Here is a 106,705-nt window from a genome sequence, read left to right on the forward strand (position 1 = left end):
CTGCCGAAAACTTACTACGAGAATCAGAAGCTAAATTAAGAGAACAAAAACAAGAACTTCAGCAAACATTAACAGAACTTCAGCAGACTCAAGCTCAGATGATTCAAAGTGAAAAAATGTCTAGCTTAGGTCAAATGGTTGCCGGAGTTGCCCATGAAATTAATAATCCGGTGAACTTTATTCATGGAAATATTGTTTATGCAAAAGATTATATTCAAGATTTGCTAAATTTAGTTCAACTCTATCAAAATTATTATCCTCATCCCCATCAAGAAATTGAAGCAGAAATTGAAGCGATCGAATTAAGTTTTCTTCAAGAAGACCTCAACAAAATCCTTAAGTCTATGGAAGTGGGAACAGAGCGCATTCAGGAAATTGTCAAATCATTGCGCATCTTTTCTCGTTGTGATGAAGCAGAAATTAAAAAAGTCGATCTACATGAAGGAATTGAGAGTACTTTAATGATTTTACAGAGTCACTTCAAAGCTAAATCTAAATCTGAATATTCAGAGATTAAAATCATCAAAGAATATGGTCAACTACCTCTGATCGACTGTTATCCTGGACAACTTAATCAAGTATTTATGAATATTCTTAGTAATGCAATTTATGCGATTAAAGATACTCAAAATTCTCAAAAAATTGAATTGAATTCTGGCTGTATTTGGATTAAAACTCAAAGAATATCGGACAATTTAGTACAAATTTGTATTACTGATAATGGAGCAGGAATTAGTGAAGAAGTTCTCTCTCATTTATTCGATCCTTTTTTTACCACAAAACCAGTTGGTAAAGGGACTGGGTTAGGACTTTCAATTAGTTATCAAATTATTGTTGAAAAACATAAAGGAAAACTAGAATGTCATTCTCAAAAGGAAAAATATACAGAATTTATCATGACAATTCCTATAAAATTGAGTTAAAAAATGTAAGCATTCAGCAGTCAGCTATTAGCTAGTCTCCTACGGAGGAGCTAAAAGCAATTGAGAAATTTGGATAGAATTAAAACTTACTGTCAAATTACGATTCTTTAAGCTTATCAGGAATTATTCATTATTTGCTTAAGCGCTGACTGCTAAGAGTTGTTTGCGCAGCATTCCGCAGGAAATGCTTACTAAAAAATTTCCTTCATTTCCCGAATAGAAGCTATTCATTCTTCATTCTGACTCCTGACTCCTGACTCCTAACTCCTACAGGTAAAGTACCAAAATTATTACTTGTTTAGCACTACTGCATAAGACTCTGCCAATAAATTTTTTCCTATACTTTTTAGATTGCGGTCTAAGGTAAAAGATTGAGGTGGATAAATTGAAATTTTCTCAAAATCAGGATGTAAAGGATTAATCAAATAATTATATTCTTGAGGAATAATAGCAGAAGGAACCTTTAAAACTGCTGTCGTTCTAGCAGTTAACCATTTATCTCCAATCGACGCTAAAATGGTAGGTGGAGAAGTATCACGCCAGTTATGGGGTAATAAATTTTCATCTACTTGTTTAATAGGTAAATTATCAGGAATTTTTATACCAATAGATAGAAATATATTGCCAAAATTTTCTATTTCCATGCTGACTAAAGTTTCTAATGTTGCTAGAGATAATGTGGCTGAAGTATAAATCAAGGATGTACCTTTAGAATTCCAGCGCCCTCTGCTACAACTAGAAGCTTCAGCTTTAAAAGCACTATTAATATGTTTTTTATGAGAGATTCGCCATACTATTAAACTCATAATGATTATCTTGTAAACTACTAAAATTGAAGAAAAATTTAGGATTTGGAATAAATGATTGAAAGACTTAGACTAGCTACTAATTAATTTTCTTTCCTAACTACTTCTTCAAGATTTATATAAGCTAGGTTGATGATCAGAAATATTCAATTATTTGATTCATTTTGATAGCACCACAGAATCATAGAATAAAAATGCTGATACTATCTATCTATAGAATCAATAGAATAAAAATGCTGATACTATCTATCTATTTTTCAGCTTGTAAATCCTGAATTATTTTCTTAAAAAAAACCTATGGGCAGGTGGAAAACCTGCCTTTTTCTGTGTTTTTTATTCACGACCAACAGAAACGAACTATTAATAATGAATAATTAACTATATACTCCATACTCTATTTTATTCAAAAGTTCATCTACTTGTTGTGTACCTGCATCCGTATCTAATAGTTCTAAAGGAGTTTTGCCACCCAAGGCACGATTTGATTTTTTCAGCCAATCTCTTGCTATTTCTACATTTTCAAATATATCTAACGTTTGTGCAAAAATTCTAGCAACGCGATACAGTCTATCTGATTCTGAAAGATCTAGAGGTTTCTGATCTTTCTTACGCCTAGATATAGTACGTTCAGAAGTTGCTAATAAAGATGCCATTTGTGACTCAGAAATGCCACAATATTCCGCTACTTTAATCACAGAAATTATTGAAAATCCCTGACGAATTATACTGACTATTTGTAGTTCTTGGGGCAATTCCAAAATATTTTGAGGTATTTGATCAAATCCTAAAATTTGATAGATTCTGGGGATGGTTTCAGTTTCTGAGTTCTGAGAAACTTGATCTGGAGATAACATCTGGACATCCTTTGAAGGTCATGTGTCTAATATTATAATGCCAAATGTCCTGAAAAAGTTGTTTAAATTTTATATTTATCAGATTTTATAGCTAAAGAACGGGACAGTTAGAACATAGTATTGATGATGAAGCTTAGACAGGAAAAAGTTTTTCTCACTGTTCCCTCACAGGAGTGCGCTAGCATATGCGTCTACCACCGACGGGGGGTTGCACCGCTGTTCCCTGCAAACATATTAATTCAGTAGGTTAACCCGCCGTAAAAGCAAGATAACATTAGGGAAAAAAGTTTCCTGGATATAGCTGAGTGCTAGTTGCTATATCTGAAGCTAAATATCCAGAATATAATTAATTTATAATTATTATGACCATGATTTATACTATAAACCTCTAATTTTTTCTGATAAGCTCGATACTCTAGAGAGAAGATCCAAAAAACAGGAGGATCAGAAAGATGAGAAAAAGTATAAAGATGAGACCGTTAGAAACCATATTCCTTATTAGTTACTTTATCTGATGTCTAGAAAATTATAGACAACAATGTTACATAGTTTTTGTTGAAGTTCAATAAGGAAGAAATAAACCCCATAAATTTATTTATGGAGTTTTTAATAGAGTATTTATTTTTCGCCCTTTGTTTCTAGTCTGCTCTACCTTGCAGTAGGAATTCGGGATTCTTTTTTGATTCCGGTTGGGTGTAACTGTCATAGCTTTGATTTGACTTTATCTAAACTGTTTTTCTGGAAGGCGAGTGGACAAGAGAAATGATTGTGGCCATACTTCATAATATTGGGACACATTTTTACCCTAGCTTTCTATTTGTACACGAGGATAAAAGGCCACATAGTTTTGAATATTTTTGGCTTTTTCTTTGGGGTTGGGATAATACCAAGCGCCATCTTTATTTATCTTACCATCTACTTCTATATCGTAATAGCTTGCTTCACCTTTCCAGAAACAGTTAGTATGGGTTTTGCTTTCTTTGAAATATTCACGATTAACTGTGTCTGGTGGGAAATAATAATTACCTTCGACAGTTTTACAGCGATCGCTCTGTGCTAAAATAACACCATTCCAAAGAGCTTTGAGCATTATTTTTTCCTAATCCTAGTAATCTAGCAATTATGGTATATAATCATATCAAATATTGAATTAAATCAGGAAAAAGATAAAATTACAAATTGATTTTCCCGGTCTAAATTTTATAATCCTGGATTTAAGGCGATCGCTAGTTTCTATATTAATGATTAAGTAATAATGCATTTTTATCTGTGTAGCTTCTTATTATCTAAAAAATCCAAATTTTGTACTTTATCCAACTAAGAAAAGTTGTTATTATGAAAATCACTTTCATAAAACGCAAAAAAAGCAGCTAGTTAAGCTGCATATTTAAGAATAACAGTTGTGTTTCTGCGATCAAACTTTAATTAATTAATTTAATATAGAAAATTATACTTTTATAATATGTAAAAATAAATTCAATGTAAGTGATTTCTCCCATCAGTCAATTATGACTTTCATCCATAATTAGAGTGATAATGTATTGAAAAAAATATGATTGTAAACACTAAAATTAAGTGATGCAGGTAACAAGTAAATCTTGATCCCTGCAATCTCACTGTTTTTTCAGCATAATTTTCTTATAGGGGTTTTCATATTGCACTAACTAACCCTGAAAACGAAATAACGACAGAAAAATCAAAATGATACATGATGTGCTAATTGTTATTGTCCATGATGGATATTGCGCTTCTTGTATCTTCTATTCGATCAATGTGAGCTTTGAGTAAAGATAAATCTGTCGCTACAAATCTCTTGTTGGTAGTCAGATCGTAAGCTTCCCACTCTTGAGAAAAATCTACATCTTGCCAAATAAACCAATCTCGGTAGATTTCACCTTCATCAATATCACCACACAGAGCTAACCAATCATCTCCATCAAAATTGTCTACTGCTGATGCTACTAAGTCAAGCCATGCAATAGTAGTACAAGTATCTGTATCGATATCAGTAGCAGAGGAGATGGACTGGGAGAGGCAGGTGTTAGAAGTCATTGCTAAATTCCTTGATTAACTCTATGCTTTAACTGTAGGAACTTTTAGCACTAAATAGTAATAGATATATGCCACTATCTGAATCAAACCATCTCAGATATCAGATTAATCTACCTTGTTATTACGAAAATGGTAAAGTAGAATCATCCTACAAGTAGACACTTCACAAATTGGCACTGTGGCGTTGCTGAAGCGCGTGCATGATATTAATCGCGCATTACTTAGGAGTCAGTCCACCCCCGCCCCTCCCAGGAAGGGAGCCAGGAGTCAACCCACCCGCGGGCCCCTCCCAGGAGGGGAACTCAGGAGGACCGAGTCAGGAGAGAAGAAAGAAAAGAAGAAGCAATAAGCAATCAGGAAGAGGAGGAAAAGGAGAAAGTTTTTTTAATCACGCTCTTATCCAGACATGATATAACTATCTTTGCGTGAACTTGGTATTGTTCGGATTGGGAGAAATTTTTTTCCCACTGTTGTCTGTTGCCTCTTCCTTGCTATATTTTGTGGTTTACTCAAACGAAAAGCGCTGTAAAGGAAACAGGATGTTAAGGCAGTTAGGTAAGTCACAAAAAAAATTTTTAACTGCCTAAAATACCCCACAGTCTCTATAGCTAAGGAGATACCTTAATAATTAAGAACAATTATAGGACTTACGCAGATACGCTATATATAGCGCTCAAAACTATTGTCCAACAGTTACTTTACTCTATAAATAGTGCCTTTGCGTAAGTCCTGAATTAATAGTTGAGGTGTTCAAAAATGCTTAATATTAATAAGATGAAAACAAATATAGTAGCGATCGCTGCAGTAGCTCTAACTATTTGTAGCACTCCCCTAGCACTTGCGGAAAATTATACTAGGGAATTTGACGAACAAAAATATCTACGCCAAAACCCTGATGTTGCACAGCTGGTACGTCAAGGAAAATATAAGTCTGGTTATGAACATTATGTCAGATATGGGCAATATGAAAATCGCCCTCCAGCTTTCAAAATATTTAATGAGCAAGAATATTTGCGACAGAACCCTGACGTTAGAAATGCGATACGTCGTGGAGAATTTCAGTCTGCTTACGATCACTACCTCAAACATGGTCAATATGAAAACCGTCAAGGTGCTTCTAAACCATCACAACCGGAATTTTATGATGATTATAATCCACCTCCTTTTGCTTACAATAATTCGAGTTGCCAAAGTATAAATCGTAATTTATCTCAGGAGGCATTTTTCCGCACTGAAAGTCGAGTAATTCATATTTGTAGATATGAAAATAGTAACAAATTAGTTTGGTTTGAGCGGAACAATAGAAGCAATTCTGGTTGGAAAAGTTTTCCTGTAGAAGTTGCCTATAATGGTTTTGTTAATGCTCGTATGGGCTATTTTGTTAATAACAATGAATTTATTCATAAAAGAGGAAATCGAAGAGTTTATAGAGAACAAGTTCTAACTCAATGGAGACATAATTGTACTAAAACATCTCCTTATCCATCATCAAATACTTTTTAAAATTCTAATACTAATTTGATAAACTTTTGCTACAAATGATTAGAATCTTTATTAGGAATCAGAAGTCAGGAGTCAGAATGAATGTCTTCAGAACCAGTTTTTAGGTCAGAAACTCTATTTTTTGATCAAAGGGACATCTACTATAAATTATTTTAATCACACTTATTGTTAGTAACATTCTTTTTCTAAAATGGTATCACTAATTATGACCACTATTATTTTTTCCTGTACGTTGCCAATGTGATTGTTCCCCTACCTGAATTCAGAATTCGGACTCCCGATCATTTATAGAACCCCTAAACGGATCTATTAAGCATCTCCTCCATGCATAGGGAGTAGGGAGTAGGGAGTAAGGATTAGGGGGAAAGAATTGATGAATAACAGTGCAATAATTGATTTGATTTTGGATTGTTGGAGATATCTATCTATAGCTATGTAATTAAATATCAATATCCTAACTTCTTTGCCTAAAAACCCAACATTAGCTAATATTCCACTCAGGGCTTCTATAGAACCCATTCGATCTATATATAATTATGGTACTCAAGTCTTTTCGCGCATAAATTTTGAGGAAAAATCATCTCAAGGAGTGTTGAATTTTTTGTATTATTTCTCCCCACATCTTCCCTCTTACCTTCCCCTCCACGGTCGGGGTTAGGGGTGGGTTGTCTCCTGTCTCCTGTCTCCTGTCTCCTGTCTCCTAGCTAAAAAAATTTAATATTTATGAAGATACCACTCAGGGGTTCTATACGACAGACATATTGAAGTACGTAATGTAGGCTAAAATAATATCGCTGTATTCATTTTATGCTTTAGTCAGAACTTTTTCAGGAAGCTTTACCTCATTTTGGAGAGGCTTTCCTTGCTCAAAATCAGTAATATTAGATAAGGTCGTAGTAGCAATATCATTCATTGCTTCTTTAGTGAAAAATGCCTGATGAGAAGTAATCAAAACATTTTGGAAAGATTGTAATAATTGGAAAGTATCATCCTGAATAACTGTATCAGATAAATCTTTAAAGAAAATATGTTCTTCTTGCTCATAAACATCAATTCCAAAATAACCAATTATTCCAGATTTTATGCCTTCAATTGCTGCTTTTGTATCAATTAATTGACCGCGACTGGTATTAATTAACATCACACCTGGTTTCATTTGCGCGATAGTTTTAGCATTAATCAAATGATCATTTTCTGGTGTTAAAGGACAATGTAATGAAATAATATCAGAGTTAGCTAATAACTCAGGCAAGTCTACATAACGAGTATCGCCAATCTCTTCAAATTGAGGATTAGGATAAGGATCGTATCCAAGCAAATGACAGCCAAACCCGTGGAGAATTTGGGAAATAATGATGCCTATTTTACCCGTTCCCACAATTCCCACTGTGCGATGATGTAGATCGAATCCCAATAGACCATTTAAAGAGAAATTATCATCACGCACTCTATTATAAGCCTTATATAGTTTCCGATTAAGCATCAAAATCATCCCAACAGCAAATTCTGCCACTGAATAGGGAGAATAAGCTGTCACTCGCACAACTTTAATGCCAACTTCAGCAGCAGTTCCCAGGTCAACATTATTAAAACCCGTACATCGTAGAGCAACTAAACGAATACCTTGAGCAGCTAAAATTTTCAGAGTTTCAGCACCCACATCATCATTGACAAATACACAAACTGCTTCACATCCAGTTGCCAGAGCAGCAGTTTTAGCTTCCAGTCGAGTTTCATGAAAAACAAACTCATGGTTAGCATTAGTAGCAGTATTAGCTACCTCTAGAAATTCGCGGTCGTATTTTTCGGTACTAAAAACAGCAACTTTCATATTAGATTAGGGAATAGACTTCATTAATTGATAATGGATAATTGATAATTACCTCGGATTTTAACGGCACTTTAGCAAATTTCAAGCCCAAACAAATCCTAAACTCTCTTTATGAGCAGGACTTACGCAAATTGACTTTGAAACTACCATCTGTAGGGGCGAATGGTATTCGCCCTCTCTAATACCAATTACCAAAAGTAATGCTATACTTCAGCTATACTTCAACAGTCAAATAGTTACCAAGATTAAAAGTTTGTTTTTGACAATTATTAGTTTGTTAGTATAGATCTTTCCTTCTTTTCCTCTCCCCACACTTCCCACACTTCCCACACTTCCTCACCCAATCAGATATAGCATTCTTTTTGAGAAATGGTATAATATGTAAAGTCTCTGCATAAGTCCTGAGTATTTAAAATATTCTCATCTTTCCTTCGACTACTATAACTATCAATACTTTGGGTTTGCTGATTAAATCTCAAAGCACTACTAAATAAAGGTAAGTGCCTTTTTATCATCGAAAAAAGTGTGCCTGTTTCAATTCACTTACCCTCAAAAAGTAATAATTTTGGGGTGATGGGGTGAGGGGGGCAGAAAAATCAAAGAACAATTATTCCTCCTAATTTCTCTGTCTTCCCACCCTCCCCACACTTCCCACACTCCCCACCTCCCCCAAACTTTGCTTTTTTCAGCAAACCCTACTTAGCTATCAGCTCCAGTCAAATGATTGTTGGGTTACGCTGACGCTGCTCAAGTCAAAATTAAAAAGTCAAAAGTCAAAAGTAATCTCTGAGTGAGTTTTAATATTTAAAATATTCTTATCTTAACTTCTGACTTCTGACTTCTAACTTCTAACTTCTGACTTCACCATCAGACCACTTCCAATTAACGATATCAGGTCGGTCAATACCATGCTCATAAGCATAATTTTGACAAGCTATTTGCTCATTGCGGAATTTTTCCTTCGCATGAGCACCTGCAACCTTTAGCTTCTCTACTCGGTCAATCACATCCATCGCAATACTGAAGCGATCGATATTGTTCCGAATAGCTAATTCCAAAGGCGTATTAATATTACCCTTTTCCTTATAACCCCTTACATGGAGATTATCGTGATTAGTGCGACGGTAAGTATAACGGTGAATCAACCAAGGATAACCGTGGAAATTAAAGATAATTGGCTTATCCAGAGTAAACAAAGTATCAAAATCGCGATCACTCAATCCATGAGGATGCTCCGTATCTGGTTGTAACTTAAACAAATCAATCACATTGATAAAGCGAATCTTCAAGTCAGGGAAAGCTTCTTGCAACATCATATTAGCAGCCAAAGCTTCCTTCGTAGGAATATCACCAGCAGTTGCCAATACAACATCAGGTTCCACTCCCTGATCGTTACTTGCCCAATCCCAAATACCAATACCCTTAGTACAATGCTTAATAGCAGCATCCATATCCATGTACTGCAAATGCTTCTGTTTGTCAGCAACAATCACATTAACATAGTTTTTACTCCGCAAACAATGGTCTGTAACCGACAGCAAACAATTAACATCAGGTGGTAGATATATCCGAGTTACATCCGGTGTCTTATTAGAAATCACATCTAGGAAACCAGGATCTTGGTGAGTAAAACCATTGTGGTCTTGTCGCCAAACAGTTGAAGTAATCAATATATTAAGAGAAGGAATTTTTTCACGCCAACTAAGCTCATTACACTTCTCTATCCACTTAGCGTGTTGACCCACCATCGAACCAATAACATGAGCAAATGCTTCATAGGTAGAGAAAAAGACGTGTCTTCCAGTCAAGATATATCCTTCCATCCAACCTTCAAGAGTATGTTCGCTCAACATTTCCATCACGCGACCATCACGCGCAAGCTCTCCACCATCTAAATCTTCCGGTAGAAATTCTGCCATCCAAGTCTTCTTACTGACTTCATAAATAGCACTTAGTCTATTAGAAGTATTTTCATCGGGCCCGAATACCCGGAAATTAGTCATGTTATTACCCATGACATCTCGGAGAAACACACCCAAAGGACGAGTATTTTCTGCCTCTATTGTTCCAGGTTTATCTATCTGTATGCCATATTCCTGGAAATTAGGCATATTCAACTCTTTGCAGAGGAGTCCGCCATTAGCATTAGGGTTCGCACTCATCCGACGGGCACCATAAGGAGCTAATTCTCGCAATTCTGCTAATAATTTACCATTGGCATCAAAAAGTTCCTCTGGCTTGTAGCTACGCATCCACTCTTCCAGAATTTTGAGGTGTTCTGGATTTTTAGCAACATCAGTCATCGGTACTTGGTGTGCCCGCCAGAAACCTTCAATTTTGTGGCCATCAATTTCTGATGGTGCAGACCATCCCTTGGGAGTTCGGAATACAATCATCGGCCAGCGTGGCAACTCAGCATTGCCCGAACTTCTAGCTTGTTGTTGAATATTTTTAATTTCTTGAACACAATGGTCTAAAGTAGCTGCCATTGCTTGGTGCATACTATCTGGGTCAGACCCCTCCACAAAATAGGGTTCATAGCCATAACCCAAAAACAGATTTCTTAAATCTTCGTGGCTAATTCTAGATAAAATTGTTGGGTTATTAATCTTGTACCCATTCAAGTGCAAAATTGGCAGAATAGCACCGTCTGTAATTGGATTAATAAATTTGTTAGAGTGCCAGGATGTAGCCAGAGGTCCTGTCTCGGACTCACCATCCCCAACAACTGGTACACAAATTAAATTTGGATTATCCAGAATTGCACCTGTAGCATGAGAAAGTACATAACCAAGTTCACCTCCCTCATGGATAGAACCTGGAGTTTCTGGCGTACAGTGACTACCAATACCACCAGGAAAAGAGAACTGTTTGAAGAATTTTTCTAAACCTTGTACATCTTGACTTTTATCTGGATAGACTTCTGAGTAAGTATCCTCTAAATAGGTTGGAGCTAGGACTCCTGGTGCGCCATGTCCTGGACCGGACATAAAAATCATATCGAGGTCAAATTTTTTGATAACCCGGTTAAGATGTATCCATATAAAGGCTTGACCAGAACTTGACCCCCAGTGTCCCAAAATGCGACTCTTAATTTGTTCAGGTTTTAGAGGTTCCTGTAGGAGAGGATTCTTTTTCAGGTAAATCATCCCTACCATTAAATAGCAACAAGCACGCCAAAAAGCTTGCATTTTTTGGACTTCATCAGGGCTGAGAGGTGTGCCTTCAACTGTTGAACGCGCCTGGCCAAAAGCACTGATCGAAGCTATTCTTTCTGGTGTTGATACCATAATTTTTAGATTCCTTATACAAAATTCTACATTTTTGTCTTTAGTAAGCAGAGCAAATGTCCATTGCTAGGATTAAGTTGAGTTGAGCAATTTCAAACATTCATTCTTGTTTGTGCTTATCAAAATCAGGACTTACGCAAAGGCACTATTTATAGAGTCCAAGTACTATTGGACAATAGTTTTGAGCGCTATATATGGCGTATCTGCGTAAGTCCTAAAAATAATATGGGTCGCGCAACCCCACCTTTTAAGGCGCAATATTTTTGGAGAGTTGCTCACAATTCCCTATTTCCCCTCCTGAGAGGGGGAGGGGGCGAGGGGTGGGTTAACTTCTGACTTCTGACTTCTGATTTCGTAAAAGTGGAGGTGACATGGCTATACTAATATGCCGATCTAGGTACAAATAACTATAATTCACTTCTACAATAAAACTGTCATAAAAATAATTAAAATTTAGTTAAATTTAGTATTTATAATTATTATCTTTATTCAATGGAAAAAAGTAAGCATTTCCTGCGGAATGCTGCGCAAACAGCTATTAGCCGTCAGCTAGCCTCCTCCGGAGGAACTGCGGACTTCAGCAATAAGACTTTGTGCTTAAGGACGGGGTTGAAATCAATACAGACTTTGGAGCTGATTTTTGTAGTAAGATTTTTCCTTTCTCAATTAATAAAGCTTTTATCACTCACTAAAAGCAATAGCTGATAGCTGATAGCTGAAGTCCGCAGTTCCTCCGATAGGAGGCTAGCTGATAGCTGACCGCTGAATGCTTACGGAAAAAATAATAATAGATATATACCAATATTCATATATACCAATTATGTTATAGGTGCTAAGACTAGGTTTTAGAAACCCTGGCAATTTCTTGCAAATAGTGCAATAGTAGAAGATGAAAACATCAACAAAAGGAAATGGTAAAAAATTGTGTCACGCCAGAGGAGAAGATATGCATGTGTCAATGTGAATATCTCCAATCCCAATACTCTGATGGAGAGCTTGTCAAAGAAGTTGGAGGAAGACTTAACTACAAACGAAAAAAAATGCTTACCATATTGGAACAGGTCATGTCAGGAAATGTCCAATCTATTGTGGTCACATACAAAGATAGGTTCTTTTGATTTGGCTTCGATTTGCGAATCTGGTTCTGCACCCTACACTCTGGCCAAATCCTGGTTCACGGCAGAGTTGAATTTTCTCCCGTTTGCGCAGCATTCCGTTTCGCAGCATCTGTGTTGGAAAGGAAACCCGAAATGGTTGAAGACATCCTTTCAATCCTCCACTGTTTCTGTGCAAGATTGTATTCATCTTAAATCTCTGCGTATCAGAGTTTACCCAGAAAAAAATCTCCATCAAATTTGGAAAAAGTGGTTAGCAGCAAGTAGATATTGCTTTAATCAAGCCATAGCTTATCAACGAAAACATGGGTTGATTTCAAAGTATGATTTGCGCAAAGTTGTATTGAAGAATGAAAGTTTACCAGATTGGATAAAAGAATCACCATACCATCTTAAAGTTAACGCAATTTATGATGCTAATACTGCATTTAAAACTAGCCGTAAAAGTGGAACTAAACAGCAAAATTGCGGAAAATTTCGTTCGATTAGAGACCGAATACAATCAATTAAATTTAGAGTCGAAGACTTTAAAAAAGGTACTTGGTTGCCATCAGTAACGAAAGGATTAAATATCCAAGCATCAGAACCAATTCCGACTATTAATGTTGAATACCAACAAAAACAAAAAAGTGGGACATATAAAACTTGCATGAGAGAAAAATCTTGGAATGCAGAGACTCAGTTGGTTTATGACAAAAAACGCTGGTTTGCCGTATTTCCAAAAGAGTTTAAACCAGAAACATCTAGTAGTCAATCCATCATAGCTTTAGACCCTGGTGTTCGCAGTTTTCTAACGGGATTTGATGGAGAAAAGTTGATCGATATAGGCAAGGGCGACATTACCAGAATCTTTCGATTGGGGCAGCATATTGACAAACTAATATCTACCAGAGGTGCATTAAAAGGTAGTCAAAATAAGTATAAAAGACAGGGATTAAACAAAAAAATTAATAGGTTGTTGATTAGGATAAAAAACCTCATAGATGAAGTTCATAAAAAAGTAGCAAAATGGTTAACGAGTGAGTATCGCGTCATATTTATCCCTACTTTTGAGTCATCCCAAATGGTTGCCAAGTCAGGAAAGAAGAAACGCCAACTTAACTCGACAACAGTTCGCCAAATGCTAAATTGGGCACATTATCGTTTCAAACAAACTCTGAAGTTCCACGGTTTAAAACGAGGCACAACCGTAATAGATGTAACTGAGGAATATACTTCCAAAACTTGTACTCATTGCGGTCATGTTCATCAAAATTTAGGAGGATCGAAGCATTTTAAATGTCCGCATTGCGGTCATTCAATGCCAAGAGATTGGAATGGCGCTTTGGGGATATTCCTCAAAGCATTGCGAGATACCGCCAGTGTCGATGGTTCTGCCGTCACACTGCTATGAACGGTTTTCCTGACTTTTGCCGGGAATTGCCGGGCTTGATGTATCTGATAGAATGCCCTATTCTATAAGGGGCGTTCATTATATTTTTTTTATTATGTTTAATTAATTCAGCTTATTTGATAAATTTTAACTACTATGATTTTGATTGTCTCATACCTTGTTTTTGGTAAGCATTTCCTGCGGAATGCTGCGCAAACAGCTATTAGCTGTCAGCTGTCAGCTGTCATAACGGGGTTTTAATGAATATAGACTGTTTTAACCAGTTTTTGTAGTAAGTATAAATTCTAACTGAATTAGTAAAGCTTTTATCTAAAAATAAAAACAATAGCTGATAGCTGACGGCTGAATGCTTACAGTTTAAGTCTCTAATTTAGCTTGATTTTTAGCTACTTTAACTAATGTTTTTTGTGTAATTCTGTCATAGAAAGTTCTATATCATCAGTAAGTATCTTCGCCGCTTGCTTTGTAGAATAATCAAGATAATCTTTGACTTCTAAAGGAGATCCTATATTAATCTTAACACCACACCGCCAAGGTGGAGGAGCTGGGCGATCGTATAAAATGCTAATAGGAATAATTTTTAGATTAATTTCTTTTTTGCTAGATATTGCCTGTAGTGCTATGCGAGCAACTCCTAATTGAATCGGATAAATTTTGTGTTCTTCTGGATATATTCTTCCTTCAGGAAATACTACTAACATTTCCTGATTTTTTAGGAGTTGAACACTATGGCGAATACTAGAAATTCCCGGATGATCGCGATCGATAGGAAACCCACCCAAACGACGAATAAACCAACCTTGAAAACCTAGTGTTTGTTCTTCAGAGACCATATATCGAAGTTTACGGTTAGTCACAAACAAACCTGCTGCATAAGCTATGATTATAGGGTCCCAGCGAGAACGGTGAGTAGGTGCAAGAATAATTGCATCTGTTTTTGGTATATTTTTTTGACCTTTGATTTCTATTTTGAAATAAAATGGTACTAATATACAGCATGACAAAAAGTAAGTTAGTGGAGTTAGCCAAGGTGAAAACTCAGAGGTAACTTCCGGAGATACTCGATCATTCTTAGGTTTATTGTTTTTAGTCATTGGTGGTGTAAAGGTAAGAAGAAGTTTACAGGGGAAATATTTATATTGTCGTACAGTATTTTAACAGACTCGATCTTTTTTTTAAGGGTGCTGAAGCTAATACTTAATCCGGTTTACTTATGCTATTGATGAAAGCACACAGCTCGATATCTCGATATATTAATATTAGAACAACAGTTATTGGTTGAGTATTTTGGGTCTTAACTAGGGTTTGCTGATTAAATCTAAAAGCATTGACATATAAAGGTTGAGCGCATTTTTTAGTGAAAAAAGTCCAAGCTTAATGGTCGTAATGGTTCAAAAAAGAGCGCGTTTTAGGCGCATAGTTGCACAGAATAATCCCTTGATTATTCTTCTTCCTACCTCCTCTATAAATTCCCCGTTCCTCCTGTCTTCCCCTCCATCGGAGATGCTACCGGATTTGATATAAACTACACACTCGCGCACCACAACCCTAGTAGTGGTATTCGATGAAACGTCCCTACTGTGTTCTACTTAAATGAAAACTTCTCTAGGAGTAGCGATCGCTACCTTCATGCAACAAAGCCATTTCATTGTATCACAAATAGCAATACTATACCAAATCCGGTTATCGAAAGTCCGTTTTTCGCTCTTACTCTCTCACCCCTCTGCTTTCTGCCTTGCCCTCATAATAAAGCTTCTGTCTAAACCGGATTTGGTATTATATCCTGCTACCTGAGCGGACTGGATTTAACTGGCAGATTAAGAATTGAGTTTAAGACTCCACCAAATCTTTAATGATCGGAATTATCGCCACAATTAACTCTTTCTCAGATCAGCTACTATAGGATAGGTCGCGACAGTCTTGCAACCATAATGGTACTGATTAAACTTGGGACAAATTACCTAATCATGTCAGCTACGATCGCCTCTACTCCAATTAAAAGAAATAGGATGGATTTCGGTTTCTTTCCTACTTATATCAACAGGACTTACGCAAATTGACTTTTAAACCACTATCTGTAGGGGCGAATGGTATTGGCTAACGCCAAGGTCCGAAGGGCGCCCTCCCTATATGTATAGTCTCTGCGTAAGTCCTGATCAAGTAACATTAATTAACCGCAATGTAGGGAGGTTGCATACAACCTCCCTACCAGGTTGGGTAAAGATTGTTGGTGTTGCTGAATAAATGTATGATTTCATAGGAGTCAGGAGGACTGAGTCAGTAGTTATAAAGAAGTTTTTCGGAGACTAAATAGGAGGAAATAGCTATAATTTGCACTATTATTTTGGCTGAAAATTTACCCAAAGTTGAATTTCATACCTTAAATCAGCAACACCAGATTGTTGATTATAGTTATTTAATGAGACATGATATTACAGTTTTTTCCACTCCCCATCTCCCTATCTCCCCATCTCCCCTAGCTAACTTATTATTCTTCAATGCTTCTAGAATGCTTCTAGAATTATCTAAACTGAGGACCGCCCACCCAACAAACAAGTGCCCATCTCTTACCTTGAGTAATAGGTGTTACTTCATGGAGTATTATAGAAGGAAATAAAACCATTGTTCCTCTTTCTTTTGGTAATTTTTCTGGGTCTCTGTTAGTATACAACTTCAATTGTGAACCTTCATAATCTTGAGGATTGGAAAGTTGGATCGAGATAGAAATTTTGCGATAATAATAAATATCCCCATTATCTAGATGTTTATTATAATGATCCTGAATATTTTCCTGATTGTTACTAGCTTCATAACATAAAAGTTGTAAAGAATCAATAATACCGTAAATATCATAATTCCACCACTTATTATTGGCATATTTCACACTATTAGTTAACCTTTCCCACAGCCATCTGGTTGATGCCGAATAATTCACACCCCAGGCTTTTACTTGACGAACCTCTGGTTTCAATTTTCCATCTACAGTAGGGTTTGATGGCTTTATCTGTTTTGATAAAGAAATAACCCAGTCACACTCTTTTTCTGTTAAAGCGCCCCAGTTTTCACCTGGTTGACAGAAATGCTCTTTTTGAGAAGCATCATAGCAAGCGTATGTAATTTGACGATACTTTTGTCCCGGAGAAATCCAAACCATATTTTCTCAATCCTACTTTATGAAAACTATTTATTTTTGCAAATTATCGGAATTGAGGACCACTAATCCAACCAATAAGTTCCCATCTTTTACCTTCCATAATAGGCGTTACTTCATGCAAAATAAATGAAGGGAACATAATAATTGTTCCTTTATTTCTAGGTAATATTTGGGGATTTTCTTGTAAATACAAATTTAGTTTTGCGCCCTCATAAGTATTGGGATCGGATAATTCTACAGAAAAAGAAATTTTCCGACAAGAGAAAGGATATTCATTGTCTATATGTAAATCACAATTATCTTTAATTTGATTAGAACTATTTGTGCTGTCATAACAAAGGAGTTGTAGAGGCTCTATAATTCCCACAATATCATAATTCCACCAACGATTATTTGCTGTTATAATATTATTAATTAATCGTTGCCAAAGCCAATTTGTTGCTTCAGTTTGAGATATTTCCCAAGCATTAGTTTGACGATAGTTCTGGTGAAGACCTTCAAACCGATGGCTTTTCTCCTTGAATAAATTTTGTGAATATGAGATAATCCATTCACACTCTTGTGCTGTAAAAGCGCCCCAATTTTCACCTTTTTGACAAAAATGACTTGGCTGACTACCATCGTAACAAGTGAATGGAGTTTGATTATATTTTTTCTCAGGATACATCCAAAACATCTTTTTTAATGCGTTGTCTATGTAATCTAATTAGTGTTGATGAATATCTAAGAAAATATTATAACAATTATCATGTATGAATTTTACAAAAAAGAAACTTAAAATTTAGATTAAGGAGATATCTCCAATCCCATAAGCTACCTACTTTGATTGTTTCGGTTTTTTTATTCTTTCTTTATTTCTTCTATCTTGCTGCTCTGAACTTCTAAAATGACTTGTTCCCAATATAGTTAGGACTTACGCGTTAGGAACGAGTTTTGGGCGTTTGAGATTGTTATCCTCAGGGACTGCTCCGCAAACATTGCCGCTCGCAATGACAGAATTAGGTTGCTTTGCGTAATATCATGTCCGGTTAAACAGTTATAAATAAACGACTCCTGACTCAGGAGGACCGAGTCAGGAGTCAGATCAAATCCGGTTGAAGACTTATCATATATTTGGGGGTTGGGAGTAGGGGAGTAGGGGAGTAGGGGAGATTAAATATTGAAGTAATTTAAGAAATTATAAACATATATTATATAACCGGATTCTATATCAGGAGGAAATCAAGAAGAACAGGACTTACGCATGCTTGACCTTGAAAACACCAAATGAAAACTGTGATAAATATACCTTTTCTTCTCAAATCCTGAGTAAAGTCATTTCATGGAACGTCAATATAGCAATGAGCGCTCAGGTATTTACAATGTCCAGCTCAAAATGCAGTAAGCGAAAAGGTGTACAAAAAATAATGTGTAAATATGCCAGCGCACATTGCTATACATTCTTTAAAAACATCAAAAACTCTGGAAAAATCACAATCGATATTAGCAGTTGTAATACCAGGCTAACTTTACTGCTTCATAAAACCGATATAAAACGTCATATAGAGACATTTTAATGTTTACCGAATAATTAATAATTAATAATTAATAATTAAATAATTCGCGCCTTGAAGCCTCCCCTTTTAAGGGGAAAAAAGAAATAATATTTCCTTATATTCAATTCCGTAACGGTTTTAACCAGAGGTAATTATCAATTATCCATTATCAATTATCAATTAATGAATTCCTGCTTTCCTACGGAATGCTACGCAAACAAATGAGACCATCGACGGTTACTCATCCACAAGAATTTACGGTCAAACCGACCGCATTTCTCGCTCTTTATACTTGCGTTTAAATCCCGGTCTATAGATATGCCACACTTAGGGCAATCATAAGTTCTCAGACTTAATGGCATATCTTTAAAAATGACCACAATTAGAGCAAGTTTTTGACGATGGAAAAAATCTGTCTACTACCACTAGCTCAGAACCGTACCATTGGAACTTGTACTCAAGCTGTCTGCGAAATTCATCAAACCATTATCTACTTATTGACTTAGCTAGCTGATGGTTGGCTAACATTCCAGACACATTGAAATTTTCGATCACAACACTGCTGTGGTTCTTGGCTAAATAAGTTGTCAACTTATTAAGTGCATCTTTACGGATATCAGCTACTCGTCTATTTGCCCGTACTAGCTTAATCACAGCTTTATACCATACTTATTATACTGTTATTCTTTGATTAAGTCAATACTCTATCAAAATTAGACAACTCCTCACCAAAAAATATACTTAAAAACCAGAGCTACTATAACGCTCTTCTGCCCAAGGTTCACCTCTTGTGTGATAACCATTCCGCTCCCAGAAACCTAATTCTTCATCCTTGAGAAATTCTAATCCATTAATCCATTTGGCACTTTTCCAAGCATAGAGGTGAGGAACTACCAATCGCACAGGGCCACCATGATTTGCTGGTAATGGCTCACCAAATAAAGTGTGGCCAAAGAAATTTTCTTCTCTGAGAAAATCAGTCACAGAAATATTAGTAGTGTAGCCTCCATAACAATGTTCCATAATATGGACAGCTTTAGGATCGACTTCTACATGACCCATCAAATCTGTAACTTTTACTCCTGTCCACTGAACATCTAGTTTTGACCAGCGAGTCACACAATGAAAATCTGCTGTGAAGTGATTTTGTGGCATGGCCATTAAGTCTGACCAAGTAAAGGTTAATGGTTTAGCCAAACCCCATACTTTCAATTCCCATGTATCTGTACTTATATTAGGAGTTTGGCCATAAGTTAGTACGGGAAAGCCTTTAGCCAAGTATTGACCGGGAGGAACGCGATCGCCATTTTCTGCTTCTGGTTTGTGGAAAAATTTACCTATCATGGTTAAAAACTTTTAGTAATACAAATTCACTTTAAAGATGTCACAAATAGTTGGCAACTGATGATGTGAAAGAATAAGCTTAAATTAGTCTATAGCTATTACTTTAAGTCTATCAACTTTCACTTCTGACTTCTGACTGAAATGAAGTGCGTCTTACATTCTGGAGGGGCTGTGCGGAATTACTTCCGCACTTTATAAACCCCGTAGGAAACCTCAGAATTACACACTCGATGCATGAGTTCTGACTTTCGTGAAACGGTATAACTTACCTTGAATAGCTGAAATTAACTACTTTAGCTTCTGCAAATGCTAATATTCCTGAAATAATTCAGGAATTTATTCGTTTAATGATGAATAAAATTAACAAGTTTCTGCTTTTACTTTTTTAGTTGAGGAACTCAAATTTCACCTAAAAACTTTGATAGTTTTCTGTTATCAGTGCTTCCACTGATAACAGAAAACTTATCAGTGATTTTTCAGTGATTTCACTGTTATTCTCAAGTAGCCAATTCCATAATAAATATGGTAATTGCAACTATTCTACACTTTTATTTTTGCACTAATTCTGTTTTGTGTGCAATCCCAAGCTAGAATTATACCTCAGATTGAAAGCCAATGAAATCTTTTACAGTTAGGGATCGTAATGGATCTAATTTCATATTCTCGGTCCCGTTTCTAATCCTTAGGTACTAACTCTATAAGATGGGAACTTATTTGATCTTTAGCTATACTGTTTATCTAGATCGCTCATTATTGATAAATCACTCATAAATACCATGAATTTGAACTATATAATTCCCTTATGTATTTCTTGTCTGGCTATTGTTGTCAGTCTCAATTCTGATGTCAAAACTCTGGATGGGATTCCTCGCTTGCTAGCACCCTGCATCGGATTCATTGGATTAATATGGTTTTTCAACCTTATTCCTTGGTTATTGAAGGTTGCTTGTATACTAATTTTACTTTCTATTCGTAAAAATTTTCTAATCCAATAACTAGATTTTTTACTTTTAAAATATCTTTTTTTTCACTAAAATAAAAAAAATTAGAATATAATTTTACTGAATGAAGGTGTTTTTTTGCAATTTATACTGTCGAAAATATATAGAATTTAACGATTACGGAGACTTGTTTATAACTTTCAGCTATCTTGATTAGATATCTCCAAAAATCAAAAATAAAATCAATTCTTATCCATAAATTATTAATTATTTCTCCTTCCCGTTCCCTATTCCCTCGTTTCTGGAGATATCTATTATAATCAAAATCAACAAAGCCCAGAAAATTTTGTTAGGGTAAAGACATTCCAAGGGAATGTCCTTCTAGATTTAAGCATAATATTACCACTTTTTAAGATGGTGAAGTACAATTCAATATTAATATCTATCTCTCTCTTCCCTCACAGGAGTGCGCGTCCTCTCGCATCTAGCTTCTTACAGAAGAGTTAACGCTATCGCCGACGGTTCGCAGCGCTACTCCCTACTTCCAGTCCCTGTGTTCCCTACTACCAAGATGTACCTCATCAAATAGAAAATTTGGCTTTGGTTAAAAGAGGTATGATATCATATCCGGATAAGAGTGCGAACAAAAAACTTTCTCTTCTACTATTCTTTCTTCCCTCCTGAATCCTGACTCGGCCTTCCCCCTCCCCTCCTGGGAGGGGTTAGGAGTGGGTTGACTCCTAAAGAATTAGGATTAATATCATACACGCGCTTCAGCAACGCCGAAAATTTCTGTAAGTATAGCTCCTGACTACAAAATTTGACTTTTGTACTACCAATCTCGTGAATTTTGAGTTTGAGACTCATCCTGAATTGATAACCAATCTTTTCCTAACTGAATAGTCACATCTGACCTTAAATATCCTGTACTTTCTACAAAAACTTCTCCAAAACCTAGAGACTTTTGAACTTCCTGTGCAGCTTGAATATCTCCTTTCTGAGCAACAATTCGAGTCACCTCCAAAGGAGAATTCCAAGGTTTAGCCACTTTGACATTCCAATAACCAGCATCGTTTAGGGAATTTACTAATTCATCAACAGAGTCCCAATCATCTGTACTATCTTGAATTGCTACTCTAATATAAGAAGAATCAGAATTTTCTAATTGTTCGCGATCATAACCAAAATCAAAATGTTTAGCAATCATCGCATCTAAAGTTGTCAGATCGGGCAACCAGTAGCTAGCATTATACTTTTCAGGGTTGCTAAACTCACCAGGTACCATCAACATCTGCACATTAGAGCGCTCAGTTTTAGCAGCAAAATTCATCAAAGCTACTAATTCCTCAACACTCAAATTTGTATCAATATGAGACTGAATTACCGAAAGAATTTTTGGTAGTCGTGATAAAGTTTTGACATTAACCGACTGTTCCATAAATGCTCGCATCAGAAGTTGCTGGCGTTGCACTCGCCCAATGTCCCCTAAATTATCGTAGCGGAATCTCAAAAATTGTAGAACCCGATCGCCATCGAGATGTTGTTTGCCAGCTTTGAGATTAATATACAAATGTTGACTATCATCTTGATATTTCATATCTTTGGGCACATTAACGGTGACACCCCCAAGAGCATCTATTAATTTTTCTACTCCTTGTACATTGACTCGAATATAACGGTCAATTCCTACCCCACCAAGAAGTTCACTCACAGCTTTGGCACTTTTAGCAGGTCCTCCATAATAGTTCGCAGCATTAATCTTGGTTAAGCCTCGGTCTTCTACATAAGTACGAGTATCTCTAGGAATAGAAAGCAAAGTTAACTTCTGATTTTTAGGGTCGAACCTTACTAGAAGCATCGTATCAGATAATCCTTTAAAAGAATTAACTAAAGCGTGATATCCTATATTATTATTATCATGGGGATATTCTTCTAAATCTGACGTTAATACTTTAATTCCTAATAACAGTATATTTACAGGTCGGGTTAACTCTGGCAATCTCATACTACTTTTAGCCAGGTCTTGTTGAGAAAATACTGCTGCTTCTTCTGGAGAGAGCTTTTGTTGCATTAGTGGGGTGCTGGAAAGAGATACGGCCAAGAGAGCACCTGCTGTTGCAGATATCATTGCCACTCCAGCTAAACCTAGACCTAAACCAAACCAACGTCCTGGACCAAATTGGATAGGTTGTCTCTGTAAATCTTCTTTTGTTGAATGTTTTCTAGAGGTTGAATGTAAAAATTTATTAGCGGGCACTGGTTTCCTCACACACTAAATATTAAGATAGGGTTTTTTGTCAGAAAAATTTTACTGAAAATTAAAATCTTCAATAGTTTAATAGAATCTTCGACTATCATAAATGTTTACCTGCCACTTTTTCTGCTATCCGGCTAATTCCTGGTAGCCATAAGGGTTGTTTTTTCCAAATACGAACCATTAGGCCGAAACTTATTATGAAGTAGCTAGTAGTTAGTAGGCTATTTATTAATAACAGTGTGATAGTCCCAGATTCCCCAACTTCAGTCCCTGGTTGTAATAAAATATTGCCCAAGATCCACATCATGGTTAAAGTAATAACTAATTTGCTGACTGCTCTATTTTGTGGACTACCGTTGTGACGATACAGAATCCATATTGCGGGGAATAAGCCTAATATTGGGGTGACTAATAAATATAGTTGTAGGGGGTTAATGTTAGAGTTTTCTAGTTGCTGAATATTTTTCATTTTGATTATTAGCAAAAGTTCAGTTTTTGTCGGTATTTATATAACTTAAATCTGTCAGATTATGGTAATCTTTTTTTTAGAGGGAACATAAAATCAAAGTCACTATAATAAAAATAATAATCTTTGAACTAGAATAAGTATATCCCATTTTTGGTTCCTAGTTTAATTAATTGAAATTAACAATTGAACAAATATATAGAGGTGATGATGGATTTAATTAAAGCTGAAAATATTAAATATCTACCACATTTAATTAATGAAAATTTTGACTTAAACAAGTTTATTTTTAATGTAGAAAATAATGCTTTTGTAGAATCAGTTGAGAGAGTAATTCTAGATTACAAAAAAAATAGAGGCGATCAATGGAAGTTTGATATAGATTTTGAGTATGTACTTGAGGATGAAAAATATACATTTACAATCATGGTAACTAGCAAATTACCGATGTTTATTACATATTGAAAAAAAATTAAAATTTCATGTTTGTCAAGAAGGTAAAATAACTGATTATTTTGTAATTCCACAAATAAAAGTTATATCTTAGTTATTCAAAAGTTGATTTTGATTCTAATAAACTAATAAAAAGTTCAGTATCAATGCAAATATTTTTACCTTATACTGGTGAATTTTTTGGAGATTTTTATTATTATTATGACCGGAATTAGACCTCTTTATTAGATTTTCCTAAAACAGATTTCTCTACTCACCATGTTGCTGATTTTATTTATAAGTATTTTGTAAGTTATTAATTTTTTATCCTCCTAAAAACCGCGTCAAATATTTGACTTTCACCTGTTTCCTCAAACATTTAATTTTTAGCTCAGATCTCAAATTTCAATGCTACATATACATTCTGATCATAAATTATTAAATTAGTGTTAAAATTTACAGTAACAGAGAATAGCAGGAGAACATTCACTCTTATGACCACTACCCAGAAAAAACCTATTGTTATTGCCCCATCCATATTATCAGCAGATTTTAGCCGTCTTGGAGATGAAGTACGAGCTGTAGACCAAGCTGGTGCTGACTGGATTCACGTTGATGTTATGGATGGCCGTTTTGTACCTAACATTACTATAGGTCCATTAATCGTCAAAGCACTTCGCCCTGTCACTGAAAAACCTCTTGATGTCCACTTAATGATTGTGGAACCAGAGAAATATGTTGAAGATTTTGCTAAGGCGGGTGCAGATATTATATCTGTTCATGCTGAACATAATGCTTCACCCCATTTACACCGAACTCTAGGCCAAATCAAAGAGTTGGGTAAGCAAGCTGGTGTAGTTCTTAATCCTTCTACACCATTAGAATTAATTGAATATACTTTAGATTTGTGTGACTTGGTGTTGATTATGAGTGTCAACCCTGGTTTTGGAGGCCAGAGTTTTATTCCTGGAGTGGTATCTAAGATTCGTAAGCTTCGTGAAATGTGTGATGAACGAGGACTCGATCCTTGGATTGAAGTTGATGGTGGTCTTAAGACCAATAATACTTGGCAGGTGTTAGAAGCTGGTGCTAATGCTATTGTTGCAGGTTCTGCCGTGTTTAAAGCTGATGATTATGCAGAAGCAATTAATGGTATTCGTAACAGTAAGCGTCCTGTTCCTGAACCTGAGTTAGTTACTGTTTAATGACAACAAATACAGTTTAATAAAAAATTATTAAAATTAAAAATGGGTTGTATAATCCATTTTTAATTCTTTTGTAAAGTTCTCTCCCGTTATATCAAATCCGGTTGAATACTTATTATATAGTTGAGAGTAGGGAACCCACCCTTAACCCCTCCTGGGAGGGGAATTTGGGGAGTAGGGGAGACGAAATAGACATCTCCAATTATCAAAAATCAAATCAATTATCGTACAGAAATTATCAATTATTTCCCTGTAGGGACATTGCATGCAACGTCTCTACTCCCTCTTTTAGAGGAGATGTCTAATATCAAAGTAATTTAAGAAATTATCAAAAGATACTATATAACCGGATTTGATATTAAACAAGAGGAGCATCTTATTGTTAGCTACGCACTCCAACTTCCTCTTCTTCCTTCTTCCTTCTTCTTTCTTCCTTCATTTATTCACTAACTTTAGCCAAAAATTTCTCCATATCTGACAGTTTTACTGCACCAGAAAAAGTTTCTCCATTCATCACAAAGAAAGGTGTACCAGAAGCACCAATTTCTTGAGCTAGTTGAATATCTTCTTGAATTGAATTAATTGCTTCCTGAGATTGGCGATCGCTATTAAACTTCTCTATATCTAAATTAAAATTATTAGCAACCTCTATATAGAACTCTTCACCTAATTTATCTTGTTGTTCAAATAAAGCATCGTGATATTCCCAAAATTTACCTTGTTGTTGAGCTGCCCAAGATGCTTTAGCTGCTGGAATTGCTTGAGGATGAATTCTTACTAGAGGTAAATGCTTAAATACTAAAGTTACTCTATCTTGATGTTTATCCATAAATTCTTTAAGATTTCCTTGCACTCTGGAGCAGAAAGGACATTGAAAATCTGAGAATTCAAACAGTACTATTTTTTGCTCGGTAGAACCGAAAGTTGGAGAATTACCAATTTTGGCTTGAGGATTGGTTTGAAACTGTTTTAATGCTTCTTGCTTACTAGCTTGCTGTTGTTCCAGTTGTTGTTCTTGGTAAGCTTGTACTGATTCGATAATTGCTTCTGGATTATTACGAATAATCTGTAATACTTGTTGTTCTAATTCTTCTGAATTTACTTGAGTACCAGTTGATTGAGCTGATGGAGTACAACCACTAATGGCAATAACTATACTGAATATTGCTATGAAGCATAAAACTTTCAAGTTATATAGATTAAATCTAGTAGAAAAATTACTCATAGTCCTCAATTTAATTTCAAAAAAATCATGAATATAATATAGCAGTAATTTCATTTGAGCTGCTTCAAAAACCTTGCTTAGGAAAAAGGAGAAAAGCAATAGGCCAAAGGCAAGATGTTTTGTTGGACTTTTCACTGTTAGTAAATAACCAATTCTTGTTTAACATTTCAAATCAAAATACTATGTATAGTAGTCATATTTAAGTTCTACTATAAAACAAAATTAGGCTAATTAATAAAAGTTTTGAGAAAAATTATTTGACAGATTTATCCCGCAAAAAAAATTAGCACATCTTTATAATATCTACCGAAGAATTAAGGTTTAAATCATCTTCTTGGTTTGAATAAATAAACAAACAAAATACTTTTTGTCAATACTCTATGCTTTCAGGATAAGTAATAATCAATAATTAATTTTTGAACTTTGGATTTAAATGAATAATTATAGTTTGCTGATTAAATCTAAAAGTATTTACAGATCAAGGTAAGTGCCTTTTTGGGGCTTTTAAAAAGTGCCTGTTTTTCAGCTATTGATGCTCAAAAAGTTAAGATTTTAGGCTCATAGTTGGGCAGAAAAATCATTCTTACAATTCTTACTCCTACCTCTTCGCTCATTCCCTTTTCTCCCCTCCTGGGAGGGACCCGCGGGTGGGTTATCTCCTGTTTCCTGTCTCCTGTCTCCTACCCTCACCCATAAGACTTTTTCAGCAAACCCTAATTATAGTTTGCCAAAATCATCTAAATTTTGACAAACAAACGTAATTAATAATCTATAGACACACTTTCTAAATTAGAAGAAAATGGTTAAATTCTAATCTAAAAAACCCATCAAACCTTCATTATCAATCTGATTAGAAGCAACTGGACGATTCATCAAAGTTTGACTAACTTCTAAATGATTAGTACCTACAGGGCGAACTCCAGAAGCAGTAATAGTACTATTAAATTCTAATCCACTAACGACAACTGGGCGAATTCCAGAAGCAGACATTGTATGATGGACTTCAAGACCTGTTGAAACTACAGGACGATTAGAAATTGTTTGAGTATACTGAAGATGAGTTGTGCCAATAGGACGATTTCCAGGCAAGGCTAATTTTTCAGATACTTGAGATTCTTGTGCTTGCTTTTCTTGTACTGGTTTGGTCTCAACTTGTAAAGTGGTACGCTGCCCTGACCCTTGATCCAATTTTGTTGGCTGATTACTTTGAGTATTAGATTCACTACTACTATTAGTAGTTTTATTAGTTTCTGTCATAGTTCCATTAGTGCTCATAATTTTACATCTCCATTATTAAAATTGGTTTATCGCTTGATAATTTAGAACCACCAATTTTTGTTATTGGTCTTTGTTTGTTTATTTAATTCTTAAATTTTAATAAACCTGTAGTCATTGTAACCATACTTAAAGTAAAAAACATAGTTTTGTTAAAAAATGCAACATCTCAGGGAGTGTGGGGAGATGGGGAGATGGGGAGATTTGTATAGTATATTTGTACAATTAAATGTATTTTATATTAGTATTTTCTGGCGACAAAGAATTAGCCCTGGGGGGATGGGGCAGTAGGAGAAATTAAAAAATATATAATAAATATCCTTACCATTACCATACAGGACTACTGAAGAAGGTTGTTGGTTCAGGGTTTTAGGTTTAATCAGCCTGAAGTTGACGATAAAATTTATTTAGAGTAGGCAACAGCGACTGAGCAGTCTTACTTTTAATTTTTGATTTTGAACTTTTAAATTATGCAAACAACAATTCCTACTCTTCTAGCTCTTGACTTTGATGGCGTTTTATGCAACGGACTGGTTGAATATTTTCAAACGGCCTGGCGCACCTACTGTCAAATTTGGCAACCATCAGAGCAAATACCAAATAATGATTTGGCAGAAAAATTTTATCGATTACGTCCGGTAATTGAAATTGGCTGGGAAATGCCTGTTTTGATTCGGGCTTTAATATTAGGTATTGAAGAAGAAAAAATTTTACAGGAATGGCAAGCGATCGCTACAAAGATTGTGACTGAAGAGAATAAAAATCCAAGGGAAATTGGTAGTTGTCTGGATAATACTAGAGATGAATGGATAGCGAAAGATTTAGAAGGATGGTTATCTTTACATGAGTTTTATCCAGGAGTAGTGGAAAAGTTAAAGCAGTTGATGGTATCAGAGGTTAAACCAGTTATTGTGACAACTAAAGAGGGGCGGTTTGTACGATCGCTTCTGCAAAAAGAAGGTGTGAATTTACCTGAAACGGATATTATTGGCAAAGAATGTAAACGTCCTAAATATGAAACTCTGAGAATGTTATTAGCAGCATCAGGAGCAGGAACAATTATTTGGTTTGTTGAAGATAGATTAAAAACTTTACTATCTGTACAAAAACAATCAGATTTAAAAGAAGTAGAATTATTTTTAGCAGACTGGGGTTACAATACTCAGAAAGAACGAGATTCTGTAACTCAATACCCACCTACTTATTTATTATCTTCTACTCAGTTTTGCCAGGATTTTTCCACATGGAAAGAAGGAAGAAGGAAGAGGGAAGAAGGAAGAAATTAAGAAGGAAGAGAAAAACCCCATGGAAAGAAGGAAGAAGGAAGACAGAAGAGGGAAGAAGGAAGGAAGAGGAAGACACCTTGAAGGTTAGGAAAAAACTTAAATTTGAGAAATAGTATTATCCTGCAAGGAAGAAGGAAGAAGGAAGAAGTTAAGAAGGAAGAGAAAAACCCCATGGAAGGAAGGAAGAGGAAGACCCCTTGAAGGTTAGGAAAAAACTTAAATTTGAGAAATAGTATTATCCTGCAAGGAAGAAGGAAGAAGGAGGAAAGAAGAAGGAAGAGGAAGACCACTTAAAGGTTAAGAAAAAACTTAAATTTGAATAGTATTATCCTGCTCAGTTTTGTCAGAATTTTCTACATGGAAAGTTTGAGAAAGGAAGAGGAATACTGCTTGAAGGTTAGGAAAAAACTTACCGAAGAATTAATAATTAAATAATTTAGGTTGAAAGCCTCCTCCTTTCAAGGGGAAAAAAATAAATTTTTTCCTTTTAGTCAATCCTCCCCCTAAAAGGGATAGGTAATTATCCATTAATGAAAGCAAATTCCACTTTGGTCAGGTAAACTAATCGCGGGCAAGATGCCCGCACTACAAAAATTTGATTGTCAATATCTGTATTTCATATACTTGGAATATGCTGTAAATTTGAGAAATAGTATAACAATCCTAAATTAGACATTTCCAATAATAAAAAATCAAATCAATTATCCCACTCTTATTTATCAATTTTTTCTCTCTGCTCCCTAATTCCTCTATTCTGGAGATATATTGATAACTTACTAACTAAAATGAACAAGTTATTAAATTTTAATACCAGCTTGAAAAAAGAATGCTACAAAAAGCGGTATCTCGTTCGAAGATACTTAAAAAGAGCTTATGCAATTCATTTTAGAAGCTATATCTATAATATTTTTGCCGAAAAATTGTGATCTAAAGCCTCCAATTTTAAGGGGATAAAAAAGAGAATATTACAGATTTAAAGCCTCCTTATTGCAGATGTACTGTTAACGTAGTTTCGACATTAGGAAGCTAACTGATAACTGAAATGAACAAATTATTAAATTTTAATACCAGCTTGAAAAAAGAATGCGACAAAAAGCTGTATCTTGTCAGATTATTTTAGATAGCTATATTGCTATATCTATTATTTTTACCTTTTTTTCTTCCATGTCACTATTGATTCTTTCCTTCTTTCTTCCCTCTTCCCTTTTCCTTCTTCCTTCTTCCTTCTTACTTCTTCCTTATTAATTACTTAAATCTCTAAAAATTAGGAAATAAAAACTATGCTAGACCTAACAAAACTAGCGAAACAAATGCAAGGGATGAGCCAACATCTCACAGCAGAAGCAATAGCAGCACAAAACAGATTAGAAATAGCTCAACAATTACTAGAAGAAGCAAAAACTGAACAAGAAGAATTATTAGAGTTAGAAGAAAGTTGGAGCGATCGCATACTTTTTAATCCGGCTATTCCTATAGAATTTTTAGATACTTATCCTCTAATTAATCCTCCTCCAAAAAATCATACGGTATTTGCTACAGATGGTTCTCAAATAGCACCAAGTCACCATGAAATTGCTTATTGTTATTTACTAAATATTGGGCGAGTCATGTTGAATTATGGTGAAAGTATTTATCCACTTTTAGATAGTATTCCAGAAATTTTTTATCAGGCAGATGACCTTTATATTTCTCGACAATGGGGAATTAAAACTGAAGAATGGATGGGTTATCGACGGACTATTTCTGAAGCTTTGGTTTTGGCAGATTTGGGTTGTGAATGGAGGGAAAATAATCCCGATAATTTAGATTCCCCAATATTAGCAATGGTTGATGGTTCTCTGATTTATTGGTTCTTAGAATCTTTGCCTTCTGAAGCACGGGATAGAATTTTAAATCCGATTTTAGACGCTTGGAATAAATTAAAGTTAGCGGGTATTCCTTTGATTGGTTATTTGAGTGCTTCTCGCAGTAGTGAAAGTTTATCTTTTTTACGTTTAAAGGCTTGTATTTATGATGAACCTGACTGTGTTAGTAATTGTCCGAATGTTGGTTTAGGAGGATTTGGTTTTACCGAAAAAGCTCCTTGTCAGTCATTTGAACCTTTGCGAGATGTGGTATTTTGGGGTTCGATATTGCAACCTGGGCAAAGAAGTCCTTTATGGCAATCTTCCGCTAGAATTTTGGATTTATATGGAGATAATATTATCTATTTTTGTTATGTGAATGTTGGTACGGAAGTTGCCAGAATTGATATGCCAGAATGGGTGGCTGAAGATGAAGAAATGTTGGAATTAGTGTTAGGAATGATGTTAGCTCAAGTGCAAAAAGGTTATGGTTATCCGGTGGTATTGGCAGAAGCTCATAATCAGGCAGTGGTTAGAGGAGGCGATCGAGCGAGTTTCTTTGCTTTATTGGAACAGGAAATGATTAAAGCTGGTTTGAAAAATGTGGGAACTTCTTATAAGGAGACTAGGAAGCGGGGGAGTATTGCTTGATGAAGTTAAACTGCAATTTGCCCCCCTAGCCCCCCAAGTTTGGGGGGAACAAGAGTCAATTTGCTTCTCAAAGTCCCCCAATTTTGGGGGATTTAGGGGGCGTGGATGTAGCTAACCCACTTAATTGAAGTTAAAAGTCAAAAGTCAAAAGTCAAAAGTAAGACTTGATAGTAGGTTGGGTTGAGGTAACGTTAGCGGAGCTTATCCGTAGGATAAACCCAACAAAACCCAACAAAAGTTTTTTAGTATGAATTTTAACTGTTCTGGATGAAAAATGAGAGTAATGAAGCGATCGCTCCTTGACAACTAGAAAAAGTTGTTTTATTTTCAAAGTAGATAAGTATTATGGGAAAATAGTGGCTCTTTTTTTAGAGCAAAGACCTTTTCAATTTTGTCTATAATTTGAGGATTCGTATCAAGTCTCATTAAATTAGTACTGATAACTGATAACTGATAACTGATAACTGAAAAAGCGATCGCTCCTTGACAACTAGAAAAAGTTGTTTTATTTTCAAAGTAGATAAGTATTATGGGAAAATAGTGGCTCTTTTTTTAGAGCAAAGACCTTTTCAATTTTGTCTATAATTTGAGGATTCGTATCAAGTCTCATTAAATTAGTACTGATAACTGATAACTGATAACTGAAAAAGCGATCGCTCCTTGACAACTAGAAAAAATTGTTTTATTTTCAAAGTAGATAAGTATTATGGGAAAATAGTGGCTCTTTTTTTAGAGCAAAGACCTTTTCAATTTTGTCTATAATTTGAGGATTCGTATCAAGTCTCATTAAATTAGTACTGATAACTGATAACTGATAACTGAAAAAGCGATCGCTCCTTGACAACTAGAAAAAATTGTTTTATTTTCAAAGTAGATAAGTATTATGGGAAAATAGTGGCTCTTTTTTTAGAGCAATGACCTTTTCAATTTCCTCAATGGGAAGGGAAAGCCTATCATTGAAGTTGTAAGTAATAATGAAGAAAAATTAGACTCTCAAACTTCTGAACCCTGAATCATAGATGAAATCTCTACCCCGCATCCTTGGTCTAGCTTTCCTAGCACTAATCCTGACATTAACTCTGGCAAATTGTTCTTTATCCTCACAACAAATATATTCTCGACTCAAGCCTAGTATTGTCAAATTATCTTATAGAAATCAACCCGGACATGGGACTGGTTTTTTCGTGCCTGGAGAAAAGGGAGTCTGTACAGTATTAACGGCAGCTCATGTTGTGGAAAAAGAAGGGGAAAGATTATTACAGACTAATCAAGATGGGAAATTCTGGCCTGTTGCCGAAGTAGAAATATTTCCTAGTGATATAGATTTGGCTTTGGTCACTTTTCGCCCAGAGGGAGGAAAATGTAATTATCCGGCGCTGAAAATAGGTAATTCTGAAAGTCTGAAAACTGGTAGTTCTATTTATATTTCTGGTTTTCCTAAGAGGGGTGGGAGGTCAGTATATCAGTCTGTTTCTGGTGAAATTTCGGGTTCGGGTAAGTTGGGTGAGGGTTATGAGGTTTCTTATGATGCTTTGACTGTGGGTGGGATGAGTGGATCGCCTGTTGTGGATGAAAAGGGTGAGGTTGTGGCTGTACATGGAAGAAGTGATTTTGAAGTTGTGGAAAGTTTTTCTTCTCTACAGGGGAGTTTGTCTGAGTCACAACGGCAGACTTTCGAGCAAGCTGTGGAAAGGGTGGAGACTGGTTTGCAACTGACTTTTTCTTGGGGTATTCCTATTCATTTCTTTCAGGAGTATCAGCAGGAGAAGGATCGGAAAAGGGCGATCGCTCTTGGCAGAGAAAGAGAGAAGGTAAAATTACAAGGAGAGCTGGAGAAGAAGCAGCAGAAACTTGAAGAGGCTGAACGACGGGTGCGAGAGTTAAGGCAGGAAGTTGAGCAGGGAGAAGAAAAGCTGAAGGTTGAACAAGAAGAGCTGGTACAAAATCAAAATCCTATATTTCCTAGTCTGGGCGATCGACTCTTGTGTCGCCGTCCCCGCAAATTGTGGTGGCAGCAGAATAGGGAGCAGAATAGGGTACAAAATCAGGAATGGTTTAAAAAGTTTAAGGCTTGGGCTACACGTCCTCTGCCTTCTGAGGTAGAAGATCTTCCCTTTGAAGAGCGCTTTCTTGTAGTTAATTATTTTTTGTTTCGTATGGCTGTATATTTTGTTTTTTGGGTTTTTTATTGGATTTTTCTGGTTGTTGGTTGGATTTTATTAGGCTTGATGGGTTTGACACTTTTAATAGGTTGTGTATGTTTGGGTATAGGAGTTTATAGGTTGTGTCTTTGGGTTTATAACGATGGTGGGCTTAGAGAGTGGTTGAAGAAAAGACTGGAAGAATTGAAGACAAGATGGAAAAAATTGAGAAATAATCCATGGGAAGAACTTAGAAATAATTGGAGCGAATTTTGGTTTTATTGGTTCATTGTGATATTTTTTACTATTTATTTCCCAGTAATGGGTATCATAACTTATAGGAATGTATGTTGGATACAATAACACTAACATCGAAATGTTTCAGCCACCAATAGAAAAAAAGTTAAAAGTTACCAGAAGCAAATTTGATAATTTTACTTGATTCGAGAATTTCGATACTTGACACCTAGTTCAATTATCAGTTTTTAATAACCAATTTATCTCAGACACATCATTACCGTCAAAGTGTAACTTACCATCAGATTATCTACCATCCAACAAAAAGTGCATGAGGGCAAAATTTCTTGTTTCCCCAAAATTGAAAAAAGGAAACTGTCACACATCCTACGATTTTCTACGTTAAAATAAACAACATTAAGTTATCAATAATATAAGAGGTAAAAATTGAATTGGGAAATACATGAAGCAGAACAAAATTTATCAGACCTGAAATAACCAACCCAAAAACCACAAATGATTTATCAACAAGAAAAACTTGTAGCAGCTATTATCGATCCCCAAACATTTCAGGAATTTTTAGCATGGCAAAAACAACATCAAAAACCTTCCTTAGCAGATACCTTTGGAGAGTTACGCAATTTGTGTACTGAAGCAGATTATGTACTAGAAATTCCTACTCGCCAAAATAGACCAAATCCTTTTAGTGACGATTTTGAAAATGTTTCTCCTTGATACAAATATTATTAGTGAATTAGCATGAACAAAACCTAATCCAAATGTATTAAATTGGGCAGCAAAAGTATCAGAAATATCTGTTAGTGTCATCAAAGTTGAGGAAATATTCTATGGCTTAAGTTGGAAACCAAACCCTCAAATTCAAGAATGGTTTGAGAGTTTTTTTGAGTCTAACTGTAAGATTTGTCCAGTTACTAGAAACATCGCCAAATTATCTGGATAATTGAGAGGTAAATTCCAATCTCAAGGTCAGACACGCTCTCAAGCAGATATGATAATAGCTGCTACTGCTCAAATTCATAAACTAACTTTAGTCACTCGCAATACACGAGATTTTGAAGGTTGTGGAGTTTTACTTCTCAATCCTTTCCAAGATAAATAACATTAAATTATCAATCAAAATATCAACAATATATATGTCAATTACAATTAACTTAACTCCAGAATTAGAAGCACGACTCCAGGAAAAAGCAACTCAACAAGGACAAGATATTTCCCTAGTTGTCAGTGAATTACTTGCCAGAGTTTTAGACTGGGAAACTGCCGATACCGCAGAAGCTGTTAAAGCTATTCAGCAAGGGTTAGATGATTTTGAAAATGGTCGATTTCGTTCCTTTGATGAATTTGCTGAAGCACAACGTCGTAAATATAATTTACCAGCGACAGAATGAAATATCAAATAGAAATTTCCAGCGTTGCAGAAGCAGAAGCAGATAAAGCATTTCAATGGTTGTGTCAAGTTACGTCAATTGAAACAGCAAGACATTGGTATCAAAAGCTGTTAAAAACTATTGAATCTTTATCAGAAATGCCTAAACGTTGTCCTTTAGCACGGGAAAACGACTACTTCAGTCAAGAAATTCGGCAACTTCTCTACGGTAGGGGACGTAATTCATATCGAGTTATTTTCACTATTGTAGAAGGTAAAGAACTTTCTATAGTTCGGGTTCTTCATATTCGCCATGCAGCACAACAAACAATTGGTAAGGATCGAGATAAATCTGAGTAAATGTACAGCAGATTATCTACCATCCCAAAAAAGGTGCGTGACAGCAAAAAATCTTGAGTTTCCCTAAAATTGAAAAAAGGATACCGTCACACACCCTACTATTACTACTAAAACCCTTTTACCTTCCTGCCAACCGATCTTCCTTCGCCAAAAAAGGTTGTAAATAAACCACAGGCGACTCTTTAGAAAAATTAGAATTTGCCGATTTTCCTTCACTATTCTGATCAAATGTTTCACTGCTTCGTAACGCTTCAGTCATTTCTCGCAACGCGTTGTAACCATCAACTCCCACATCCAAAGTCAACAACAACGGACAACCATCACCACTTAGTTCGGTTTTCGCACAAATAACTTCTTGCTTTGGAGTATTAGGATCTTGGCGATATTCTAGGGAAATTATACCATCCTTGCGATAATTTTCTAACCGCTTCTCTATTTCTCCGCATCGTTCAGCAGGGTCCCAATCTTCCCCCATAGATTTCACAATACCTAACCAGGGTTGTTTAGCTTTATTATCGTCATACATCACCGTCCAAACATCTTTTTTTCTTTTTTCATCTGGTTGTAACTGGCAGGAAAAGCGGTCTGTTTTTTTCACCAAAAAACGTGGCCAACCTTGCAAAAAAGCAATTCTTAAACTTACCGCACTCATTAACAGTCCAATTATGGGAATTAGCACAATTAATACGAATTTTTGTATTCCTGCGATTTTTTCATTCTCTTCCACAAGTTTCTCCTCACCTATATATAGATATAGTTATGAATATTTTTTGAGGGTCTCAAAACAAACCCCCCAATGTTTTATCCAATTTTCTGTGAGGAATTTTCGGAAAAGTTGAGCCATTTCAGGCATCAGTTTTTCCCCATTCCCAAGGAGAGTGTGACGCACCATAAATTATCTATAATCGTCTTTTTTTTCAACAGGAGAAGTTATGAAGCGATAATTGGGCTACTGGACATAGAGTATATATGAGCGCACCTTTCCCACTATACAAATAGTAGCACAAATAAATTTTAAATCAACCCTTTGCTGAAATTTTTTTCTGGCAAATATTCATTGAAGCGATCGCCTTTTTTCAGTTATCAGTTATCAGTTTTCCCAGATTAACTTTCGTCTACTAAAATTAATGCTTCTGTTTTCAGAGATTGACTTAAATAAAAACCATTGCTTTCTAATGCTTCTAAAATAGAAGCATGGTAAGGTAATCCTAACTGCCTAGCTTTCACTAAAACTCCCACCGTTCCGATTATTTTAATCCCTAATCTTTTCGCTGTATTTCTTGCTTGTTTATCATCAACAATTAAACGATAACCTAACTCATAAGCTAAAGTAATAGCTTCTGCTTCTCCATCATCAACCACTAACTTTAAAGAATTAACCATCCCTATATTTTGGGTACTTTTAACAATCAACCAAGAAAAATAAATACCAAACTCTTTTTGAACCTCTGGCGGAATTATCACCTGAGAAAACATATGCGGTAATAAATCTATTTTACCAATTCTTTCTAACCCGATTAAGCAGGTACTATCAGCAATAATTAAATCAGTCATTTATTTATCTCTTCCCGCAATTCTTCAGGAGAATAATTAAAAATAGGGATTTTATATTGTCCCAAAACTTCTATAAAAGCTGACTTAGAATATCCTGCTAATTTTGCTGCTTTTCCTAAAGAAATTTTATTAATTTCATACAATTTTATTGCTAAGAATAACTTAGCCTCATTTTGAGAAATTCCCATAGGAAGTTCACAAACTAAATTCATAATTGCTCCTTTTCAGTTATCAGTTATCAGTTATCAGCATTATCATCTTCGGCATTATCCCAAATTTTCTCAACAGCTGTTTCAGAGAGCTGAGTAATAGAGTGAGTCAAACTTTGCTGTTGGTGTTTTTGAGACAAAAAATACACAAAATCTATTATTTCAGTAACTTTATCTGGAGGCAAACTCCGAATTTTGGGAATAAACCAAACCAAGAGAAACAAGAAAAAATTTTCATGATTAGTCAATCTTCTTCTTTTCAAGGAGAGGTAATTATTAATTATTAATTATTAATTGTTGAAAGTCCGATTAATAAAACTGAGGTAATCATCCAATTCTTCATAATTATCTAATTCTTTTTCTTCTGCCAAACCTAACTCAGAATCTTGAAGTTTAGCTAGGAGAGTTTCTATTCTATCCTGAACTATTTTGGAGGCACGAAATATAGGAACTCCTTCTACTAATTCCATACTTATTCCACCTTCGAGAGGTAAATTTTTCGGTAATTGATTTAGTTTCAAAGTTGGATTATTCAGCATGATATTTGTAGCGCTTCCTTAAAAAGCATTCAGCATTTCAGCAATCAGCGGTCAGCTTTGCGCGGAAAGCGGAGCATTCGGGAACGGAAAGGGGATGAGCAACCCAAGCTTTTCCTGACGGAATGCTCCGCAAACAAATACCATTACATAAGCACAAATTTTTAGGCTGATAGCTAATAGTTAGTTAACTGAGGCCATATAATATAGAGTATATATGAGCACACCTTTTCTACTATATAAATAATAGCACAAATTTATTTAAAATCAACCCCTTGCTGAAATTTTTTTCCCTATTTCAAAGGTACAGCGAATAGGGAATTTTGGCATACTCAGTCAGGTATATCAGGTATAATATTCGCGGGCAAGATGCCCGCACTGAAGATGATCAAATAAGGTATCAAGGCTTCTAATTTAGTCGGAGGTACTGATAACTGATAACTGATAACTGAATTTCCTAACCACCAATCAAATAATTTTTAATTAATTCGATTCCACTTTTGACACCCTCATAACCAAAACGCAGAATTAGACCACTTAAAGTCGCACCCATTAGACAAACAACCAACCCACCCAAACTAATAAAACCATCATCATCCAACAACCCAAAACCAGTAACAAAAATCCCGATCGCTGGTAAAGTATTAGTACCAGGAATTGGAATCATCATCGAAATAGCCATTAGAGCGATCGCGCAACCAATAATAACTCTACCTATAAAACTTGTACAAATATAACTCAACCGAGGACGAGATATCAACTCAATTTTCTGTAACCATGGAATACCTTTTTTCAAAATTCCTTGTACTTTTTCCAGAGAAATTGAATGATTTAACCACCTTTTAGGCAACCAGGGAGTTGTTGAACCAATTATTAATTGAAGTGCTAATAAAAGTAATAAAATTCCAAAGGGAATTGAGTAACCAGGAGCAGGTACAGGTAAAGCTGAAGGTAGAGATAAAATTACGAATAAAAAGCCAAAAATTCTCTCTCCTGCTAAATCAATAATATCTCCTAAAGTTACTTTAGAAGCAAATTTTTCGTCAAAAAAATATCGTTGTAATTCTACAGATAATTTAGCCACTGATTTATATTATTTAAAGTTAAATATTGAACTAAGTTAAAATTACAATAGCATCCTACAAATATATATAAAAAACCCAGATAAAATTATGGATGTTTTACCAAGATTTTACCAGGGTTCTTGAAAGCAAAATAAAGCTAAAAGTTATTATTAGGAATAGTAATTTAGATTAAACTAGATTCTTATTCCTTAAAAAATTAATTAGGTACCAACAGTCCAAGAATTCATATATTCGATTTGTTCTGGAGTCAAAGTATCAATACCAATACCCATTGCTTGTAATTTCAAACGAGCAATTTCCTTATCAACTTCCACAGGAATAGAGTGTAAACCTGGTTCTAATTTACCTTTATTTGTAACTAAATATTCACAAGCTAATGCTTGGTTAGCAAAACTCATATCCATAACTGCACTAGGATGACCTTCAGCAGCAGCTAAGTTAATTAAGCGACCTTCGCCTAATACAATTACAGACTTACCATTCTTGAGTGTGTACTGTTGAGTGAAAGGTCTAACTGTCTTGATATCAGCAGCATTTTTACCCAAAGTTTCTAGGTCAATTTCAATATCAAAGTGACCAGAGTTGCAAACGATCGCTCCATCCTTCATCACATCGAAATGTTCCCCACGGATAACGTGCTTATTGCCAGTAACAGTGATGAATAGATCGCCTAGAGGAGCAGCTTCTTCCATTGGCATCACGCGGAAACCATCCATTACTGCTTCAATAGCGCGAACTGGATCTATTTCAGTTACAATAACATTTGCACCTAGACCTCTAGCACGGAGAGCTGCACCTTTACCGCACCAACCATAACCTACAACTACAGTATTTTTACCAGCTAATAAAATATTAGTAGCACGGATGATACCATCTAAAGTAGATTGACCTGTACCATAACGGTTATCAAAGAAGTGTTTAGTGTCCGCATCATTAACGTTCATAGCAGGGAAAGTCAATACCCCATCATTGAACATTGCTTTTAGACGAACAATACCTGTAGTAGTTTCTTCTGTAGTACCAATGAGGTCAGAAAGTTGCTCTTGTCTATTTTTTACTAGAGTTGCGACAACATCACTACCATCATCAATAATAATATTAGGTCTGTGGTCTAAAGCAATTTCAACGTGACGCAGATAAGTTTCTTCATCCTCTCCTTTCATGGCATATACAGAAATACCATGATCTACTACCAGACTAGCAGCTACATCATCTTGAGTAGATAAAGGGTTACTGGCAATTAATACAGCATCAGCACCAGCATTTTTGAGGGCGATCGCTAAATGAGCAGTTTCGGTTGTAACATGACAGCAAGCTGCTAATTTAATTCCGCTTAGTGGCTTTTCTTTGGCAAAGCGTTCTTGAATCTGACGTAGAACAGGCATTTCTCTACCTGCCCACTCAATTCTTTGTTTTCCTAGAGGAGCTAGGGACTGGTCTTTAACTTCGTGTTTAATTTGGACGGGTGTTGCAACCATTCAGTTGTTTCCTTAAAATCTTATTCTTTGCCAGTATAGCTAATTTTACAAAAGTCGATCAAGAGTGTTAATACGACAAAATTTGTTTTGACATTCATGCCAAGATATGTTAGTAGGTCTGAAAAATTGCCACCAAAACTGGCCGTGATATCAAATCCGGTTGAATACTTATTAGTTGGGAGTAGAGGAGTAGGGGAGTGGGGGAGATTAAAGACTGGAAGCAATTATAGAATTATCGGCGTTGGTGAAGCGCGTGTATGATATTAATCTTAATTATTGAGTAGTCACCCCACCCCTAACTCAACCCACCCCCGCCCCTCCCAGGAGGGGAGCCAGGAGTAAACCCACCCCTCGCCCCTCCCCCGACCGTGGAGGGGAAGTCAGGAGGACCGAGTCAGGAGGAAAGAAAGAAGAAGAAACAGTAGTAGAGGGAGAAAATTTTTTGTTTGCGCTGTGATCCGGACGAGACATCATATCATGTCCGCTTGAATAGTTACACTTTGGTGGAAGGAAGGCAGAGGGTAGAGGGCAGCTATGCTGTTTGCGTAGCATGACCTAGGAAAGGGTTTCTTCCAATTGTGACTTAATTCTATACACGCTCCGATGCTACTGGACATAATATTATACCTCAAATCACTAACGCCGAATTATCAACATATATTAGAGTTGTCGCTTAATAGAGGGAAAAAATCGCTCCAACCTAGACAGAGCAATAATTCCAAGGCTTTTGATCCACCAATAGCTACAATCCTTATAGAACAAGGTTTTTGGGGATTTTTGAAGTTATAAAGCGACAAGTCTATTATATAACCGAATTCTAGTAGAAGCGCACCCGCTTTATATCTCGCGGAGCGTTTCCCCTACTCCCTTACTCAATAAAATCTAGTAAACATTTATAAAATTGGTATTACACTATATGTGCTGCCAGTGTGAAAAAACAGATAAAAAAAAGAGGCTACTCAAGCCCCTATTTCTGAAATTATCTGATATAGCTAGTCGAAGGAAAGGTTCGGACATATCAAAAGCTTAAAACTCAGACAACGTAAGATTTTTCCTTTGTCCTCACAGGAGTGCGCATTCCCGAAAAGGAGTCAGCATTCCGCAAGCGAGCTGTTGTCATCGCGGGGTCTGAACACTTGCGTCTGTCGCCGACGTGGGGTCGCACCGCTTCTTTCTTCTTCCTTCTGCTATAAAAAGTATTTTTTTCAAACTATCCTATACAAAAAGCTCATAGTTGCCCAACTATTAATATCTAGAGCATAATCATCAGTTGATAACCCACTTGATTGAACAGCTGATTGACTAGCACTTTGTAAGTCTCGTAATACTGCTTGTGCTACATTCAAAGGATTTAATACTTCTTGAATTAGCCCATCGTCTCTAACTTGATGTAGCTCTCCATTAAGAGCTGCTATTGTTTCCTTGAATGGTTGATGGCTACAGATAATTAGACTTTCTGCCAACCCTTCCGGACCGATTAGTTTCCATCCAAAAGATTCTGTATCTCTAGGAAAATTACTAATCACAGGAGGCATATTTACGCTATCTTCTGGAGAAATAGCAAACCCTACTTGTGGAGGATCGTCATTATTGAGAGGTTGATTAGATACAGTAGGATCGAGAACAAAAATGCGCCCACTACTGTCTAAACTGAATAACATAAAATAGACTGGGTGATCGCCGTCATTATACAAGCGACATTGAATTCGACTACCAACTGGTAATGTGAGTAATCCATCAGAAACTCCAAAGCTGCCTACACCTTCTATGTTCGTTTTAAATTTCGCCTCATTACTTACCCCTAAAGTTTCCCTACGCATAACTATCTTTGCTTCTGGAGTAATAGTAGCGAAGTTGGCTCTGACTTTTATTTGAGTCGAACTTTCATTACTCGTTAAGCGTAGTATTTTAGCTGCAAGTAAAGTTTTTAATTGTGAACTTAACCTTTGTACTGCTACTTTTACTGCTTCTGCTCCTTCTGCTCCTTCTCCTACACTATTGGGTATAAGCACCTGACCTAGAGAAAATAAAGCATAACGACCTTGGTACATCGAAGGTAGAGGAGCAGAGAGACTTTGAGCAATAGTTGTTTCCCGTACTCGACTAAATATATAATCTGCTGCTTGAGTATTGTTTACTACTGTAACTTGGGACTCTGCGGAGAATCCGCTGGTAGCATCTACCCGCTCAATTCTTGACAGTTCCGGATCGAGAGCAATAGTCAATTCAGTAGGTTTCGGCAAAATACGAATTTTTTCTCGCACCACTTCTCCTGCCAAAAGTTGAGGATTAGGAGAAGGTGTTTGAGTATTTTTTTGTGTTTGACTGTTTGAATTTTCTCCATTTTCAAACTGCTGTTTTTCCTGATCTGATTGTGAAGTATTAGTTTCAATAATTATAGAAGCTTTAGCTGTTAAACCAGTACGACTGCGAATTTGTAATTTAAATTGGTAGTTGTTTGAGTTTAAATCCGAAGAAGGTACAGTTGTGAATAGGGAATTAGATTTAACTGCATCAAGAACATTTATTGGCAGTCCTCCTAGCCAAAGGGTTGCTGTTTTGCCGTTATCTTCCACTGCAGTGACTACGCCACTAGAAGCTGGTAATAAGGGGGTTAAGATATTTTGATAACGCGTAGCTACTGGAGTTATAGTAGCTTCTTCCGTAAATTGAGCTATATTTTGTTTTGTTGCTTCTTTGAGTTTCGGTTGCTGATAAGTTCCAGCGAGTTGTTCGACGAAGCTAGTTGCTTGTGCAAAACTAATTTGTAGTTTCGTTGCAGGAGTTGTATGCCATAAATTTTGGGTAAGAGCATAAGTGAATAAACCTGAACTAAAACCATTCCAGTCAGTTTCGGTAGCAAATTGGCTATCTCTACTAGCATTCAGAATCAATCCTGGTAATTGGTTTTGATTAATTAGCTCTCCTCTTGCCAAATTTTGACGATCGCGTAGCAGTGTTTGCATTGCTTTCTCTTTTTTATTAATTTCCTCCGTAGTCGAACTAGGTCGAGAGCGAACTCGGAGAAAACCTTGCAAACTTTTACCAGGATATACATAGCTAGTGTCTAACACAGTCAATACTTTCGTCGTCTCAAGCGATTGCACTAATAACCATAGAGTTTCTTCTAGTACATCATTTATTGCTCTACCCTCATTGTTTGGAGGTACACCATCTACTGGCACTAGAGTATTTTGAAACGTTAATTTTGAGGAACTGGACTCATTTTGTTCATTCTCATTGATCATTTTGCTGACACGACTACCATAACCACTAAAGTGAAAGAGAACTAGGTCATCGGGTCTAGCTTGATTAGTTAGATGATTAATAAAAGCTGTTTCTATATTTTCTCTAGTAGCTTGTTTATTTGTGAGAGTGAGAATATCAGTAGGTAAAAAACCAAACTTATGAACTAGCAATTCCTGCTGCATCTCCACATCTGTCACACACCCAGATAGAGCTGCATCCGGATATTCATTAATACCTATGAGAAGTGCTAATTTACGTCCAGTAGTTTGAGCGAGGGCAGTTGAGTAACGACTGTGGAGTCGCCACCAAGGTCCTTCACTTATTCCCAATGCTCCCAGGGCCAAGCTAGCCCTTTGCAGAAATTCACGCCGCTTTAATCCCATGCTTTTTCCTTAAAGTCCTCACTTGAACTGAGTCAATTAGGACTTTTTATAACAACATTATTATTAATTTTCTACATAATTGAAGCATTCTGCAGTTAACCGATAGGGGCGATCGTAGCTAACTTTAAACACTTGCGAGTTTAGTTTACTACATCTTTCAGGTCAGCTCTTAAGCAGCCATCAAGTTAAAGTAAATTTAATATAGATAACTTGACCGCTCAACTAAACTTACTCAAACTTAATCAAAAGCCTGAAAGCTTAGTTGTTCGTAGTGGATCGACCACCACAGGGTTAAACGGCAAACCCTTTATTCCTTGTGATACAGTTGATTAAAATTTAATTTCTTTTGATAGGAAAAGAAATGTTGGCGATAATGGTAATTGGCTAAATTGAATAGATTTTTTGACAAAAAAGCCTTGTGGTCACAAGCTGACCACAAATAGTGCGATTTGGTAATAACATGACGTTCAACTAGCTTCATATCTTAATTGTAGCTGATAACGACTCAATGGATAGACAACTGAACAAACTTACTCATTTTAGTTTAATAGCTATAGTTATGAGTAAGTTTGATAAACTTTAGATAAGTTTTCCCCTTCTGTATTTACCCCTATTTTGAGGGGCGGTTGAAAAGCTGACTTTTTGTATAGCTTTTTCAACCTACCTCCAAATTCTGGTACAATTATGCGTCATAATATAAGGAGTGTACCAGAAAAATTTCTGCTAATATCAGCTAGATGCTTTCATTGCCTTAGCCAACTCTTCTGCGACTTCTGGTCGTGAAAATTCTGGTGGTGGTAACTCACCCCGGCGTAACATTTCTCGTACTTTTGTTCCTGATAGATGAATTCGTTCTTCTGGCAAACTTGGACTTGTTTTGCTTGTGGCCATACCTTTAGTACGAGTACAGTAGAAAGCGTGCTCAAACTTCATTGGCACAATATCTAACTCTCCGGGTTCAAACTCATCAAAGATATATTGAGCATCATAAGTACCGTAATAATCTCCTACCCCGGCATGATCTCGACCAACGATGAAATGGGTACAACCATAGTTTTTCCGGACTAAAGCATGAAAAATTGCTTCCCTTGGGCCAGCATAACGCATAGCTGAGGGATTAATGGCCATAATTACTCGGTTTTGAGGAAAGTATTTCTCAAACATAATCTCGTAGCAACGCATCCGGACATCAGCAGGAATATCGTCCGATTTGGTCGCACCTACTAAAGGATGTAGAAATAAACCATCTACTGTTTCTAAAGCACACTTTTGAATATATTCATGGGCACGGTGAATGGGGTTACGAGTTTGGAAACCTACTACTGTTTTCCAATCTCTTTCTAGAAATAGTTTTCTGGACTCGGCCGGATCGATTTGATATTTGGGAAATAATGGGTGAGGATGACGTTCTAATAACCATACTGGACCTGCCAAGTTAACGGGGCCAGCATCATAGAGAACTTTTACTCCTGGATGTTTTATTTCGTCTGTACGATAAACATTAATTGCTTCATGGGCTTTGTTGTAGCGAAACTTTTGAGTTAATTCTAAAACTCCTACAAATTCTCCATCGGGAGAATCAAGACGCACCCAACTTCCTTCTTTGATTGAATCTGCTACTTCTTCTGAGACTGGTAGAGTGACTGGTATACTCCAAGGTAGACCATTTTGAAGACGCATATCAGTAACTACAGTTTCATAGTCTGCCGCTTCCATAAAGCCATTTAGAGGACTAAAACCTCCTATAGCTATCATCACTAAGTCTGAAAGTGCTCGTTTATCTAGTTTTACTTGTGGTAAGCTTTCAGCTTTTTCCATGAACTCTTGTCGTTCTGCTGGTGTGGCAATCCGATTAATCAGATGGCCACCGTGTGCTGGTATACCATTGGGATGCTGACTCAAAGCAATTCCTCTCTTTGTTAACTACAGTAGTCGATCAAAATTAGGTTTTCTAATCTCGATCTTACATCTTTGAGGTACCTCTGTCTTCAGATTTAGTTATTAGAATTTGACTGAGGTTAAGGTAACTATCAAAGATGCTCTCTTTTTTCTAACTTCTCTAGTTTTAATCAGATGACCGGATTTATTGAAATCCTTCTTAAAGGATGACTACGCTATGGTTAAGAATTCCCAAACCTCACGATTTAGGTTTCTGCTGCCTCTTTATATCAAATCCGGTTAAACAGTTATAGCTATAGCTTGGTTAAGCTAGGAGGAGTCAACCCACCCCTCACCCCTCCCCCGACTGTGGAGGGGAAGTCAGGAGTCAGGCAGGGGAGCCGTCGGATTGGCGACGTATAGGATGAGAGATATTACCGAATAATTAATAATTAATAATTAATAATTAAATAATTCGCGCCTTGAAGCCTCCTCTTTTAAGGGGAAAAAAGCGGTCGAGGGATGGGGAGGTCTCCTCGCCATATCCAATCGACCAAGAGAAGAAATAATATTTCCTGATCTTCAATTCCGTAGCGGTTAAAACCCGAGGTAATTATCAATTATCCATTATCCATTAATGAAAAGGATGAGCGTAGTTATGACGATTGGAGAATTTTTTTATGTCCAATTAAACGGATTTGATATTACAGAGGAGCTGTGCTTTTTCCGTTTGTCATTCTGCGCAAACGTATCGCGAAGGGAAACAATGCACTAACCTTCTAGTATTTACTTTCTTGCGGTATTACGGTCGCTAGATATTTATAAATCACAATCTATTAATATAGCATTTCTATTTAATTAAGCTGTAAGAATATTTTTGAGCAATAAACCAACTGGTAATCAAGTTAGAGATATTTTTCGATCGCTACAGTCATCAAATCTTACTACAGTACATAATAGCAATCTGGGCAGGATTCGTAAAAGGTTCTAAATTAATTATAAATAATAATAAAGTCTGAGATTATTACCAGTTTTTTCTGTTCTCTAATTTGCAGAGATTTTCCATACAATCTAAATAGGACGACTAATAGAAAAAAAGTCAAAATCAAATAATGTAAATTTATGTAAATAAAATGTCGTTTTAAATGTAAATAATTTGACAAAAACTGGTTGAATAAATTAGTATTATCTAAATAAGAAGTGTGTCAAACTACAAAATTTAACTAGGTAAACTATTAGCAATCTTTGATCGTGAGTGCTAAAAATACGCCATTATATTTTGAGGACAAATTCAAGCATAAAGTCAAGGTTTTGCATCTAATTAATTATTAGTTAGAGGTCAAAAAATTAGCACTCACCTTGAAAGACTGCTAACTTGAATCTGTCTAAAATATAGTTATAATATCAAAAATAATTAGAGAGGAAACATAGAAATGCAGTATACTTTTGAACTTTTAGGTATTTCTCCAATCTTACATTTTTTTAATCACCAACAAAAACTGCAAGTAGAAAAAAACTTAACTGTAGAATATCTCGGAAACCGTCAGTGTTCTTTAGATGTGTTTATAAAATCTGTAGAAAATGTTTCTACTAATCGTGGTTGGAGAGTAGATAAAGTTGTCGAAACAGTGATTAACTTTTGGATGAATAACGCTGATAGTATTCAGTATTGGAATTCTCGCTTAAAAGATGCTGGGGAGGAAAATCTTTTAGTGGCAAGAGTGGGAGATATTAAATCTTTAAGGCAATCCTTTGAATTTTTACTAAATCATTAGGTCGTATTGGTGTGAGTCTGAATATATTTTATCTGCCAATATAATGTCTACAAAAGACGGGCAATAAAAGTAATATTTTCAGACTTTTTATCTATAAAATTGAAATTTTGAATTTTCTTAATTCAGATAAGTTAGGTAAACTCGTGATTTTTTGATCTAATATCATGTCCGGATAAGAGCGTGACAAAAAAACTTTCTACAACTTAAAACTCCCTCTTATTCCCTGCTGAGAGAATTACTTTGATTTAGTATTTATGACGATTGGAGATTTTTTTTATGTCCAATTCCCCCGGATTTGATATGATTTATGCAGTAAGCATTCAGCTATTAGCTGTCAGCTCTCATAACGGGGTTTTAATGAATATAGGCTTTAAAGTCAGCTTTTAGACGTAAGTATAAATTCTGGCTCAATTAGTAAAGCTTTTATCTAAAACTAAAAGCAATAGCTGATGGCTGATAGCTGACGGCTGAATGCTTACTTTATGCAAGAGGTCTAATACCATTTTCAAAAAAGAATGTTACGAATAATTTGAGTAATAAAAAGACTTTTTTAGAGATGTCCTTTTGACTAAAAAGATAAATTACAACCTAAAAAATGATATCAAAGCTATTTATTCTGACTCCTGACTCCTGACTACTGAATTCTAAGAAATAGCCTAACTATTTGTAGCAAACAGTTATCAAATTGGTCTAATATCGTGTCCGGTTGAACAGTTATAAAATAAATAACTACGGAGGAGTCAGTCCTCAGGAGTCAACCCACCCCTAAATCCTCCCAGAAAGGGAGGGGAAGGACCGAGTCAGGAGGGAAGAAAGAAGAAGGAAGAGGAAGAACAACAGAAGAAGGAGAAAGTTTTTTGGTCGCGTAAGCGGAACGGAGTTCTATCACGCTATTATCCGGACATGATATAATTTAAAAAAAATTGGTATAGCAGTGGAAGGAAAGGGCACAGATGAAAAACTAAAAACTCAAACAAAGCTAAATTGTTCCTTGTTCCTTGTTTCTTGTTCTTTCTTCCTTCTGCTATAAGCAGATATATGAAAACCTAAAAACTCAGACAAAGCTAGATTTTCCCTTCTTCCTTCTTCCCTCTTCTTTCTTCCTTCTGTTATAAAAAGCTAGATTTTTCCTTCTTCCCTCTTCCCTCTTCCTTCTTATTCAAGAATTACAACTTGAGGTGCTAATAATAAATTTTCTTCGGATTTGATTAACTGCCCAATACCGAGAAAGACGCCTTCAATATTGTATACTCGCAGAGGATTTTCAGTTTTTTCGTCTTCTATTTCCCATTTTTTCTGATAAGGTAAACGTTGACCTTGACACCATCTTTTGGCATCCTCAATAACTAAAACTATTGCTGGTAAATGTGCTAATGCTACTTCTGATGATAAGAGGTTAAATGTTTTTTGTTGCAGTTGAGTTTCTATATCCTCAAAAGTAAGACTATCTTTCAAAGAAAAGCCACTACTTTCTGTACGAGTTAAAGTAGCTAAAGTTCCCCCAGTATTTAAAACTGCACCTAGATCGCGAGCGATCGCCCGAATATAAGTTCCAGCACCACAAGCGATCGCTAAATCTAGCTCAGGAAAATCTCCACTTCGCCAGTCAATAATTTCTAAACTAGACACTTCTACAACCCGAGTCGGAATTTCAACAGTTTTTCCCTGACGAGCTAAATCATAAAGTCGCTTTCCTTCTACCTGTATTGCACTGTAACTAGGAGGAATTTGTTCAATTTTTCCTAAGAAATTTGGCAGCACCGCTTCTATATCAGACAATGTTAACTGTGGCGCTAGTGTAGATTTAACAATTTCTCCCTCTAAATCATCAGTGGTCGTAATGACACCAAATTTGACTGTGCCACAATAAGCTTTTTCTGAGCGTAGAAACTGTAATAATCTAGTTGCTTTTCCCACAGCAATAGGTAAAACACCAGTAGCAGCAGGATCGAGAGTTCCTCCATGGCCAACACGCTTGAGGCGTAGTAACTTTCTTACTTTTGCTACACAGTCATGGGAAGTCATACCAGATGGTTTATTGAGGTTGAGAAAGCCTTGCATTATATTGTTATTCCACCCATAATTTTTCGTTATTCTTTGGTTTTATATCAGGTCTCATTAATTAGGGTTTGCTGAAAAAGTTTTATGGGTAAGGGTAGGAGACAGGAGACCACCCACCCCTAACCCCTCCCAGGAGGTAGGGCTGTTTCATTCTCGATAGACACGGGGACACGGAGACACGGAGACACGGGGATGAAGGCTTTTAAGCGGCGTTGAACCAAATATACTCTCAGAGCTTAAAGGGGCTTATTGGCTGAAAAATCGGCAAATTTTGGCAAATTTCATTGTTTAACTATGCCCATTACTCTCGTTCTCCCGCTCATCGTTATCTACAATACTTTGAAACAGCCCTGCTCCCAGGAGAAGAAGACAGGAGAACCCATCCCTAACCCCTCCCAGGAGGGGAGAAATGGGAATTATAGAGGAGGTAGGAGGAAGAATCATCCCTTGATTATCCTGCGCAACTATGCGCCTAAAATGCTAATTTTTTGAACCATTATGACCATTAAGCTTGGACTTTTTTTTAACTAAAAAATGCGCTCAACCTTTATATGTCAATGCTTTTAGATTTAATCAGCAAACCCTAATTAGACGTAAATATTAATGATCTTCATCAATTATCTTGAGAATCTATCAAATTTCCCCCTACTCCCTACTCCCTACTCCCTAATCCCTAATAAATTTTATTTATGGATATTTAAAGAAGCATGATATCATATCATGTCCGGATAATTAGTCATAAAAAACCTTCTCTCTTTGAACCTTTCTTTCCCTTCTGCCTTCCTTAGATAATAGTAAAGTCAAGATCGCCTTCTGCAACATTCAGCACTATTGCCAGATAATCTTCTTCATCATCCCTCAACCTAATAGCTACACTATTTTCTCCACCCACAACAGTTGTCTCAAATTCTATGTCACTACGCTCCAAACCATTAATTAATCCAATTTGATCGTCTTCTTCAGGGTTATAGTCTGTAATAATATCTGCATCTGATGGATTAAGACCACCTGTGTTTTCACTAATAGCAAATAAATCTTCTCCTGTTCCTCCTGTTAAAGTATCAGAGTCGCGCTCGCCTACTAGAGTATCATCACCTTCACCTCCATCTAGAGAATCATCTTCTTTACCTCCCAAGAGGCTATCATCTTCTAAACCACCAAAAAGACAGTCATTGCCTCTATTACCATAAAGTGTATCTTCATTTTCTTCACCAAATAGAGAGTCATTACTCCTACCGCCCCACAATGTGTCGCTACCATCACCACCTAGAATAGAATCCTGTTGTTGACCGCCGAGTAGAGAATCATTACCTGCACCTCCGAGTAAAGTATCATCATCTCCCTCTCCAAAAATTCTATCTCCTCCCCCTCTACCTTCTATAGAATCTCGACCTCCCATTCCCATAATCAGGTCTGCTCCTGCTGTACCGTTGATACTCTCTTCCTCTTCTGTACCGAGAATTTCATTAAATTGATTTCCAGAACTCCCACTTCCATCGGTGCTTGTGCCATTACTACCGCCATTGCTATTACCACCTCCATTCGGATCGTTACCTCCTCCTGGCATTGATTCATCAATCAAAGGCCCAAAAAAATCAACTGGATCGATTACACCGTTAAAAAGGTCTTCTTCTGTTGCCGTGACCATAAAACTTTACCGAATAACTTCTTTGTGAATTATTATTTATATTTATAGTAATAGTATAGAATAGATAGGTTAGGACATAAAGTGATATAATATGTGGATAATTAGTTATCGTATAATTCAGGAGTCAGGAGTCAGGAGAAAGTAGTGAGAAAGTCAGGATGAGAGTGGGAAAAATCTTGGGATATTCCGGCATTTTATGTCTGTATTTAATGGAAGTAGAAAGTGAGATAACTGTATAAGCAGATTTGATATGATAATGATTTTTAGACAGGGAAATGTTTTTACCACTGTTTCTGGAGCCAGTGTTCCTTGCTATACATAATCTATTAATTATATTTTTATTCGCCTGTTCAGTAATAGTTAATAGGGATAATATTTGACAAATACACTATTCAAAATAATGGCATTCCACAGTGACTAATGATTTTAGATTGAATTGGATTTTGGATTAATCAATTGCTAGAATAATTAATATTAGGTTGTTTTTAGTCAAACAGGACTTACGCAAAGACACTATATATAGCGTATGTCAAATAGAGCGATTGCTGACGCAAAGCTCCGCTAACTCTTATAAAAATTATAGCGATCGCCTAACATTTTTAGTTTTATCCTTTGTCAATAAAAACCTAAATAACTGTCATTTTAATTGTAGGATATTTAAGTTCAGATACGCTTATATTTGGATAATAATTGATGTTTCAGATGATAAATAGTTATCCCCAAAATCTTTGCCATTTTTTTCAAATGATTCCAGACTAACATGGTACAAGCAATATGATTCTTTGGGATTTTTGCCCGACGACCCAATCCAAAACTCAAGCCCTGTTAGTTGTTTAATTTCTCTATGAAACTCCTCTATTTTCCATCTAGGCGCGAATTTCAAACTCAACGTCATCTGTACTCTGATGACTGAGGTAATTAGTAACAATATATTCTGTTGGTATTTGTAGAAAGAGTAGCCCGTATGGGATCTGACTTTTTTATCTATCGGAAAACCTTTAATCTTAATAATTTTTCGTATAGACTAATTCCTCCTCATTCGATGTTAATTCTTCCAGTTTTTGATATTTTTTTACACTCCCTGTATCGTCTACTAAACGGTTGCTTTTTAACGGGCAATAGTAAACTTTACCTAAGTTATCTATTAAGGCCATGAGTCTTTTGGTTGGATACCAGCTATCCATTAATACTGTTTTTACTGGTATTTTCTTCTTTTTTACTACATCAATCATCATATCTTCTACATGATCTATTTTACTCTTTTCATCACTTTCGCTCTTTATAAATCCTATAATCTACTATCCAGAAACGTTCTATTTGAGGATTAAAATATCAACAATTAACTATTCCTATTCCACGCACTACCCTATGTTCGTTACCACTATACTGACGCCGAACAAGCTCAATATGCATGGGAATACTTTTTATTCAGAACCCTGTCATCAAAAATTAAATAACCATCTTCAGTAGTTACAATTTCTTCTCTGACATTTTCCCACAACATTTCTGTTCCTAAATCAATATTTTTCAAGTAACGATTAATTTGATTGCTGACGCAAAGCTACGCTATCGTGGCTAACTTTTTCTAGATTGTCAGCCAGGTTTGTCAGAGTGTAATTTTTCTGACTACTTATTAGATACTGACAATATTTTATATAATTGAAGTCTATTAAAAACTATTCATAAAAATATATTTTATTTGAAATTATAATCATACCAGAGAACCTACAATATACTCAATCTAATTTTTCAGTTAATGATAATTTTGTGGCTCAGGTGTTGGCGGAGCAAGTGCGACAGCTATATCGCCAAGGGAAATGGAGTTTAGACCGCAAATCTAGAGAGAGCTTTAAAGATTAACACTATATATAGTGTCCTTGCGTAAGTCCTGTCAAAGTTTAAACTAATTTTTGGCAATATTATTCCATAATGTGCAACCCTAAAAGAATTGCTTGGTTATTTTTGTCAGAGCCTAATAAACCTGGTCATAATTAAAGTGATTTTTTAAAGAGGATATTGGGGTACTTTCAGATTGGCGAGATTTACTAGTCAGGAGTCGTGATTTTTAATTCCTATGCATCTAAGACCTTCAGCAAATAAGTCATCATATTTGCTGGTCTTAAGTTTGATTGCCCACTAATTTATTCTTACTCCTGTCTTGTGTCTTGTGATTCATTCTAGTTTATACCAAATCCGATTATTAAAGATATTTTAAGGATTATAAGATTTAACCCTCTCCTCATCTTCCCTATACCCTGTCTCCCCATGTATATAAAAGGATACTCAATAAACTGGATTTAGTATTATATAGAAGTCTGAGGTGTTGTTAATAGACATCTGGTAAAAATAAAAAATAAAATCAATTCTTATCCATAAATTATCAATTATTCCCCTCCCAGGAGGGGTTAGGGGTGGGTTACCTGTTGCCTTCCGGAGCTGTTGCCTGTTGCCACTTTTCTGGAGATGTCTAATAGTTACTCCCTTATTGAATCAATTAAGTTTGCCTATATTATAAGTTTAAAGGACTCTTCTAAAGGTCTATTCCTATTTCTGATGAATCTCAATGTCCTTATTTGAGAAATTATCTTGGCGAAGTCATAGATTTCTGCTAATTTTAAACTAAGTAGATAATAACAATCAAAACTAAAAAAATTATTTTTTGGTATTCAGACTTGCAAGTAATGAGAAAAGCTAGTGAATCATGAATTTATGAATTGACAAATTAATAGCTAATGACATAGATCGAGCTATTAGAATAATACTTAATACTGGAGTGCAAATAAATATAATGTTAAATGCAACAGAAATATTAATAAATGCTTTCGTAAAAGAGTTACAAGCAGGCTACCATCGTACTTATGGTGGTTTTAAGCCAAACTATCCAGAAATTATTGCCTGGGCAGGAAATATGGCTCTGGAAAATATTGCTAACTGTGATGCTTTATATCACAATGTTGAACATACAATGTTGGTTACTCTTGTTGGGCAAGAAATTTTGCGGGGTAAGCATATTCGTGAAGGTGGGGTGTCTCCTGAAGATTGGTTACATTATATTATTTCATTATTGTGCCACGATATTGGTTATGTTAAAGGAGTTTGCCGAGAGGACCAAGAATTATTAAGTTTGTATGCTACAGGAATAAATGATGGAATGGTTTCTTTGGCAGATGGTGCTACTTCAGCTAGTCTTACTCCTTATCATGTGGATCGAGGTAAATTAGTAATAGATGAACGTTTTGGTGGTCATCGACTAATTGATGCAGATCAAATTAAACGTAATATTGAACTAACTCGTTTTCCTATTCCTAAGGCAGAAACTCATCAAGATAGAAATAATTTTTCTGGATTATCAAGAGCAGCAGATTTAATCGGTCAATTAAGTGACCCTAATTATTTGCTGAAAATTAGTGCTTTATTCTATGAATTTGAAGAGGTTGGCACTAATAAAGTTTTGGGTTATAAATCTCCAGCGGATCTAAGACGTAGCTATGCAAAATTTTATTGGGATGGGGTTTATCCTTATATTCCGGCAGCTATTAATTATTTAGAATTGACTCAAAGTGGCAAACAAATTATTGCTAACCTTTATGCAAATGTGTTTCAGGTAGAACATGAACCAAAGGAAAAAACGAATGGTACAAAATTACTAGATGCTCAGAATAACAGTTACACGAATGGAGATATTTCAAGAACAACACCAGTTAAGAAAAAGAAATTCAGTGATTTTTTAGGCTTGAATTTATAACTAGAAAAAACAGGATTTTTACAAACAAACTATCAATCAATATAATTAACCTATGTGATTCAAATTTGATGTTATTTGAGTTAGTTTTGGCGATAGTAAGTCACTGCTATAAAGTTCGGTATTGCTGAATTAAGGTATGAAAAAAGAAGAAGGAAGAAGGAAGAAGGAAGAAGGAAGAAGGAAGAGGAGGAAAAGGAAAAAGTTTTTCGATGGCTAATTATCACTAATTATTCGGACATGATTCTGATAAATTGTTCCCTGTTGCCTGTTGCCTATTCCCTATTCCCTATTCCCTAAAATTGAGAATATGATCAAAATTGGCTCTAATATCAAGTGTCATTAATTAGCCATAATAAAAAAGTTTTCCCCGGTCAATTTTTCCCTGTTGCCTATTCCCTATTCCCTATTCCCTAAAATTGAGAATACGATCAAAATTGGCTCTAAGATCAAGTGTCATTAATTAGCCATAATAAAAAAGTTTTCTCTGATAAATTTTTTCCTGTTGCCTATTCCCTATTCCCTATTCCCTAAAATTGAGAATACGATCAAAATTGGCTCTAATATCAAGTGGCATTAATTAGCCATAATAAAAAAGTTTTCTCTGATAAATTTTTTCCTGTTGCCTATTCCCTATTCCCTATTCCCTAAAATTGAGAATACGATCAAAATTGGCTCTAATATCAAGTGTCATTAATTAGCCATAATAAAAAAGTTTTCCCTGTTGCCTATTCCCTGTTCCCTGTTCCCTTAATTTTTTTTTGTGGGTATTTTAAAGATACATGATATAAGGAGAAAAAAGATGGCAAAGTTAACACCAGAATTAGAGCAGCGTGCTCAACAATTGAGGCATAAACTTCAAGAAGCTGGCTATGCTTACTATGTCCTTGATAACCCTATTATGGAAGATACTGTTTATGATCGCCTAATTCGAGAATTACAAGAATTAGAAACCCAATATCCTCAATTAATTGTTCCAGATAGTCCTACCCAAAGAGTGGGAGAAAAACCAGCAACTAAATTTATATCAATTGAGCATAATATTCCTCTTTATAGTCTGGAAAATGCTTTTAATATTGAGGAATTAAAAAATTGGCAAGAACGTTGGCAACGTCAAATAGAAATCGACCCCCATTCTGATACGGTAGATTATGTTTGTGAACTCAAAATTGATGGTTCTGCTTTAGCTCTAACTTATGAAAATGGTTTATTAGTCAGAGGTGCTACTCGTGGAGATGGAATTAGAGGAGAAGATATTACTCAAAATGTCAAAACAATTAAAAGTATTCCCTTAAAACTAAAAATAGATAATCCACCCTCAATAATAGAAGTTCGAGGTGAGGCTTTTTTATCAATTAATGTATTTGAAAGTATCAACGCAGAAAGAGAAAAAATAGGAGAACCACCATTTGCTAATCCTCGTAATTCAGCAGCAGGTACTTTGCGACAGTTAGATTCAAAAATAGTTGCTCAACGCCGACTAGATTTTTTCGCTTATACACTTTATATAAACTCGGAAATTAATTCAGAATTATCTCAATTTTCTACCCAATGGCAATATTTAGAATTACTACAAAAATTAGGCTTTAAAGTTAATCCTAATCGTCAAATTTGTTCATCTTTAAATGATGTTCAAAAATACTATCAATATTGGGATACCGAACGAAAAAAATTGCCCTATTTAACCGATGGAGTTGTAGTTAAACTTAATTCTTTGCCAATACAAAAAAAATTAGGATTTACTCAAAAATTTCCTCGGTGGGCGATCGCTCTTAAATATCCTGCTGAAGAAGTCCCGACTATTGTCGAAGCAGTCACAATTCAAGTAGGCCGCACTGGGGCACTTACCCCTGTGGCAGAATTAAAACCTGTCCAGTTAGCAGGTACAACCGTACAAAGAGCTTCCCTGCATAATAGCGATCGCCTCGCGGAACTAAATTTACATATTGGAGACACAGTAATAGTCCGCAAAGCTGGAGAAATTATTCCAGAAGTAGTACGAGTTTTGCCAGAACTACGTCCCACAAATGCCCAACTATTTCAAATGCCTACCCACTGTCCAGAATGCGGTCAACCTGTTGTCAAACCTACCGATGAGGCAGTAACGAGGTGTATCAACGCTTCATGTCCCGCTATTCTTCGGGGTTCCTTGGTACATTGGGCCTCTAGGGGCGCTCTGGATATTAATGGTTTGGGGGAAAAATTGGTACAGCAGTTGGTAAATAGTGGTTTAGTTGAGTCAGTAGGGGATCTATATGATTTGAAAGTCGAAAGTTTGACTTCCCTCGAACGCATGGGACAAAAATCTGCTAGTAAATTGGTGGATGCGATCGCTACTTCTAAAAGCAAATCTTGGGCGCGGGTGCTTTATGGTTTAGGTATTCGTCATGTGGGTAGCGTGAATGCAGAGTTATTAACTCAGAAGTTTTCTAGTGTAGGACAGTTGGCACAAGCAAAGGCGACAGATATTGAAGCAGTCTATGGAATTGGTCCAGAAATTGCTCAATCAGTTGAACAGTGGTTTCAGGTATCAGCTAATCAAGAATTGGTGAAACGTCTGAATAATGGTGGAGTGACCATGGAGGTAAGAACAGATACAGGCAATGTGGCAAAAGAGCAAAGTGCATTTTTAGCAGGTAAAACTTTTGTGTTAACGGGAACTTTACCAACCTTGAAGCGGGATGAGGCAAAAAGTTTGATTGAAACTGCTGGTGGTAAAGTGACGAGTACGGTGAGTTCTAAGACTGATTTTGTTGTGGTAGGAAAAGATCCAGGTTCTAAGTTACAAAAAGCCGAAAAGTTGGGGATCGAGCAGTTGAGTGAAGCACAGTTATTGGGAATGTGGGAAGGCAGTAGGTTGTAATACCGTTTCACGGAAGTTATAAGTCAAAAGTCATGCATTAAGATTTTATCAGCTCAAAATTTTGATGCTAAAGTAATTTCAGGAAATTATTTAACATTTAAAGGAGCTAAACTATTTGTGACATCTTTAAAGTGAGTGAATTGGTATAAGTTAGGTATGATAATTACAGTTGCTTATTAATGAAAATCATTAAGAACTATTATATGGAATATTAGCAATTTATTTGGAATATTACCAAGGAAACATAATAGAAAGAATTTAGTTATTCCTGTATCAAATCATCTTTGCCTGGCACTTCAAACTTATAACCAACTTTAAAAATAGTTTTTATATACTCAAAATTACAACCACAGCCTTTAATTTTTTTACGAATTTGACTAATATGTACATCACAAACGTTTTTACTTCCAATCCAAATAGGATCTTCACTGTCAAATACTTGATTTTCACTGTCAAATACTTTAACCAACAATTCTAAGCGTTTCCAAACATAGCCTGGTCGATTAGCCATCAAAAATAATAAATCAAATTGTTTGTTAGTTAAAGAAACAATTTTATTCTTGAATTTTACTTCTCTAGTAGTATTATTTATTACTAAATCCCCAAATACAAGCTGATCGAAATTTTTATTAGAGGGTAATCTTTGACGTTTAAACATTGCTCTAATACGAGCATTTAATTCTACTAAACTAAATGGTTTTGTGAGATAACCGTCAGCACCTAACTGAAAAGCTAGAACTTTAGCTTCTTCATCACATAGACTGCTCAACATCAGTACTAATACATCATTGTAACTCTGCATTTCCTGACAAAGCTGAAAACCAGTAGTATCTGGTAGATTTATATCTAAAACAACTAAGTCTGGTTGAAATTCTTTAAATACAACAAAAGCGGTTGTACCATCTTGTGCAGACTCTACTTGATATTCTTGCTTAGTTAAAAAACGATGAACTAAGGTTCTGATTGCCTGGTCATCATCAACTATAAGAATCTTATAAAATGCCATATTAAAAATCCTCCTAATTTTTGTGTAGCTACATTACCAGTTTAACTGCTACAACAATTATCGCAAATTAACCTAATAAGTCCAAAAAATGCAATTTTTCAGATTTATCTCAACTTTGGTTGAAGACCCCCGCTCTCGGGTTACGGGAGCGTCGGGATATTTGCGCAGCATTCCGGAAGAAAAACCAATCAATGTTGCTGTTTTCTCACAGCGTGTGCTATAATAGTTAATTTAAGGCTACTAGGCTAGCAGTGTCTAGGGGAGCCGTCGGATTGGCGACGTACTGTGGAGCGACCGTAAGACCGGAAAGAGGTTCGACCTTGGAGGCGGGTGCATTGTTAGGGCAGCTCCTCTGCAAGAGGCAGCAGAAAGCCCTAAGAGCGCGATGGTTAGGAATCCCGCATTGTCCCATAGCCCAACGTCGGGAGGATTTCAAAATATGGCACATCATATCAAATCCAGCCACGTTGTGTAATTGATTCATAGGGTGGGGAGTGTGGAGGGAGAAAGCCACACCCTCCATTCTCCCACTTCCCGACTCCCCCGCTCAAGAAAATTTAGAAAAGTTTTTGATAAATGTTACTAATACCAATTCACTTCAAAAATGTCACAAATAGTTGGTAACTGATGAAGTAAAATAATAAGCTGAAATTACTGTATAATGGAAGTTTTAAGTACTTACAGCAGATTCTACTAAGCGTGAGGTACACCCGTCGCGGGCATCTTGCCCGCACTTGCATTCATTTAATTGTTAATCTCTTAATTGTTAATCTCTGTACTTCATATACCACGGAATCTGCTGTAAAATATTACTTCTGACTTCTGACTTCTGACTTCTGACTTCTTATTTTTTACTTTTGACTTTAGTGAAACGGTATAATATAGAATCCGGTTATATAGTATATGTTTATAACTATACTTCAAGCCTTCAATCTCCCCCTAGCCCCACATTCCCCTCCTGGGAGGGGTTATATAGAATCCGGTTATTATATAATAGTATATGTTGATAATTCTATATTACTTCAAGCCTTTAATCTCCCCCACTCCCCTACTCCCAGCTATACAATAACTATTCAACCAGATTCTATATTAGGGGTGGGTTCCCTACTCCCCCCAACTATATAGGGCTTGGTGATTAAATCTAAAAGTATTGACAGATAAAGGTAAGTGCCTTTTTGGGGCTTGTAAAAAGTGCGCCTGTTTCAGCTCTTCACGCTCAAAAAGGAGCGTATTTTAGGGGCATAGTTGGGCAGAACAATCAAGGGACAATTCTTACTCCGACCTCCTCGTTCATTCCCTTTTCTCCTGTCTTCCCCTCCCCTCCTGGGAGGGGCCCGCGGGTGGGTTGTCTCCAGTATAGCTGTCCCCTACCCTCACCCATAAGACTAGTGAAGCGCAAACCCTATATAATAAGTGTTCAACCAGATTTGATATAAGATGCCTCTCCAGACTCCTGTTCAAAAGCAAAATGTTGGAGACTTGGTGAGTGCACATGCAGCCATCAAACCCCCAACATTTAAAATACAACTTAAAAGTATTCTTTCTACTAAGATAGAAATATTAACCAATGAACCGTTATTATTCAGCAGCAGTAGCTAACTCTGTACTACCTGAACTACGTCTTCTAGTTAAAGTATTGAACAACAAGATACCGATCGCCTTGATTAAATTACCTTCTAGTTCATTGAACATTTTCATGTTCATGTCAAAAGCTGCATTCGCCTCATTAACCATTCTATCTGCGGTTGCCTGATCGATTGGTAAATCATTCATCCTCTGACGATACATATTCTTAAATGCTTTCTCATCAGAAATTTCTGGGAACTCATAGAAAGCAGTACCTTCCCCATCAATTAAATTCATACCTCTCTGGGCAATTTTCTTGAGAATTTGACCGCCAGACAAATCTCCCAAGTAGCGAGTATAGGAGTGAGCTACTAACAATTCTGGTTCTTTTTCTGAAATTTCTCTAATTCTCTGTACATAAGCTTCACCCGCAGCAGAAGGAGCAACTTGATCGCGCCAACCAGCACCATAATAAAACTGTAGGTCTTTCTCTAAACTCTGTTTACGGTTTAGCTCTGCAAAATAAACCTGGGAAAGGATTGGATGTTCCTGGTGGCGTTGCATCTCCTCTTCCATTGCGGAATAAACAAAGTAAAGATTCTTAACTAAATTCCGGTAGGACTTCTTTTCTACAACACCTTTTAAAAAACACTTGACAAAACCTACGTTTTCTGCATCTGTATGAGATTTTTTGGTTCCTTCACGCAATTGAGTTGCTAGGTTTACACTCATGTTAAATTTTCCTTACCAATACTAAATTATACAACTTGGCGTATCAATTCCTACAGAAATTTAGAAATTTATTGCCTATTTCTATAGATTAAAATGAATGGATCGGAATTTACATTAAGAATGATTAAGAAGTAACTGTTAAAAAGCGTTTAACACTTCAGCAGTTCAGCGGTCAGCTTTGGGCGTTTGCAGAGCATTCTGGAACGGAAAGGAGATAAGCAACCCAAGCTTTTCGTGACGCACTCCCTTACTTCAATTTATGGAATTATATAAAATCCGGTTATATAATATATGTTGATAATTCTATAAATTACTTCAATCTCCCCTACTCCCTACTCCCAACTATATAATAACTATTCAACCAAATAATAACTATTCAACCAAACATGATATTACGCGGTATCTGGCTCACAAATGTTGATAGTAAAGTCCTCCATTCCAGAGATAATATCGCAGAAGCAATGGACTTTCTTGCTGAAACAGGATTTAATGTTGTATTTCCGGTGGTCTGGAATAAAGCATTTACTCTCTACCCCAGTCAACTGATGCAGAGAATTTTTGGTAGAAAGATAGACCCGCAATACAAAGACCGCGACCCCTTAGCAGAAGTAATTATAGAAGCACGGCGAGTCGGTATTAAAATTATTCCTTGGTTTGAATACGGGTTTGTCAGCTCTTACAAACAAAATGGAGGGTTACTTCTAGCAAAAAAACCAGAATGGGCAGCTCGTGACTGCAAGGGGAATTTATTGGTAAAAAATGGTTTTGAGTGGATGAATGCTTTGGATGAGCAAGTGCAGAATTTTCTGATAGATCTAGTATTGGAAGTTGTGAAAAATTATGACATTGATGGCATCCAGGGAGACGACCGAATGCCAGCATTTCCTTCAGAAGGTGGCTATGATGCTAAAACAGTGGAACGTTATCGTCAGCAATTTTCTTGTCATCCACCCCGAAACCATAAACATCACAAATGGTTACAATGGCGTGCAGATATTTTGACAAATTTTTTAACTCGTTTACATCGGGAAGTGAAAGCAATTAAGCCTGAACTTTTAGTTTCAATGGCTCCCAGTTTTTACAAGTGGAGTTTGAATGAATATTTACAAGACTACCCCACTTGGATAAATCAAGGAATTGTCGATATTATTCACCCTCAACTTTACCGTCGTGACTTTGCTAGTTACAAATCTCTTGTGCAACAGTTAGTGAAACAGCAGTTTACTTGTAGTCAATTAAGCAAGTTGTTTCCAGGGATTTTAATTAAAATTGGCTCTTATCGAATTAGTGTAGATTATCTTTTGGAGGCGATCGCTTATAATCGTTCTTTAGGGGTTAATGGAGAAGTGTTATTTTTCTATGAAGGTCTCAGGGAAAATAACGATGCTTTGGCTAAAGCATTGCGAACAATTCCTTGACTTTTCCTAAATTATTCTAGTTAACTGGACAGTACAAAGTTTTGAATGGAAAAAAACATTCCCTAAAGTTGGGAAGCGATCGCCTCCCAAACTACTCCCCAAATAATCTCTCGACTGAAACCTCCAGTTCCCTAGACCCCAACGTTACAATTACCCCCTGACTCAAAATTTCTTGGGAATTATAACCTGTATTAGTAGGAGAACGAAATACCACAACTTCCCAATTTTGCAAATTAATTACCCAATATTCTGGAATACCTACCGCAGCATAAATCTTACTTTTCACCTCCAAATCTTTACTCAAAGTAGAATTAGAATATTATATCAACCAAAATATATTTTCTGGATAGGGGTGATGTTCGCGATAATTTCTACCTAAACGTTGTACAATTGCAATATCTGGTTCAGGCTCAGAATTATTTTGTGGTAAAGTAATAGGTTTACCTTGACGGACTTTAGCGCGTTCCCCCAACAGATATATCAAATATTCTGCTGCTTCATCACTGGTATAAGCATGAAATTCTCCCTCTGGTGCGATTTATACAATTTCTCCATTCAATAATTCCACACAGCGTTCCACTAATATTCCTGCTGCAATCATTTGATGATATTCGGCAACTGTCCACTTGGCAATAGTCATAGTCATAGCGATCGCTCCTTTGATTTGATAGTTTTATCTGACAGCAGTTTTTAGGTCAATGAACCATATAGAAAAAATGATAACCCAGTAGAGACCTTGCATAACAAAAATGCGTTTCATGTCGCGCAGCGTTAGCGGAGCTTTGCGTCAGCAAAACCTCCCTACAGTTTTTTTTCACAATTTATTTAGGATTGCTATTCTAAACTGCATAAATATTTGTTATACAGCACTTTCCACTGTTATGAGGTACATTATTGCGGGCAAGATGCCTGGGAATATTTAATTATTAATATCTGTACTTCTTATGTTTGGAATTTGCTGTTAAGACTAATCTTTGTTTTATCCGACTGATGCTTAGGAGGTTGGCGATCGCATACATACCAAATGGTTTCTATCAGGTAGACTAAGGAACCATAAAACCCCAGCTTGGATAAAATCCGGATGAGGAAAACCTCTTACTGTATAAGAAAATATCCTCGTCAATCAATCTACAAAAAAAATATGAGTAACGAAAATTCCATTGGAGTAGCGGAGTTGATTCAACAAGTCAAACAGGAATTACTTACCGAGTCGCCAGATAGCGAAACAGATATTCCTATTTTTGCAGTTGATTCTGTGGAATTGGAATTACAGGTGACAGTGAAAAAAGAAGGAAAAGCAGGAATTAAAATATATGTTCTGGAAATGGGAGGCGGTGGCAGTCGCGATGATGTCCAGAAAGTTAAGGTCAAATTATCTCCTCTTTTGAATAGAGAACAGCTTTTGGCCTTTTATAAAAAGCAGCATCCGGAACGTTGGTCAGAACTGTTGGAAAAAAATGTTAAGGCTACTACTAAAGGTCAACCGCTTGAATAATAAGAGGAAACAAATAGACCTATGGAACTTCTGGAGTTATATCTCTCACCTCTTGACAACCCCACTGAGTTTAAAGTAATAGTCACTCAGTCTCCTGCGGGTGAGGGAGAAAGTAAGTCATCATTACCTTTTTTGGATGTCGAACGCGACTGGCGCACTACTGTTATTAGAACTTTGGATATTTCTAGTTTCAACTCTGAGTCTTTTTCAGCAGAGGGCGAACAGGAATGGATGATAAAAGCGGGAATTTTAGGGAGCGATCGCTCGACTTTCCATCCTAATTATTTGGTTAACATTGGTCAAGCACTCTATAACGCTCTGTTTCCTCAAGGTAGTAGAGTAGAACAACTCTTGCAGCAGTCTATCACTTTAGCTGAGTCTAAATCTACTAAACTGGTGGTGCGGTTGAAACTGGAAGCGGATGTGGTGCAGAAAACACGACTAGCAGATTATCCTTGGGAACTATTGTACAATAAATATTTTCTCTGTCATCACCAAGTTGAGTTTTCCCGATATATTGCCTATCAAGCGGTTCCTCCTAGTTTACCCACAGCAGAAAAACTGAATGTTTTATTGGTTTCCTCTGGAGCGTCTGATGCAGAACTTAACCTGGGAATGCTTTCTAAGAAGGAACAAAAAGCTATTCTTAAGGGGTTTAAAACTGCTAGTGAGAGGGGAGATATTTCTCTGGAACAACTGAAGGAAGCGACTTTTGATGAATTAAGAACTTATCTCACCGAACATCCAGGGGATAAAGCACCCCATGTACTGCATTTTGACGGACATGGTTTGTTCGGTAAACCTTGTCCTAACCCTGAATGTGGGGCGATGAATGCAGGAACGAAAGCGCAACAATGCCGAAAGTGTGGGACTGAGTTGCCTTCAGCTCAAGGATATTTGGTGTTTGAGGATGAGGATGGAGATGCTGATTATATTAGTGCTAGAGAATTGGGTACTCTGCTGCATCAGTTTGGTTTGAGTGACGGCGACAGTCAAACAGGGGGAGTGGTGCTAGTGGTATTGAGTGCTTGTCATTCAGGAAGGGTAATAGCGGGAGAGTCGATATTTAATGGTGCTGCTCAAAATCTGATTGCTCATCGGGTGCCTGCGGTGGTGGCAATGCAGTATTCTGTGATGGTTGACAGTGCGACTAAATTTACGGAACAGTTTTATCGTTCCCTGGGACAGAAAAATTCTCTAGCGGTGGCGGTGAGTCAGGGGCGGGGAGCGATGGGTGTGGAAGGAAATCAGTGGTATCGCCCGGTGCTTTATCTGCGCTGGCAGGATAATGAAGGCGGTCAATTGTTTGGATTTCCCTCGGAAGCATCTGAAAAGTCTGGAACTCCTAAGCAGTTGTCTAGTGGTTATAGAGAGGTAAAAACAATGGAAAAAACAGATAAATCTTCAGGACAACCAAAAATTAAGAGCAAATATAGATTTTGCCAAAAACTTGGCGACAGTTATAGAAACCTTGCTTTGTACTTTGAGATTCCTCCTCAAGACCAGAATCGTTGGCCAGCGGGTAGTGAATGTGAAAAAATCCTAGAATGGCTGGAAAATCGCAGTCGCTTTGACGAACTTCCAGAAGCGCTAATAGAAATTGAGCGTGAAGATTTAGTTGATATGATTTCATAGTTTTAGTCCTGTAATGTCAATTTAGTAGAAATTTCAGACTCCATAGTTGCACAAAATGGTAAATAAGTTTAAATTTTGCACGAAACTTGGTGACAGTCATAAAGACCTTGCTTTGTACTTTGAGATTCCTCCCCGAGACCAGAATCGTTGGCCAGCGGGTAGTGAATGTGAAAAAATCCTAGAGTGGCTGGAAAATCGCAGTCGCTTTGACGAACTTCCAGAAGCGCTTGTAGAAATTAAGCGTGAAGATTTGGTTTATTTGATTTCGCAGCCAGCGAATGGTGAGGAAGAAAATCGGTGGTGGCAGGATAATGAGGGCGGTCAATTGTTTGCAAGGGAAAGTTTTCAAACAAACAATATAAAGCAAAGTTTTAAGCTTAATAAAAAAGAAAAAGAATACTTTCACTCCTTATTTATCTTTTCAGCAGATTTAGATATTCCTTTCTCTGTTATCGCAATAATTTGGGATTTGGAGCTTTCAGAAGTCAAACCCCTATGTGATAAATTATACGAATTATCACTTTTGAGAAAGTATAAGACTACTGATGATAATCGGGGAATTATTCAATTAAATAGTTTGCTCCGAAAACATTTTATAAGTGTAAGTGATAATGAATTCAAACAACTTCTGGCCAAGACTAATAAAAAGTTTGTCGAATATTACGAAAAAAAATATGAGCTAAACTCGCCAGATTATCTTCCAGATAATCTTCCCTTAGAAGAGAAGAAGTTTCTTAGAAAAGTTTATAAATATCATTGGAGACAAGCCAAAAAAGTATAAATTTTCTAAGGGATGACAAGCAACCTGAAAAACTTTTGGGATAAGCTTTAGCATCTGGGATAGGCTATTACAGAGGTTTTAATTTGGGTAGACCACAGTAGAGGCGTTTCATGTCGCCGCGCCAGCGTTTCGACTGTCGCCGACATGAAAAGCGGAGCTTTGCGTTAGCAAAACGGCCGTTCGCCCCTACAGGGTTTTGTTGTGACGATGTGGTTTATCAATCTGAAAAGCACTATAAATTATATCATGTCCGGATAATCAGTGATAAAAAAGCATCTGGTTTGTAGTAAAGGTCTCAGCCCTATCTAAAGTTCTGGCTCAAGACCAACTACAAACTTTAATTATAACTATTCAACTGGAGATAATATTACTTCGAGAGTCGGCTCTTCAGTCACTTCTACTTTATATAGTATTTTATCATTATTTTCTTCTGTATCTCCTATCCAAACCATATAAATACCTGCTTTGATTGTATCAGTGGCTTGATGACTAAAATATGTTAAATCAGATTCATCATCTTGCTCACAAATTATGTTTTCTTCTCCTACAGCTTTAATAAGAATCCAAGGATTTACCTCTTCTAAAGTTTTTACTTTTACTGTGATGATGGACTTATCAAAGTCATCTTTTAATATTGCTATGTGATCTGGCTCTCTGTTAGGAGTTATGTTTGTTCTGCCTTCGTTACAGTTGTTTTCATAATCATATTCTGATTCTTCATCATTAAGATAACCAAATTTAATTTTTGGATCACCAAAACCAGGGCTAATTACAATTGTTCTATCAACAATACGGGGAGGTGTCTGATCTGATTTTGTATAATCAACAGGGGGAGGTGTCGGATATGATGTTGGATTAACAACAGGGGTAGCTGTCGGCTCTGGTGTTATATCAACAACAGGGGGAGATGTCTGATATGAAGTCGAATCTTTACACCCAATAGCAAAAACCGAGATTAACATGGTACCAGCACCAAGTATACTAATTATTTTCGTATTTTTCATAGTTCTCATTTACTACGTTTTTTATAAGTTGTACCTATCAACCAAATCAAGAGGAAAGGAATAAAAATTCCTAAGAATATATGAAACACAAAGCAAATTCGAGAAATCCATTAATTCCAACCATAAATTTTAAAGCCTATATCATCCCGAGGAATAAAACTTAGAAGTATGTCTCCACAAAGGTGAGCATAAATTCCTATTCTCAAGCTAGACTAATGCGATCATATCTCAAGATATGAAAATGGTAATTGTGAAAAGTTTCTTAAAATTGTAGCATCAGCGATCGCGTAGCGGAACGGAGTTCTATCGCAATTACCTATCGCTACAACCTTAGATATTAATCCAAAAGGTGTAATATTACATCCGGATAATTAGTGATAAAAAAGCTTCTTCTTTTGCCCTCCTGACTTCTGATTTCTTCCTCGTTATTTATAACCATTCAACCGAACATCATATAACTCCTGTCTTATTAAATTCATAAGCAAAACTAATTAAACATCCTATCTCTCATCATCAGGTAATTGAAAATTTATACCCTCATCCCAAATTATTTTCTATACAAATCCCCTTAACTTTTATTAACAAAAACCAAAAGGATATACTCGACATTTTGTCAACAAATGTAACGAAAGATTTCAAATTTCTTATAGAATTGTATCAAATTCCAACTTTTCTCTACCTTTTTTTCACATTTTCTGGTACATATACTCATTAAGTATCAGCAATTATCCTCAAGGAGCAATACTTAATGTTCACATCTGTTAAACCTACCGTTCGCCACATTGTCCCAGAAGACCTTAAAGGGCGATCGCTCTTAAAAGTTGTATATATTTTTTTAGAAGCACAATATCAGAGTTCTCTATCTACAGCGGTGCGCTCTATTAACAAAAAAAGCGACTAACTATAACTATAGCTAAAAGGTTTGAAAACTTGCTTTCGCCTGACTCTACCTTATTTTTGAGCCAAAGTAATGACAAACTCAGTTCCTATTCCTAATTCCGAAGTACAAGTAATTTTACCTCCATGTTTTTCTTCTACTATTTGCCGAGAAATTGATAAACCTAATCCCGTTCCTTTTCCTACTACTTTGGTTGTAAATAAATGCTCGAATATTTTCTTTTTCACCTCCTCACTCATACCTATACCATTATCTCCTATGCGGATAATTGCCTGTTGTTTTTCATCCTCAATTTCCGTGGTAATAGTAATCTGATTTGGTGATGCTTTGATTTCCTGAAAATTTTTCCCAGAATTACCTTCTTCCAAAGCATCAATAGCATTAGCAATTAAATTCATAAATACTTGATTTAGTTGTCCGGGATAGCAGTTTATTTCTGGCAAATTTCCATAGTTTTTTACTACTTTTATTTCTGGGCGAAGTTCATTAGCTTTGAGTCGGTGTCTGAGAATTAATAAAGTGCTATCTATGCCATCATGGATGTTAAATGGAACTTTCGCTATTGTATCACTACGAGAAAAGGTTTTCATAGATTTGCTAATCTCGGTAATGCGATTAGTTCCTTGTCTCATTGATTCGAGCATTTCTGGCAAATCTTCTATCAGATAATCTAATTCTATCTCCTCAATTTTATCTTGAGTTGTTTCGCTCTTCCAATCTAATCCTTGTTGATAAAGCTGCAATAAATCAATTAAATTTTGAATGTATTCAGTGGCGCAATCTAAGTTACCAGAAATAAACCCCACGGGATTGTTAATTTCGTGGGCTACTCCCGCCACGAGATTCCCCAAGGTAGCCATTTTCTCGCTTTGAATAATAGTGAGTTGGGCTTGTTTGAGTTCATCGTATTTTTTATTCAGTTCCTTATTAGCTTTTTCTAATTCCTGATTCACCTGCTGGAGTTGTCTATTTTGTTCTGCTAGTTGTTGAGCTTGCATATAATTTTCTTGTTTCAGAAGTTTTTGCAGGCGAGTGAGTTCTAAATGAGTAGAAATGCGAGCTAAAACTTCCTCGGCTTGAAATGGTTTCGTAATATAATCCACTCCTCCCACAGTAAAAGCTTTGAGTTTATCCATTACTTCATCTAAAGCACTAATAAAAATCACTGGAATATCGCAAGTCAATTCGTTGGCTTTGAGATGTTGACAAACTTCGTACCCGTCCATATTTGGCATTTTAATATCCAGCAAAATCAAACTAGGAGAAAATTTTTCAATAAATGCTAAAGCCAATTTTCCACTAGGAAACGATCGCACCAAATAGCCATTTTCCTTTAACAGACTGCTAAGTACATGTAAATTGGCTGGGGTATCATCAATAACAATGATTTGCTCTTGGGTATAATTCATTTTAACTACTCCCCGCCTATTTTTGTTGCTGAAATTAAGCTCAACACTTTTTCATACTCAAAGTTATGCAGAGAAGTTTTTAGTGCCAGAGCCAAAGCATCATTATGAGTAGCAATTTGTTTGATTAGCATGGCAATTAAGTCCTCATCAGAACAGATCACTGCCTCTTCAAGTTGGGCTAAAATTTCAGTGGGAATTTCTGCCATTACCTCTGGGGTTAAAACCTCTTTTGTTGATATTTTGGCCGTATTTTCTGGAATTAAATCTTCATATACATATTTGACACCAATATGTCTATTCATCGCCTTAAAAATTTCTTCCTCTCGAAAAGGTTTTCTCAAGAAATCATCGCATCCTGCGGACATGACTACCGCTTTTTCTTCTTCTAGGACGCTGGCTGTCAAGGCAATAATTGCTGTTGCTTGACCTTTGAGGTGAGATTTAATAATTTGGCTGGCAGCGTAACCATCCATCACTGGCATCCGCATATCCATCCAGATTAAGTGTGGTTCCCATTTATCCCATATATCAACAGCTTCTTGACCGTTACTTGCCTCTTGAAGTTCAAATCCCAAGGGAGAAAGTAGTTTTATTAATAATTTACGATTGATAGGTTTATCATCAACGATGAGAATACGATATTTGGGTTGATTAGCTTCTAGAGCAATAACTCGCCGAGATGGCTGGTGTGTGGCAATATCGCTGGCTGCTACTTCAGTAACTTGAATATCAAATAGGAAAGTTGTGCCTTGCCCCACGACACTTTTAACTTTGATGTCGCCTCCCATCAAACGCACAAATTGGTAGCTGATAGATAATCCTAAACCCGTTCCTTCCTGAGCTTGTTTTCCGGTTTTGGTTTGGCTAAAGGCTTGAAAAAGATGTTCTAATTCTTCTTGAGCAATTCCCGCTCCTGAATCTTCAATTTCAAAATGAAGTGTAGAGGAATTAGCATCTAACACTTGATCTTGACTATTAGTTTTCAGATTGGAAGCTCGAATAGAAACCCCACCATATTGAGTGAATTTGAGGCCGTTGTTAATCAAATTAATCAACACTTGGCGCAATTTAATTTGATCGGTACGGACATAGCGTAGCAGATCGGGTTCATACTCCATGAGTAAGTAGAGATTTTTTTCCTCCGCTTTGATTTTAAACATATCATCAATGTCATCTAGCAGACGGTGAAGGTCGAAGTTTTTCGGATTGAGAGTAGTTTTACCTGCTTCAATTTTAGAAAGGTCGAGAATGTTGTTAATTAGACTTAAGAGATGTTCGCCACTACGATAAACAATGCCAACATTTTCTTGATGTTCGCGCCCCAGGGTTTGCGAGCGAGTCATAATTTGAGCAAAACCAAGAATAGCGTTGAGAGGAGAGCGTAATTCGTGGCTCATGTTGGCAATGAAAGTGCTTTTGGCTTGGTTGGCAGAATCTGCGATTAATTTTGCTTGCTCTAGTTCCACAGTTCGTTCTTTGACTTTTTGTTCTAGAGTTTGGGAGTATTCTTCCAGTTTTTGGAATGAGTTTTGTAGCTGCCCCGCCATGTAATTAAAAGAATTAGCTAATTCTCCCAATTCATCATCACTCTCAGTTAATAAAGATTGATCCCATTCTCCATCTGCAAGTTTTTTAGCCGCATCATTTAAGCGGAGGGTTCGATCGACAATGAGCGACCGCGCTAACCACCGCACCATAACAACCGTCAATGCTAAAATTATCAGGAAAAGTCCTAAAGCGATTCCAGCAGCAATTTTTTCAGATTGCAGGATTGAAGTAGCATCTAATTCGATCGCTAAAATTCCCTCTAGGCGACCAAATTGATCCTCAATCGGTGCATATCCATATAACAAGTTTTTGCCTTCTGTATTCTGCACAAAATCGTTTTCAACCTTTGATTGGGATAGGGTATTTCCTTCTGCTGAGAGAATCGGAGTTACATTCTCTGCTATTTGTCCCACAGATATTAATGATTTTGAGGTGGAATCTAAATTTAAGACAAAAGCAAATTGACCGTTGCTTTTGGGACGCAGGGTATAAATGCGGTTGACATCTTTACTAGCTGCTTGAACGGTTTTGAGTTCTTCGAGATTGATCTTGTAGAAGGGTTTATTAGTATCTTTAGGTGTAACAACCAGGGAATGATAGTCACTGTCAATTTCTGGCGCTGTTAAACTCAGCAAATCTAATAGGCGATCGCGCATTGCTTGCTGGTTAGCTGTACGAAACTGCCAGTAAAGAGTAGTGGTAAGTATCCCCGCCATCAGAGCAATTAAGCCTGAATAAGCAGCCACAATTTTGATACTTAAATTCCAACGAAACATTGATTGCTTTTGACTCATAATTATTTTTGAATTGAGCTGACTTTAGCTAGAAGTTATAATTTTGAATTTTGAATTGATTATTCGATATCGCTAACGCACCCTACTGGACCGTTTTACCTAAAATAGTGCATTATTTTTGGCTGTGTCCAGACAGGGAAGACAAGGAAGACAAGGAGGGAAAAGAGAAAATCTAAAACTGTGCATTAGCTTTTAACTTGAAAATTCTTACTTTTGACTTTTGACTTTTGATTTTTGAATTGATTACTCGACTCCTAAACTGTCTCGGTAGTCTTGTAATTGGGAATCTCGCCCCATTTTATTTGTAATTTCCTCCCACTCTCGCTCAATTTGTTCCATGGTTTCATCGCGAGTTATCTTACCCGTTAGAAAACTGGCGAGTGCAGTATCCAAAATTTCTCTTTGGTAGAGAGCATTTTCTGGTATGCGTAGATCTAATACCATGTTGGGATTTCTTAAACTTACAGAAATACCACCCAAGTATTTACTAGCTGCTTCTTCCCCAATTCCTGCTTCTAACCAGGCTTCACGATTAGTAAACTGTGATATGCGGTAAGGATTAAAACCAGTAATCCCAATAGTGACATCAACATTAGATTGTGCGGGTTGGCTGATATAGGAAATCAGTGCATAAGCAGCATCTTTAACTTCTGGTTTTGCCGCTGCATTAATTGAACCTACCCATCCACCCATCGCACCATAAGGAGCATGGTTAACGCCATCAATGGCATAGGGACAGGTAAATTTATCACAGGCTACTAATTTACCAGTATTGCGATCGAGAACTTCTTTGCTACCTGGTAATATCGATGCACCAACTTGATCAGGTATTTGGGAAATGGCTGGATCTATCGCTAATGTGCCAGTATCGCCCCAATCTAAAGTTAGGGCACAGCGTCCACTTAAGAACAATGCTCTGGCTCCCTGTAAATCTAAGCTTAATTCTTCTGGCGGTGCGTATTTAGTTGTTTCTTTATAAATATCTAGTGCTCTGGCAAAGGCTTGGTTATTGACTAATGGCTTCATGGTTTCAGCGTCAAAAAATCCACCTTCTTCTGTTCCTTGACTTTGGAGAAACGGACTTGCTACAGACCAAAAAAACTGATCATTCACGTTTTTTGGCTTTTTAGGTATACAAGAACCATAGTCTGGTATACCATCACCATTGAGGTCTTGCCCGTGAAATTGTTTGGCAATAGCGAGATAATCATCCCAGGTTCTTGGGGACTCAAGTTCCGCCTTTTCAAATAAATCTGTGCGATAATAAACCATGTGAAAATCACCATCCACAAGAACCCCATAGATTTGCTCTCTGTAGGTGGCAATAAAATTGCGGAAAAAGGGTGCAATATCATCCCATTCTAGTTGGCTATCTGCTTGGACACGAGCTGTTAAATTTTCCAAATATCCAGGCTTGGCAAAATCCGTCATCCATTTGGCAGAGAAAACAACCACATCATACTTGTTGGTTTTGTTCACAAAATCCCGCTGTATGGATGGAAAAGTATCTTGGAGAGGAAATTTAACCATATTAACCTGAGCCCCCGTTAGTTTTTCAAACTCACGCGCTCGACGCTCAACCCCTACCCCGTGAGGTTTCTCGTAGGTAGCAACCGTAATGGTAATCCCGTCAAATCTTTGTGGTTTTACTGCATCTATATTTTCTATTGGAGTTTGAACCAGATCGGTTCCCGGAGTGGACTTGTTTTGACTACAACCCACTGCATTAAACAGCAAAAGGAAAGCTACAAGTGCTGTAGATAATCTTTGCTGATCAGGATATTTTTTGTGGCCCAGTATTTTCATAAGATGTCTTTCAATAATGAATAATGAATAATGAATAATGAATAATTACCTCTCCTTGAAAGAAGAGGATTGACAAACAGATGAAAATTTTTCTTTATTATCCCCTTAAAAGGGGAGGCTTTAAAGCACAATTTTTTGGTAACAATTTTGATACTTAAATTCCAAGGTAACATTGATTGCTTTCTCCACATAGTTATTGAATTCCTAAAGTGTCTCGGTAAGATTGTAATTGGGAATCTCGCCCCATTTTATTTGTGATTTTCTCCCACTCTCGCTCAATTTGTTTCATGGTTTCATCGCGAGTCATCTTACCCGTCATAAAATTGGTGAGTGCAGCATCCAAAATTTCTCCTTGGTAGAAATCATTTCCTGGGATGCGTAAATCTAATACCATGTTGGGATTTTTTAAACTTACAGCAATACCACCTAAGTATTTATTAACTGTTTCTTTCCCCATTCCTACCTGTAACCAGGGTTCACGGTTAGTAAACTGTGATATGCGGTAAGGATTAAAACCCGTAATCCCAATGGTGACATCAACATTAGATTGCGCGGGTTGGCTCATATAGGAAATCAGTGCATAAGCAGCCTCTTTAACTTCTGGTTTGGCCGCTGCATTAATTCCACCTGCCCATCCACCCATCGCACCATAGGGAGCATGGTTAACGCCATCAATGGCATAGGGACAGGTGAATTTATCGCAGGCTACCAATTTACCAGTCTGGCGATCGAGGACTTCTTTGCTACCCGGTAATATCGATGCACCAACTTTATCAGGTATTTGGGAAATGGCTGGATCTATGGCTAATGTTCCCATGTCCCCCCAATCTAAGGTTAAAGCACAGCGTCCAGTTAAAAACAATTCTCTCGCTTCGTCCACACCCAAGCTTAATTCATTTGACGGTGCGTATTTAGTTGTTTCTTTATAAATATCTAGTGCTCTGGCAAAGGCTTGGTTATTGACCAATGGCTTCATAGTTTCGGGGTCAAAAAATCCACCTTCTTCTGTTCCTTGGCTTTGGAGAAACGGGCTGGCTACCGACCAAAAAAACAGAGGATTCAAGGCTTTTGGCTTTTTCATCATACAAGAACCATAGTCTGGTATACCATCACCATTGAGGTCTTGCCCGTGAAATTGTTTGGCAATAGCGAGATAATCATCCCAGGTTCGTGGGGAGTCAAGCTCTGCCTTTCCCAATAAATCTGTGCGATAATAAACCATGTGAAAATCCCCATCCACAGGAATGCCATAGATTTGGTCTTTGTAGGTGGCAATAAAATTGCGGAAAAAAGGTGCAACATCATCCCATTCCAGTTGCCTATCTGCTTCGACGCGAGCTGTTAAATTTTCCAAATATCCAGGTTTGACAAAATCCGTCATCCATTTGGGCGAGAAAACAACCACATCATACTTGTTGGTTTGGTTCACAAACTCCTCCTGCATGGATCGAAAAGTATCCTTAATAGGAAACCCAAACACATCAACCTGAGCACCCGTCAGTTTTTCAAATTCGCGCGCTCTACGCTTAACCCCTACCGCAATTGGGTTTGCCTGGGTGGCAACGGTAATGGTAATCCCGTCAAATCTTTGTGGTTTTACTGAATCTGTATTTTCTATTGGAGTTTGAACCTGATCGGCTTCCGGGGTGAATTTATTTTGACTACAACCCACTGCATTAAATAGCAACAAGAAAGCTACAAGTGCTGTAGATAATCTTTGTTGATGACGATTTTTTTTGTTACCAAGTATTTTAATCAGCATTAGATATTTCCAATAATAAAAAATAAAATTAATTATCGCGCTCTTATTCATGAATCTACTTCTGATAACTTAAGAGAGTGAATAGTTTGACAATACCTTTTATTTGGAGATTTCTAGCAATAGTGTATTGGTTGCGAAACTGAACTAATTCATTAAAGGAAGGAAACTGATTGCGCATCAGTTTAATCACCACTGGTTGACCATCTACTTTAGACATTCCGCGATAGACGACTGTGCGATCGCTCTCATGTATTAAGTCGCCGATTTTGTAATCCGTTAAGGATGTGATAGTTAAGTTCATGGCCAGTTAATCCAAAGACTTTTTCAGAATTTTCTCTCATTCCAATTCTATCTAAAGCTAAAAGATGGACTTATCATATTTATGCCAAAATGTAAAGTGATTTTTTTAAACAAAAATCAGAATATATACTCGCCATTTTGTCAATAAATGTAACGAAAAATTTCAAATTTCTTATCGAATTGTATCAAATCAAGACCTTACTCTACCTTTTATTAACGTTTTCTGGTAAATATACTCATTAAGTATCAGCAATTATCCTCAAGGAGCAATACTTAATGTTCACATCTGTTAAACCCACCGTTCGCCACATTGTCCCAGAAGACCTCAAAGGGCGATCGCTCTTAAAAGTTGTATATATCGTTCTAGAAGCACAATATCAGAGTTCTCTCTCAACAGCGGTGCGCTCTATTAACGAAAAAAATCCTAATTTGGCCATTGAAATAAGTGGCTATTTAATAGAAGAATTACGAGACCCCCAAAATTACGAAAATTTTAAAAAAGAAGTTTCTGAAGCTAATATCTTTATCGCTTCCCTAATTTTCATTGAAGACTTGGCCGAAAAAGTAGTGGAGGCTGTAACCCCCCACCGAGACAAGCTGGACGCTGCTGTGGTTTTCCCTTCCATGCCACAAGTAATGCGCCTGAATAAAATGGGAAGTTTCTCAATGGCACAACTAGGCCAGAGTAAAAGCGCGATCGCTCAGTTTATGCGGAAGCGGAAGGAAAAATCTGGTTCTTCTTTCCAAGATGGAATGCTGAAGTTGCTGCAAACTCTGCCGAAAGTGTTGAAGTATATGCCTATTGATAAGGCGCAGGATGCTAGGAACTTTATGCTCAGTTTCCAATATTGGTTAGGGGGTTCATCAGAAAACCTGGAAAATTTCCTGCTGATGTTGGCAGATAAATATGTTTTCAAAGATAAGAAAAACAGTTCTCTGCAATATGTCGATCCAGTGGTTTATCCAGACATGGGCATCTGGCATCCCCTAGCACCAAAAATGTTTGAGGATGTCAAAGAATATCTGAACTGGTACAACAACCGCAAAGATATTTCTGAAGATTTGAAAGATCCCCTTGCTCCTTGTGTTGGTTTAGTGTTACAGCGAACCCACTTAGTTACGGGAGATGATGCTCACTATGTTGCCATGTTGCAAGAGTTGGAAGCGATGGGAGCGCGAGTTGTACCTGTATTTGCCGGAGGGTTAGATTTTTCCAAACCAGTCGATGCTTATTTCTGGGAAGTTGCAGCTAAAGGAGTTGAACCTACACCATTAGTAGATACGGTAATTTCTCTAACAGGTTTTGCACTGGTTGGCGGACCTGCTAGACAAGACCATCCGAAAGCGATAGAATCGTTGAAACGGTTGAACAGACCATATATGGTGGCTTTGCCTCTGGTTTTCCAAACTACCGAAGAATGGGAAGAAAGCGAACTTGGTCTCCACCCGATACAAGTAGCTTTGCAAATAGCTATTCCAGAACTAGATGGAGCGATCGAACCTATTATTATGTCTGGTCGTGATGGAGCAACTGGAAAAGCAATAGCTCTCCAAGACCGCATCGAAGCTGTTGCTCAACGTGCTATGAAATGGGCAAGTCTCAGACGCAAACCTAAACTCGACAAAAAAGTTGCTATTACTATTTTCAGTTTCCCTCCAGATAAAGGAAATGTTGGTACTGCTGCATATTTAGATGTATTTGGTTCTATCTATGAAGTAGTAAAAGCACTAAAAGGAAACGGTTACGATATCCAAGACTTGCCAGACTCCGCAGAAGAATTGATGAAGCAAGTTATTCACGATGCTACTGCTCAATATCAAAGTCCGGAGTTGAATATTGCTCACCGGATGTCGGTCGAACAATACGAACGTTTGACTCCATACTCCGAACGTTTATATGAAAACTGGGGACCCCCACCAGGAAATCTTAACAGCGATGGCGAAAATTTATTAATCTACGGTAAAAGTTTCGGAAACCTTTTTATCGGAGTACAACCAACATTTGGTTATGAAGGCGACCCCATGCGGTTGTTGTTCTCCCGTTCCGCAAGTCCTCATCATGGTTTTGCTGCTTACTATACCTATTTAGAACAAATTTGGAAAGCTGACGCAGTGCTACATTTCGGTACTCACGGTTCTCTAGAATTTATGCCTGGGAAGCAAATTGGAATGTCTGGAGATTGTTATCCAGATAATCTCATTGGTAGTACTCCCAACATCTATTATTATGCAGCGAATAATCCTAGTGAGGCGACTATTGCCAAACGTCGTAGTTATGCCGAAACTATTTCTTACTTAACTCCCCCTGCGGAAAATGCTGGTTTATATAAAGGTTTGCAGGAGTTGAACGAGTTGATCGGTTCCTATCAAACTCTCAAGGATAGCGGGCGAGGTATTCCCATTGTCAACACTATTATGGATAAGTGTCGGATGGTTAACTTAGACCAAGATATTATCCTGCCAGAAAAAGATGCTCAAGAGTTGACCGCTGAAGAACGAGATAACATTGTTGGGGATGTTTACCGCAGGTTGATGGAAATTGAGTCCCGGTTGTTGCCTTGTGGTTTGCACATTATTGGAAAACCTCCTAGTTCTGAAGAGGCGATCGCTACTTTGGTAAATATTGCTAGTTTAGACCGAGAAGAGGAAGAGATAACTGGTTTACCTCGAATTATTGCTAATAGTCTCAACCGCGATATTGAGGAACTTTATCAAAATAATAATAAAGGTATTCTTGCCGATGTTGAGTTACTGCAAAAAATTGTTGAAGCGACTCGCAGTGCTGTAGCTGCATTAGTTCACCAACAAACTGACGCTGATGGTCGAGTTTCTATGGTGAGCAAACTTAATTTCTTCAACATGATGAAAAAAGTACCTTGGATAGAAGCTTTGGAAACGGCAGGTTTTCCTGATGTTGATGCGGAACTTATTAAACCTCTGTTTGAATATTTGGAATTTTGCCTAGAACAGGTTTGTGCTGATAACGAGTTAGGTTCTCTGTTGCGAGCGTTGGAAGGGGAATATATTTTACCCGGACCTGGTGGCGACCCCATTCGGAACCCGGATGTTTTGCCTACTGGTAAAAATATGCACGCCCTCGACCCCCAGTCTATTCCTACTGCTGCTGCTGTTAAGTCGGCAAAAATTGTAGTTGACCGTTTATTGGCGCGACAAATGCAAGAGAATGGTGGGCAATATCCAGAAACTATTGCTGTTGTGTTGTGGGGAACTGACAATATCAAGACTTACGGTGAATCTCTTGCTCAGGTAATGTGGATGGTAGGTGTGAAACCTGTACCTGATGCTTTGGGTAGGGTGAATAAGTTGGAATTAATTCCATTGGAGGAATTAGGTCGTCCTCGTGTTGACGTAGTGATTAACTGTTCCGGTGTATTCCGAGATTTATTTATCAATCAAATGAATCTTTTGGATAAAGCTGTGAAAATGGCAGCGGAAGCAGAGGAACCGGAAGAGATGAATTTTGTCCGGAAGCACGCTCTCAAGCAAGCGGAAGATTTAGGAGTAAATTTACGTCAAGCTGCAACGCGGGTATTTTCTAATGCTTCCGGTTCTTATGCTGCGAATGTTAATTTGGCAGTGGAAAATAGTACCTGGGAAGATGAGTCGGAATTACAGGAAATGTATTTGAAACGTAAGTCTTTTGCTTTTAATTCTGATAACCCCGGAATGATGGAAGATAACCGGAAAGTATTTGAGTCAGCATTGAAAACTGCCGATGCGACATTCCAGAATTTAGATTCGTCCGAAATTAGTTTGACAGATGTGAGTCATTATTTTGATTCCGATCCGACAAAAATTGTGGCGACTCTCCGGGATGATGGGAAAAAACCATCTTCTTATATTGCGGATACAACAACTGCTAATGCTCAGGTGCGGTCATTATCTGAGACAGTACGTTTGGATGCGCGGACAAAAATGTTGAATCCAAAATGGTATGAGGGAATGTTGTCTCATGGTTATGAAGGAGTGCGGGAGTTGTCAAAGCGTCTCGTGAATACCATGGGATGGAGTGCGACTGCTGGTGCCGTTGATAATTGGGTTTATGAGGATGTGAATGAGACATTTATAAAGGATGAGCAAATGCAGCAGCGGTTGTTGAATTTGAATCCGCATTCGTTCCGGAAGATGGTGACGACATTGTTAGAAGTGAACGGACGCGGTTATTGGGAGACAAGTGAGAGTAATTTGGATAAGTTGAGAGAGTTGTATCAGCAAGTGGAGGATAGAATTGAAGGAATAGAATAGTAGGTTTGAGATAGAGTTATAATTTAGGGGCAGACAAAATGTCTGCCCTTTCTTGTTTTTTCAAAACGGAAATAGATATTAAATCTGTATCAATATTGACTAAATACAATTCTACCTTTCAAATTTTGAGAAAATGTAGAGCAAAGGTTTCATCAATTACATCTAATAGTTTAGATTACCATAAATAAAAAGGAAAAATGCAAATAGAAGGCCAACAACTCAATATTCCAGAAACTTATGAAGAAATAGTAGAAATATTAGGCGATGAAACTGCTAAAATGTCACAGTTTATTGTACCAGTAGAAAAATTTGAACAGCAAATTGCTCAGATTGTAGCAGATATAAAAAGAAGTGGCTATCTGGTATTTTTTTATGGAATTTCTGGCATTGGCAAATCAGTGTTTTTGAGTTCTTTAGATTGGCGTAGTCATCTTCCTATTCGAGAGATAATTCATATTGATGCCAGTAATTATGGAGATATTAACAGACCAGAACTTAAACTCAAGCAGCTATGCGCAGAATTAAAGAAAATAACTCAAAAAGAAGAAAATTATTCTAGCTCAAATAAGCAAATAACTTGTGTAATTATTGATTACTTAGAAACTTTGGATGATGAAGACTCTAACTATATTAAATCTTTCTTCCGTGATTTAAACCCTTTGCTCAGAAGGAAACCAATTTTAGTAGTTTGGCCAGTTACAAACATGGAAGATATTGATAAAATGAGGGCAGTAGCTCTAACTGTTGCAAACACAATATTTCATCGTAGATTTCCATTTATAGAATTTACTGGTCCTGCTATCGAAAATTATCCGACTATAGCAAAAAATACAATTTCCGTTTTGAATAATGGCTTAAATTATGATGACTTTCAGTTATCTGACGATGACTTAAACAATATTAAAAATAAATATCAATCATACCAAGAAGGGAAGCGCACTATACGAGCATATTTGCGTGACATTAAAGAAAAATGGGAAAACAAAACAGGCCGCATTTCTAAAATAATGGCAACTATCCCTAGACCAACAGAAGTTTGGTTTGTAGTTTGTTATCCTGAATCTGAAGACGTGGTAGCTCAATTTGTAAGAAAATCTTACGATCATGTTGATGATAACTGGAATGTTATTCCTAGTAAATTATCGGAATACATCAAAAACAATACCGAAATGAAGGAATTATGGCCATCATCAGAAAAGCTTTTCTTAGCTCTAGGGGTATTAAAACCAAAGATTCTTTATTTGCCAACAAATACACTTGTAAGTTGTGTATCAGCTTATTCAAAGGATGCAGAAATTCCTATTGACCGGGAAAAATTTCAAAATTGGGGGGTTCCTAAAAAATGGTTTCAAAAATCAGAAGCAAAACGCACATTGAAGATATCTCCATTATATTTACAGTTAGCAAACTTGCAGCCAAGAGTTGGAAAGCGTAGAAGTGGAAAAGTACAGGAAGCCCTTGCAAAAGCAGCCCAAGTTTTTACACATATTAATCAATATATATCGAAAGAGGGAAGCGATCAACCTTTTAATAGAGCTTTAACATTAGCGCTAAATGATATCTTTGAAGATTGTTCTGAATTATCTTTCTCCTCTGAACAAAATCATCCTTTCTTAAAGACTAAAAGAACTGATATTTTAGTAAAAAACATTTCTAAAAATAAGGATATATGTATTGAAATTTATTATACAAATAAAACTCAAGATGGAGTTCTCGCTAGATACATTTTGACAAAATTAGAAAAATATTACAGAGCAGTTACATCTAATCAGAACAACCCTTTTATTCCTGGTTTCTCAGAACGTTATTAATCAAAGAAAAAGTAATCGTCTACGGGAGTCAAAAAACCAGATAATTTATAGCAGAATTTCCAGAATTACCAGGTTGTATTGCTGATGGAGAAACCTATCAGTCAGCACTGCAAAATGTAGAAATAATTATGCAAGAATGGATAGAAACTGCTCAAGAATTAGGACGAGAAATTCCTACACCAAAAATACGGTCAATATTGCCATAGATAAAACAGGCGATAGAACTCCGTTCCGCTATCGCGATCGCCTAAAATAAATTTGTACAGTTATTATTCAATACCAATAAAATGAAACAAACTAAACAACTAACAATAATTATTGAACGAGAAGGTGACGGATATGTATCCTTATGTCCAGAACTTGATATTGCTAGTCAAGGTGACACAGTAGAAGAAGCAAAATCTAATTTAATTGAAGCATTAGAACTTTTTTTTGAAACTGCCAATAATTCAGAAATTGAACGTCGCTTAAATAATGAAGTTTTTGTACAGCAAGTAGAGGTAAAAATTGGCTAAATTAAGAGTTTTATCGGCAAAGGAAGTTTGTAAAATTTTGGCAGAACATGGTTTTCTTGAAGTAAGAGTGCGGGGAAGTCATATTATGATGCAATTGCAAACCGAAGAATCAACTATTACTATTCCCATTCCTAACTACAAAGAATTAAAAATAGGTACTTTACAATCTATTATTCGTCAGTCGGGATTACCTCGTTCTTTATTTGAAGTTGATGAATAATTTAAAAGGATAAATAGAAATTGCTCAAAAGTTAGGAGGAGAAATTCCTGCATGAAAAATACAGTCAATATTGGTGTAGATAAGTAGGCGATCGCCCTCCTAATAACAAGAGCGATCGCCAGCATAACCAAACCAAAAATACCTGCTACTTTTACACCAACGAACGTACTTGACTACCAGGAGCGGGGGCACCTCTTAATAATCCTTCAGTGCTAATATCTTCGTCTATTTCTTCCCAATGAATACCATAACCACCACCACATATTTCCCATGCTTGTAGTTGTTCGGGAGTTGCTTTTAATAGACGAGGATACCAAGCTAAAGGAACAGTAATAGTACGTCCATCCATCAGTTCAACACTGAAAGTATCCTCTTGTATTTGTACATTTTTAACTCGCTCATCAGCTTGACGTGTTGAAATACTCATCCCATTTCTCCAAAAAATTTTGTTGATTAACTTCGACAATTGATTGAATTTTTCTTAACTCTTTAGGACTAAACCCAATATTCTTAGCTAGAGATACAGAAGATAACCAAAATTTGGCAGAAAGATTATCTCTATCAACATGAATATGTGGTGGTTCGTTTGGTTCGTGACTATAGAAGTAAAAGCGATATGCTTCAAACCTAAGAACAGTTGGCATCTTTTACTACTAAAATTTACTTTATTATATAGCATATATTATCAAGCTTTGCAAAATGTAGAAATAATTATGCAAGAATGGATAGAAACTGATCGAGAATTAGGGCGAGAAATTCCTAGACCAAAAAATCTGTTAATATTGACATAGATAAAACAAGCGATAGAACTCCGTTCCGCTTCGCGATCGCTTAGTCTTCCATTACTTATCAAGTTTTGTATAAATACCGTATAATTATTTATTAGCAGTGTATAACTAAAAATATCAAAAATGTTATATTGACTTAATCAAAGAATAACGATTTAATATGTTAAAAAACATATTATTAGACAGTAACTATATGTTGAAACTTAATCGCCGTAAATTTTTATTGCTTAGTGGCTTAACCTTTGTTGGTACAAAAGCGTGTACTCAAGTAAAATCCAGAAACTCAAGAACTCCAGGAGGATTAGAATCAGGTTTTCCCCCTCAAAAAGTAATAGTTGTAGGAGCAGGGGTGTCCGGTCTGGTAGCAGCATACGAACTGGCAGCAGTTGGTCATAAAGTGACAGTGTTAGAAGCACGCGATCGAGTAGGCGGTAGAGTTTTAACCCTGCGCGGTGATTTTAGTGAAGGACATTTTGTAGAAGCAGGAGCGGCAAGAATCCCTTCAACTCACGATCTTACCCTTGCCTATGTTCAACATTTTGGTCTAGAACTGAAGCCTTTTTATCCAAGAGAAGGGCTTTACATTAGGTTGAAAGATGGTAAACGTACTTTAGTTTCTAGTGATGACTTAACCAAAGCTTTATCACAAGTACCAATATTTGAAACTACTAAGATTAGCAAGGGTTCAGATATGTTGCCACAAGCTTTTGCTACAGCTCTAGCTGAAAAAATTAATCTTGGTGATGCGGTTACTCGCATTGAGCAAACATCTCTAGGTGTTCGGGTTTTTTGTAAATCTGGGCTAGAGTACAATGGAGATTTTGTGCTTTGTACTGTACCATTGCCAGTGCTAGGACAGATCGATTTTAATCCGCCACTGTCTCCTCTAAAACAGATTGCTTTTTCTGGGGGTTATAACTATCGCCCTTCTACTCGAATGTTTGTAGAATTTCCTGAACGTTTCTGGGAAACAGAAGGTTTAAATGGTTGGGGTTTTGTAAGCGATCGCCCTGAAGAACTGTGGCAGCCTACTTGGGATAGTCCAGGAAAAACAGGGATTTTGCATTCCTATCTAAAAGGGAAAATGGCTCTAGCGATGGATGCCCTTGACCCAGATGCTAGATTAGCTCAATTACTACAGCAATGGAAACAGATTATACCTGGGGTTACTAATTATCAGGTGAGTTCCATCAGTTATTCTTGGATGAACGATCCTTGGTCTAAGGGAGGTTGGGCATATCCTAGTAAATCCCAAGAGGAAAAATTATTTAATGAACTTAGTCGTAGTGAAGGACGAATTTATTTTGCTGGAGACCATACCTCTTTTACCAGAGGATGGTTACAGGGAGCATTAGAATCTGGACTGAGGGCTGCTAAACAGATTCATCGGGGAACATCAGAGCGCATATCTAGTTAAAGACTCACAAGCAAAAGCCTATTAAGTCAAACAAATTAGTGCAATTACTATCAAATATCATCTAGAAAATTAAGCTAATGCTACAACGAAATAATCCTCTACTGGAGTCAAGAAACAAGAGCATTTATAGCAAAAGTTCCAGAATTACCAGGTTGTATAGCTGATGGAGAAACCTATCAACAAGCACTGCAATTCAGGTAGAAATAATTATGCAAGAATGGATTGAAACTGCTCAAGAATTAGGACGATAAATTCCTACACCAAAAATACGATCAATATTGACATAGATAAAACAGGCGATAGAACTCCGTTCCGCTGTCGCGATCGCTACTTTCTTTATTACATTTTACTGAACCGTATTGTTTGATAAATAGGTTAGTTTAATTATTAGTTTCATTAGAAATTTTTGCTAACTTTTCTAAAAAATCATCACCTAATTTAGTTAGTTCACAATATTTAGTCAAGTCAATAAAATCTTGCCCGTAATTACTGTCTTTTTGTAAATCAGATATATACTTATATGATCTCTTAATATAGTATCGGTTGCAAAAAGAAACCTATAAAAGAAGAAGCAAGGTGAATTATAAAATTTACCTTGCCCTGTTTCAGATTATTAATTTTTATGGCGGGAGGCGGATTTGAACCACCGACCTTCGGGTTATGCTTACCACCACAGTTTTCACTGCCTTAATTCTCAACTCTGAGAATTAGTTTGTGGTCTGGACTGTCCCTTTACCCTCAGCTTCTATCAAACTAGAACCGCTAGGGTACTTGCCAACCAGTCTCTACACCTTCTCCTTTCATTTGGAGCTTGGCTCGGGATTACCCCGCTAACGGTTTCCCCGAATTTGACAAGTAATCACATACAAATTTCTTCGTATGCCGCCCCTTACAAGGTATAAATTCAAGCTTAGTGACTAGCGGTGTCTATTTCTGCTTGATTTGTTTGTCTTACCTTATAACTTGAGCCCGACGAGCTACCAGACTGCTCTATCCCGCGTCGTCTTTTATAAGTATAACCATAACCTCATAAAAATTGCAACCCCTTACTCAAAATATTTTCCAAATTTTTTTCAGGGCTGTCCAAACACCTATACCATACACATTTCTCCGATTACTTCCAAACGCTTGACATTACTGAGGGACATATAGTTTTCCCCTAGAGTTTCAGCAATAGTTGGACTTATCCAACCCATCTGAGTTAACAAATGAATAGCCACTGCATATTTTGCTCGTTTAGCACCATCATTAACCTTAATGGCCAAACCCATCCCTTCACCTACCCGACCAATACATTGCACTCCCTCAGCCCCAGACTTACTGACAAGTTCTCCTGCCGTCAAGCGCATCAACTCTGTATCAAAACTTCCTTCTCCCCCAACCATTTCTGGATGATAGGTCATCGCCCGGACAATTCGTTCTAGATCCAAACTATCACCAGAAGCTAGTTTGGCGTACAAAGTTGCCATTTGACTTAGTTGCAGCAGATAAGTTGGGGCACCACAGTCATCACGAGCGCCAATAAATTCTACTGCAGGCATTGCCAGTAACTCAGCGACTTTACTAATAATCAGCTGCTGAACTGGATGTTTCATTTGCAGGTAAGACTCCATCGGCCAATTTCTTTGTTGACAAACAGCTAACATACCTGCGTGCTTACCAGAACAATTATATTGCAAAGGACTATTTTTATCGGTAGGAGTTGGACATTGGAGCTTTGATGGGTCAATATCACAACGCCATAAAACGTTAAATACCTGTCTTGCCTGCTCTGTTGTACCTTGATGGGAACTACAGATAATGGCCAAGTCTAAGTCGGTTAAGTCATAACGTTCTAGAGTGCCTGTAGTAGTCACTGCTAAAGCTTGAAATGGTTTGAGAGCTGAACGAACAAATGTGGCAGTATCTGCATCTCCGGCCACGGACAAAACCCGACCTCTATGGTCGCACACAGTGGCCTGAACTTGGTGGACTGATTCAAGAATACCTTCTCGGAGTAGTCTTACTTCTAGTTGCGAAGTTTGTGTTCTTTTTCCCCTTGTCATTTTTATTTATTGTTGTGACGTTCTCCCTCGTTAAGCTAGGGCGATCAAGAGGGCTTCCCTCCCTCACGCAAAAGGGCTTCCTGCTTCTGCTGGTTGAGGATTCTCGCGCGCCTCCACAGGCAGCAACGATGAGACCCACCGCCGTTTTGTACTGTCCAGTTCTGTACTCACCGAGCTACCTTCTGTGATTTTACCGACAAATCGGAAATTACGCTTGACTTGTGAGTTGAACGGCTACTCCTGATGACACTAATTATAGCACAATTATTGTTACTTTGCTGTAGACTCGACCGCTTTTTTCTCCTTTAAAGGAGAGGCTTTAAACCTTAATTATTCGGTAATTACTTGACTACCTCAATCAAAATAACCAAAATTACTATAGCGTTTTCAAATGAGATGTCAAACAATAATTGGTTATTTACTAATAGTAAAAAGTCTGGCAAACCTTCTTACTTGTTGCCAGATGAGCTGTTGCCTAAAAGCGACCAGTTTTTTTTACGCAACTCAAATGAAATTACTATATAATTTTTTGTAACTATTTCTGGTGAATTTTAGATCGAAGCCCAGATTATTCCACCGAGACAAATTATTAACAGCAAACTATAAAAAGTTTTGTGTAATCTTTTGAGAAGTGGCTGAACTTGATAATTAACTATTAACTTATCCTTCGTAATTTCCTCTGATGTTTTCAGCCATGTTTGTCCATCATACCAACCCGACTCTTCATAAAAAACAGTGGTACTAGCAAGACGCGATCGTATATAATTCCAACCTAAATAAAGTCGCAATAATACCAAAATTAGAATTAAGCTTGCACCTGCTGACCCACTCAGTAAAAACTTCATTAAATATTTCTCTGGGGGAAAACTTGCTGCGGCCACTGGGCCTGATACTAACCAACTCCAGAGCCAAACCCAAACTAACTTCTTTATATACTGAAGTCTTTCTAATGTTACCCAACAAAATAACCAGGAATTTTTTAGTTCTTCGTATTCGTTGACTGGTTGTTGTTCTGGGGGAACTGGAGACCTAGATATTATCTGTCTAGTCATAAATCAATTTTTCCTCATATATATTTTATGCCAGTCAAATAAGTAGTTCATATTGACAGCCTGCTCCTAATTGAGTAATGATAAAATATCTATTTTTTCTGCATGACTCCAAAATGCTTCTAAATTGTAGAATTCTCGTTCTTCGGGCTTCAATATGTGGACTATGACATCACCATAATCCATTAAGATCCAAGAACTTTCCTTTTGGCCTTCTACCCCTAGAGGATAAAGTTCTCTATCTTGTTCTACCTTTTGGGCGATCGCCTGAGATATAGCTCTGACTTGAACATTGGAGTAACCTGTGATAATTACGAAGTAGTCTGCTAAATAAGATACTTCTGATACTTTAATCACAACAATGTTATCTCCTTTACGGTCTAATGCTGCGTTAACTATTGTCGATGTCAACTCTAAGGTTCCATCGGGTTCTGAATTGGTCTGACTTAATTCGGTTGACAAGGACTGAATATGGGGGTAATTCGACATTAAATTATCTGTTTCCTTTTCCTTAGTATGTATATATGTATTGTATTGGATCTTTCTGTTGACTGATTTTTAGCCTTTATATTAGTCATAATCTTGTTGATTTTATTGCTGCTTCATTTTTTGTTCATCCTCGGGGTTTTGGGCCTTTTTCAAGAACCAATTTCTAGTTAATATAATTTTTGGGTGAATCAAATAATTAGTCGCGAGCAAATGCTTTATAGTATAATCGTAGGTTAACCAAACTGTTTGGTAGAGATTTTCTTGGGCTTTGTTGTCTCAAATGCTGTAACTCTGGATTGTCACCTCTACCAGGCTCTAAAGTATCTGCGAGGAAAATTATGCAACTTAGCTGATTCATAGCTGGCTCTCCTAATGTATGATTAGCGATCGCTGCTAAAATCTCCTTATCCTTGATGCCAAACTCTTTTTTGGCCACAATTGCACTAACATTAGCATGAAGCAAATGAGGAGAGACTTCTGATACTAAATCTATTTCTAAACTCTCTGACTTAGCAATTTGTAATAATACTTGGGGAGAAAAATATTTAGCTAGATCGTGCATCAATGCTGCTAGTTGAGCTTTTTCCTGGTTTATAGCATAATAGTTTGCTAGCTCCTGTGCCATTTTTTCTACTCTAAGAATATGTTTGACCCTAGAGACTGGAACATGAACGGAAAGCCATGTTAATACTTTCTCTTTAAGTTGAACTAAATCTAATTTTTCCGATTTTGGAATTGGCAATTCCTCATATTTCATAAAAATTATTTTGAATTTACACTGATGATTTCGATAAGAGTTTGTGATTTTCTTAAAGTATAAATTGATAGGATTTTTACCAGATAGCTTCCGTTGAAAGCATAGGTGTTTTAACCGGGGTATGAAAACGAGCTAGTCGTTGAGACTAGACAACTTAGGATTGACTCAAAGGAATTTTTTTTCTTGTTTCTCCTTTAAATAAAAAAGAGGCTTTACAACTTAATTATTCGCTAAGTTTGACATAGGAATTGGTTGACTTGAAAAGTTATAATTTTTTGAATAAATATTGTCAGCATTCAGCTAGCTCACAATCAGCTTTTAGCTGTTTTATAAATAATGAATATACATTACTAAGGTCAAGGTTAGTTTTTTGCCAAGACTTTTAATTCTCTTTAAATCTCTCAATACTAATTCCTGCTATAAAGGCAATGAATTAATAGCTGAAGCGCTGAAGCGCTGACCGCTGTTTGCGTTTGCGTAGCATCCCGTAGGGAAGCATTCCGCAAGAAATGCTTACTAAATATTTATTTACTAACTCGCTATTTATAATAATAGTTTAGTTATACAAAGATTTTACAAGAGGCTAAGAGCTATCAAGATTTAACTATAACTTCTTTCAAATTAGACAATAAAAATTTATGATTTAAAGTTAAGCTTTCTATACCAAATTATCTTTTTCAAGATATACTAGCAATGATTAGTACCTGATTTTGCTAGAATAATCTCAATTGACAGTTAAGAATTTCTTAACAGATTCGTATTAACCGCAAGTCTGAAACACAGAAATATGCAGTCTTCAGATCCTTCAGCCCCAAGATCACAATCTGAGGAGATAGATACTCACTCAGCCTCCTTGCAAACCAAGTTTGTAGTTGAATTCTGGGGTGTACGAGGTAGTATACCTACCCCTGGTAGTAGCACAGTTCGCTATGGTGGTAATACCTCCTGTGTAGAAATGCGCTTAGGGGAAAAACGTTTGATTTTTGATGGAGGTACAGGTTTAAGAGTATTGGGTTTAAACCTAATGAAGCAAATGCCAGTGGAAGCTCATATATTCTTTAGTCATACTCACTGGGACCATATTCAAGGATTCCCATTTTTTGTTCCTGCATTTATGCCACTCAATAAGTTTCACATACATGGGGCCATAGCACCTGATGGGACTACAATTAAGGAATGTTTATCCGATCAGATGGTAAATCCTAACTTTCCTATTCCTTTACAGGTAATGGGTTCTGAGATGAAGTTTTATGACTTTAGCACTGGAGATGTAATTAGGATTGATGATATTGAGATTGAAACAGCTCCCCTAAATCATCCAAATTTTGCCATTGGATATAGAATTTGTTGGCAGGGTAAAACTGTAGTTTATTGTCCAGATACAGAACATTATGAAGATCGTTTTGATGAAAATGTACTTCATCTAGCTCGTAAAGCTGATTTACTTATTTATGATGCTACCTACACAAATGAAGAATACTATAATCCTGAATCTCCTAAAATTGGTTGGGGACATTCTACTTGGCAAGTAGGTGTGGAAATAGCAAAAAAAGCCGGAGTCAAACAAGTAGTTATGTTTCAACACGACCCTTCTCATCATGATAATTTATTGGATGAAGTTCAAGTTGCTCTCCAGTCAGTATTTCCCAATGGGTTAGTAGCAAAAGAAGGTATGACAATTCCGATTCTTTAAAAAGCGTTGAGCACCTCAGCAGTTCAGCGGTCAGCTTTGCGCGGAAAGCGGAGCATTCCGGAACGGAAAGGGAATGAACAACCCAAGCTTCTAGATACCATTATCTATGCACTACCTTTTTAGCCTGATAGCTGATAGCTAGTTAAACTAACAAAAAATAATGAAGTATCATAAACATTCAACACAAATATAGTCTTATGTAGTCATATATAGTCATATGGTCTCCAGAAATTGGGGCGACTATTGACATAATCTAACAATGTCTGTGATGATAGAAAATCAAATAGCCTCAAGAGTCAACGATCTGATTTTAATAGGGTGAAATTCCTGGACTCACACGCTACCTCTAGACACATCAGAACCTACGTCCAAGCCTCTGTATTATGACCAAGTAGAAATTGAATCAGGGAGATAATCAAATAAATGAGGAAAAGAAAAAGCAGCTCCCTTTTGCTTTTAGCTATGGGATAGAGGATCCAGTGCGCCCTTGCGGGTTCCCCGACAGTCACGCAACTGGCGTGGTGTTGTAGTTCACGAGTGTCAAGGTAAAAGCTGCAAAATAAGGATATGTCATATTTGACTATATTTTTATGAACTATTAACACTAGAGATTATATTCATGCCAATATCTAATCTCATACATAAAGGTAGACGACGACCATCTGTTTTTTTACTTTTACTACTTATATTTTTATGGAGTGCAAGTTGTGGTTTAGTTATGGCAAAAATTTCTACTGCAACAACTATTTCACAAATTGAGCCTCAACTAATGAGTAATGTTGATGTGGTTCCCAAACGTCACCAATTAGGACTGTCATTATATTTAGAGAATTGTACTACTTGTCATATTCCAGTACCACCTCAAGTCCTTCCCACAGAAAGTTGGAAAGTAATTCTAGAAGATTATCAACATTACGGTATACAACTCCCTACTCTTGTAGATCCACCTCGTCAACTTATTTGGAATTACCTACAAGTATCTTCTCGTGCCAAATCACAGCAAGAGGAAAGAATACCTTACAGAATTTCTAGTTCTCGTTATTTCAAAGCACTTCATCCCAGAGTAGAACTTCCTCAAAATGTGAATATTAAGGGTTGTGTTTCTTGTCATCCTAGCGCTACAAAATTTGACTTTCGGACTCTCAACTCAGAATGGCCTGAGTAAAGTCAAAAGTCAAAAGTCAGTAGGGGCGAATGGCCATTCGCCCCTACAGAAGTTAGAAGTCATATTTTAGGTATTTAAAACGTCTACTATACAGTAATTTTAGCTGATTAGGAGATGTCTAATTATCCGGATACTATAGCACTACGCAAATAGGTTAGGACATCTATAAAATCCTCAAAGTTAAGTCAGGGATGACTTTTAACTGACGAAGATGAGGTCCAAGCGATTTTAACCCCGCAGGTGTTACATGAGCCACGGGATTCCCATTCGTAGTGTCCTACTCAGCCATATAATATTGTTCTATAATATATCCCATGAGTAAATTAACCTTGACACTCAAGTTACCTTTTTATCGGCTCAACGCTTGCAAAGCTGCTGAGTTTGAGCGCCTGACTTTGCTCAATACTGAAGTAGCTAATACATTACTAAAAGTTGATACTTCAGAGCGTCGCAAGTATACGAGCAAGGATTTTCACCATGTTGAAATAGGTTCAATGTGGATTAATCAAACTATTCGTAATACTTGTGCTCAAACCAAGGTCAAGAAGTTTAAACGCTTACCAATAGAAGTTAATAATCAAGGATATAATGTCAGTCGTCAAGGTGATTTATTTACTATTTCTTTGAGTCTATATCGAGGTCAGAGAAAACGGATACCTCTAACAGTTCATTCAGCTTCACACCAAGAAACTTTAGAGAAGATTATTAATGGAGAAGCTTTCTTAGGTTCTCTGAAAATATCTAAGTCGAGAAAAGGTATTTGGTATGCCCTAATCTCCGTATCTATGGATGTTCCGGATGCTAGATTAGTGAATGATTGGATCGGAGTAGATAGAGGGCAAAATAATATTGCAGTTGCAGCATTACCTAATAGTTTTGGTAAGTTTTGGACTGGTAAACAAGTAAAAAGCTTAAGACGTAAATTTCAAAAATTACGCAAAGAACTTCAAGAAGCTAAGAAACTGATAAAAATTAAGGACATTGAAAGACGTGAACGTAGAATTATAACTCACATCAATCATGTCATTTCCAAGCAATTAGTAAAATTGGCATTAGACTATAAGATGGGATTGCGGTTTGAGGATTTGTCAGGTATTAGACAAAGCTCAAAGCAACGAAAAAAAACTAAGTCAGATGCTAGTAAAAACCGAGACTATTGGGCATTTTATCAGTTAGAGCTGTTTACCAGGTACAAAGCAGTAAAAGCAGGTGTACCAGTAGAGTCTGTACCAGCACCATATACTAGCAGGTCAGACCATCGTAACGGTGTGATAGGTAAGAGAGTTAAACATACTTTTATCGGGTATGACGGTTATCAGTGCAATGCTGATTGGAATGCTTCACAAAATATTGGTCAGTGGCTTGGTTTTTCTTGTCCAATGAATCTTAAGAAAGTTGTATCTGTAATGGGTATAGATGATTCAGAGGTAGGGGTCAATGACAGTCCCTCAACTGATGAGTAGTTTAAACAGGTGGATTTATCCCCTGTTTTTACAACCTTTAGAATCCAGGGGTTAAAGCCTCGTGGAGTGTCAACTAACACTCAAAAAAAATGTAGTTACGATAATTAATTATAAACTCAAAATTAAAAGTCAAAAATAATGGAAGTAGGGATGAGTTGAAAAATAATATAAAAGCTACTGGCACGAAATAAAATATAAAATAATTCATACCCATTTTTTAACAACCAAAAATATATTTTGACAAAATTTATAAAAAATGGTAGGCAAAATAACCATTTTGGCAATTAATCATTGGAATTTAACTTAAATAACAACTATGTTCAAAAAACTTCTCGGAGACCCCAACGCACGCAAACTCAAGAAATTTCAACCTTGGGTGACAGAGATTAATATTCTCGAAGAAGATATTCAACAACTTTCAGATGAAGAGCTAAGGGCTAAAACAGGAGAATTTAGACAAGCTCTAGAAAAAGCAACATCTAAGGAGGAAGAAAAAGAAATATTAGAAGAAATTCTACCGGAAGCTTTTGCAGTAGTCCGAGAAGCAGGAAAGCGAGTGCTGGGTATGCGACACTTTGATGTCCAACTTTTGGGGGGCATTATTTTGCATCAAGGCCAAATCGCAGAAATGAAAACAGGAGAGGGTAAAACTCTTGTATCGACCCTACCAGCATACTTAAATGGCCTAGCAGGTAAAGGCGTCCATGTAATTACGGTTAACGACTACTTAGCTAGACGAGATGCGGAATGGATGGGACAAGTGCATCGGTTTCTGGGTTTAACTGTGGGGTTAATTCAACAGGGAATGAATCCAGAAGAACGGAAAAGAAATTATGCTTGTGATATTACTTATGCTACTAACAGTGAAGTTGGATTTGACTACTTGCGCGATAATATGGCAACTAGCATGGATGAGGTAGTACAACGTCCATTTAATTTTTGCACTATTGACGAAGTTGACTCTGTATTAGTAGATGAAGCACGGACTCCTCTGATTATTTCTGGGCAGGTAGAAAGACCTAGTGAAAAGTATATTAGAGCAGCAGAAATTGCAGCAGCTTTGGATAAAGAAAAAGAACATTATGAAGTAGATGAAAAAGCTCGTAATGTGTTATTGAGCGATGAGGGTTTTGCTCAAGCAGAACAGTTATTGGGTGTACAAGATTTATATAACCCGGAAGATCCTTGGGCACATTTTGTATTTAATGCTTTGAAGGCAAAAGAATTATTTATCAAAGATGTTAACTATATTGTTCGTGATGAGGAAGTAGTTATTGTTGATGAATTTACGGGAAGAGTAATGCCAGGACGACGTTGGAGTGATGGTTTGCATCAGGCGATCGAGGCTAAAGAAAGGGTGGATATTCAGCCAGAAACTCAAACGTTGGCAACTATTACTTATCAAAATTTCTTCTTACTTTATCCGAAATTATCGGGGATGACGGGAACGGCAAAAACAGAAGAAACGGAATTTGAGAAGATTTATAATCTACAAGTGACTATTGTACCGACTAATAGACCAACTGGTAGAGCAGATTTATCAGATGTGGTTTATAAAACAGAAAATGGGAAATGGCAAGCGATCGCTAATGAATGTGCGGAAATGCACACAGCAGGTCGCCCAGTTTTGGTGGGTACAACCAGTGTGGAAAAATCAGAGTTACTTTCTAGGTTACTTGCTCAACTGAAAATTCCCCATCAGTTGCTGAATGCTAAACCAGAAAATGTGGAGCGAGAGTCAGAAATTGTGGCACAAGCAGGGGGTAAGGGTACAGTTACTATTGCTACTAATATGGCAGGTCGAGGTACTGATATTATTTTGGGTGGAAATGCTGAGTATATGGCAAGGTTGAAAGTACGGGAGTATCTGATGCCGAGGGTTGTTAAACCGGAAGAAGATGATGGTATGGGTATGATGCGGGTACCAGGTGCTAAAAAGCAAAATTCAGCTAAAGGTTTTGGCGAACAGAAGAAGGTGAAAACCTGGAAAGTGTCGCCAGAAATTTTTCCAGTTAAGTTGTCGCCACAAACTGAAAAGATGTTGAAGGATACAGTAAGTTTTGCTGTGCAAGAGTGGGGAGAGAGAGCGTTACCTGAGTTGGTGGTGGAAGATAAAGTGGCGATCGCTGCGGAAAAAGCTCCTACTCAAGACCCGGTAATTCAAAAGTTACGGGAGGTGTACAATTTGATTCGCAAAGAATATGAAGGTTATACGGAGAAGGAACATGATAATGTGATCAGTCTGGGTGGGTTGCACGTTATTGGTACTGAGCGTCACGAGTCAAGGCGTATTGATAATCAGTTGCGGGGTAGAGCAGGGCGACAAGGAGACCCTGGTTCGACTAGATTTTTCTTGAGTTTGGACGATAATTTATTACGGATTTTTGGTGGCGATCGTGTTGCTGGAATGATGCAAGCGTTTGGGGTTGAGGAAGATATGCCAATTGAATCTGGGTTATTGACTCGTTCGTTGGAAGGTGCTCAGAAGAAGGTGGAGACTTATTATTATGATATGCGGAAGCAGGTGTTTGAGTATGACGAGGTGATGAATAATCAACGTCGGGCAATTTATGCCGAACGCCGACGGGTATTGGAAGGTAGGGATTTGAAAGAGCAGGTGATTAAGTATGCGGAGCAAACTATGGATGATATTGTGGAAGCGTATATTAATCCTGAGTTGCCTTCGGAAGAGTGGGAGTTGGATAAGTTGGTAAGTAAGGTGAAGGAGTTTGTGTATTTGTTGGCAGATTTAACACCGGAACAGTTGTTTGATTTGTCGATGGATGATATTAAGACTTTTATGCACGAGCAGGTAAGGAATGCTTATGATATTAAGGAAGCGCAGGTTAATCAGATTCGTGGTGGTTTGATGCGAGATGCGGAAAGGTTCTTTATTTTGCAGCAAATTGATACTTTGTGGCGAGAGCATTTGCAGCAGATGGATGCGTTGCGGGAGTCGGTTGGTTTGCGGGGTTATGGGCAGAAAGATCCGTTGATTGAGTATAAGAGTGAGGGTTATGAGTTGTTTTTGGATATGATGACGGATATTCGTCGGAATGTGGTTTATTCTATGTTCCAGTTCCAGCCGCAACCTGCAGTGCAGACTACTGCGGCGGAGACGGTGTAGTTTTGATTAATGGATAATGGATAATGGATAATTGATAATTATTTGATTGCTAACTTTTGTACTAAATTGAAGACTTTTTGCATTCAAAAAGTTGGCTTGTTACTAAAAGTTTAAATTCTTAATCATTATCCATTATTAATTATCCATTACCAATTATAAAAAGAGCGATGCAAATCCAAGATTATTTCAATTTCCTAGCGCCTGATGATATCCGCATCAAAGGTAGTCGCATTGGTATAGAAAGTGTTCTCTATGAATACATTTATCGTGCTAAAACTCCTGAAGAAATTGCTGAACAATTTGAGACTATTACCCTGGAGGAAGCCTATGCCACAGGGAAGGAATATTCTCCCCTGTCCTCGTAGGAAAGGGGTTGGGGGAGAGGTCTTCCAGGAAAGAAGTGTAAGATGGGGAGGGAAGCGCGCATCGCATAAAAAAAAAATTATGAATTTGATAAAATATTTTTATAATTGCTGTGGTAATAAAATGAATAGTTAGATCGTTTTTGTAGTGTAGTTAAGTTTAATTTAGGAGCTAGGTAATGAAAAAGTTACTAAGCTGTGTTTTAGCCACTCTGTTATTGTGGGTAGGTCTTTGTGTTGCTACCCCAGCCTATGCAGGGGACATTGTTAAGGAAGGGCCTGCATTAGTGGGAGAGTTGGACAAAAGTGCGAATAATGAAGGAAATAATGAAAAATTGCAATTGGTTGAATTGTGTTTGCAATTGGGATTGTATGATAATAAAGAATTTATGGTAGGTGATAATACTACGGCGGGGGGAAAATATGGAAGTTTTGGAATTGATGTATATGGAGGTGATTTAGGAAATGGGGAATGGAAAAAATTTGGGGAAGTGATGGATAAGTGTGGGAAAATATATGGTGATAAAAATATAAAATGGGGATATACTGTGGATCAAAGGACTGGGAATTATAGTACTGGTGAATATATGGGATGGTGGGAAGTAATAAAGGTATACAATAAAAACTGGTAGGTGGGTTAAGGTTAACAAAGAAGGGTTTGATTGATACCTCCTCCATATCACATGATGATATTAGCATCCTCTACACTCCCTTTGTTTACCCCATCATCGCCGTCCCATTTGCTGTAATAAATGTATGAGCAGCCTTTGAGCCAAACCAACTTCCCAACGGGTCTACCTGGTACACCTCCTGATACCCCTCTAGGTCTAAGTTCAACTGTCCAGGATCCCCTTCCCTACCCCTTGGTTTGGCCTGAAAACCCTTAGTCATTTTGTCCAAAAAGCAATTCCCCCAATTACGGCGTGGAGTTGTTTTTTTCTTTTTAGGAGTATACCGCTTGCTTCAGTTATCAGTTATCAGTTATCAGTTATCAGTATCTCATTGTGTTATAATCATCAAAATTATATTGTAATTTATTTTCTATATCACAACAATCATAATGGTTTCATCTAAATTGCTTCAGCTAGAAAATGCTATTAATAACTTATCTTTGGAGGAGAAAATATGGCTAATGGAAAAAATCATAGCTCAAATGAAACAGCAAACAAAATCTGCTAATTATCAATCCCAACCCGATCTAGAATTTAGCCATCAAGATAGGAACTTAGAAACCGAACCTTTAATTGGTTTATTTGCTGCTTCCCCAGATTTAGCTACTAATTCTGAGGAAATTTTACAAGGAGAAATTAGAGAAAAATCAGGATGGTTTTATTCAGTTATCAGTTATCAGTTATCAGTTATCAGTACCTTGCAGCAGAATGTTTGGAAATTACGAAAGTCTTGACTTTGGATCGAAGAGACTTTCAGCTATTTCGACCTAAGCATTGTCAATTTTTTGAGATTATGCCGTAATTTTTTAATAAGCAATAATGCAAATTCAAGACTATTTCAATTTCCTAGCTCCTGATGATATCCGCATCAAAGGTAGCCGCATTGGTATCGAAAGTGTTCTCTATGAATACATTTATCGTGCTAAAACTCCCGAAGAAATTGCTGAACAATTTGAGACTATTACCCTGGAAGATGTCTACGCTACCATCCTCTACTATTTACACAATAAAGAGGAAGTCAGAACTTACTTAGCTGACTGGCTAGAATTTTGCCGCCAACAACGGGAAGAGCAAATGCGTAATCCTTCTCCTGCACGGCAGAGGTTTCGCCAATTAAAGGCAGAAGCAGATGTTCAGCAAGAGTATACTGAGTCAGGGAACACTGTATGACGATCCAATATTTGCTTGATGAACATATCGCCCCCCTCTACCGAACCCAACTGGTGCGCCAAGCGCCTGATCTTGTTGTCAGAATGATTGGCGATCCAGACGCTCCTCCCAGAGGAACTCTCGATCCAGAGATTTTAATTTGGTGTGAGACTCATAATTTCATCTTAGTGACAAACAATCGAAAATCTATGCCTAAACATCTGGCAGATCATCTGGCAGAAGGTCGCCACATACCGGGCATTTTTATCATTGATCCATCCAAAAATATTGGTGAAATTCTCACAGAGTTAATTCTTATTGCGGGTGCTTCCTTTTTCAATGAATATCAAGATCGGTTTGAATACTTACCATTGAGTAAATAAGTGGTGCGTGACGGGAAGTAGGGTTCAACTGTCTTGAATAAAAGGCGATTTTGCATCCGCAACGCTGCGCGGTCGCTCTTAAAATCTCGTTTGTTTGGGAAGAGGCGATCGCTCTTGTTTAAGAGAGGTACAATTTTCATAGTTCCCATGTAATTATTTTCTCCATCTGCTCTTCTCGTTCGGTTCTAACTTCCGCAACCAGATCGCCCGAATAGATGCCACGAGTTTGTTCGATTTCTGCTCGGAGAGAATTTAAACGTTCTAAAGCTTTTTGAGATTGGCGATCGCCTTCACCAGAGATTCTATCGCTTCTTTGTTTAAGAGTTTCTAATCCCAGACGCACTACTTCCACAGCTACTTCAGAGAGTGTCAGATGTTTTTGAGTAGCTAATTGAAGTAGGGAGTCGTACTGTTCTGGTTCTAAAACCAGTGGGGGATATGGATATTTTGTCATATTATTCTCTGAACATAAATGTTTTGGGAATGCTTCCTATTGTATCATTATTTTGAGTAAATGGAGAAACCCTCACTCATCTGCTTTATTTTTGTAGGGCGATCGCTTTCAGCCAAAATATAATGCTGACTTTAGATTGATCAGGACTTACGCACGGAAACTAAATCAATGCTATTGAGGGCGAATGCCATTCGCCCCTACATCTGACGTTTTCAAGGTGAATTTGCGTAAGTCCTGTACATCAAAAATTTTCAACTCTGTTCGCATTTATCAAGCATAGTGTGTTATTATGTAATCATGGGAAAAAGTACGCGCAGATAGAGTAGCTTTTCAAACTATAAAAACTATGTCGAGAGCAATAATATGACAAATATATCCGTTCAAAATGAACCACAACTGCCAGCAAAGGAAACTTTGCCTACCATGTACGACTTACCAAGCGAAAATCCGGAGGAACCTGGTTTGCCAGACGAATTTCATGACTTTCAACCTGAACTTTTGCGCGAAACTTTCCAACCGCGCAACTGGTATCCCGATAAATTGTTTTGTGGCACCGATATGAATCTTTATTACGATGTCAAACATCCTAAATGGTACAAACGCCCAGACTGGTTTGCAGTTGTGGGAGTGCCAAGGTGGTATCAAGAACGGGATATGCGCTTGAGTTATGTAGTTTGGGACGAAAAAATTAACCCGTTGGTAGTAGTCGAGTTATTATCTCCGGGTACAGAAGATGAAGACTTAGGAGAGACACTAGGAGAACCGGGAAAACCTCCTACTAAGTGGGAAGTTTGCGAGAGTATTCTGAAAATTCCTTATTATTTTACCTTCAGTCGCTATACTGATGAAATGCAGGCGTTTCATTTAGTAGGCGATCGCTACCAAAGAGCAGAGTTAAGTGAGGAACGTTTGTTGCTTCCGGAGGTAGAACTCAGTCTGGGTTTGTGGCAGGGAAGTTACAAGGAGAGAGATAGACTCTGGTTGCGGTGGATGACCCCAGAAGGAGATTTGATACCGACTCCTGAAGAGAAAGCCAAACAGGAGGCAGCAGCAGCTAAAGAGGAGGCCACAGTAGCTAAACAACGAGCTGCCAATGCCGAACAAGAGGTAGCAGCAGTTAAAGAAGAGTTAGCAGCAGCCAAAAAACAAAGCGATCGCTTACTAGCGAAACTGCGAGAGTTGGGTATCATTCCTGACGATTTCAGTTAAATAGTTTTAATTTTTTGTAGGTTGGGTGAGGTAGTACCCTACTCAACCTCAAATTAGGAATATTCATTAATTCATAATTGATAATTACCTCTGGTTAAAACCTTTACGGAATTGAATATCAGGAAATATTATTTCTTCTCTTGGTCTCATGGATATGGCGAGGAGACCCGCTCTTATCAGAGCCGCTCCGAATGGCACCATCCCTCGACCGCTTTTTTCCTTCCCCTTAAAAGGAGAGGTTTTAAACCAGCTGTGATTTCTGTTGTCATCAAATGTTAGCTAAAGAAGGTTGTTTATCTTATGTCCATCACATCACGAAGTTTGCAAAAGCTCCTCCGGGAAAATATTTCGGGGGAAAAACCCCTCAGCGTTGACCCCGAACAGGCAAAAAAACTGGTGGAAGACTTGTTGGCGCGAGTTGAGCCTCTCGCTGGCGCAAAGCGGAATGATAACTGTTACCATTACAATAATATTCTATCCGGACCAAACGGAGACCAGCCCCCCATCAACACCCTCTGTTGTTGTATTCTCCTCGAAGAATCAAGCGATCGCTGGTATCGAAATGAGACCCATTTACATTTGTTCAGGACTCCGGAGCAACAGCTCTGGGTAGAGTTAAATAGCAAGCGATCGCCCGCCCCCGTTTCAGACATTGATGAGGTAGTTGCCCTGGTTAAAGCATTTTTGAAGCGGGTTGATCAGCAAAAAGCCCAGGCTGCCAAGCGCCAAAAACAGAAAGACTTGAAAGTGCAAGCTATCTTGGCTCAGGTGCGTAAAATAGCCAAGGAAGATGGATTTGATTTTGCTACCGAAGTCGATACTATTAAGCTCAAGCTGATTATTCGTCTGTCTGACAACGACTACTTTGCTATTTTGATTCCCTTTAACCAGTTCAAGGAGGTGCTACCCAAATTGCGCACTGCAATTCAGGCTCTCCGCGAGACTTATAACAGCGGCGTTCGCTTCAAAACCCATCTCAAGCGTGGTTATCGCCGTTCTGAATGGATTCGTCATCAGGATTTGTAGTTATATCAATGAACAATTAATATCATGTTCGGTTGAATACTTATAAATAACTGTTGTGAGGAGTCAGGAGTCAACCCACCCCTAACCCCTCCCAGGAGGGGAAGTCAGGAGTCAGGAGGGAAGAAAGGAGAAAAAGAGGAAATATTGGGTAATAGTATTGATAATTTCAGTATTTCTTTGGTACAGTCGGTATTGTCAGTCCTTAAATTTTATTTATAACTGATTATCCGAACATGATATAACAATGTACAATGAACAATTGGATGGCTAGCAAGCGATGAAGCTTGCATTTTTAAATCACCAAGTATTAGTTGTTAATTGTTAATTATTAATTATTAATTATTAATTATTAATTATTAAATGATTCGTATTGATGCCCGCGAACTCTATCAAGTTCTGGAACTGACCCCACCGGAGCAAAATATCCTCCTGGTGGGCAAGCATGGTATTGGCAAATCAGAAATTATTAGCCATTTCTATCGTCAGCGCCAGAACCTGTCCGTAATCCCCTTCTTTTTGGGTCAGATGAGCGATCCAGGGGATTTGATTGGCTTGTTGCATAAAGATGAGACAACAGGTCGTTCGGTGTTTTTACCCCCTTACTGGTGGCCTGACCCCGATCGCCCGGTGGTGCTTTTTCTGGACGAACTTAACCGGGCTCGCCCCGAAATTTTGCAGGCGGTTCAAGACCTGACCCTCAACAAAACCTTGGCTGGTAAACCCCTCCCCCCTGGCAGTATTGTCATTGCGGCAGTGAATGCGGGGGAAGAATATCAACTGACGGAACTCGATCCGGCTCTGGTGTCGCGGTTCAATCTCTACGAGTTTGTGCCGACGGTGGAAGATTGGCTGCTCTGGGCGTCCGGGCAGGATATCGATTCACGGGTGCTGACATTTATTCAACAGCATCCGGAGTATCTTGATGGTGACAACCCGGATGCGGATGCGGCGATCGCCACCGCTGGCCTGATCAAAACTCCCGATCGCCGTGCTTGGGCTAAAGTATCGGATTTTGTTCACAACCATACAAAGCTGGAAGAGATTCACTTCAAACTGATTGCTGGCATGGTGGGGAGTAGGGCTAGTATAGCTTTTCGCCAAAGCCTCGCTACCCAACGGGGTCTGGGCCCGGAGCAACTACTGTTGCAATATTCTAAGTATTCCAGACAGCTCAAAGACATGGAAATTCAGGACTTTGCCAGTTTGAACGAACGGGTATTACTCTGGCTGAATACCGGGCATTGCCCCGAAACAAAAGCAGATAATGCCCGCAAAAATCTGTTAAAATATCTCCAGTATCTCCGTAAGGCTAAACAACAGGAGGCGATCGCTCATTTTTCCTCTCTGGTTCAAAGCCCCAAATTTAGCGATGCTATGGGCTTTGTCGCTGAATCTATGGATCTGATTGATTTCTTGTCGGAGTATTTGGAGGCGATCAAGGTATGAACCCAAATCCTTCTCTATTCCCCAAACCCTTTCTTGTCTTAATCTCTCGTACTGAATAACTATGATTGCAACTTTAACAACACCCGTATCATTCGATGAATTTGTTGACTGGTATCCGGAAAACTCGACCGATAAATACGAACTACATAATGGAGCAATTGTCAAAATACCTTTAGGAACTGGAGAACATTCTGCCATTATCGGTTTTTTAATCGGAAAACTGGGAATTCACATCAAGCGTTACGAATTACCTTTCGCAATTCCGGGCGATTGCTTGCTGAAACCGATCCATGACGAATCCGGTTACCAACCTGACATTATTGTCCTCAATAAAGCGCAACTGGCTAAGGAACCCCGTTGGCAGAAAGAATCGATTATTAAGGGAAATTCTGTGGGACTGGCGATAGAGGTTGTCAGTACAAACTGGCAAGATGATTATCTGATGAAGGCCGGGGAATACGAACAAATGGGTATATCCGAATACTGGATTGTGGATTATCTCGGTTTAGGCGGTCGGCGGTTTATAGGCAATCCCAAACAACCGACTCTCTCTGTTTACCAACTGGTGGATGGGGAGTATCAGGTAGCGCTGTTTACCGGAAACGAGAGGATTGAGTCTTTGGCTTTCCCGGAATTGCAACTGAGCGCCGCAGAGATTTTTGCAGCAAAAACTATATGAGACAGGTTGCGATATGAAAATAAAACCGATCGCCCGTCACCGTATTGCTCGGATTGTGGAAAAGTGGCTGCTGGTTGAGCCACTGTTACTGGCCACCTGGACTAGTCACGCCTTAGTCTCTGAGCCACGCATTCAAACCATTCGCGTTCAACGAGGCCGGATTGAGTACAATCCGGATTTTATTGAGCAGTTGAGCGATCGCCACCTGAAAGCCACCCTGCGCTTTGAAGCTCTACGGATTCTTCTGAAACACCCCTACAGTCGCCGCCAAGCTCACTCCGCGATTAGCTATGCTGCCAGCAATTTAACGCTCCAGGAATATTTGCAAACCGAACTGCCGTTTCCTCGGGCGCGGGATGTCTTTGGCGATCGCAGCTATGACCAACAATTCTTCGAGTTTTACTACCACAAATTGCTTGACCAACAGTCCCCCAGTCCGGAGGAAGCAGTCTCTGGAGAATCGGGAGCAGGGAAGGGGGGAACTGATGTCGCACCTGGGTCTGGAACGTCTGGTTCTGATCAATCTGAATCATTTGAAGCCGAATTGGCAGATGAATCTGAGCCGACTTCAGACCCCAGCGAACGCCCCCCAAATCTCCTCTCGGTCTATACCGATCCAACCCTTAGCGGTGTTGAAAATACTAACCAGTGGGATCGAGATGAATTGTTGAGCGATCGCTTGGATGAGCTGGTGAAAATGGCTCAAGCGAATGACAGTTGGGGCAGCATTGGGGGCAAGTTACGGGAACAGATTTTGGCGAATCTGCACCCCAAGCTGGACTATCGGGCGGTTTTGCGGAAGTTTCGCACGTCTATCCTCAGCCAACAGCGGCGGCTAACCCGGATGAAACCGAATCGCCGTTATGGGTTTGCTTATATGGGCAGTCGTCGTGACTTTACCACCCGTTTGCTCTTTGCCATTGATGTGAGTGGCTCGATGGGAACGGAGGAGCTACGGCAGGGGTTTTCAGTGGTGAATCGCTTTTTTAATTATGGTGTGCCTGCGATCGATGTGATTCAATTTGATGCTGAGATTACAACCGATGTGATGACGTTCCGTCTTGCCCAGCGGGAGATTCAGTTAACGGGACGAGGTGGGACGAATTTTGACCCGGTTTTGGCGTATCTGGAGGAACATCAGGATTATGATGGTCTGATTATTTATACTGATGGTTATGCTCCTTGCCCCCCACCGCCCCAGAATCGACGTACTCGTATTCTCTGGTTGTTTGTGAGCGAGGGGCATTACCGGAGTTGTTATCCGAAGCTACAGCATCTGGGGCAGGGGGCCTATCTGAAAGCTAATGCTACACAATGAGAGCCTGCTAGTGTTTGACAACACTTTTCAGCGTACTGGGTTGAGGAATCGATTCTCCTTCAACCTCCCATGCTTCCAAATACATATCAATAACTTCTTCCCCATTCTGAATCGCTTCCCCGCGTGTTTTCCCATGAGCGCAAGGCATAACAACGCGATCGGAAAACTCTGGAATCGTCACTAAAAAAAGCCGATCCTCCTCAGACCATTGAACGAGCATACTATATTGAATCATCTTGTTTGTTCTCCTGTTGTGTTTCGATTTCAGCTAATTCAGCTAATAACTGTGTTAGTTGTTTTTCTAAATAAGGGGGAACATCTCCACCATCTTTCCCAGGAATCGTTAAAGTTTTTTTGAGTAAAGGATGTTTCCATCGTTCGTGACTCCCTTTACCGCGTTTGGGCAAATAGACAAAGCCTTCACGAGCAATTTGTGCTTTTAGCTCCCTAATTTTTCTTGGCATTGGTATTTACAGATCGCAAATCCTCATTTCCTTCCTTATCATAAATGTATCCTATTGATGCTGAGATTACAACTGACGTGATGACTTTCCGCCGAGCCCAGAGGGAAGTTCAGTTAACGGGACGGGGCGGGACAGATTTTAGCCCGGTTTTGGCGTATCTGGAGGAACATCGGGATTATGATGGTCTGATTATTTACACTGATGGTTATGCTCCTTGCCCCGCACCGCCCCAGAATCGGCGTACTCGTATTATGTGGTTGTTTGTGAGCGAGGCGCATTATCGGAGTTGTTATCCCAAGCTACAGCATCTGGGACAAGGGGCTTATCTTAAATGTTCCGGCAGAGAGATGCCCAATCCAGTCATCTGAAGTTTGTAGATTTTTGTAACGATTGTGGATTTGAGGTACGATCAACAATTCTTTGAGTTATACTACTATCGGTTGCTTGAGCAACAGTCCCCCACGGGGCAAACCCCCAGTCCTGCTTCTGAAACCCTAAACGTTCGATTCCCAGTAGCAAGTTGAGAGACTGGCTAAGTAGCACCCTCTTTCAGCGGATGCACAGAGCAGGTATTTGACATTTCCAAAAGATGAGGATCTTAAATATGCCACAGATTT

General features: G+C 37.5%; 87 protein-coding genes and 3 pseudogenes. 43 read left to right on the forward strand and 47 right to left on the reverse strand.

Annotated elements, in window-relative coordinates; translation table 11 throughout:
- Positions 1-923, forward strand: a 923-nt coding sequence (locus tag F6K15_RS15985) for a sensor histidine kinase (RefSeq protein ID WP_293062335.1), incomplete at its 5' end; no start/stop codon positions are given.
- 290 nt (positions 924-1,213) lie between these two features.
- Here F6K15_RS15985 and F6K15_RS15990 read toward each other — a convergent pair.
- The 4 genes from F6K15_RS15990 to F6K15_RS16005 form a co-directional block, all read right to left on the reverse strand.
- Complete coding sequence (locus F6K15_RS15990) at positions 1,214-1,729, reverse strand: RES family NAD+ phosphorylase (protein ID WP_293062337.1); 516 nt, start codon at positions 1,727-1,729, stop codon at positions 1,214-1,216.
- Positions 1,730-2,103: 374 nt separating this feature from the next.
- Positions 2,104-2,583, reverse strand: a complete 480-nt coding sequence (locus F6K15_RS15995) for an antitoxin Xre/MbcA/ParS toxin-binding domain-containing protein (RefSeq protein WP_293062338.1) — start codon at positions 2,581-2,583, stop codon at positions 2,104-2,106.
- 805 nt (positions 2,584-3,388) lie between these two features.
- Complete coding sequence (locus F6K15_RS16000) at positions 3,389-3,673, reverse strand: DUF427 domain-containing protein (protein WP_293062340.1); 285 nt, start codon at positions 3,671-3,673, stop codon at positions 3,389-3,391.
- Positions 3,674-4,299: 626 nt separating this feature from the next.
- Positions 4,300-4,635, reverse strand: a complete 336-nt coding sequence (locus F6K15_RS16005) for a hypothetical protein (protein ID WP_293062341.1) — start codon at positions 4,633-4,635, stop codon at positions 4,300-4,302.
- Between the two features lie 756 nt (positions 4,636-5,391).
- On the opposite strand from F6K15_RS16005, the gene F6K15_RS16010 reads away from it, so the two are divergent.
- Positions 5,392-6,138 carry a hypothetical protein gene (locus F6K15_RS16010; protein WP_293062342.1) on the forward strand — a complete coding sequence of 249 codons (747 nt, stop codon included), beginning with the start codon at positions 5,392-5,394 and terminating at the stop codon, positions 6,136-6,138.
- Positions 6,139-6,943: 805 nt separating this feature from the next.
- Here the strand turns inward: F6K15_RS16010 and F6K15_RS16015 are convergent.
- Both F6K15_RS16015 and F6K15_RS16020 read right to left on the reverse strand, forming a co-directional pair.
- Complete coding sequence (locus F6K15_RS16015) at positions 6,944-7,969, reverse strand: 2-hydroxyacid dehydrogenase (protein WP_293062344.1); 1,026 nt, start codon at positions 7,967-7,969, stop codon at positions 6,944-6,946.
- A gap of 848 nt (positions 7,970-8,817) precedes the next feature.
- Positions 8,818-11,259: a phosphoketolase gene (locus tag F6K15_RS16020; protein WP_293062346.1), complete on the reverse strand. Its 2,442-nt coding sequence runs from the start codon at positions 11,257-11,259 to the stop codon at positions 8,818-8,820.
- Positions 11,260-12,513: 1,254 nt separating this feature from the next.
- On the opposite strand from F6K15_RS16020, the gene F6K15_RS16025 reads away from it, so the two are divergent.
- Positions 12,514-13,767, forward strand: a complete 1,254-nt coding sequence (locus F6K15_RS16025) for a transposase (protein ID WP_293062348.1) — start codon at positions 12,514-12,516, stop codon at positions 13,765-13,767.
- 395 nt (positions 13,768-14,162) lie between these two features.
- On the opposite strand, the gene F6K15_RS16030 is transcribed toward F6K15_RS16025, so the two are convergent.
- From F6K15_RS16030 to F6K15_RS16060, 7 genes and pseudogenes are all read right to left on the reverse strand, one after another.
- Complete coding sequence (locus F6K15_RS16030; RefSeq protein ID WP_293062350.1) at positions 14,163-14,861, reverse strand: 1-acyl-sn-glycerol-3-phosphate acyltransferase; 699 nt, start codon at positions 14,859-14,861, stop codon at positions 14,163-14,165.
- Between the two features lie 1,427 nt (positions 14,862-16,288).
- Positions 16,289-16,921 carry a 2OG-Fe(II) oxygenase gene (locus F6K15_RS16035; RefSeq protein WP_293062352.1) on the reverse strand — a complete coding sequence of 211 codons (633 nt, stop codon included), beginning with the start codon at positions 16,919-16,921 and terminating at the stop codon, positions 16,289-16,291.
- Between the two features lie 43 nt (positions 16,922-16,964).
- Complete coding sequence (locus tag F6K15_RS16040; RefSeq protein ID WP_293062354.1) at positions 16,965-17,588, reverse strand: 2OG-Fe(II) oxygenase; 624 nt, start codon at positions 17,586-17,588, stop codon at positions 16,965-16,967.
- A 1,077-nt stretch (positions 17,589-18,665) separates the two neighbouring features.
- Positions 18,666-19,122, reverse strand: a pseudogene (locus tag F6K15_RS39090) (RNA-guided endonuclease InsQ/TnpB family protein); the annotation flags it as partial.
- 75 nt (positions 19,123-19,197) lie between these two features.
- Positions 19,198-19,800, reverse strand: a complete 603-nt coding sequence (locus F6K15_RS16050; RefSeq protein WP_293062355.1) for a sulfite oxidase-like oxidoreductase — start codon at positions 19,798-19,800, stop codon at positions 19,198-19,200.
- A 1,773-nt stretch (positions 19,801-21,573) separates the two neighbouring features.
- Complete coding sequence (locus tag F6K15_RS16055; protein ID WP_363268073.1) at positions 21,574-22,998, reverse strand: LCP family protein; 1,425 nt, start codon at positions 22,996-22,998, stop codon at positions 21,574-21,576.
- A 97-nt stretch (positions 22,999-23,095) separates the two neighbouring features.
- On the reverse strand, positions 23,096-23,467 hold the full coding sequence (locus tag F6K15_RS16060; RefSeq protein ID WP_293062356.1) for a hypothetical protein: 372 nt from the start codon (positions 23,465-23,467) through the stop codon (positions 23,096-23,098).
- A 183-nt stretch (positions 23,468-23,650) separates the two neighbouring features.
- Here F6K15_RS16060 and F6K15_RS16065 point away from each other — a divergent pair, with 183 nt between their 5' ends.
- Positions 23,651-23,929 carry a hypothetical protein gene (locus F6K15_RS16065; RefSeq protein ID WP_293062357.1) on the forward strand — a complete coding sequence of 93 codons (279 nt, stop codon included), beginning with the start codon at positions 23,651-23,653 and terminating at the stop codon, positions 23,927-23,929.
- Positions 23,930-24,390: 461 nt separating this feature from the next.
- Complete coding sequence (gene rpe, locus F6K15_RS16070; protein ID WP_293062359.1) at positions 24,391-25,101, forward strand: ribulose-phosphate 3-epimerase; 711 nt, start codon at positions 24,391-24,393, stop codon at positions 25,099-25,101.
- 439 nt (positions 25,102-25,540) lie between these two features.
- On the opposite strand, the gene F6K15_RS16075 is transcribed toward rpe, so the two are convergent.
- Together F6K15_RS16075 and F6K15_RS16080 are read right to left on the reverse strand one after the other, a co-directional pair.
- Positions 25,541-26,326, reverse strand: coding sequence for a DsbA family protein (locus F6K15_RS16075; RefSeq protein ID WP_293062361.1), 786 nt, complete (start codon positions 26,324-26,326; stop codon positions 25,541-25,543).
- Between the two features lie 810 nt (positions 26,327-27,136).
- Positions 27,137-27,601 carry a hypothetical protein gene (locus F6K15_RS16080; protein ID WP_293062363.1) on the reverse strand — a complete coding sequence of 155 codons (465 nt, stop codon included), beginning with the start codon at positions 27,599-27,601 and terminating at the stop codon, positions 27,137-27,139.
- A gap of 159 nt (positions 27,602-27,760) precedes the next feature.
- Between F6K15_RS16080 and F6K15_RS16085 the strand changes: the two genes are divergently transcribed.
- The 9 genes from F6K15_RS16085 to F6K15_RS16125 all read left to right on the forward strand — a co-directional run bounded on the left by F6K15_RS16085 (position 27,761) and on the right by F6K15_RS16125 (position 35,507).
- Positions 27,761-27,892, forward strand: coding sequence for a hypothetical protein (locus F6K15_RS16085; RefSeq protein ID WP_293062364.1), 132 nt, complete (start codon positions 27,761-27,763; stop codon positions 27,890-27,892).
- A gap of 179 nt (positions 27,893-28,071) precedes the next feature.
- Entirely contained in the window at positions 28,072-28,887 is an 816-nt protein-coding gene (locus F6K15_RS16090; protein WP_293062365.1) for an HAD family hydrolase, read from the forward strand.
- Positions 28,827-29,000 (forward strand): hypothetical protein, encoded by a 174-nt coding sequence (locus F6K15_RS16095; protein ID WP_293062366.1) that lies wholly within the window; start codon positions 28,827-28,829, stop codon positions 28,998-29,000. The genes F6K15_RS16090 and F6K15_RS16095 overlap by 61 nt, the downstream gene beginning before the upstream one ends.
- A 1,167-nt stretch (positions 29,001-30,167) precedes the next feature.
- A complete protein-coding gene (locus tag F6K15_RS16100; RefSeq protein WP_293062367.1) occupies positions 30,168-31,382 on the forward strand; it encodes a DNA double-strand break repair nuclease NurA in 1,215 nt (404 codons plus the stop codon).
- Between the two features lie 1,019 nt (positions 31,383-32,401).
- Positions 32,402-33,886: a serine protease gene (locus F6K15_RS16105; RefSeq protein ID WP_293062369.1), complete on the forward strand. Its 1,485-nt coding sequence runs from the start codon at positions 32,402-32,404 to the stop codon at positions 33,884-33,886.
- A 390-nt stretch (positions 33,887-34,276) separates the two neighbouring features.
- Complete coding sequence (locus tag F6K15_RS16110) at positions 34,277-34,495, forward strand: prevent-host-death protein (protein WP_293062371.1); 219 nt, start codon at positions 34,277-34,279, stop codon at positions 34,493-34,495.
- Positions 34,496-34,721: 226 nt separating this feature from the next.
- A complete protein-coding gene (locus F6K15_RS16115; RefSeq protein WP_293062372.1) occupies positions 34,722-34,880 on the forward strand; it encodes a hypothetical protein in 159 nt (52 codons plus the stop codon).
- Between the two features lie 34 nt (positions 34,881-34,914).
- A complete protein-coding gene (locus F6K15_RS16120) occupies positions 34,915-35,169 on the forward strand; it encodes a hypothetical protein (protein ID WP_293062374.1) in 255 nt (84 codons plus the stop codon).
- On the forward strand, positions 35,166-35,507 hold the full coding sequence (locus tag F6K15_RS16125; protein WP_293062376.1) for a type II toxin-antitoxin system RelE/ParE family toxin: 342 nt from the start codon (positions 35,166-35,168) through the stop codon (positions 35,505-35,507). Before F6K15_RS16120 ends, F6K15_RS16125 begins: the two co-directional genes overlap by 4 nt.
- A 118-nt stretch (positions 35,508-35,625) precedes the next feature.
- Here F6K15_RS16125 and F6K15_RS16130 read toward each other — a convergent pair whose 3' ends face one another.
- The 8 genes from F6K15_RS16130 to F6K15_RS16165 all read right to left on the reverse strand — a co-directional run bounded on the left by F6K15_RS16130 (position 35,626) and on the right by F6K15_RS16165 (position 44,001).
- Positions 35,626-36,234 (reverse strand): COP23 domain-containing protein, encoded by a 609-nt coding sequence (locus F6K15_RS16130; protein ID WP_293062378.1) that lies wholly within the window; start codon positions 36,232-36,234, stop codon positions 35,626-35,628.
- A gap of 377 nt (positions 36,235-36,611) precedes the next feature.
- Positions 36,612-37,061, reverse strand: a complete 450-nt coding sequence (locus F6K15_RS16135; protein WP_293062380.1) for a DUF3368 domain-containing protein — start codon at positions 37,059-37,061, stop codon at positions 36,612-36,614.
- On the reverse strand, positions 37,058-37,273 hold the full coding sequence (locus F6K15_RS16140; RefSeq protein WP_293062382.1) for a UPF0175 family protein: 216 nt from the start codon (positions 37,271-37,273) through the stop codon (positions 37,058-37,060). The genes F6K15_RS16135 and F6K15_RS16140 overlap by 4 nt, the downstream gene beginning before the upstream one ends.
- Before the next feature lie 26 nt (positions 37,274-37,299).
- Complete coding sequence (locus F6K15_RS16145; protein WP_293062384.1) at positions 37,300-37,518, reverse strand: toxin-antitoxin system, antitoxin component, Xre family protein; 219 nt, start codon at positions 37,516-37,518, stop codon at positions 37,300-37,302.
- A 42-nt stretch (positions 37,519-37,560) separates the two neighbouring features.
- A complete protein-coding gene (locus tag F6K15_RS16150) occupies positions 37,561-37,809 on the reverse strand; it encodes a hypothetical protein (RefSeq protein WP_293062386.1) in 249 nt (82 codons plus the stop codon).
- 454 nt (positions 37,810-38,263) lie between these two features.
- Positions 38,264-38,890 carry an exopolysaccharide biosynthesis protein gene (locus F6K15_RS16155; protein ID WP_293062387.1) on the reverse strand — a complete coding sequence of 209 codons (627 nt, stop codon included), beginning with the start codon at positions 38,888-38,890 and terminating at the stop codon, positions 38,264-38,266.
- Between the two features lie 201 nt (positions 38,891-39,091).
- Complete coding sequence (gene ahcY / locus F6K15_RS16160) at positions 39,092-40,369, reverse strand: adenosylhomocysteinase (RefSeq protein WP_293062389.1); 1,278 nt, start codon at positions 40,367-40,369, stop codon at positions 39,092-39,094.
- A gap of 1,205 nt (positions 40,370-41,574) precedes the next feature.
- Positions 41,575-44,001, reverse strand: a complete 2,427-nt coding sequence (locus F6K15_RS16165) for a caspase family protein (protein ID WP_293062391.1) — start codon at positions 43,999-44,001, stop codon at positions 41,575-41,577.
- Positions 44,002-44,211: 210 nt separating this feature from the next.
- On the opposite strand from F6K15_RS16165, the gene F6K15_RS16170 reads away from it, so the two are divergent.
- Positions 44,212-44,334: a hypothetical protein gene (locus F6K15_RS16170; RefSeq protein ID WP_293062393.1), complete on the forward strand. Its 123-nt coding sequence runs from the start codon at positions 44,212-44,214 to the stop codon at positions 44,332-44,334.
- A 396-nt stretch (positions 44,335-44,730) separates the two neighbouring features.
- Here F6K15_RS16170 and sat read toward each other — a convergent pair whose 3' ends face one another.
- Positions 44,731-45,903 (reverse strand): sulfate adenylyltransferase, encoded by a 1,173-nt coding sequence (gene sat / locus F6K15_RS16175; RefSeq protein ID WP_293062394.1) that lies wholly within the window; start codon positions 45,901-45,903, stop codon positions 44,731-44,733.
- A gap of 1,409 nt (positions 45,904-47,312) precedes the next feature.
- Between sat and F6K15_RS16180 the strand changes: the two genes are divergently transcribed.
- Positions 47,313-47,654, forward strand: a complete 342-nt coding sequence (locus tag F6K15_RS16180) for a hypothetical protein (protein ID WP_293062396.1) — start codon at positions 47,313-47,315, stop codon at positions 47,652-47,654.
- A 1,155-nt stretch (positions 47,655-48,809) separates the two neighbouring features.
- Here the strand turns inward: F6K15_RS16180 and truB are convergent.
- From truB to F6K15_RS16195, 3 genes and pseudogenes are all read right to left on the reverse strand, one after another.
- A complete protein-coding gene (gene truB / locus F6K15_RS16185; protein ID WP_293062398.1) occupies positions 48,810-49,715 on the reverse strand; it encodes a tRNA pseudouridine(55) synthase TruB in 906 nt (301 codons plus the stop codon).
- Positions 49,716-50,499: 784 nt separating this feature from the next.
- Positions 50,500-51,363, reverse strand: coding sequence for a calcium-binding protein (locus F6K15_RS16190; RefSeq protein ID WP_293062400.1), 864 nt, complete (start codon positions 51,361-51,363; stop codon positions 50,500-50,502).
- Between the two features lie 626 nt (positions 51,364-51,989).
- Positions 51,990-53,033 (reverse strand): annotated as a pseudogene (locus F6K15_RS16195) (IS701 family transposase).
- A gap of 1,118 nt (positions 53,034-54,151) precedes the next feature.
- Between F6K15_RS16195 and F6K15_RS16200 the strand changes: the two are divergent.
- Together F6K15_RS16200 and ligA are read left to right on the forward strand one after the other, a co-directional pair.
- Positions 54,152-55,108: an Npun_R2479 family HD domain-containing metalloprotein gene (locus F6K15_RS16200; protein WP_293062401.1), complete on the forward strand. Its 957-nt coding sequence runs from the start codon at positions 54,152-54,154 to the stop codon at positions 55,106-55,108.
- 799 nt (positions 55,109-55,907) lie between these two features.
- Positions 55,908-57,968: an NAD-dependent DNA ligase LigA gene (ligA, locus tag F6K15_RS16205; protein WP_293062403.1), complete on the forward strand. Its 2,061-nt coding sequence runs from the start codon at positions 55,908-55,910 to the stop codon at positions 57,966-57,968.
- Positions 57,969-58,230: 262 nt separating this feature from the next.
- Here the strand turns inward: ligA and F6K15_RS16210 are convergent, their stop codons facing one another.
- The gene (locus F6K15_RS16210; protein WP_293062405.1) at positions 58,231-58,974 is read right to left on the reverse strand and encodes a response regulator transcription factor; all 744 of its coding nucleotides are present in this window, start codon (positions 58,972-58,974) and stop codon (positions 58,231-58,233) included.
- A 1,578-nt stretch (positions 58,975-60,552) separates the two neighbouring features.
- Entirely contained in the window at positions 60,553-61,272 is a 720-nt protein-coding gene (locus F6K15_RS16215) for a heme oxygenase (biliverdin-producing) (RefSeq protein ID WP_293062407.1), read from the reverse strand.
- Positions 61,273-61,658: 386 nt separating this feature from the next.
- Here F6K15_RS16215 and F6K15_RS16220 point away from each other — a divergent pair, with 386 nt between their 5' ends.
- On the forward strand, positions 61,659-62,690 hold the full coding sequence (locus tag F6K15_RS16220) for a glycoside hydrolase family 10 protein (protein WP_293062409.1): 1,032 nt from the start codon (positions 61,659-61,661) through the stop codon (positions 62,688-62,690).
- Positions 62,691-62,781: 91 nt separating this feature from the next.
- Here F6K15_RS16220 and F6K15_RS38405 read toward each other — a convergent pair whose 3' ends face one another.
- A complete protein-coding gene (locus tag F6K15_RS38405) occupies positions 62,782-62,994 on the reverse strand; it encodes a Uma2 family endonuclease (protein ID WP_363268083.1) in 213 nt (70 codons plus the stop codon).
- A gap of 15 nt (positions 62,995-63,009) precedes the next feature.
- A complete protein-coding gene (locus F6K15_RS38410) occupies positions 63,010-63,162 on the reverse strand; it encodes a hypothetical protein (RefSeq protein WP_363268085.1) in 153 nt (50 codons plus the stop codon).
- Between the two features lie 669 nt (positions 63,163-63,831).
- Here F6K15_RS38410 and F6K15_RS16230 point away from each other — a divergent pair.
- The 3 genes from F6K15_RS16230 to F6K15_RS16240 are packed head-to-tail and all read left to right on the forward strand — an operon-like array spanning position 63,832 to position 66,601.
- Positions 63,832-64,185 carry a trypco2 family protein gene (locus F6K15_RS16230; protein WP_293062411.1) on the forward strand — a complete coding sequence of 118 codons (354 nt, stop codon included), beginning with the start codon at positions 63,832-63,834 and terminating at the stop codon, positions 64,183-64,185.
- A gap of 21 nt (positions 64,186-64,206) precedes the next feature.
- A complete protein-coding gene (locus tag F6K15_RS16235; protein ID WP_293062412.1) occupies positions 64,207-65,820 on the forward strand; it encodes a CHAT domain-containing protein in 1,614 nt (537 codons plus the stop codon).
- A gap of 55 nt (positions 65,821-65,875) precedes the next feature.
- Complete coding sequence (locus tag F6K15_RS16240) at positions 65,876-66,601, forward strand: hypothetical protein (RefSeq protein WP_293062414.1); 726 nt, start codon at positions 65,876-65,878, stop codon at positions 66,599-66,601.
- Between the two features lie 347 nt (positions 66,602-66,948).
- Here F6K15_RS16240 and F6K15_RS16245 read toward each other — a convergent pair whose 3' ends face one another.
- On the reverse strand, positions 66,949-67,605 hold the full coding sequence (locus tag F6K15_RS16245) for a hypothetical protein (RefSeq protein ID WP_293062416.1): 657 nt from the start codon (positions 67,603-67,605) through the stop codon (positions 66,949-66,951).
- 748 nt (positions 67,606-68,353) lie between these two features.
- Between F6K15_RS16245 and F6K15_RS16250 the strand changes: the two genes are divergently transcribed.
- Positions 68,354-68,506 (forward strand): hypothetical protein, encoded by a 153-nt coding sequence (locus tag F6K15_RS16250; protein ID WP_293062418.1) that lies wholly within the window; start codon positions 68,354-68,356, stop codon positions 68,504-68,506.
- Between the two features lie 50 nt (positions 68,507-68,556).
- On the opposite strand, the gene F6K15_RS16255 is transcribed toward F6K15_RS16250, so the two are convergent.
- The 5 genes from F6K15_RS16255 to F6K15_RS16275 all read right to left on the reverse strand — a co-directional run bounded on the left by F6K15_RS16255 (position 68,557) and on the right by F6K15_RS16275 (position 76,123).
- A complete protein-coding gene (locus tag F6K15_RS16255; RefSeq protein ID WP_293062420.1) occupies positions 68,557-69,912 on the reverse strand; it encodes a response regulator in 1,356 nt (451 codons plus the stop codon).
- A 5-nt stretch (positions 69,913-69,917) separates the two neighbouring features.
- Entirely contained in the window at positions 69,918-72,254 is a 2,337-nt protein-coding gene (locus tag F6K15_RS16260) for an ATP-binding protein (protein ID WP_293062422.1), read from the reverse strand.
- Positions 72,255-72,497: 243 nt separating this feature from the next.
- Positions 72,498-74,060, reverse strand: a complete 1,563-nt coding sequence (locus tag F6K15_RS16265) for an ABC transporter substrate-binding protein (RefSeq protein WP_293062424.1) — start codon at positions 74,058-74,060, stop codon at positions 72,498-72,500.
- Positions 74,061-74,253: 193 nt separating this feature from the next.
- Positions 74,254-75,822: an ABC transporter substrate-binding protein gene (locus F6K15_RS16270; protein ID WP_293062426.1), complete on the reverse strand. Its 1,569-nt coding sequence runs from the start codon at positions 75,820-75,822 to the stop codon at positions 74,254-74,256.
- Positions 75,823-75,877: 55 nt separating this feature from the next.
- Positions 75,878-76,123 (reverse strand): hypothetical protein, encoded by a 246-nt coding sequence (locus F6K15_RS16275; RefSeq protein ID WP_293062428.1) that lies wholly within the window; start codon positions 76,121-76,123, stop codon positions 75,878-75,880.
- A gap of 275 nt (positions 76,124-76,398) precedes the next feature.
- Here F6K15_RS16275 and F6K15_RS16280 point away from each other — a divergent pair, with 275 nt between their 5' ends.
- The 4 genes from F6K15_RS16280 to F6K15_RS16295 all read left to right on the forward strand — a co-directional run bounded on the left by F6K15_RS16280 (position 76,399) and on the right by F6K15_RS16295 (position 82,934).
- Positions 76,399-80,388 carry a magnesium chelatase subunit H gene (locus F6K15_RS16280; RefSeq protein WP_293062430.1) on the forward strand — a complete coding sequence of 1,330 codons (3,990 nt, stop codon included), beginning with the start codon at positions 76,399-76,401 and terminating at the stop codon, positions 80,386-80,388.
- Positions 80,389-80,666: 278 nt separating this feature from the next.
- Positions 80,667-82,199 (forward strand): hypothetical protein, encoded by a 1,533-nt coding sequence (locus tag F6K15_RS16285; RefSeq protein WP_293062432.1) that lies wholly within the window; start codon positions 80,667-80,669, stop codon positions 82,197-82,199.
- A 287-nt stretch (positions 82,200-82,486) separates the two neighbouring features.
- The gene (locus F6K15_RS16290) at positions 82,487-82,714 is read left to right on the forward strand and encodes a type II toxin-antitoxin system HicB family antitoxin (protein ID WP_293062433.1); all 228 of its coding nucleotides are present in this window, start codon (positions 82,487-82,489) and stop codon (positions 82,712-82,714) included.
- Positions 82,707-82,934 (forward strand): type II toxin-antitoxin system HicA family toxin, encoded by a 228-nt coding sequence (locus tag F6K15_RS16295; RefSeq protein WP_293062434.1) that lies wholly within the window; start codon positions 82,707-82,709, stop codon positions 82,932-82,934. Before F6K15_RS16290 ends, F6K15_RS16295 begins: the two co-directional genes overlap by 8 nt.
- A 151-nt stretch (positions 82,935-83,085) precedes the next feature.
- Here the strand turns inward: F6K15_RS16295 and F6K15_RS16300 are convergent, their stop codons facing one another.
- Both F6K15_RS16300 and F6K15_RS16305 read right to left on the reverse strand, forming a co-directional pair.
- On the reverse strand, positions 83,086-83,361 hold the full coding sequence (locus F6K15_RS16300) for a DUF2442 domain-containing protein (RefSeq protein WP_293062435.1): 276 nt from the start codon (positions 83,359-83,361) through the stop codon (positions 83,086-83,088).
- Entirely contained in the window at positions 83,336-83,578 is a 243-nt protein-coding gene (locus F6K15_RS16305) for a DUF4160 domain-containing protein (RefSeq protein ID WP_293062437.1), read from the reverse strand. Before F6K15_RS16305 ends, F6K15_RS16300 begins: the two co-directional genes overlap by 26 nt.
- Positions 83,579-83,882: 304 nt before the next feature.
- Here F6K15_RS16305 and F6K15_RS16310 point away from each other — a divergent pair, with 304 nt between their 5' ends.
- Positions 83,883-85,139: a flavin monoamine oxidase family protein gene (locus F6K15_RS16310; RefSeq protein ID WP_293062439.1), complete on the forward strand. Its 1,257-nt coding sequence runs from the start codon at positions 83,883-83,885 to the stop codon at positions 85,137-85,139.
- A 1,091-nt stretch (positions 85,140-86,230) separates the two neighbouring features.
- Here F6K15_RS16310 and F6K15_RS16315 read toward each other — a convergent pair.
- The 4 genes from F6K15_RS16315 to yqeK all read right to left on the reverse strand — a co-directional run bounded on the left by F6K15_RS16315 (position 86,231) and on the right by yqeK (position 89,479).
- Positions 86,231-87,184 (reverse strand): asparaginase, encoded by a 954-nt coding sequence (locus F6K15_RS16315; protein ID WP_293062441.1) that lies wholly within the window; start codon positions 87,182-87,184, stop codon positions 86,231-86,233.
- Between the two features lie 551 nt (positions 87,185-87,735).
- Positions 87,736-88,236 carry a CGLD27 family protein gene (locus tag F6K15_RS16320; RefSeq protein WP_293062443.1) on the reverse strand — a complete coding sequence of 167 codons (501 nt, stop codon included), beginning with the start codon at positions 88,234-88,236 and terminating at the stop codon, positions 87,736-87,738.
- 66 nt (positions 88,237-88,302) lie between these two features.
- The gene (rsfS, locus tag F6K15_RS16325) at positions 88,303-88,722 is read right to left on the reverse strand and encodes a ribosome silencing factor (RefSeq protein ID WP_293062445.1); all 420 of its coding nucleotides are present in this window, start codon (positions 88,720-88,722) and stop codon (positions 88,303-88,305) included.
- 196 nt (positions 88,723-88,918) lie between these two features.
- Positions 88,919-89,479: a bis(5'-nucleosyl)-tetraphosphatase (symmetrical) YqeK gene (yqeK, locus tag F6K15_RS16330; RefSeq protein ID WP_363268092.1), complete on the reverse strand. Its 561-nt coding sequence runs from the start codon at positions 89,477-89,479 to the stop codon at positions 88,919-88,921.
- 787 nt (positions 89,480-90,266) lie between these two features.
- On the opposite strand from yqeK, the gene F6K15_RS16335 reads away from it, so the two are divergent.
- The 6 genes and pseudogenes from F6K15_RS16335 (at position 90,267) to F6K15_RS16360 (ending at position 97,921) form a co-directional block, all read left to right on the forward strand.
- The gene (locus F6K15_RS16335; RefSeq protein ID WP_293062447.1) at positions 90,267-91,172 is read left to right on the forward strand and encodes an MBL fold metallo-hydrolase; all 906 of its coding nucleotides are present in this window, start codon (positions 90,267-90,269) and stop codon (positions 91,170-91,172) included.
- 619 nt (positions 91,173-91,791) lie between these two features.
- Entirely contained in the window at positions 91,792-92,337 is a 546-nt protein-coding gene (locus F6K15_RS16340; RefSeq protein WP_293062449.1) for a diheme cytochrome C, read from the forward strand.
- 314 nt (positions 92,338-92,651) lie between these two features.
- Positions 92,652-93,800 carry a transposase gene (locus F6K15_RS16345; protein ID WP_293062451.1) on the forward strand — a complete coding sequence of 383 codons (1,149 nt, stop codon included), beginning with the start codon at positions 92,652-92,654 and terminating at the stop codon, positions 93,798-93,800.
- 316 nt (positions 93,801-94,116) lie between these two features.
- Positions 94,117-96,927, forward strand: a complete 2,811-nt coding sequence (gene secA, locus F6K15_RS16350; protein WP_293062453.1) for a preprotein translocase subunit SecA — start codon at positions 94,117-94,119, stop codon at positions 96,925-96,927.
- Between the two features lie 167 nt (positions 96,928-97,094).
- Positions 97,095-97,262: pseudogene (locus F6K15_RS16355) on the forward strand (DUF433 domain-containing protein); the annotation flags it as partial.
- 206 nt (positions 97,263-97,468) lie between these two features.
- The gene (locus tag F6K15_RS16360; protein ID WP_293062455.1) at positions 97,469-97,921 is read left to right on the forward strand and encodes a hypothetical protein; all 453 of its coding nucleotides are present in this window, start codon (positions 97,469-97,471) and stop codon (positions 97,919-97,921) included.
- 85 nt (positions 97,922-98,006) lie between these two features.
- Here F6K15_RS16360 and F6K15_RS16365 read toward each other — a convergent pair whose 3' ends face one another.
- Positions 98,007-98,180, reverse strand: a complete 174-nt coding sequence (locus tag F6K15_RS16365) for a hypothetical protein (protein WP_293062457.1) — start codon at positions 98,178-98,180, stop codon at positions 98,007-98,009.
- A 169-nt stretch (positions 98,181-98,349) separates the two neighbouring features.
- On the opposite strand from F6K15_RS16365, the gene F6K15_RS16370 reads away from it, so the two are divergent.
- The 3 genes from F6K15_RS16370 to F6K15_RS16380 all read left to right on the forward strand — a co-directional run bounded on the left by F6K15_RS16370 (position 98,350) and on the right by F6K15_RS16380 (position 99,492).
- Positions 98,350-98,694 (forward strand): hypothetical protein, encoded by a 345-nt coding sequence (locus F6K15_RS16370; RefSeq protein WP_293062459.1) that lies wholly within the window; start codon positions 98,350-98,352, stop codon positions 98,692-98,694.
- Positions 98,695-98,779: 85 nt separating this feature from the next.
- Positions 98,780-99,130: a DUF433 domain-containing protein gene (locus F6K15_RS16375; protein ID WP_293062461.1), complete on the forward strand. Its 351-nt coding sequence runs from the start codon at positions 98,780-98,782 to the stop codon at positions 99,128-99,130.
- A complete protein-coding gene (locus F6K15_RS16380; RefSeq protein ID WP_293062463.1) occupies positions 99,127-99,492 on the forward strand; it encodes a DUF5615 family PIN-like protein in 366 nt (121 codons plus the stop codon). Before F6K15_RS16375 ends, F6K15_RS16380 begins: the two co-directional genes overlap by 4 nt.
- Positions 99,493-99,628: 136 nt before the next feature.
- On the opposite strand, the gene F6K15_RS16385 is transcribed toward F6K15_RS16380, so the two are convergent.
- Entirely contained in the window at positions 99,629-99,946 is a 318-nt protein-coding gene (locus tag F6K15_RS16385; protein ID WP_293062465.1) for a hypothetical protein, read from the reverse strand.
- A gap of 363 nt (positions 99,947-100,309) precedes the next feature.
- Between F6K15_RS16385 and F6K15_RS16390 the strand changes: the two genes are divergently transcribed.
- From F6K15_RS16390 to F6K15_RS16410, 5 genes are all read left to right on the forward strand, one after another.
- Entirely contained in the window at positions 100,310-101,155 is an 846-nt protein-coding gene (locus F6K15_RS16390) for a Uma2 family endonuclease (protein ID WP_293062466.1), read from the forward strand.
- A gap of 300 nt (positions 101,156-101,455) precedes the next feature.
- Positions 101,456-102,181: a hypothetical protein gene (locus F6K15_RS16395; protein ID WP_293062468.1), complete on the forward strand. Its 726-nt coding sequence runs from the start codon at positions 101,456-101,458 to the stop codon at positions 102,179-102,181.
- A gap of 360 nt (positions 102,182-102,541) precedes the next feature.
- Positions 102,542-103,627, forward strand: coding sequence for an AAA family ATPase (locus F6K15_RS16400; RefSeq protein ID WP_293062470.1), 1,086 nt, complete (start codon positions 102,542-102,544; stop codon positions 103,625-103,627).
- A gap of 61 nt (positions 103,628-103,688) precedes the next feature.
- Positions 103,689-104,306 carry a Uma2 family endonuclease gene (locus F6K15_RS16405; RefSeq protein WP_293062472.1) on the forward strand — a complete coding sequence of 206 codons (618 nt, stop codon included), beginning with the start codon at positions 103,689-103,691 and terminating at the stop codon, positions 104,304-104,306.
- Positions 104,307-104,319: 13 nt separating this feature from the next.
- Positions 104,320-105,624, forward strand: coding sequence for a VWA-like domain-containing protein (locus F6K15_RS16410; protein ID WP_293062474.1), 1,305 nt, complete (start codon positions 104,320-104,322; stop codon positions 105,622-105,624).
- Between the two features lie 7 nt (positions 105,625-105,631).
- Here F6K15_RS16410 and F6K15_RS16415 read toward each other — a convergent pair whose 3' ends face one another.
- Both F6K15_RS16415 and F6K15_RS16420 read right to left on the reverse strand, forming a co-directional pair.
- A complete protein-coding gene (locus tag F6K15_RS16415; protein WP_293062476.1) occupies positions 105,632-105,859 on the reverse strand; it encodes a type II toxin-antitoxin system HicB family antitoxin in 228 nt (75 codons plus the stop codon).
- Positions 105,846-106,088: a type II toxin-antitoxin system HicA family toxin gene (locus tag F6K15_RS16420; protein ID WP_293062478.1), complete on the reverse strand. Its 243-nt coding sequence runs from the start codon at positions 106,086-106,088 to the stop codon at positions 105,846-105,848. The genes F6K15_RS16415 and F6K15_RS16420 overlap by 14 nt, the downstream gene beginning before the upstream one ends.
- Before the next feature lie 44 nt (positions 106,089-106,132).
- Here F6K15_RS16420 and F6K15_RS16425 point away from each other — a divergent pair, with 44 nt between their 5' ends.
- Positions 106,133-106,456: a VWA-like domain-containing protein gene (locus tag F6K15_RS16425; RefSeq protein ID WP_293062480.1), complete on the forward strand. Its 324-nt coding sequence runs from the start codon at positions 106,133-106,135 to the stop codon at positions 106,454-106,456.
- The last annotated feature ends 249 nt before the right edge of the window (positions 106,457-106,705 follow it).

It is taken from the genome of Okeania sp. SIO2B3 (assembly GCF_010672525.1).
Taxonomy (GTDB): Bacteria; Cyanobacteriota; Cyanobacteriia; order Cyanobacteriales; family Microcoleaceae; genus Okeania.

Excerpts from the sequence above, each read along its gene's own strand:
- F6K15_RS15990 (WP_293062337.1), bottom strand. The coding sequence starts at position 1,729 with ATGAGTTTAATAGTATGGCGAATCTCTCATAAAAAACATATTAATAGT.
- F6K15_RS15995 (WP_293062338.1), bottom strand. The coding sequence starts at position 2,583 with ATGTTATCTCCAGATCAAGTTTCTCAGAACTCAGAAACTGAAACCATC.
- F6K15_RS16000 (WP_293062340.1), bottom strand. The coding sequence starts at position 3,673 with ATGCTCAAAGCTCTTTGGAATGGTGTTATTTTAGCACAGAGCGATCGC.
- F6K15_RS16005 (WP_293062341.1), bottom strand. The coding sequence starts at position 4,635 with ATGACTTCTAACACCTGCCTCTCCCAGTCCATCTCCTCTGCTACTGAT.
- F6K15_RS16010 (WP_293062342.1), top strand. The coding sequence starts at position 5,392 with ATGCTTAATATTAATAAGATGAAAACAAATATAGTAGCGATCGCTGCA.
- F6K15_RS16015 (WP_293062344.1), bottom strand. The coding sequence starts at position 7,969 with ATGAAAGTTGCTGTTTTTAGTACCGAAAAATACGACCGCGAATTTCTA.
- F6K15_RS16020 (WP_293062346.1), bottom strand. The coding sequence starts at position 11,259 with ATGGTATCAACACCAGAAAGAATAGCTTCGATCAGTGCTTTTGGCCAG.
- F6K15_RS16030 (WP_293062350.1), bottom strand. The coding sequence starts at position 14,861 with ATGACTAAAAACAATAAACCTAAGAATGATCGAGTATCTCCGGAAGTT.
- F6K15_RS16035 (WP_293062352.1), bottom strand. The coding sequence starts at position 16,921 with ATGGTTTGGATTTCTCCGGGACAAAAGTATCGTCAAATTACATACGCT.
- F6K15_RS16040 (WP_293062354.1), bottom strand. The coding sequence starts at position 17,588 with ATGTATCCTGAGAAAAAATATAATCAAACTCCATTCACTTGTTACGAT.
- F6K15_RS16050 (WP_293062355.1), bottom strand. The coding sequence starts at position 19,800 with ATGATAGGTAAATTTTTCCACAAACCAGAAGCAGAAAATGGCGATCGC.
- F6K15_RS16060 (WP_293062356.1), bottom strand. The coding sequence starts at position 23,467 with ATGAAAAATATTCAGCAACTAGAAAACTCTAACATTAACCCCCTACAA.
- rpe (WP_293062359.1), top strand. The coding sequence starts at position 24,391 with ATGACCACTACCCAGAAAAAACCTATTGTTATTGCCCCATCCATATTA.
- F6K15_RS16075 (WP_293062361.1), bottom strand. The coding sequence starts at position 26,326 with ATGAGTAATTTTTCTACTAGATTTAATCTATATAACTTGAAAGTTTTA.
- F6K15_RS16080 (WP_293062363.1), bottom strand. The coding sequence starts at position 27,601 with ATGAGCACTAATGGAACTATGACAGAAACTAATAAAACTACTAATAGT.
- F6K15_RS16085 (WP_293062364.1), top strand. The coding sequence starts at position 27,761 with ATGCAACATCTCAGGGAGTGTGGGGAGATGGGGAGATGGGGAGATTTG.
- F6K15_RS16090 (WP_293062365.1), top strand. The coding sequence starts at position 28,072 with ATGCAAACAACAATTCCTACTCTTCTAGCTCTTGACTTTGATGGCGTT.
- F6K15_RS16100 (WP_293062367.1), top strand. The coding sequence starts at position 30,168 with ATGCTAGACCTAACAAAACTAGCGAAACAAATGCAAGGGATGAGCCAA.
- F6K15_RS16105 (WP_293062369.1), top strand. The coding sequence starts at position 32,402 with ATGAAATCTCTACCCCGCATCCTTGGTCTAGCTTTCCTAGCACTAATC.
- F6K15_RS16110 (WP_293062371.1), top strand. The coding sequence starts at position 34,277 with ATGATTTATCAACAAGAAAAACTTGTAGCAGCTATTATCGATCCCCAA.
- F6K15_RS16120 (WP_293062374.1), top strand. The coding sequence starts at position 34,915 with ATGTCAATTACAATTAACTTAACTCCAGAATTAGAAGCACGACTCCAG.
- F6K15_RS16125 (WP_293062376.1), top strand. The coding sequence starts at position 35,166 with ATGAAATATCAAATAGAAATTTCCAGCGTTGCAGAAGCAGAAGCAGAT.
- F6K15_RS16135 (WP_293062380.1), bottom strand. The coding sequence starts at position 37,061 with ATGACTGATTTAATTATTGCTGATAGTACCTGCTTAATCGGGTTAGAA.
- F6K15_RS16140 (WP_293062382.1), bottom strand. The coding sequence starts at position 37,273 with ATGAATTTAGTTTGTGAACTTCCTATGGGAATTTCTCAAAATGAGGCT.
- F6K15_RS16150 (WP_293062386.1), bottom strand. The coding sequence starts at position 37,809 with ATGCTGAATAATCCAACTTTGAAACTAAATCAATTACCGAAAAATTTA.
- ahcY (WP_293062389.1), bottom strand. The coding sequence starts at position 40,369 with ATGGTTGCAACACCCGTCCAAATTAAACACGAAGTTAAAGACCAGTCC.
- F6K15_RS16165 (WP_293062391.1), bottom strand. The coding sequence starts at position 44,001 with ATGGGATTAAAGCGGCGTGAATTTCTGCAAAGGGCTAGCTTGGCCCTG.
- F6K15_RS16180 (WP_293062396.1), top strand. The coding sequence starts at position 47,313 with ATGCAGTATACTTTTGAACTTTTAGGTATTTCTCCAATCTTACATTTT.
- truB (WP_293062398.1), bottom strand. The coding sequence starts at position 49,715 with ATGCAAGGCTTTCTCAACCTCAATAAACCATCTGGTATGACTTCCCAT.
- F6K15_RS16190 (WP_293062400.1), bottom strand. The coding sequence starts at position 51,363 with ATGGTCACGGCAACAGAAGAAGACCTTTTTAACGGTGTAATCGATCCA.
- F6K15_RS16200 (WP_293062401.1), top strand. The coding sequence starts at position 54,152 with ATGTTAAATGCAACAGAAATATTAATAAATGCTTTCGTAAAAGAGTTA.
- ligA (WP_293062403.1), top strand. The coding sequence starts at position 55,908 with ATGGCAAAGTTAACACCAGAATTAGAGCAGCGTGCTCAACAATTGAGG.
- F6K15_RS16210 (WP_293062405.1), bottom strand. The coding sequence starts at position 58,974 with ATGGCATTTTATAAGATTCTTATAGTTGATGATGACCAGGCAATCAGA.
- F6K15_RS16215 (WP_293062407.1), bottom strand. The coding sequence starts at position 61,272 with ATGAGTGTAAACCTAGCAACTCAATTGCGTGAAGGAACCAAAAAATCT.
- F6K15_RS16220 (WP_293062409.1), top strand. The coding sequence starts at position 61,659 with ATGATATTACGCGGTATCTGGCTCACAAATGTTGATAGTAAAGTCCTC.
- F6K15_RS16230 (WP_293062411.1), top strand. The coding sequence starts at position 63,832 with ATGAGTAACGAAAATTCCATTGGAGTAGCGGAGTTGATTCAACAAGTC.
- F6K15_RS16235 (WP_293062412.1), top strand. The coding sequence starts at position 64,207 with ATGGAACTTCTGGAGTTATATCTCTCACCTCTTGACAACCCCACTGAG.
- F6K15_RS16240 (WP_293062414.1), top strand. The coding sequence starts at position 65,876 with ATGGTAAATAAGTTTAAATTTTGCACGAAACTTGGTGACAGTCATAAA.
- F6K15_RS16245 (WP_293062416.1), bottom strand. The coding sequence starts at position 67,605 with ATGAAAAATACGAAAATAATTAGTATACTTGGTGCTGGTACCATGTTA.
- F6K15_RS16250 (WP_293062418.1), top strand. The coding sequence starts at position 68,354 with ATGTTCACATCTGTTAAACCTACCGTTCGCCACATTGTCCCAGAAGAC.
- F6K15_RS16255 (WP_293062420.1), bottom strand. The coding sequence starts at position 69,912 with ATGAATTATACCCAAGAGCAAATCATTGTTATTGATGATACCCCAGCC.
- F6K15_RS16260 (WP_293062422.1), bottom strand. The coding sequence starts at position 72,254 with ATGAGTCAAAAGCAATCAATGTTTCGTTGGAATTTAAGTATCAAAATT.
- F6K15_RS16265 (WP_293062424.1), bottom strand. The coding sequence starts at position 74,060 with ATGAAAATACTGGGCCACAAAAAATATCCTGATCAGCAAAGATTATCT.
- F6K15_RS16270 (WP_293062426.1), bottom strand. The coding sequence starts at position 75,822 with ATGCTGATTAAAATACTTGGTAACAAAAAAAATCGTCATCAACAAAGA.
- F6K15_RS16275 (WP_293062428.1), bottom strand. The coding sequence starts at position 76,123 with ATGAACTTAACTATCACATCCTTAACGGATTACAAAATCGGCGACTTA.
- F6K15_RS16280 (WP_293062430.1), top strand. The coding sequence starts at position 76,399 with ATGTTCACATCTGTTAAACCCACCGTTCGCCACATTGTCCCAGAAGAC.
- F6K15_RS16285 (WP_293062432.1), top strand. The coding sequence starts at position 80,667 with ATGTCACAGTTTATTGTACCAGTAGAAAAATTTGAACAGCAAATTGCT.
- F6K15_RS16290 (WP_293062433.1), top strand. The coding sequence starts at position 82,487 with ATGAAACAAACTAAACAACTAACAATAATTATTGAACGAGAAGGTGAC.
- F6K15_RS16300 (WP_293062435.1), bottom strand. The coding sequence starts at position 83,361 with ATGAGTATTTCAACACGTCAAGCTGATGAGCGAGTTAAAAATGTACAA.
- F6K15_RS16305 (WP_293062437.1), bottom strand. The coding sequence starts at position 83,578 with ATGCCAACTGTTCTTAGGTTTGAAGCATATCGCTTTTACTTCTATAGT.
- F6K15_RS16310 (WP_293062439.1), top strand. The coding sequence starts at position 83,883 with ATGTTAAAAAACATATTATTAGACAGTAACTATATGTTGAAACTTAAT.
- F6K15_RS16315 (WP_293062441.1), bottom strand. The coding sequence starts at position 87,184 with ATGACAAGGGGAAAAAGAACACAAACTTCGCAACTAGAAGTAAGACTA.
- F6K15_RS16320 (WP_293062443.1), bottom strand. The coding sequence starts at position 88,236 with ATGACTAGACAGATAATATCTAGGTCTCCAGTTCCCCCAGAACAACAA.
- rsfS (WP_293062445.1), bottom strand. The coding sequence starts at position 88,722 with ATGTCGAATTACCCCCATATTCAGTCCTTGTCAACCGAATTAAGTCAG.
- yqeK (WP_363268092.1), bottom strand. The coding sequence starts at position 89,479 with ATGAAATATGAGGAATTGCCAATTCCAAAATCGGAAAAATTAGATTTA.
- F6K15_RS16335 (WP_293062447.1), top strand. The coding sequence starts at position 90,267 with ATGCAGTCTTCAGATCCTTCAGCCCCAAGATCACAATCTGAGGAGATA.
- F6K15_RS16340 (WP_293062449.1), top strand. The coding sequence starts at position 91,792 with ATGCCAATATCTAATCTCATACATAAAGGTAGACGACGACCATCTGTT.
- F6K15_RS16345 (WP_293062451.1), top strand. The coding sequence starts at position 92,652 with ATGAGTAAATTAACCTTGACACTCAAGTTACCTTTTTATCGGCTCAAC.
- secA (WP_293062453.1), top strand. The coding sequence starts at position 94,117 with ATGTTCAAAAAACTTCTCGGAGACCCCAACGCACGCAAACTCAAGAAA.
- F6K15_RS16360 (WP_293062455.1), top strand. The coding sequence starts at position 97,469 with ATGAAAAAGTTACTAAGCTGTGTTTTAGCCACTCTGTTATTGTGGGTA.
- F6K15_RS16365 (WP_293062457.1), bottom strand. The coding sequence starts at position 98,180 with ATGACTAAGGGTTTTCAGGCCAAACCAAGGGGTAGGGAAGGGGATCCT.
- F6K15_RS16370 (WP_293062459.1), top strand. The coding sequence starts at position 98,350 with ATGGTTTCATCTAAATTGCTTCAGCTAGAAAATGCTATTAATAACTTA.
- F6K15_RS16375 (WP_293062461.1), top strand. The coding sequence starts at position 98,780 with ATGCAAATTCAAGACTATTTCAATTTCCTAGCTCCTGATGATATCCGC.
- F6K15_RS16380 (WP_293062463.1), top strand. The coding sequence starts at position 99,127 with ATGACGATCCAATATTTGCTTGATGAACATATCGCCCCCCTCTACCGA.
- F6K15_RS16385 (WP_293062465.1), bottom strand. The coding sequence starts at position 99,946 with ATGACAAAATATCCATATCCCCCACTGGTTTTAGAACCAGAACAGTAC.
- F6K15_RS16390 (WP_293062466.1), top strand. The coding sequence starts at position 100,310 with ATGACAAATATATCCGTTCAAAATGAACCACAACTGCCAGCAAAGGAA.
- F6K15_RS16395 (WP_293062468.1), top strand. The coding sequence starts at position 101,456 with ATGTCCATCACATCACGAAGTTTGCAAAAGCTCCTCCGGGAAAATATT.
- F6K15_RS16400 (WP_293062470.1), top strand. The coding sequence starts at position 102,542 with ATGATTCGTATTGATGCCCGCGAACTCTATCAAGTTCTGGAACTGACC.
- F6K15_RS16405 (WP_293062472.1), top strand. The coding sequence starts at position 103,689 with ATGATTGCAACTTTAACAACACCCGTATCATTCGATGAATTTGTTGAC.
- F6K15_RS16410 (WP_293062474.1), top strand. The coding sequence starts at position 104,320 with ATGAAAATAAAACCGATCGCCCGTCACCGTATTGCTCGGATTGTGGAA.
- F6K15_RS16415 (WP_293062476.1), bottom strand. The coding sequence starts at position 105,859 with ATGATTCAATATAGTATGCTCGTTCAATGGTCTGAGGAGGATCGGCTT.
- F6K15_RS16420 (WP_293062478.1), bottom strand. The coding sequence starts at position 106,088 with ATGCCAAGAAAAATTAGGGAGCTAAAAGCACAAATTGCTCGTGAAGGC.
- F6K15_RS16425 (WP_293062480.1), top strand. The coding sequence starts at position 106,133 with ATGTATCCTATTGATGCTGAGATTACAACTGACGTGATGACTTTCCGC.